General features: G+C 57.5%; 108 protein-coding genes and 1 rRNA gene (1 of these 109 cut by a window edge). 41 read left to right on the forward strand and 68 right to left on the reverse strand.

Annotated features, from left to right (window positions below; translation table 11 throughout):
• Positions 1–165: 165 nt before the first annotated feature.
• Positions 166–281 (forward strand): 5S ribosomal RNA (gene rrf / locus ACW55A_RS14525).
• 116 nt (positions 282–397) lie between these two features.
• Here rrf and ACW55A_RS14530 read toward each other — a convergent pair.
• From ACW55A_RS14530 to ACW55A_RS14560, 7 genes are all read right to left on the reverse strand, one after another.
• Positions 398–877, reverse strand: coding sequence for an SRPBCC family protein (locus ACW55A_RS14530; RefSeq protein ID WP_455809667.1), 480 nt, complete (start codon positions 875–877; stop codon positions 398–400).
• 32 nt (positions 878–909) lie between these two features.
• Positions 910–4,356, reverse strand: coding sequence for a non-ribosomal peptide synthetase (locus tag ACW55A_RS14535; RefSeq protein ID WP_455809666.1), 3,447 nt, complete (start codon positions 4,354–4,356; stop codon positions 910–912).
• Positions 4,353–5,300 (reverse strand): diiron oxygenase, encoded by a 948-nt coding sequence (locus ACW55A_RS14540; protein WP_455809665.1) that lies wholly within the window; start codon positions 5,298–5,300, stop codon positions 4,353–4,355. Before ACW55A_RS14540 ends, ACW55A_RS14535 begins: the two co-directional genes overlap by 4 nt.
• A gap of 42 nt (positions 5,301–5,342) precedes the next feature.
• Positions 5,343–6,119, reverse strand: a complete 777-nt coding sequence (locus tag ACW55A_RS14545) for a DUF3050 domain-containing protein (RefSeq protein WP_248672676.1) — start codon at positions 6,117–6,119, stop codon at positions 5,343–5,345.
• Positions 6,120–6,931: 812 nt separating this feature from the next.
• Entirely contained in the window at positions 6,932–7,669 is a 738-nt protein-coding gene (locus ACW55A_RS14550; protein ID WP_044310692.1) for a GntR family transcriptional regulator, read from the reverse strand.
• 317 nt (positions 7,670–7,986) lie between these two features.
• Positions 7,987–8,994: an aldo/keto reductase gene (locus tag ACW55A_RS14555; RefSeq protein WP_498811377.1), complete on the reverse strand. Its 1,008-nt coding sequence runs from the start codon at positions 8,992–8,994 to the stop codon at positions 7,987–7,989.
• A gap of 20 nt (positions 8,995–9,014) precedes the next feature.
• Complete coding sequence (locus ACW55A_RS14560) at positions 9,015–9,704, reverse strand: HAD-IA family hydrolase (protein WP_003372998.1); 690 nt, start codon at positions 9,702–9,704, stop codon at positions 9,015–9,017.
• A 275-nt stretch (positions 9,705–9,979) separates the two neighbouring features.
• Here ACW55A_RS14560 and ACW55A_RS14565 point away from each other — a divergent pair, with 275 nt between their 5' ends.
• Positions 9,980–11,461 carry a YdgA family protein gene (locus ACW55A_RS14565; RefSeq protein WP_455809664.1) on the forward strand — a complete coding sequence of 494 codons (1,482 nt, stop codon included), beginning with the start codon at positions 9,980–9,982 and terminating at the stop codon, positions 11,459–11,461.
• Between the two features lie 61 nt (positions 11,462–11,522).
• On the opposite strand, the gene ACW55A_RS14570 is transcribed toward ACW55A_RS14565, so the two are convergent.
• From ACW55A_RS14570 to acpP, 3 genes are all read right to left on the reverse strand, one after another.
• Positions 11,523–13,541: a methyl-accepting chemotaxis protein gene (locus ACW55A_RS14570; RefSeq protein ID WP_003434934.1), complete on the reverse strand. Its 2,019-nt coding sequence runs from the start codon at positions 13,539–13,541 to the stop codon at positions 11,523–11,525.
• A 120-nt stretch (positions 13,542–13,661) separates the two neighbouring features.
• Entirely contained in the window at positions 13,662–14,462 is an 801-nt protein-coding gene (locus ACW55A_RS14575) for a mechanosensitive ion channel family protein (protein ID WP_003434930.1), read from the reverse strand.
• A 170-nt stretch (positions 14,463–14,632) separates the two neighbouring features.
• On the reverse strand, positions 14,633–14,869 hold the full coding sequence (acpP, locus tag ACW55A_RS14580; protein WP_024661960.1) for an acyl carrier protein: 237 nt from the start codon (positions 14,867–14,869) through the stop codon (positions 14,633–14,635).
• A gap of 195 nt (positions 14,870–15,064) precedes the next feature.
• Here acpP and ACW55A_RS14585 point away from each other — a divergent pair, with 195 nt between their 5' ends.
• Positions 15,065–15,547 carry a cell division protein gene (locus ACW55A_RS14585; protein WP_129484575.1) on the forward strand — a complete coding sequence of 161 codons (483 nt, stop codon included), beginning with the start codon at positions 15,065–15,067 and terminating at the stop codon, positions 15,545–15,547.
• Positions 15,540–17,987, forward strand: a complete 2,448-nt coding sequence (locus ACW55A_RS14590; protein ID WP_498811378.1) for a PEP-utilizing enzyme — start codon at positions 15,540–15,542, stop codon at positions 17,985–17,987. The genes ACW55A_RS14585 and ACW55A_RS14590 overlap by 8 nt, the downstream gene beginning before the upstream one ends.
• 77 nt (positions 17,988–18,064) lie before the next feature.
• Here the strand turns inward: ACW55A_RS14590 and ACW55A_RS14595 are convergent, their stop codons facing one another.
• From ACW55A_RS14595 to ACW55A_RS14640, 10 genes are all read right to left on the reverse strand, one after another.
• Positions 18,065–18,493, reverse strand: coding sequence for a DUF2628 domain-containing protein (locus ACW55A_RS14595; RefSeq protein WP_054081390.1), 429 nt, complete (start codon positions 18,491–18,493; stop codon positions 18,065–18,067).
• A 375-nt stretch (positions 18,494–18,868) separates the two neighbouring features.
• The gene (locus ACW55A_RS14600; protein WP_003434920.1) at positions 18,869–19,378 is read right to left on the reverse strand and encodes a hypothetical protein; all 510 of its coding nucleotides are present in this window, start codon (positions 19,376–19,378) and stop codon (positions 18,869–18,871) included.
• Between the two features lie 105 nt (positions 19,379–19,483).
• Positions 19,484–20,083 carry a hypothetical protein gene (locus ACW55A_RS14605; protein WP_498811379.1) on the reverse strand — a complete coding sequence of 200 codons (600 nt, stop codon included), beginning with the start codon at positions 20,081–20,083 and terminating at the stop codon, positions 19,484–19,486.
• A gap of 238 nt (positions 20,084–20,321) precedes the next feature.
• Positions 20,322–20,672, reverse strand: coding sequence for a hypothetical protein (locus tag ACW55A_RS14610; RefSeq protein WP_498811380.1), 351 nt, complete (start codon positions 20,670–20,672; stop codon positions 20,322–20,324).
• Between the two features lie 162 nt (positions 20,673–20,834).
• Complete coding sequence (locus ACW55A_RS14615; protein WP_498811381.1) at positions 20,835–21,599, reverse strand: DUF1963 domain-containing protein; 765 nt, start codon at positions 21,597–21,599, stop codon at positions 20,835–20,837.
• A gap of 548 nt (positions 21,600–22,147) precedes the next feature.
• The gene (locus tag ACW55A_RS14620) at positions 22,148–22,630 is read right to left on the reverse strand and encodes an Imm26 family immunity protein (protein ID WP_248672684.1); all 483 of its coding nucleotides are present in this window, start codon (positions 22,628–22,630) and stop codon (positions 22,148–22,150) included.
• The gene (locus ACW55A_RS14625) at positions 22,627–26,835 is read right to left on the reverse strand and encodes an RHS repeat-associated core domain-containing protein (RefSeq protein ID WP_498811382.1); all 4,209 of its coding nucleotides are present in this window, start codon (positions 26,833–26,835) and stop codon (positions 22,627–22,629) included. Before ACW55A_RS14625 ends, ACW55A_RS14620 begins: the two co-directional genes overlap by 4 nt.
• 5 nt (positions 26,836–26,840) lie before the next feature.
• Positions 26,841–27,308: a DcrB-related protein gene (locus ACW55A_RS14630; protein WP_003434883.1), complete on the reverse strand. Its 468-nt coding sequence runs from the start codon at positions 27,306–27,308 to the stop codon at positions 26,841–26,843.
• A 34-nt stretch (positions 27,309–27,342) separates the two neighbouring features.
• Positions 27,343–27,924 (reverse strand): DcrB-related protein, encoded by a 582-nt coding sequence (locus ACW55A_RS14635; protein ID WP_024692893.1) that lies wholly within the window; start codon positions 27,922–27,924, stop codon positions 27,343–27,345.
• Positions 27,925–27,935: 11 nt separating this feature from the next.
• On the reverse strand, positions 27,936–29,786 hold the full coding sequence (locus ACW55A_RS14640; RefSeq protein ID WP_455809659.1) for a type VI secretion system Vgr family protein: 1,851 nt from the start codon (positions 29,784–29,786) through the stop codon (positions 27,936–27,938).
• 191 nt (positions 29,787–29,977) lie between these two features.
• On the opposite strand from ACW55A_RS14640, the gene ACW55A_RS14645 reads away from it, so the two are divergent.
• The 4 genes from ACW55A_RS14645 (at position 29,978) to ACW55A_RS14660 (ending at position 33,800) form a co-directional block, all read left to right on the forward strand.
• Positions 29,978–30,988, forward strand: a complete 1,011-nt coding sequence (locus ACW55A_RS14645; protein ID WP_074908752.1) for a hypothetical protein — start codon at positions 29,978–29,980, stop codon at positions 30,986–30,988.
• Between the two features lie 733 nt (positions 30,989–31,721).
• Positions 31,722–32,021 (forward strand): hypothetical protein, encoded by a 300-nt coding sequence (locus ACW55A_RS14650; protein WP_248695909.1) that lies wholly within the window; start codon positions 31,722–31,724, stop codon positions 32,019–32,021.
• A 48-nt stretch (positions 32,022–32,069) separates the two neighbouring features.
• Positions 32,070–33,167 carry an ADP-ribosylarginine hydrolase Tri1 gene (gene tri1, locus ACW55A_RS14655; protein ID WP_498811383.1) on the forward strand — a complete coding sequence of 366 codons (1,098 nt, stop codon included), beginning with the start codon at positions 32,070–32,072 and terminating at the stop codon, positions 33,165–33,167.
• A gap of 78 nt (positions 33,168–33,245) precedes the next feature.
• A complete protein-coding gene (locus ACW55A_RS14660; protein ID WP_248695911.1) occupies positions 33,246–33,800 on the forward strand; it encodes an HD domain-containing protein in 555 nt (184 codons plus the stop codon).
• Between the two features lie 64 nt (positions 33,801–33,864).
• On the opposite strand, the gene ACW55A_RS14665 is transcribed toward ACW55A_RS14660, so the two are convergent.
• The 16 genes from ACW55A_RS14665 to ACW55A_RS14740 form a co-directional block, all read right to left on the reverse strand.
• On the reverse strand, positions 33,865–34,587 hold the full coding sequence (locus ACW55A_RS14665; RefSeq protein WP_096105455.1) for a hypothetical protein: 723 nt from the start codon (positions 34,585–34,587) through the stop codon (positions 33,865–33,867).
• 245 nt (positions 34,588–34,832) lie between these two features.
• On the reverse strand, positions 34,833–35,927 hold the full coding sequence (tssA, locus tag ACW55A_RS14670; RefSeq protein WP_024649545.1) for a type VI secretion system protein TssA: 1,095 nt from the start codon (positions 35,925–35,927) through the stop codon (positions 34,833–34,835).
• A 92-nt stretch (positions 35,928–36,019) separates the two neighbouring features.
• Positions 36,020–36,538 carry an Hcp family type VI secretion system effector gene (locus ACW55A_RS14675; RefSeq protein WP_003318810.1) on the reverse strand — a complete coding sequence of 173 codons (519 nt, stop codon included), beginning with the start codon at positions 36,536–36,538 and terminating at the stop codon, positions 36,020–36,022.
• A gap of 155 nt (positions 36,539–36,693) precedes the next feature.
• Positions 36,694–39,186, reverse strand: coding sequence for a type VI secretion system membrane subunit TssM (tssM, locus tag ACW55A_RS14680; RefSeq protein WP_498811384.1), 2,493 nt, complete (start codon positions 39,184–39,186; stop codon positions 36,694–36,696).
• Entirely contained in the window at positions 39,183–40,106 is a 924-nt protein-coding gene (gene tagF, locus ACW55A_RS14685; protein WP_003318808.1) for a type VI secretion system-associated protein TagF, read from the reverse strand. Before tagF ends, tssM begins: the two co-directional genes overlap by 4 nt.
• A 31-nt stretch (positions 40,107–40,137) precedes the next feature.
• Complete coding sequence (locus ACW55A_RS14690) at positions 40,138–44,064, reverse strand: type VI secretion protein IcmF/TssM N-terminal domain-containing protein (RefSeq protein ID WP_498811385.1); 3,927 nt, start codon at positions 44,062–44,064, stop codon at positions 40,138–40,140.
• 30 nt (positions 44,065–44,094) lie between these two features.
• Positions 44,095–44,808, reverse strand: coding sequence for a type IVB secretion system protein IcmH/DotU (icmH, locus tag ACW55A_RS14695; RefSeq protein ID WP_003318805.1), 714 nt, complete (start codon positions 44,806–44,808; stop codon positions 44,095–44,097).
• Positions 44,805–46,148 (reverse strand): type VI secretion system baseplate subunit TssK, encoded by a 1,344-nt coding sequence (tssK, locus tag ACW55A_RS14700; RefSeq protein WP_003434831.1) that lies wholly within the window; start codon positions 46,146–46,148, stop codon positions 44,805–44,807. The genes icmH and tssK overlap by 4 nt, the downstream gene beginning before the upstream one ends.
• A complete protein-coding gene (gene tssJ / locus ACW55A_RS14705) occupies positions 46,145–46,900 on the reverse strand; it encodes a type VI secretion system lipoprotein TssJ (RefSeq protein ID WP_004415260.1) in 756 nt (251 codons plus the stop codon). The genes tssK and tssJ overlap by 4 nt, the downstream gene beginning before the upstream one ends.
• Before the next feature lie 25 nt (positions 46,901–46,925).
• Positions 46,926–49,529 carry a type VI secretion system ATPase TssH gene (gene tssH, locus ACW55A_RS14710; protein ID WP_003434829.1) on the reverse strand — a complete coding sequence of 868 codons (2,604 nt, stop codon included), beginning with the start codon at positions 49,527–49,529 and terminating at the stop codon, positions 46,926–46,928.
• Positions 49,526–50,596: a type VI secretion system baseplate subunit TssG gene (tssG, locus tag ACW55A_RS14715; protein WP_024640475.1), complete on the reverse strand. Its 1,071-nt coding sequence runs from the start codon at positions 50,594–50,596 to the stop codon at positions 49,526–49,528. The genes tssH and tssG overlap by 4 nt, the downstream gene beginning before the upstream one ends.
• On the reverse strand, positions 50,560–52,392 hold the full coding sequence (gene tssF, locus ACW55A_RS14720; protein ID WP_003434826.1) for a type VI secretion system baseplate subunit TssF: 1,833 nt from the start codon (positions 52,390–52,392) through the stop codon (positions 50,560–50,562). Before tssF ends, tssG begins: the two co-directional genes overlap by 37 nt.
• Positions 52,392–52,874: a type VI secretion system baseplate subunit TssE gene (gene tssE, locus ACW55A_RS14725; protein ID WP_003420335.1), complete on the reverse strand. Its 483-nt coding sequence runs from the start codon at positions 52,872–52,874 to the stop codon at positions 52,392–52,394. Before tssE ends, tssF begins: the two co-directional genes overlap by 1 nt.
• A gap of 25 nt (positions 52,875–52,899) precedes the next feature.
• Complete coding sequence (tssC, locus tag ACW55A_RS14730) at positions 52,900–54,402, reverse strand: type VI secretion system contractile sheath large subunit (RefSeq protein WP_003434824.1); 1,503 nt, start codon at positions 54,400–54,402, stop codon at positions 52,900–52,902.
• 14 nt (positions 54,403–54,416) lie between these two features.
• On the reverse strand, positions 54,417–54,950 hold the full coding sequence (tssB, locus tag ACW55A_RS14735; protein ID WP_003318241.1) for a type VI secretion system contractile sheath small subunit: 534 nt from the start codon (positions 54,948–54,950) through the stop codon (positions 54,417–54,419).
• A 69-nt stretch (positions 54,951–55,019) separates the two neighbouring features.
• Positions 55,020–55,769, reverse strand: a complete 750-nt coding sequence (locus tag ACW55A_RS14740) for a hypothetical protein (protein ID WP_002551426.1) — start codon at positions 55,767–55,769, stop codon at positions 55,020–55,022.
• A 697-nt stretch (positions 55,770–56,466) separates the two neighbouring features.
• Here ACW55A_RS14740 and ACW55A_RS14745 point away from each other — a divergent pair.
• A complete protein-coding gene (locus ACW55A_RS14745; protein ID WP_455809609.1) occupies positions 56,467–58,638 on the forward strand; it encodes a M48 family metallopeptidase in 2,172 nt (723 codons plus the stop codon).
• 629 nt (positions 58,639–59,267) lie between these two features.
• Here the strand turns inward: ACW55A_RS14745 and ACW55A_RS14750 are convergent.
• Positions 59,268–60,089: a hypothetical protein gene (locus tag ACW55A_RS14750; RefSeq protein ID WP_498811386.1), complete on the reverse strand. Its 822-nt coding sequence runs from the start codon at positions 60,087–60,089 to the stop codon at positions 59,268–59,270.
• Positions 60,090–60,235: 146 nt separating this feature from the next.
• On the opposite strand from ACW55A_RS14750, the gene ACW55A_RS14755 reads away from it, so the two are divergent.
• Positions 60,236–62,170 (forward strand): RecQ family ATP-dependent DNA helicase, encoded by a 1,935-nt coding sequence (locus tag ACW55A_RS14755; RefSeq protein ID WP_248697656.1) that lies wholly within the window; start codon positions 60,236–60,238, stop codon positions 62,168–62,170.
• Between the two features lie 133 nt (positions 62,171–62,303).
• Here the strand turns inward: ACW55A_RS14755 and ACW55A_RS14760 are convergent, their stop codons facing one another.
• The 5 genes from ACW55A_RS14760 to yrfG form a co-directional block, all read right to left on the reverse strand.
• Complete coding sequence (locus ACW55A_RS14760; RefSeq protein ID WP_003372307.1) at positions 62,304–62,744, reverse strand: glycine zipper domain-containing protein; 441 nt, start codon at positions 62,742–62,744, stop codon at positions 62,304–62,306.
• A gap of 209 nt (positions 62,745–62,953) precedes the next feature.
• Positions 62,954–65,290, reverse strand: a complete 2,337-nt coding sequence (locus ACW55A_RS14765) for an FdhF/YdeP family oxidoreductase (protein WP_003434810.1) — start codon at positions 65,288–65,290, stop codon at positions 62,954–62,956.
• Positions 65,287–66,123, reverse strand: a complete 837-nt coding sequence (gene fdhD, locus ACW55A_RS14770; RefSeq protein ID WP_455809607.1) for a formate dehydrogenase accessory sulfurtransferase FdhD — start codon at positions 66,121–66,123, stop codon at positions 65,287–65,289. Before fdhD ends, ACW55A_RS14765 begins: the two co-directional genes overlap by 4 nt.
• A 103-nt stretch (positions 66,124–66,226) precedes the next feature.
• Positions 66,227–67,108 carry a LysR family transcriptional regulator gene (locus tag ACW55A_RS14775; protein WP_498811387.1) on the reverse strand — a complete coding sequence of 294 codons (882 nt, stop codon included), beginning with the start codon at positions 67,106–67,108 and terminating at the stop codon, positions 66,227–66,229.
• Between the two features lie 41 nt (positions 67,109–67,149).
• Positions 67,150–67,878: an HAD family hydrolase gene (gene yrfG, locus ACW55A_RS14780; protein WP_498811388.1), complete on the reverse strand. Its 729-nt coding sequence runs from the start codon at positions 67,876–67,878 to the stop codon at positions 67,150–67,152.
• Between the two features lie 46 nt (positions 67,879–67,924).
• Between yrfG and nudE the strand changes: the two genes are divergently transcribed.
• Both nudE and cysQ read left to right on the forward strand, forming a co-directional pair.
• Positions 67,925–68,491, forward strand: coding sequence for an ADP compounds hydrolase NudE (nudE, locus tag ACW55A_RS14785; protein WP_003372295.1), 567 nt, complete (start codon positions 67,925–67,927; stop codon positions 68,489–68,491).
• Complete coding sequence (gene cysQ / locus ACW55A_RS14790; protein WP_003434802.1) at positions 68,488–69,330, forward strand: 3'(2'),5'-bisphosphate nucleotidase CysQ; 843 nt, start codon at positions 68,488–68,490, stop codon at positions 69,328–69,330. The genes nudE and cysQ overlap by 4 nt, the downstream gene beginning before the upstream one ends.
• Before the next feature lie 169 nt (positions 69,331–69,499).
• Here cysQ and ACW55A_RS14795 read toward each other — a convergent pair whose 3' ends face one another.
• The 5 genes from ACW55A_RS14795 to rfbB all read right to left on the reverse strand — a co-directional run bounded on the left by ACW55A_RS14795 (position 69,500) and on the right by rfbB (position 75,023).
• Complete coding sequence (locus ACW55A_RS14795; protein ID WP_003372291.1) at positions 69,500–69,973, reverse strand: YiiD C-terminal domain-containing protein; 474 nt, start codon at positions 69,971–69,973, stop codon at positions 69,500–69,502.
• On the reverse strand, positions 69,960–71,345 hold the full coding sequence (locus ACW55A_RS14800; protein ID WP_498811389.1) for a sigma-54-dependent transcriptional regulator: 1,386 nt from the start codon (positions 71,343–71,345) through the stop codon (positions 69,960–69,962). Before ACW55A_RS14800 ends, ACW55A_RS14795 begins: the two co-directional genes overlap by 14 nt.
• A complete protein-coding gene (locus ACW55A_RS14805) occupies positions 71,342–73,156 on the reverse strand; it encodes a sensor histidine kinase (protein ID WP_003434796.1) in 1,815 nt (604 codons plus the stop codon). Before ACW55A_RS14805 ends, ACW55A_RS14800 begins: the two co-directional genes overlap by 4 nt.
• A 158-nt stretch (positions 73,157–73,314) precedes the next feature.
• A complete protein-coding gene (gene rfbC / locus ACW55A_RS14810; protein ID WP_024661828.1) occupies positions 73,315–73,860 on the reverse strand; it encodes a dTDP-4-dehydrorhamnose 3,5-epimerase in 546 nt (181 codons plus the stop codon).
• An 80-nt stretch (positions 73,861–73,940) separates the two neighbouring features.
• The gene (gene rfbB, locus ACW55A_RS14815; protein ID WP_498811390.1) at positions 73,941–75,023 is read right to left on the reverse strand and encodes a dTDP-glucose 4,6-dehydratase; all 1,083 of its coding nucleotides are present in this window, start codon (positions 75,021–75,023) and stop codon (positions 73,941–73,943) included.
• Positions 75,024–75,263: 240 nt separating this feature from the next.
• On the opposite strand from rfbB, the gene ACW55A_RS14820 reads away from it, so the two are divergent.
• The 5 genes from ACW55A_RS14820 (at position 75,264) to ACW55A_RS14840 (ending at position 82,402) form a co-directional block, all read left to right on the forward strand.
• Positions 75,264–78,176, forward strand: a complete 2,913-nt coding sequence (locus ACW55A_RS14820; RefSeq protein ID WP_498811391.1) for an aminotransferase — start codon at positions 75,264–75,266, stop codon at positions 78,174–78,176.
• A 313-nt stretch (positions 78,177–78,489) separates the two neighbouring features.
• Complete coding sequence (aguB, locus tag ACW55A_RS14825; RefSeq protein ID WP_003372277.1) at positions 78,490–79,368, forward strand: N-carbamoylputrescine amidase; 879 nt, start codon at positions 78,490–78,492, stop codon at positions 79,366–79,368.
• Positions 79,369–79,373: 5 nt separating this feature from the next.
• Positions 79,374–80,480 carry an agmatine deiminase gene (aguA, locus tag ACW55A_RS14830; protein ID WP_498811392.1) on the forward strand — a complete coding sequence of 369 codons (1,107 nt, stop codon included), beginning with the start codon at positions 79,374–79,376 and terminating at the stop codon, positions 80,478–80,480.
• A 197-nt stretch (positions 80,481–80,677) separates the two neighbouring features.
• Positions 80,678–80,905: a hypothetical protein gene (locus ACW55A_RS14835; RefSeq protein WP_162467669.1), complete on the forward strand. Its 228-nt coding sequence runs from the start codon at positions 80,678–80,680 to the stop codon at positions 80,903–80,905.
• 222 nt (positions 80,906–81,127) lie between these two features.
• A complete protein-coding gene (locus ACW55A_RS14840) occupies positions 81,128–82,402 on the forward strand; it encodes an OprD family porin (RefSeq protein ID WP_455809604.1) in 1,275 nt (424 codons plus the stop codon).
• Positions 82,403–82,439: 37 nt separating this feature from the next.
• On the opposite strand, the gene ACW55A_RS14845 is transcribed toward ACW55A_RS14840, so the two are convergent.
• Entirely contained in the window at positions 82,440–82,970 is a 531-nt protein-coding gene (locus ACW55A_RS14845; protein ID WP_072367094.1) for a hypothetical protein, read from the reverse strand.
• Positions 82,971–83,094: 124 nt separating this feature from the next.
• Here ACW55A_RS14845 and ACW55A_RS14850 point away from each other — a divergent pair, with 124 nt between their 5' ends.
• The 3 genes from ACW55A_RS14850 to ACW55A_RS14860 all read left to right on the forward strand — a co-directional run bounded on the left by ACW55A_RS14850 (position 83,095) and on the right by ACW55A_RS14860 (position 84,220).
• Positions 83,095–83,454: a GNAT family N-acetyltransferase gene (locus ACW55A_RS14850; protein ID WP_498811393.1), complete on the forward strand. Its 360-nt coding sequence runs from the start codon at positions 83,095–83,097 to the stop codon at positions 83,452–83,454.
• An 18-nt stretch (positions 83,455–83,472) separates the two neighbouring features.
• Entirely contained in the window at positions 83,473–83,664 is a 192-nt protein-coding gene (locus ACW55A_RS14855; protein ID WP_498811394.1) for a hypothetical protein, read from the forward strand.
• An 82-nt stretch (positions 83,665–83,746) separates the two neighbouring features.
• Positions 83,747–84,220, forward strand: coding sequence for a GNAT family N-acetyltransferase (locus tag ACW55A_RS14860; protein WP_455809603.1), 474 nt, complete (start codon positions 83,747–83,749; stop codon positions 84,218–84,220).
• A gap of 10 nt (positions 84,221–84,230) precedes the next feature.
• Here ACW55A_RS14860 and ACW55A_RS14865 read toward each other — a convergent pair whose 3' ends face one another.
• The 3 genes from ACW55A_RS14865 to ACW55A_RS14875 all read right to left on the reverse strand — a co-directional run bounded on the left by ACW55A_RS14865 (position 84,231) and on the right by ACW55A_RS14875 (position 87,173).
• Complete coding sequence (locus ACW55A_RS14865; RefSeq protein ID WP_455809602.1) at positions 84,231–84,968, reverse strand: hypothetical protein; 738 nt, start codon at positions 84,966–84,968, stop codon at positions 84,231–84,233.
• Positions 84,969–85,112: 144 nt separating this feature from the next.
• Positions 85,113–86,198 (reverse strand): type I restriction endonuclease, encoded by a 1,086-nt coding sequence (locus ACW55A_RS14870; RefSeq protein ID WP_046720155.1) that lies wholly within the window; start codon positions 86,196–86,198, stop codon positions 85,113–85,115.
• A 552-nt stretch (positions 86,199–86,750) separates the two neighbouring features.
• On the reverse strand, positions 86,751–87,173 hold the full coding sequence (locus ACW55A_RS14875; RefSeq protein WP_455809668.1) for a DUF1493 family protein: 423 nt from the start codon (positions 87,171–87,173) through the stop codon (positions 86,751–86,753).
• A gap of 189 nt (positions 87,174–87,362) precedes the next feature.
• Here ACW55A_RS14875 and ACW55A_RS14880 point away from each other — a divergent pair, with 189 nt between their 5' ends.
• Both ACW55A_RS14880 and ACW55A_RS14885 read left to right on the forward strand, forming a co-directional pair.
• Positions 87,363–87,704, forward strand: a complete 342-nt coding sequence (locus tag ACW55A_RS14880) for a DUF5713 family protein (RefSeq protein ID WP_455809669.1) — start codon at positions 87,363–87,365, stop codon at positions 87,702–87,704.
• 99 nt (positions 87,705–87,803) lie between these two features.
• On the forward strand, positions 87,804–88,448 hold the full coding sequence (locus ACW55A_RS14885; protein WP_455809670.1) for a histidine phosphatase family protein: 645 nt from the start codon (positions 87,804–87,806) through the stop codon (positions 88,446–88,448).
• A 92-nt stretch (positions 88,449–88,540) separates the two neighbouring features.
• Here ACW55A_RS14885 and ACW55A_RS14890 read toward each other — a convergent pair whose 3' ends face one another.
• From ACW55A_RS14890 to ACW55A_RS14920, 7 genes are all read right to left on the reverse strand, one after another.
• A complete protein-coding gene (locus ACW55A_RS14890; protein ID WP_003434754.1) occupies positions 88,541–88,885 on the reverse strand; it encodes an addiction module antidote protein in 345 nt (114 codons plus the stop codon).
• A complete protein-coding gene (locus ACW55A_RS14895; RefSeq protein ID WP_003372254.1) occupies positions 88,882–89,205 on the reverse strand; it encodes a type II toxin-antitoxin system RelE/ParE family toxin in 324 nt (107 codons plus the stop codon). Before ACW55A_RS14895 ends, ACW55A_RS14890 begins: the two co-directional genes overlap by 4 nt.
• Before the next feature lie 325 nt (positions 89,206–89,530).
• A complete protein-coding gene (locus tag ACW55A_RS14900) occupies positions 89,531–90,259 on the reverse strand; it encodes a hypothetical protein (protein WP_498811395.1) in 729 nt (242 codons plus the stop codon).
• Between the two features lie 9 nt (positions 90,260–90,268).
• On the reverse strand, positions 90,269–90,685 hold the full coding sequence (locus ACW55A_RS14905) for a hypothetical protein (protein WP_455809672.1): 417 nt from the start codon (positions 90,683–90,685) through the stop codon (positions 90,269–90,271).
• Positions 90,686–90,721: 36 nt separating this feature from the next.
• Positions 90,722–91,300 carry a hypothetical protein gene (locus tag ACW55A_RS14910; protein WP_455809673.1) on the reverse strand — a complete coding sequence of 193 codons (579 nt, stop codon included), beginning with the start codon at positions 91,298–91,300 and terminating at the stop codon, positions 90,722–90,724.
• Positions 91,301–91,901: 601 nt separating this feature from the next.
• Positions 91,902–92,048, reverse strand: coding sequence for a hypothetical protein (locus ACW55A_RS14915; protein WP_003372246.1), 147 nt, complete (start codon positions 92,046–92,048; stop codon positions 91,902–91,904).
• Positions 92,049–92,666: 618 nt separating this feature from the next.
• Positions 92,667–94,307, reverse strand: coding sequence for a methyl-accepting chemotaxis protein (locus ACW55A_RS14920; protein WP_498811396.1), 1,641 nt, complete (start codon positions 94,305–94,307; stop codon positions 92,667–92,669).
• 343 nt (positions 94,308–94,650) lie between these two features.
• Between ACW55A_RS14920 and ACW55A_RS14925 the strand changes: the two genes are divergently transcribed.
• Together ACW55A_RS14925 and ACW55A_RS14930 are read left to right on the forward strand one after the other, a co-directional pair.
• Positions 94,651–95,007, forward strand: a complete 357-nt coding sequence (locus tag ACW55A_RS14925) for a hypothetical protein (protein WP_498811397.1) — start codon at positions 94,651–94,653, stop codon at positions 95,005–95,007.
• A 172-nt stretch (positions 95,008–95,179) separates the two neighbouring features.
• Positions 95,180–95,470, forward strand: coding sequence for a hypothetical protein (locus tag ACW55A_RS14930; RefSeq protein WP_135186037.1), 291 nt, complete (start codon positions 95,180–95,182; stop codon positions 95,468–95,470).
• A 104-nt stretch (positions 95,471–95,574) separates the two neighbouring features.
• Here the strand turns inward: ACW55A_RS14930 and ACW55A_RS14935 are convergent, their stop codons facing one another.
• The 4 genes from ACW55A_RS14935 to ACW55A_RS14950 form a co-directional block, all read right to left on the reverse strand.
• Positions 95,575–96,726 carry a site-specific integrase gene (locus ACW55A_RS14935; RefSeq protein ID WP_498811398.1) on the reverse strand — a complete coding sequence of 384 codons (1,152 nt, stop codon included), beginning with the start codon at positions 96,724–96,726 and terminating at the stop codon, positions 95,575–95,577.
• Entirely contained in the window at positions 96,723–96,935 is a 213-nt protein-coding gene (locus tag ACW55A_RS14940; RefSeq protein ID WP_005767251.1) for a hypothetical protein, read from the reverse strand. Before ACW55A_RS14940 ends, ACW55A_RS14935 begins: the two co-directional genes overlap by 4 nt.
• 80 nt (positions 96,936–97,015) lie before the next feature.
• The gene (locus ACW55A_RS14945; RefSeq protein WP_498811399.1) at positions 97,016–97,246 is read right to left on the reverse strand and encodes a hypothetical protein; all 231 of its coding nucleotides are present in this window, start codon (positions 97,244–97,246) and stop codon (positions 97,016–97,018) included.
• 93 nt (positions 97,247–97,339) lie between these two features.
• Positions 97,340–97,636, reverse strand: a complete 297-nt coding sequence (locus ACW55A_RS14950; protein ID WP_017699573.1) for a hypothetical protein — start codon at positions 97,634–97,636, stop codon at positions 97,340–97,342.
• Between the two features lie 21 nt (positions 97,637–97,657).
• On the opposite strand from ACW55A_RS14950, the gene ACW55A_RS14955 reads away from it, so the two are divergent.
• Complete coding sequence (locus tag ACW55A_RS14955) at positions 97,658–98,182, forward strand: P2 family phage major capsid protein (RefSeq protein ID WP_498811400.1); 525 nt, start codon at positions 97,658–97,660, stop codon at positions 98,180–98,182.
• Positions 98,179–98,901 (forward strand): phage terminase small subunit, encoded by a 723-nt coding sequence (gene gpM, locus ACW55A_RS14960; protein WP_129484561.1) that lies wholly within the window; start codon positions 98,179–98,181, stop codon positions 98,899–98,901. The genes ACW55A_RS14955 and gpM overlap by 4 nt, the downstream gene beginning before the upstream one ends.
• 142 nt (positions 98,902–99,043) lie before the next feature.
• Here the strand turns inward: gpM and ACW55A_RS14965 are convergent, their stop codons facing one another.
• From ACW55A_RS14965 to ACW55A_RS14975, 3 genes are all read right to left on the reverse strand, one after another.
• Positions 99,044–99,343 carry a hypothetical protein gene (locus ACW55A_RS14965; protein WP_103697414.1) on the reverse strand — a complete coding sequence of 100 codons (300 nt, stop codon included), beginning with the start codon at positions 99,341–99,343 and terminating at the stop codon, positions 99,044–99,046.
• A 98-nt stretch (positions 99,344–99,441) separates the two neighbouring features.
• Positions 99,442–99,738 (reverse strand): hypothetical protein, encoded by a 297-nt coding sequence (locus ACW55A_RS14970; protein ID WP_032703432.1) that lies wholly within the window; start codon positions 99,736–99,738, stop codon positions 99,442–99,444.
• 101 nt (positions 99,739–99,839) lie between these two features.
• Complete coding sequence (locus tag ACW55A_RS14975; protein ID WP_032703431.1) at positions 99,840–100,133, reverse strand: hypothetical protein; 294 nt, start codon at positions 100,131–100,133, stop codon at positions 99,840–99,842.
• 35 nt (positions 100,134–100,168) lie between these two features.
• Here ACW55A_RS14975 and ACW55A_RS14980 point away from each other — a divergent pair, with 35 nt between their 5' ends.
• The 15 genes from ACW55A_RS14980 to ACW55A_RS15050 are packed head-to-tail and all read left to right on the forward strand — an operon-like array spanning position 100,169 to position 112,328.
• The gene (locus tag ACW55A_RS14980) at positions 100,169–100,630 is read left to right on the forward strand and encodes a head completion/stabilization protein (RefSeq protein WP_003420281.1); all 462 of its coding nucleotides are present in this window, start codon (positions 100,169–100,171) and stop codon (positions 100,628–100,630) included.
• Entirely contained in the window at positions 100,627–101,070 is a 444-nt protein-coding gene (locus ACW55A_RS14985) for a phage tail protein (RefSeq protein ID WP_003420277.1), read from the forward strand. The genes ACW55A_RS14980 and ACW55A_RS14985 overlap by 4 nt, the downstream gene beginning before the upstream one ends.
• A complete protein-coding gene (locus ACW55A_RS14990; RefSeq protein ID WP_032655889.1) occupies positions 101,060–101,728 on the forward strand; it encodes a phage virion morphogenesis family protein in 669 nt (222 codons plus the stop codon). The genes ACW55A_RS14985 and ACW55A_RS14990 overlap by 11 nt, the downstream gene beginning before the upstream one ends.
• A gap of 14 nt (positions 101,729–101,742) precedes the next feature.
• A complete protein-coding gene (locus tag ACW55A_RS14995; RefSeq protein ID WP_498811401.1) occupies positions 101,743–102,186 on the forward strand; it encodes a DUF2586 family protein in 444 nt (147 codons plus the stop codon).
• A gap of 13 nt (positions 102,187–102,199) precedes the next feature.
• Positions 102,200–104,371: a phage tail tape measure protein gene (locus ACW55A_RS15000; protein ID WP_498811402.1), complete on the forward strand. Its 2,172-nt coding sequence runs from the start codon at positions 102,200–102,202 to the stop codon at positions 104,369–104,371.
• Positions 104,371–104,688, forward strand: a complete 318-nt coding sequence (locus ACW55A_RS15005) for a DUF2590 family protein (RefSeq protein ID WP_024642340.1) — start codon at positions 104,371–104,373, stop codon at positions 104,686–104,688. Before ACW55A_RS15000 ends, ACW55A_RS15005 begins: the two co-directional genes overlap by 1 nt.
• Positions 104,685–105,854 (forward strand): baseplate J/gp47 family protein, encoded by a 1,170-nt coding sequence (locus ACW55A_RS15010; RefSeq protein ID WP_498811403.1) that lies wholly within the window; start codon positions 104,685–104,687, stop codon positions 105,852–105,854. Before ACW55A_RS15005 ends, ACW55A_RS15010 begins: the two co-directional genes overlap by 4 nt.
• Entirely contained in the window at positions 105,851–106,120 is a 270-nt protein-coding gene (locus tag ACW55A_RS15015; RefSeq protein ID WP_498811404.1) for a hypothetical protein, read from the forward strand. The genes ACW55A_RS15010 and ACW55A_RS15015 overlap by 4 nt, the downstream gene beginning before the upstream one ends.
• Positions 106,117–106,374, forward strand: coding sequence for a hypothetical protein (locus ACW55A_RS15020; protein ID WP_498811405.1), 258 nt, complete (start codon positions 106,117–106,119; stop codon positions 106,372–106,374). The genes ACW55A_RS15015 and ACW55A_RS15020 overlap by 4 nt, the downstream gene beginning before the upstream one ends.
• Before the next feature lie 8 nt (positions 106,375–106,382).
• Positions 106,383–108,725 (forward strand): phage tail protein, encoded by a 2,343-nt coding sequence (locus ACW55A_RS15025; protein ID WP_498811406.1) that lies wholly within the window; start codon positions 106,383–106,385, stop codon positions 108,723–108,725.
• Complete coding sequence (locus ACW55A_RS15030; protein WP_183145907.1) at positions 108,722–109,222, forward strand: hypothetical protein; 501 nt, start codon at positions 108,722–108,724, stop codon at positions 109,220–109,222. Before ACW55A_RS15025 ends, ACW55A_RS15030 begins: the two co-directional genes overlap by 4 nt.
• Positions 109,212–110,144, forward strand: coding sequence for a hypothetical protein (locus ACW55A_RS15035; RefSeq protein WP_455809745.1), 933 nt, complete (start codon positions 109,212–109,214; stop codon positions 110,142–110,144). Before ACW55A_RS15030 ends, ACW55A_RS15035 begins: the two co-directional genes overlap by 11 nt.
• On the forward strand, positions 110,141–110,671 hold the full coding sequence (locus tag ACW55A_RS15040) for a baseplate complex protein (RefSeq protein ID WP_498811407.1): 531 nt from the start codon (positions 110,141–110,143) through the stop codon (positions 110,669–110,671). Before ACW55A_RS15035 ends, ACW55A_RS15040 begins: the two co-directional genes overlap by 4 nt.
• A complete protein-coding gene (locus ACW55A_RS15045; RefSeq protein ID WP_057443590.1) occupies positions 110,668–111,378 on the forward strand; it encodes a hypothetical protein in 711 nt (236 codons plus the stop codon). The genes ACW55A_RS15040 and ACW55A_RS15045 overlap by 4 nt, the downstream gene beginning before the upstream one ends.
• Positions 111,351–112,328 (forward strand): hypothetical protein, encoded by a 978-nt coding sequence (locus ACW55A_RS15050; RefSeq protein WP_455808548.1) that lies wholly within the window; start codon positions 111,351–111,353, stop codon positions 112,326–112,328. Before ACW55A_RS15045 ends, ACW55A_RS15050 begins: the two co-directional genes overlap by 28 nt.
• A gap of 5 nt (positions 112,329–112,333) precedes the next feature.
• On the opposite strand, the gene ACW55A_RS15055 is transcribed toward ACW55A_RS15050, so the two are convergent.
• The 3 genes from ACW55A_RS15055 to ACW55A_RS15065 all read right to left on the reverse strand — a co-directional run.
• Positions 112,334–113,356: a DUF262 domain-containing protein gene (locus ACW55A_RS15055; RefSeq protein WP_455808549.1), complete on the reverse strand. Its 1,023-nt coding sequence runs from the start codon at positions 113,354–113,356 to the stop codon at positions 112,334–112,336.
• Between the two features lie 8 nt (positions 113,357–113,364).
• Entirely contained in the window at positions 113,365–113,925 is a 561-nt protein-coding gene (locus ACW55A_RS15060) for a hypothetical protein (RefSeq protein WP_455808550.1), read from the reverse strand.
• Between the two features lie 776 nt (positions 113,926–114,701).
• Positions 114,702–114,916: the 3' portion of a hypothetical protein gene (locus tag ACW55A_RS15065; protein WP_122583368.1), read on the reverse strand. 196 nt of this gene lie beyond the right edge of the window; 215 of the gene's 411 nt are visible here — the last part of the coding sequence; the start codon falls outside the window, past its right edge; its stop codon occupies positions 114,702–114,704.

Below are 114,916 nucleotides of genomic sequence, written 5' to 3' on the forward strand. Positions count from 1 at the left end.
GATGTATCGCCGATGGTAGTGTGGGGTTTCCCCATGTGAGAGTAGGTCATCGTCAAGATTGAATTCCAGAAACCCTCATCGCTTACGCGTTGAGGGTTTTTGTTTAAGTAGAAGTCACCAAAATTCGCTGGAACGTTACCTGCTAACGGATCGGCAACAGAATTTCTTGACGACCATAGAGCATTGGAACCACCTGATCCCATCCCGAACTCAGCAGTGAAACGATGTATCGCCGATGGTAGTGTGGGGTTTCCCCATGTGAGAGTAGGTCATCGTCAAGATTGAATTCCGAAACCCCTCATCGCTTACGCGATGAGGGGTTTTGTCGTTATGGGTCATCAAATAAAAAGCCCGCTCAGGCATTCGCTCCGAGCGGGCTGTTGTGGTGCAGCATCAGTCAGCCAAACAGGCTGCGCACGTTACTCATTGCGCCATCTGCAAACCCCTGAAGAAACGCCTCAAATGCATCCCCCTCAGGCCCCCCCTCAACAGGGTCGGCAACAATCGTCCAACTGGCGAGGCAGGTATCGCCGTCGCCAGTAGCGTCAACAGTCATTGCTGCCCACAGATTGCTGACTGGCAAGCTGGTGTGGATCAGTGACCAGGTCATATAAAGCGCTTGATCGTCCCTGGAGTTCAGTTGTTCGATAGCCACGTTGCCATCCTTGAACAGCTTGCTGCGAACCGAGCCCGGACCTTCACCGGTGACCTCAATGCTCTCCAGTGCCGGTATGAATGCCTGGAAGCCAGCGAAATTGCCGACAACAGCCCATACGCTGGCCGCATCACCTGGGACTTCCACGGCGGACACCACTCGGCACGTCACCGGGTTCTTGATGAGTGTGTCGGGTTTCAGATTGCTGTGAAGTGTGTTCATGTCGTTCTCCATTTATCTCAGTGGGTAGTGGCTCAGATGAAGTCGATTTCTTTCAGGTAATCGCAGCCCCTGCGCAGCAACGCCGGAGTCTTTTGCGGATATTGCTCGCCCATGCGACGAATGCCGTTCAGGGTGTTGCGGTGCTCGATCATCGAGATATCGCCGATGTCTTCTTCAAACCCGTCGAGGTAAAACCCCAGCACGCCAAACAGCGCGTTCTGGCTGTCGACGCGCCGGAGTTGCGCCTGCCATTGCTCGACGCTGACCAGCTCGAACTGACGCCCGGCATCGCGAAAGGCGTGCACGTAGTCGCTCCAGCTCAAGGGCTCGGGGTTATGTAGATTGAATACCGCATGTTCTGGCTGATAACGGCTGGCATGGAAGCCGATGAAGCGCGCCAGAAAGTCCACCGGCATCAGGTCGAAGTTGATGGCGAACGCCGGAACCTGACCCAATTGCAGTGAACCCTTGAGCATCAGCATCAGGCGGTTTTTCTGTGGCTGACACACGCCGGTCACGCTGTTGAAGGCGATGTTGCCGGGGCGATAGATGTTCACACAGGCACCTTGGTCCCGGGCACATTGCAGGATGCGCTCAGCCACCCACTTGGAGAGGTTGTAGCCGTTCTTGATGTAGATCGGCGGGGTCTCGGCAGCGGGTCGTTCAAGCACATTGCCAGCGGCATCGATGGCACTGCAGGCAGACAGCGTCGAAACGAAATTGAAGATCTTTTTACTGCGCCCCTCGCACAGCTTCAGGCATTCAAAGACCGGGGCCACATTGTCTTTGACCAGGGTTTCGTAATCCTGGACATGGTTCACATTGGCAGCGTTGTGCACCAACGCACCAAACTCGAGATCCAGTCGTTCATACACCGCTTCACTGAGCCCCAGCCTTGGCTTCGTCAGGTCCGCGGGGTAGACCTTTACGCGGCTCAGGTCCAGGTGATCCAGACGGTTTTCCCGCAGGGCATGTTCGAAACGCTGCTGTGCGCTTTGTCCAGAAGTCTCCCGCACCAGGCAGGCGATCTCTGTCGCTCCCCAATTGAGCAGCGCTTGGACGATATGCACACCCAGAAAGCCATTGGCACCCGTGACAATCACCTTATGAACATCACCCAGCCTGCTGACGGGCAATGTAGCCAGTTGAAAGTCCGGGTTGGCATCCCGCAGCGCCTGCGCACTGAGGACACCCGCCGAAGTGCCGTCGCTGTCGATCAGACTGGCCAGCGTCAGTACTGTCGGTGCTTCGATAAAACGATTGATAGGAATGCTGCGCCCAAAGCGTTCACGAACCCCCAGCAACAGGCGCGACAGGAGGATCGAGTGGCCTCCGAGATTGAAAAAGCTTTCATCAGTCGAGATGTCGTCTGGCGGCAGCTCCAGCAGCTCGCCCCATAGCTCGAGCAGTGTCTGCTCCTGCGTAGTCTCGGGCAGACGGCGAGTGTGCTGCCCGGTAAAGCTCAGCGGTATTTCCAGAAGCGCTTTACGATCTACCTTGCCGTTGCTGGCGAATGGCATGCCGGGCAACATCGTGTAGACGGCGGGGTGCATGTAATCAGGCAGCAGACGTTGTACATGGGCCTTTAGCGCCTGTTCGTCATGCTCAATATACGGTTGAGCGAGAAACGCCAGAATTCGCCGTTGGTTGTCGATCACCACGGCAACCTGTCGATACAGTCCGCTGTCGCGCAGGCAATGCTCGATCTCCTCGGGCTCGACCCGAAAGCCGCGAATCTTTACCTGATTATCACGACGTCCGCTGAGGACGATGCCGTCAGCCGTCCACTTGGCGATATCGCCGGTGCGATAGGCGCGCATTAGCTGCCCATCCGGTTTCGTCAGCCACACATAACGCTCGTCGGTAAGCTCTGGGTTGTTGACATAGCCCAGGCACACACCGGGTCCGACGATGTACAGCTCCCCCTGAGTCTGCTCGACCACGGGCTGCAATTGCTCGTCCAGAATCCACGCCTGGCTGTTGGCGATCGGTCGGCCCAGATGGCGGTTGCTGCTGGACGGCCCGAACTCGCCGGCGGTGACCAACACTGTGGCTTCGGTGGGGCCGTACAGGTTGTGGAAATGACATTGCCCGGTGAGTTGCACAATCACATGCGGCTCGCAGACGTCGCCTCCGGTCATGACATGTTCAAGCCCCAGCGGCTGATCCAGCGGCAGGATGCTCAACAGCGCCGGCGGCAGGAATGCATGGGTGATGCCTTGTTGCAGCACGCGGACCAGCTGCAACGGATCACGCCGCTGATCCTCATCGGGGACCACCAGTTCGGCGCCACTGAGCCAGGTGGGGAAAATGTCGATGATCGACGAGTCGAAACTCAGCGTCGAAAACTGCAGCACCCGGCTATGTTCGTTCAGGCTCACATGCTCGGCATACCAGGCGGTGAAGTGGCTGAGATTGCGCTGGCTGAGCAATACGCCTTTCGGCTGCCCGGTGGTACCCGACGTGTACAGCGCCATGCAGGGCGCATCCTGATCGGCAGCGGCGCCTGTATGCGCTGAAGCTACGTCCTCGACAGGCACCGCCGCGATATCCAGCGCCGGAAACTCCGCAGCGGCCAGTGGGTGCGAGCCATCGTGCAGCAACAGCATCGCCCCCGAGTTTTCCAGAATGTACTGCTGACGCTGCACAGGCTGGCCGGGATCAAGCGGCAGGTACACCGCACCGCAACCCAGAATCGCGAGGATGCCCGCGTACAGCTCGGCTGACTTGCTCAGGCAGATACCAATCACCGGAGGTGCGTCGGCTTTTGCGTGCGCCAGCAACGGCTGCAGCAAGCGCTGAATAGCGAGACTGTGCGCGCGCAGCTGCCGATAGCTGAGCGTCTGGTTGCGAACGGACAGTGCCGGGCGTTCGGCAAACGCCAGCAGCGCCTGCTCCAGCCGCTCGGTGATGGGTGTTTCGGCCCGTTTCAGCAGGTGCGGCTGATCTGTCTGATTCAGACGATGCTCGAACAGCAATTGATCAACCGCCTGCAAGCCATGCTGTCGATCACTCTGGGCGGGTGTGACGCTTGTCAGACCGTTGAAATAGTCGTCGTCTCTGGATAGCCGGCTGATTTGTAACGCCGCCAGATCCACCATGGCTGCGACAGCCGCATCGCGCAGTACGCGCCCGTTGCCTGATTCCTCGACCGGCAGCCATTCATGAACGATCAAGCGTCGAGCTTCGGCAGCGCCATGCCAGCACAGCAGCTCCAGCCGGGGTAACCCGTACTCCAGTTCCCCGCTGATACCGAACCGCAGGCTCAGATGCGTGAAGTGGCCGAACGCACTCAGTTGTTCCTTTGTCAGGCCCAGGCTGCCGTCTTCGATCAGCACGCAGCCATCAGGCATCGTCAGCGCGTCCAGCGTCTGCTGATCGGACAGATGCCGCACGCCATGCCCGTGGTCCTGCAGCTCGGTATTCAGTTCAGTCAGGGTCAGGCTGTGACCCATGAGCACAATCTCCAGGCGCTTCATTGCAGTGTCCCCCGAGTCGGCAGATAGTCCACCAGCGCCCGCTGCACACAAGGATCGTTCAGCATCGAGCTGTTCTTGAAGAAACGCACGATGTTGGCCACCAGTGGGTGATGGCGATTGACTGGGAAACTCACAGCCCTGGTTTCGTCCTTGAGCGCCTGCTTGACGGTGTCCGGCACCTGCAGGTGGTCGATCAGGGTGAAGTCGAAGCCATTCTGAAGATCGTTGGTCAGGTATTGAGCGATGAACACCGGCATGATGCTGGCGATGGATTCCCGGTCCTGTTGGGGAGCGGTGTGCCAGTAGATGCGTACCAGCCGCGCCCAGAAGCCCGAGTGACGCCCCTCGTCCAGCAGGTGGTCGGCCATCAGGCCCTTGACCGATTGCTTGACCGATTCGTCCTTGGCAAACGCCGCCACGTCATTGGTCACGGTGTTCTCCGCGATGGCGACACAGATCAGCTCCACTGCGCTGCGCAGGTGCTCCGGGGCCAGAGCCAGTGCGGCGGGAATGGCCCGGCTGAGTTCAATCTCGTCCGGCAACGGGATAGGCGCTATGCCCGTCAGGGCGATGGTCTGTTGCATGAAGTCCATCGCGACAAGTGCGTGATAGTCCTCATCGACCACCACCGTCATCGCGTCATAGCGACAGGCAAACGGGAAGCGAATCGTAAAGTGGTCCTTGGCGATGCTGCGTGCGGTCCTGTCGACGATCTCGGTCTCGAAGATCACCACATCGTTGATGAACTTGTAGAGGCTCTGTACCAAGGCGTAATCGCGCAAATGCGCGCACTCGCGGATGAATGTGTCACTGAGCACCAGCGGCTGACGGCTGAGGGGGTAGATCAGTTTTTCATCGTTCTCGACGATCCTGCGTGGACGAGTACGAATGGTGGCGCGACCTTCCCACGCATCGATGAACGACATGTAGTCTTCTGCTTTCATGATGGCTTCCTTGTAAAGGCTTCAGGGTGTTGCGAGCGGGACTTACGCGCTGGCCTGCACCCGCGGCGTTCGCATGCTCAGGCGCAGCGTGTCCCATAGCCGGATCCTGCTTTCCACAGCGGCGATGGCGGTCTGATAAACCTCTCGTTCGCGCTGCGCGTCGCCAGCGACCAGACGAGCCAGTAACTGCTCTGCTGCCGGACCGTGGTCCTCGGCGTCCACTTCGATGTGGCGTTCCAGGTAGTAGCGGAAGGTAGGGGCCTGGTCGGCGGTGATGCCCCAGTCATCGAGAATGGTCTGGAACATCTGCGGGATGACACTCTCGCGCCCATGCAGAAAGGCCGCCGCAACGCTGTGTGCCGGCGCATGCAGGGCGATGTCGAGCGTGTGTGTCACGAATGCTGTTGCTGCCTGCCCCGCGTCGACTTGCTGCAGTGCGGTTGTGTAACGCAGGCCCTGTCTCTGCAGTTCGATGAAGCGCTCGATCTGCACCGTACTTGCGCCGATCTCGCGCATCGCATCCAGATAGAGCTCGAAGTGGCTGTAGTGACCCGCGCCCAGTCGGTTATCGGATTCCTCACCCAGGACAATCTCGTTGATCAGGCGGGCAGCGGAAGCATCTGTCGGCGGCAGCCACGGCAATTGGGTGCAGGTCAGCTCCTGTTGCAGACGCTTGGTCAGCGACATGAAATCCCAGACAGCGAATACGTGGGTCTCCATAAAGCGCCGGAGTACATCCAATGTGGTGATTTCTGCAAAGATTGGATGACGGCCAAGTTCAACTTTCTTGTGTGCAAGCAGCGTTTTTTCACAAGGCATGATGACGGTCCTATTGAAAGAGGGCGGTAAGTAGCAATGCAGTTATTTGCGATATAAAAGTGTCGGCTGTACAGCGGTGGAACACAATGAAATACGTGGGAGCAAGGCAAGCGCAGGCCTTAAGTGTGAGGGCCCATTCGCCGCAAACATGCAACGGTTATTTCACATCCAGGCACAATGCAGTGTCGACGTTTCGAGCGCTAGCCCTTGTACAGCGAGGGGGCACCCCGGTAAGCCATCAATAGCACCGACGGCGAAGAAAACTTAAAACAAATTTATCAGGGGGGGCAATCATTTTTTAATAATATTTAACTGGCTGTTTTTTTAGCATGTAAGTTGCCATATAAAACGGTCTGAATACGTTTTACAGGCGCGCAGACAACCCTCCCGACTGATAACGTCAGAATTATTAATAATGAGCGAATGCCTCGCCCAGCGTTGCCGATATGCTGAATAATCAGGGTTCTGGATTTTTAATGGGCGAAGTTGGAAATGACTTCCAATGTCTGTTTGCCCCGTTCAACAACTCCTTATCCATTGAGTTCAGATGAACAGAGAACCGCTCCGATCCTGCGCGAGCCGTTCAGCCGTAGCCAGGGAACACCCTCCGGTTGGTGTCCTCAGCGCCTCGGCCGAGTTTGCCTCATTCCGGCGTTGGGCCATCTGGCAGATCAGGAAAATAGCGATAAAAACGCCATGCCCGGGTTGAGCCTGGCGATACGCTGACGAGATGTGGAGAGGAGGGCGGGAGGTACAAGCGGCCAATCCGCAGACGTTGTGTCATCGCCTGCCGGATAGACCGCCTTGATAATTCAGGCGGGGTTTTTCTTTATTGCGCGGGTCGACTTGGCCTTGGTGGCCTTTTTGCTGTTCAGGTATTGAGTGACGGCCTGAACACCTCGGTTGAGGTGATACTGCAGCGCTTCGACACAGGGTTCGATCGCTTTCTGCTCGGCAAGCCGCAACAGCTGCCAATGGTCATCCTGAGAAAGCTTGCCCAGGCCCATGTCGGAAAGATTGAAACGCAGGAAGCGTTCCTCTTCGTTCAGGCCTTCTTCAACCAGACGCATGAGACGCTTATTGTGGGTCTTTGCATACAGCGACAGGTGGAACATGCGATTGAGTCTGCCGATCTGGCCGAAATCCGTCTCGACTTCAAGCTGCTCGATATAGCCCTTCGCCGCCGCCAGATCATCGGCGTCCAGCAATGGGATAGACAGGCGCAACGCTTCGGATTCCAGCAGGATGCGCAAGGCATAGGCATCCACCGCGTCTTCGGTGATCAACGGTGCGACCACCGCACCCTTGTGCGTTTCGACACGCAACAGCGACTGCGCCTCGAGCTGGCGCAGTGCCTCGCGTACAGGCATGCGGCTGACGCCAAACAGCGTCGCCAGTTCCTGTTGGCGCAATGCCGTGCCACTTGGCAAGCTGCCATCGATAATGGCGTTTCGCAGCTTTTCTTCAATCACGGTTCTGGCAAGGTGCGCCGGAGGCTGCTCATTGCCCAGTACGGAGCCCAGAAAGGCTTCTCTATCTGATTTGCGCATTGGCCTACTTCTTCATCAACCCGAGCTGGACAACGTCCAATTAATCGCTTTGTTGCCGACAGACTAGCCAAGACTTGCCGGTACGTCGCGAAAATACAAACATCATCCTGTTTAACGGCGAACGCCGGATCGCGCTGCAGCCCGGTGAACTCGATAAGTACGCGCCTATCTTAGCGCTCATCGGCTCGGCGTACCGAGCGCGCGTTCACAGGTAACAGGAGTTTCACATGTTGTTTTTATGACGGTGCGCTCTGAAACGACCGTTCCAGAGCGCATCAGGGCTTCGCTCGCGGCATAAGGCCGCAGGCGTGATCCTCTCAGCGCGTCAGGCGGCCGGAGACGAAGTGCTGAACGTCATTGAAACCGGGCGTCGACGCATGGCCGGGTGTCACCAGCGAATCGATGAACGCTTCGTCTTCAGCGGTGATATCCACCGTGAGTGCTTTGATATAACCGTCCCACTGCTGCTCGGTTCTTGGGCCGACGATGGCTGAGGTCACGGCCTGGTTGTTGAGCACCCAGGCAATGGCGAACTCGACAATGCCGACCCCTTTGTCCTGCACATACGCCTGAACTCGCTGCGCGATACGCAACGACTCCATGCGCCATTCGGTTTCCAGCAGCCGCTTGTCCTGGCGCCCGGCGCGGCTCTCGCTGTCGGGGGCGATGTCCGGAGCGTATTTGCCGCTGAGCACACCGCGTGCGAGCGGGCTGTAGGGCACGACGCCCAAGCCGTGGTACGCGGCCGCAGTGATCTGCTCGACCTCAGCCTGGCGATTGACGATGTTGTACAGCGGCTGGCTGATGACCGGCCTGTCCACACCCAGGCGTTGCGCGACGTTGACGATTTCGGCAATTCGCCAGCCGCGGAAGTTCGACACGCCCCAGTAACGGATCTTGCCCTGCCGGATCAGATCGCCAATCGCCGACACCGTCACTTCCAGCGGCGTGTCGTGATCTTCCTTGTGCAGGTAATAGATATCCACATAGTCGGTATCGAGCCGCCGCAGGCTGTTCTCGATGGCGTTGAAAATATGCTTGCGGTTCAGACCGGCCCGGTTGGGCACGCCGTCGGCCGGGCCGATGGCGACCTTGGTGGCCAGCACCCAGTCACTGCGCTGTGCTGCGATGGCCCGGCCGACGATTTCCTCCGAACGCCCGGCGTTGTAGACATCCGCCGTGTCGATGAAATTGATGCCTTGATCCCTGGCCTTGTCGATGATGCGCAGCGACTCTTCGGCGCCGGTCTGCTCACCGAACATCATCGAGCCGAGTGTCAGTGTGGAAACCTTGAGGCCGGACTGGCCAAGGGTTCGATAATTCATGCTCAGCATCTCCATGTCATTCAGGCGAGCTCAGGTAACCCCCACGCCTTGAGCGGGAAGTCGGCCAGCGAGCCCAGCAGCAGGTCCGCATGCTCGTATTGCTCGACCGGCATGTGCGAGTCCGGCACAGCCACGGCGTACATCCCGGCAGCCTTGGCAGCGGTCACACCGAACGGCGAGTCTTCGAAGACCAGGCAATCGGCGGGCGAGACGCCGAGACGGCGGGCGGCGACCAGAAAGATGTCCGGGGCCGGCTTTGCGGCGCCTACTTCCGGATCGTCGGCGGTGACGACGGTGTCGAACAGCTCGAACCATGCGCGGTGCAGGGTAGTCTTGGCCTCGAAGTAATGCACAGACGAGCTGGTGCCCACGGCGATGGGAATATTGTGGGCTGCCAGATGCCGGACCAGCGCCTCGGCTCCGGGCATTGCCGGCGCTTTGGGGAAACGCTCTTCGAGCATAGGTTCACGGGTTTCGAGAAACTCGTCGATCGACATCGGCAGCTCCAGCGCCTTGATCACGTAGTCCGAGAAGTCCCGGGCACCGCGGCCAATGGTGTGCTGCTTGACGGACCAGTCGAAGGTGCGCCCGTGGCGACTGGCAATCAAGTGGGTGACTTCGGTGTAAACCCCCTCGGTGTCCAGCAACAGGCCATCCATGTCGAAAATGACGGCCTTGATCGGGCCTCGTTGTGTTTGCTGCTCGCTCATGTGATCACGTCCTGTTCCCAAATTCGTTTCAGCCTAACGTTTCCGGGAAGGCTGTGGCTAGGGTCTGTTTCAAAACCTTTCCGCGGGATTGGCGTGCGCAACAAAAGGCACAAGGCCATGTCCAACGCGCTTACAGAACGGCTACGCGCCCACAGAAATGGCCATGAAGGCTGGGCTGTCGGGATCTGCCGATGATAGTCTCTCGCGGCTTTCAATCGGCGCTGCCGGTCCCGGTACGACTTTCCCATCATCAGAACGGATATCTTCACGTCACTATGAATAAATCAGCAGGTATAGCGATTGGCGTCATCGTCGTAGCGGGCGCACTGGCTACCGCCGGTGCCTGGTACACCGGCAATCAGCTGGAAGGCGCGCTGAACGACTCGATCAGCAAGGCCAATCAGGAGCTGGCGAAGTCGTTCAAAGGCACGGACACCAGCGTCAAACTGGAAATGCTCTCGCTCGACAAGCACTTCTTCAGCAGCACGGCGCACTATCGCGTCGACATCCAGAACCTGTCCGATAGCACCCAGGGCGGCCAGTTTCTGTTCGTCGACCATATTGAGCACGGCCCCATTCCGCTGTCGCATCTGAAGACCCTGAACCTGCTGCCGGTCATGGCCCTGAGCAATTTCCAGATGGAAAAAAGCCCCAGCGCCGAAAAATGGTTTGCCATGAGCAAGGACGTTCCACCGCTCACGGGCCAAGCCAGCATCGGCTATGACCGCGCCACCAAAGGCACGCTGCAGATGGCCCCGCTGGAAATGACCGACGTCGACGGCACGTTCCGTTTTTCAGGTCTGGACCTGAACGCCGAGTCGTCGGCCGACGCGGAAAAATTCAGCCTTGCGGGCAACATGGACAATCTGCAACTCAATGTCGCGTCGCCTGACGGTCCGGTCAGCATCGAGATCAAAGGCATGACCTTCGACACGGGCGGTACCAAAGGCAAGTCCGGTTTCTATCTGGGCCATACCAACATGAAAATCCAGAACGCGGGTTTCCAGGTGGTGGGCAAACCACAGGTGCAGATCCGGGATTTCACCAACACCAACCTGGCGCAGGAAGATGCCGGTAACCTTGCAGCGCAGATCAATTACGATGCCGGCATGATTGCCTACGCCGGCAAGGACGTCGGTTCTGCGCACATGGGCTTCAAGATCGCCAATTTCGATGTGCTGGCGACTCAGGCGCTGTATCAGTTGTATCAGGATAAAATCCTGCCTCAACAGCAACAGGCCGCGCTGGAGAAGCGTCCGTTCCGCCTGGAGCTGAACACGGCTGATCAGGAACTGATGAACACCCAGATGAAAACGCTGCTGGCGGCCAAACCGCACATCGAGCTGGAAAAACTCTCGCTCAAGACCAGCAACGGTGAAAGCCACATGCGTATCGCCGTGGACCTGGCCGATCCAGGCCCGCTTGATCAGCCTTCCGATGCGCTGCTCATGAAGAGCCTGGGCGAAGTCAACGCCAGGGTCGTCCTGTTCAAGCCGATGATTCGCGATCTCGCGACCCAGCAAGCCATTCGTGAAGGCCAGACCGACCTCAAGGTCATCGCTGATCAGGCCAAGGCCGCTGGCGACATGGCCAGCGCCATGGCCGAGATGATGCAACTGGCCAAGGTCGACGGCGACAACATCGTCTCCGACCTGCATTACGCCAACCAGATGGTCGACTTCAATGGCCAGAAAATGACCGTGCAGCAGTTCATGAGCAACGTCATGGGCAAGGTCGGCGTGCTGGGTAACCAGTAAGCCGCCTGCGACACGGTCTGCCGTCAGGACGGGCGATTTGCCGTCCTGACACCAGGCGCCGCTACTGAGTCAGCCCGCGCAGGGTATCCGCCAGTTGCCGGGTACGCTGCGAGGTGCCCGCCGTCATATCGCTGGAGCCTTCCAGTTCCGACAGCAGCCCCGTCAGCGTTCCAACCTCAAGGGACTGCTCCTCGATGTGCTGCGCCACCTTGCGAATTTCCTCGGCCAGACGCTCGATATCGGTGCCGATGTCGTTGGCGTTCTGCGACGTCTTCTGCGCAAGCTGGCGCACCTCATCGGCCACCACTGCAAAGCCACGTCCCATTTCGCCCGCCCGCGCAGCCTCGATGGCAGCGTTCAGCGCCAGCAGGTTGGTCTGCCCGGCGATCTGCTGGATCATCTGCACCACCGACTGAATGCGCAGACTGGACTTGGCCAGCTCCCGCGAGCCGAGCACCACCTCGTCAGCCTGACTGACCAGGCTTTTGACGGTGTTGCCCGCTTTGTCGATAACCGTTTCCTGCTGGGTGATGGTCTGCGACAGCTCATCCATCGAAACATGCAGCTCGCCAGAGTAATGGCGCAATTGAGCGGCGATTTCTTCCTGATCCTGATGGGCCTTGACCAGCACATCGCCCAGGTCGCTCAGGCCACCGAACACCGGACGGATCTGCTCGTCCAGACCGCTCGGGTCAATGGTTTGCACGAAGTTACGCTGCTTGAACTGATCGATCTGCTTGACCACCACATGGCTCAGACCGGCCAGCTTCTTGATCTGCCGACGCAGAAAGAACGCCTTGAACTCGCCGTAATAGGCGATGAAGTTATCGATGTAGTCGTCGCGGAACGGCTGCCCTTCGGGCACCTTGAAGAAGAACACGGCGGTGAGCGTCTGGTTGAGGTTCAACCCGAGAATCTCGCCAAAGGTCGAGAAGCCCACCACCGGCGTCGCACCGAACACATCGTTCATCCGGCCCAGTTCACTGCCGTTGTTCAGGCGCCGCAGGATGCAGTCGCTCAACAGGCCGAGCAGCGGCTTTCCGGACTTGCCCTGCAGAAAACGCGCGAAGTCCTTGCGCGTGGTGTCGATCATGGACGTTCGTTTGACCATCACCAGCTCTTCGCCGGGTGCCACGTCGCAGAACAGGTGAACCCGCTCGCTTTCATAATCGATGCGCGCAATCGAGCGCACGAACAGCTCTTCGCCTACCCGGATGGCAAACGAGTACTGCGCCAGCTTGCCTTCCAGCTCATGCCGCTCGCACTTCAGCGCGTCACACAGCGCCGCAACCATCGTAGTGATCTCGCCTCTGGGGTTGACCACTTGGCTGATGTAACGATCTTCCAGGGAGGCCGTCAGCACACTCAGGCTCAGTGGCGTCGGCGCGAAGTTCTGGCTCTTGAAGACGCCGAAGCGCACGTTTTTCGCGCTCTTGAGAAACACCACCTGAGCATGGTTTTCGTAGCTGCGTTTGCCGTCGTGAATCAAGGTCTTCTTGAAGTCGCCTTTGCCCCCCGCAGAACCGCCCACGAACAGGCACGGAAAGCGCCCGGACTCATACAGCGCTTCCATGAAAAACGACTCCGACGCCGACAGCCCGTCGAACGTGACGTAGGCCAGCGTATCGCGGTGGTCGATGGGGGTGTTGATCTGCGTGCGCTTGATCGAGTCGGTCAGGCGCGCAATGCGCTCACGCATCGACAGCCGCTTGCCCGCACCGCGAATGTCTTCGCTGTGCAGCGGAATGTGCACCACCTCCGCACTCTTGATGACGCTTGAGTCAAACAGCGCGAGGACGATCCGGTCCCACTGGTTATCCGCCGCGCAATACAGCGAATCATTGCCCGAGCACAGTTCGCCTGACGTTGTGCACAGGCTGATCTTCGCGTTGGGAAAGCGCGTAGCGACAGACTTGGCCACCTGATCGAAGTCGACGTGCGGCGAAACGAAACCGGTCAGATAGACCGGATCGAAGCTCAGCGCAGACAGCTTGGCGTTCAATTCCCGGGCGGACGTAATGACACTGATGGCGCCTTCGGTCCGCGATGTGCCGGCCCGAAAACGAGATAAAAGGCTCATGGTTAAACCCGTAAAGATAAAAAGCAGAGGCCACGCGGAATATGGACCGATCCTTATTGATCGGCTGCCAACAGGTTCGGGTGAGCTTGAAGGGCGATGAATTTTGCCTATGCGTGCCGCTCAGGACAGGTGCAGCATCAACGCTCTGATGAGGGCGAGCGTCTGGCGATGCACCGAATCATAATGATCATTGTGGCAATAGGGCCGTACCGACAGGGTGATGGAGTCGGCCGTTGTGGAGGACAGGTGCACATCAACAGCGGGGCTGCTCAGTACATTGGGCAGGCGGGCGATCTGATCCTTGAGGCGCGGGATGATCTTCTGCTCGTCGGCGGTGCCTGGCAATGTCGCGGTCAGTTCGACGCTGCGAAAAGCATTGCTGGAAAAATTGACGATCGTGTCAGAGAAGATCTTGTTGTTGCCCACCAGATTCAGCACGTTTTCCGGAGTGTTGATCGACGTGACGAACAAGCCGATTTCGACCACGGTCCCGGTCACGCCCGCCGCCGAAATCAGATCGCCGACCTTGAAGGGCCGCAGCACGATGATGAAACCACCCGCGGCCAGATTGGCCAGCAAACCCGACCAGGCCATGCCGATCGCCAGCGCCACGGCCGCCAGCAGCGCCGCAAAGCTGGTGGTCTCGATGCCGCAATAGCTCAGAATGGCGATCACCAGAATGATATTCAGCGTCACCGTGATGAACGAGCCGACATAGCGCAGGACCGTCGGATCAAACCGCTGCCGCGTCAGTGAACGCTGTGCCATCCTGACCAGCACGCCGATCAGCCAGCGACCCACTATCCACAACAAGGCTGCTATCACCAGCCTCAGAACAACAGTCGTTCCGTACTGCAGAACGACATTGAACAACGAGTTGATTCCGTCAGTGCCGATATTGATGACATTCAGCGCATCCATCACCGCTACTCCAGACCGCAGGGCTCGCCCGGCAGATGGCCTACGGAGCGGAGCCATACATTGAAGGGCAAAGCAGGGCGGTGGCTACTGGTAGTTTTGACTGGAGGCAAAGGGCCTGCAACTGGTGTTGGGGGCTCAGCAGATGTTGTGGGCTTTTAGCCTACTCGTGTCTATTTTTTGTTTTTTGAGATGTAGTCAACTATGTTTTGTACCGTTTTGAATTTTTCAACTTCCTCATCCGGGATATCGATGTTGAATTCTTCTTGTAGAGCCATGCTGAGTTCGACAAGTTCTAAACTGCTACCCTTGAAATCCTTGGTTATGTCAGATGTCGGTTTTACCTCTACTACCGCTGCTTCCAAATGCTCGGCCACCAATTCTTTTACACGTGTCATTACCTCTTCCATGATCATCATCTCCTCGCTTGCGATTTTTACTGACTACTGAAATCCTAAAATTAGGCCTCAACAGAAAAGCTGTCTACTGACATTAATAACAGCTGTTCAACAGTGGGAGATCTGAGCCGTTTGGCCATGCTCGTATTAAGCCCGTCGATAAATCGCTAAACTCGTCACCTCACAAGGACGACTCAAGGACCTGGTATGCCGCTCCCTTCTGACACCCTGCGCCGTACGTTGGTGATCTGGTTGTATGCCGTCGCAGTCGCGCATGTGCTGGGCAGTCTGGTGTTCACTTGGGCAGGCTTTTCCGGCTTGCTCGACGGCTACCTGACTACGCTTGAGCAGGCCTTCTGGACCGATGCGGTTCCCGCCGCTGCTCGCGCGCAACAGGTTTGGTGGATGGCGCTGTTTGGCGCAACCTTGCAAACGTATTCCTTGTACATGCTGGCGCTGGTGCACCTGGGCAACCGCCTGAAAAGCACCATGCCCTGGGGCTGGCTGATTGCGGGCCTGCTGCTGTGGGCGCCTCAGGACATCCTGATTTCCGTGCGTGGGGGCGTCTGGTCTCATGTGTGGCTCGATCTGGCAGCGCTGCTGGCCTTGTTGCCGCCGCTGATCTGGCTGTATCGCCATGATCGCCGCACTTCGGCTGTTCACGCGTCGAAGGCCCCTCGTCATGTCTGACTTGCCGCTGCTGTATCTGCTGGCGGGCAACGGCAGCAGTGCCGAATGGTGGGACGACGCGCTGCCGCATTTTCAGCGGCATCAAGCCGTGCCGCTGGAACTGCCAGGCTTCGGCAATAATCCTCAGCCACCCTGCGAAGACCTCGCCGCCTATGCCGATGCGCTGTTGGCGGCGACCGTGAAGGGCAGCGCCATCGTCGCTGTGGGTGTCAATGCCTTGCTGGTCATGAATGCCTTGCAGCGCCAGCCCGGACACTTCTGCAGAAGCGTGCTGCTGGCCCCGGTGGGAGCTTTTCTGTGGCAGCGGCGCTTGCCTGCGCTGATGTCGCCGCTGCCCATTCGCAAGACCATTCACTGGCTGCTGGCCAACAAGCCCACGCTGTTTGCGCACAAGTTTTCCAGGCAGACCTGGCCAGCCGAGCACTACCAGCGCATGGGCTCCGGTTACGCCCGCTGCCGTGCTTTCGTGCCGTATTGGGATCTGTTGCGTGCCGACACCGCGCTGCCACTGCTGGAGTGGGTGCAAGATCCGATAGAGCTGGTCTGGGGCGATCAGGACGAGGTCCTGAGTATCGAGCAGGCGGCAGCGTGGTCGGCCATTCTGGCGCGTGCCGACCTGAGCATCAGCCTGAAACCGGGCTGGGGTCACTACCCGTGGATCGACGCGCCGGCCGAGTTTGCGCAGTGGCTGGAGTGGGGCGAGCGCGGCTTCGTTGCGCACACCAAAGGCGGCCGTCTGCGTCTGGCAGCCATCGCCGGGCAACCGGTGCCCGATGCACTGTCTCTGGTGCTGGGCGATGACTCGGCCTTGCCCGCGTTTCTGGCCCGTCAGCCTGACGCTATCTGGGCCGTGCGCTCATCCAGCTTCGGTGAGGATCAGGCCGATGCGGCCAATGCCGGTCTGAGCACCACTTTTCTTCGCGAGCCCAGCCACAACGTACCCGTGCGCGTTGCAGAGCTGCACAACGCTGGCGTCGAAGAAGTCGTGGTGCAGCGCTTCATCACGCCGGTGCTTTCCGGCATCGCGTTTGCGCGTCACCTGTCGGTCGAGCTGGAGTGGGTCGAAGGGCATCTGGAGTCGCTGGCCGACGGTCAGGCAAGCCCGGAGCGAGCGATCATTTCCCGCCTCGGCGCTGCCTGGAGCAGCGGCGACTTCAAGCCATCCCACGGTTTGACTGAGGAGGCGCTCTGGGACTTCCTGCAGGGCATTCTGCGCGTATTCCACTACGTGCCGGGCGACGTCGAGTGGGCCTGGGATGGCCGCCAGCTGTGGCTGCTGCAGTACCGCCCGATCAGTGACTACGGCTGGCGCCGCCACCTGACCGCCGCCAATATTGCGGAGATCCTGCCGCCCCAGCCCAGCAGGCTGGTCGAGTACGCACAGCGGCGTGCTGCAGGCAGCATCCCGGCGATCATGGCGCGTTGGGATTCACGCGTGTTGCAGGACAACGAGCCATTCACCGCACTGTTTGGCGCAGCTTCCTACATCAACAACGACCTGTTTCTCGCACGTTTGGCTGACTGGGGCATCGCCTCCAGCAGCTACGCCGATGAGGTCGGCGGCGCAGCACCGCATCTACCGTGGCGACCACTGCGTCTGCTGCGCTCATTGCCGGTGTTTCTGCGGATGCAACGTGTCGCGCGTGGCCACTTGTTGACCCTGGAAAAGCAACTGCACCGTTTCGACCGAGAGCTGCATGCCCTGACGGCCCAAGGTGCTGACGGTCAGCAATTGGCTGACTGGTTCACCCGTTTCTACGTATTCGTCGTGCAAGGCAACCTGTGCATCGCCACCTCGCTGGCCAGCAGCGGCGGAGACCTGCTGGGACGTCCACCGACCGCTTACGACGACCTGGAGCACTGCCCGCACCGGCTGCCCTGGGAAACCGACCCCGCGACCCCACGCCCGGCAGCCACTGACCTGCCTTTACAAGCCTTCCCGACCTGGCCGGGTTTCATTCGCATCGCCCACCGCGCAGGCCTGCCGGGCATGCGCGGCTACTACCTGCAAGTACGCGAGTGGTATCGCGACAACCTGATGCGCCTGTTCTTCCGCCTGCATCACGCCATGCCCAGCGCCGACCGGGAACACTGGTTTGCGCCGCATCCAGACATTCGCAGCCGTGCCGGCAGCTTCTGGCAGGACGGCCGCGAAGGCACCGAGCAGGCCACCGGTTTCATGATCTATCCTGGCCAGGTGCAAGGCATTCTGGGCGAGGACATCCTGCTGGAAGACACCCTCGACCCCGGACGCCACGCGCACTACCAGAACGCCCGCGCGGTGATTGCGCGCATGGGCGGACGTCTCTCGCACGGCTCGACCTTGCTGCGTGAACTGCGCAAACCCTCGGCCGTGCTGCCGCAGGTTGATCTGGCGTGGGTGGGGCGTGAAGTGCTGTATGTGGATGGGGAGTTGAGGTTGGTGGAAGGGCAGGCATAAAGCCCGAGGGGAGTTATCCACAGCCAACCCGCACGCTCATTGAGCGGTGCGGGTGCTCAGCTGGCTACATCTGCAGGTCAGAGACGCATGCCTTTGAACGGGTTCCAGCCTTGCTCGCCTTTCACTTCCTTGAGGTAGTAGGAATAGTTGGCCGTCAGGGCGTACATCAGGGAAAACACGACGTTCAAGCCGGTGCCCAATGCTGCCGGAACCTCCATTCCGAGGATCCCGAAAAGCAGAGCTATAACGATGTTGACCGCGATAATGACGCCGATCAGCGCCAGGTTTTTCTTCCACAGACCCAGCACGAAGAAGTAAATCGGACCGAAGAAAAACGCGATGATGTTGGTGCAGACAAGCAACTTCTTCTTGAAGTCAGGCAGCGTGTTCACTGCCGGCTTGAAGCGTGGATCGTTCGGCGCACCATACGTCTCGAAAAAATTGAAGCGCTCTTGCCACTTGGCACTGTGCTGGCCAGTGCTTTGGGTCTGATCTGTCGTGCTCATGGTGCTACTCCTTGTGTTCCGTGGGGTGACGTTTTCTTCCGGGAAATCCTGTGTCTCTGATGTTGCTGCTTTTGTAATCAGCGAGCGATTGTATGAAGTTTCCAGGTGGCGTACTACGCAATTGCGCCCCGAGCCCTTCATGCCGCCTCGACAAGGTATAGCCAAACGCTTACACGCGGTGGAGGGATTTGGCCATTTCCGATCTGGTCCTTCCTCCGTAGTATTGGATCCATCAAGTGGTGAACAGGAGTTCACCAGGATCAAGGATGATCGACCATCGCCTCGGAGGCAGCCGACAGGGAGTCGGGATGGTCTTGGAAAAACCCGCTTCGGCGGGTTTTTTGTTGGGCGCGATAAAGTCCTCGTTGAGCCCGGCTATTTGCGTAGCGCCTTTCTCTTGCGCAGGTTTTCACGATGCACCTCGAGATCCTTGCGCCGCCGCATCTCCTGACGGATCTCCTTGCGTTCGGATCGAATAATCCTCCATTGCATGCGTAACTCCCGGCCGCGCTCGCTGTTGAGCGATAAAAGGCCCAGCAACGGGAAAAGCAGCCCCAGCACGTAAAGCATCAACTCGAAACGCCGCCAGTGCGCAGGGGCAGTGGGCAACACGGCAAAAAAGCAGCTCACCAGAATGGCCGCCAATATCCACATTCCGCACGCATGCCCGCGACTCATCATGATGCCGCCGAAACTCAAGACCAGTGATACGCCCATCATGAGCATCATTGACTGGCCAGTTCTCTCCGGCTCATTTGGAAAGTACGCATCGACCACCGTGCCTGCGGTAATGGCGAGGGAAAATATGCCCATGAAGATCGGAGTCAGAAAGGACAGCAGATAACGCGAGCGGAAAGCGGCAACGTGACTGCGGTAAATCACCATAGGCTCCGGCGAGGCCCGCTTGCTGCGAGATTGTTTACCCATTTTTCTTCCCTGGTTGGGTGTGGCGGTTAGTTGTCTTCTTCGCTGATGGTCTGCTACCTGACTTCATTTGCTGAATGATATTACCCATTTCAAAAACCTACCCAGCCACCAGCGACTGCGTGCTTCACGAAGCTGTTCGATGTACTCGAACGTGTAAGACCGATTGTGCTTCTTTTCCAGCGCCAGGATTTTTTTCAGTATTCGGATGGCGTCCCTGTTCCAGTAAAGAAGGTAAAGATTGCTCAGTGCTATCCAGATACTGACCATAATGATCAGTTCTATAGGCCACACGATCATTGCAGCGATTCCGGCCACAATGACGCCTCCGCTCAGTAAGTTTCCGTTTCTCGTGCTGACATAACCGTGCACCATATAGACCTTGATATCTCTGGTCTCAAAAGACAGCTGACCTGATCTCGATTTTGTGAAGTAAATAAATAAAAATGAAACAAGCATCAGTAAGGCCGGAATCATCGCCCACGATAAAGCATCTGTCGTTGACGCGTCGTATTCAGATTTTGCTATAAGATAAATAACGCTTGTATCATGAGTAGAAATGAAGAGAAAAGGCCTGTGAAAGAATGAACTGCGATTGCAGTGAAGCTTTCGCTCAGGTAAATCAAATATATTGTTCGCATGAGCAGGGTAAAGAGACCGAGGCATACCAGCCAGAAAAAATCCGATTTAAACGTCGACATTGTGCCAAATAAGGCAATCAGGAAGAAAGACCCGTAAAGTCCCTTTTTATTGCGTTGGGTTGTGGTTCGATCATGTGGTTAACTCAAGTTTTTAAAGCGAAAATATAAAGATTTAATGGCTTGGTCTGAAAGATCATACATCAAATATTTAAGTGTATGACCAGTCGTCCCACTATTTTAGATGGTTGCATTTGACGTGTGACTTAGTCAAAGCGGCCAGTATTGCGCGCCAGCAATTGGCCGTTGGCTTCGTATTCATACTGGGTTTCGCCGCGCAGCTTGTCGAGGGTGCGGCTCAGCTCGCCAGCCGGATCGTATTCGTAGCGGCGGCGAATCGGGTTGTAAGCGTGTTCGACGTAGCGCTCTGGCTTTATGAGCGGGTTCTGAATCTGCGACAGCTTTTCCGCAGGTAGGGTGGTCGCGTACTGCCAGGCCTTGCGACCCATGCTGTCGTAGCCGAAGCAGCTGGTGAGTTTGCCCTGGGTGCGGTAGACCTCGCGGTGCAGGTCGTCGCGTTCCACGTCGCAGATCAGTTGGCCTACAACAAGAGCCATGTAGCACAGGTTCGCTCAGACACCGCTTCTTAAAGCTTCTGGCCTCGTTCTTTAAGAAGCGGCAATCGAGCTCAACTGTAAACTCACCAAGTTTTTAAAAAGCAGTAATCCGACATACTCGCCTAGCCGGATAGTACTCACTCACTACTGCCTAACAATTAATCATGCTGTATGCACAAAAAACAGCCCACTGCCTGAGCCATCTTTTTTCAAAAGAAGACATCCAACGGCATCGGCCAAATAAAATATATCTTTAAATGGCTCTGGGAAGTCTGAGGAGTACAACTGCATTACAAACTCATACTCTTTCTGCAAATCTGGAGGTAAAGATACTCCATTAGGTGGGGTGTTCGTAAGCATTGAGAATACTGGATACTCATCATACCATACTTCTCTTTCTTTAAATTCCGTATGTACTTTCGGAATTGATTCATTCGGACTTACTATTTCAGAATCAGAATTCCCCATAATTACTAGGGTGTACCCACTCAGTATCAGCTCTAGCTCAGAAGTATCGCCACCGTATGTAACGTTATCGAGAAAATAATCAGAGCGACTGTAAGTTGAAAAGATATACAGTACACCTTTCTCGGGGATTGAGCTGAAGTCAGAAGGTTTTTTGAGGTTGGCGCACTCTATACTGGCAACTAATACAAGACGTTCTCCGTCGGGATTGGTCGGCCAGGCATTTAATTTTACTGAGCCGCCACCTATGATAACGCTAGAGCGCTCAGCGTTATCGGATAAAATAATTTCATTAACCAGAACCATGATTTGATCACCCGCATCAATCAGACCGCCATAAAAATTCTTGGCTATTCTTATTAACTCTTTTGCTCTAGATTTAGGAGCGCTACTCTTCCTTCGAGCGCTTGAAATGATTTCTAGCTCACGCTTTACAGATGATGAAAATTCATTCCTGGCCAAACCTTGATTCTCACGTACTTGCGCCTCATGCCAATGAGTGCCACTAATACGTCTTGCATCTTTAATTGGGCCTCCAGTGTGATTATCTAGATCCAGCGCAATAGATGGATTTCCTAGAAATCTAGTACTCTTCTCCGTAAAATTCTGCTGAACGAGATATTCGTTACGTCGCAGTCCGTGAGTTTGTAAACCTTCCCTAATGTGGGTTGAGCCGTTAAGTGTTGAATAAGTACCTAGCTTAAACCTTAGCTAAACCTTACGGATCAATCCAGCCGATTGCACTCGGACCATACTGTTAAAGGTTATATCCAACCAACGAACATCTAAAGGGACTTTTTATTGAAGGACGCAGCGTTGGCAGCCGTTAAATGCATATGATTTTAAAGAGCGCATAATATAAAGCAGTGATGATTTAACTAAGGCGCTTGAGGCTTGATAGCAGCATACCACCAAGGCCATCACTTCGCCACTGAACTAACTTTCTAAGGCACATTACTGCCTAGCATACCTGTGAACGTATTAATGCGTCAGGACTTAAGCAGTGAAAACTATTCACTACATTTAGCAAGCATAGGTATAAATATTTCCTTGATCTGCATATCCCCTTTTGGCGAGTAGCGCGGTAGCTCTTCTGGTGAACTTATCGATGGATATTCATTATCAAAAATATCTACCTCTGTACGGTTGTTGGCGACGCCATAGATGAAACGAATAGGCTCTTCTAAGGGTGCTGTATAATTAGGGTCGTGCGCTATTATCCTCCAATCCCCCTCGGTTTTCCGATCAAATAATGAATACGAATCGAGGATGACCGGATCGCCAACTCTACTGAAATTTGAACAGGTAATTTGAGGCTTGTCTAATACTTCTTTAAATATTTCTACGACATGGCCAAGGCTATTTCGAGTCATGACTCTACCTAGGCCGTAGCCTATCTGACCCAGATCAAAACAAAATATATCTCCGGGCTTAATATAGCGCAATTGTTTACGCTTGTTTTCTTCCCATTTAAATATTTTTAATTCACTCACCCGCAACCTCCTTTCAGTGCAGCAGATTTAGTTTGATAGTTACCCTCAAAGTTTGCTTGTCGACTTGGGGTGCGTAATGTACTTTCATGATCAAAAGAGTTGATCTTATTTCCCCTATTGGTAGGCGATATATCTTTACCAATTACACCTGTCTTGGTCTCGTAATGCTCAATATAGGCTTGCTCATAACCTCTGGCCTGTCCATAATTAACATTTTTATCGAGAGGCATCATTTCCGTACCAGGACCTAAACGTTCAGTACCAATGTGCTCGTTTCTACGACGGGCCAAATCATCTGTTATTCCAACATAGTATGGCTTTTCGGCGCCCTCTTGGAACAGCCCATATACATTGTAACCGGGAGTTAGCTCGTGAACCAACCCTAGTGGATCTGTCCAGCGTACAGGATTGGGCGTATACCGATAAAGATTAAACCCACCCAACAACCCAATCGGATCCTGCGTTATAAACCGCCCAATCTCCGGGTCATAATACCGAAACGTGTTGTAATGCAGCCCCGTCTCGACATCAAAATACTGCCCCTGAAACCGCAGATTCTGCTCAACCTCGTTCACCACCAGCTTCTCCACCGCACCCCATGCCCGGTACTTCGCCTGCCAGACGATCTGCCCTTCGGCATCGGTCATTTCCAGCGGCGTACCGATCTGGTCGGTGTGGAAGTAGTAAACCTTGTTCTCGACTTCGCCTTCTTTCTCGTCCACACGGGCCAGAGGCGCATAGCTGCCGGGCTCGTAAAGGTACAGGCTGCTCTGGCCCGGACTTTCCTCTCGCAGCATGCGCAGGCCTTGCCAGAGGAAGCGTTTGTGGTCGGTATGGCCTTTGATCTCGGACTGTTTGGCGACGCGTCGGCCAAGGCTGTCGTACTGGTAACTGCTGGTACTTTCCACCTGCGTGTCGGCCATGGTCTCGGTTTTGACCAGGCGGTTTTCGCAGTCGTAGGTGAAGGTCTGCCAGCGCACGATGCCGACAACTTTTTCGATCAGGTTGCCCCAGGCGTCGTATTTGTATTCGTGGTTCGCCCACTGTTTGAGGCGGTTGTCTTTGACGTGGTCGAAGCGGCTGGTGTTGAAGTTCAGGCGGTTGGCCGCGGCGTCGTAGCGGAATTCTTCGCCGTCGACCACGCGACCTGTATTGCGCGCCAGCAACTGGCCGTTGGCTTCGTACTCGTACTGGGTTTCGCCGCGCAGTTTGTCGAGGGTGCGGCTCAGTTCACCGGCCGGGTCGTATTCGTAGCGGCGGTGGATCGGGTTGTAGGCGTGTTCGACGTAGCGCTCTGGTTTTATGAGCGGGTTCTGAATCTGCGACAGCTTTTCCGCAGGCAGGGTGGTTGCGTACTGCCACGCTTTGCGGCCCATGCTGTCGTAGCCGAAGCAACTGGTGAGTTTGCCCTGGGTGCGGTAGACCTCGCGGTGCAGGTCGTCGCGTTCCATGTCGCTGATCAACTGGCCATCGAGGTTGAGCTGATGCAGATGACCGCTGCCGTAGTACAGGTGGTTCAGGTGCTGGCCGGTAGGAAGGGTCAGCGTGGTTAGGTTGCTCAGTGGATCGTAGTCGTAGGCCAGCGCGCCTTGCGGCGTGGTCTCTGTGGTCAGTCGCCCCAGCAGGTCGTAGGCAAATTCCAATTTCTCGGCGGTGACGCCCAGTTTTCTGCCGGTGTCCGTCGGTTTGCGCTCGATTGACAGCAGTCGGTCGCCTTCGTCGTAGGCATAGTCCTGACGCGCATCGTCGTTTAGCTTGGCCAGCAGGCGACCAATTGGGTCGCGCTCCAGATGGGTGCTGCGCCGTGGCTGTTCGCCTTTCTCGCCGTAGCCGATTTCCTCGACCTGTGTCAGGTGTCCGCCGAGGTTGTAGCTGAAACGGCGGGTCAGGTTGTCGATGCGTTTTTCTTCGATCAGACGGTCTGCATCGTCGTAGGCAAAGCGGTAGGTCGCATCGTTTTCGTTGGTCAGGGCGACGAGGCGAATGGCTTTGTCGTATTCGTAGGTGATGGTCTGGCCTTTGGCATCCTGTCGCCATTTAGGCAGGCCACGGCCGTTGCGCAGCAGTTGGGTGGTCTGGCCTTTGCCATCGGTGTGGGTCAGGACCTGGCCCAGTTCGTTGTAGGTAAAGGTCTCGCTGGTGCCATCCGGGTGGTTGATGCGCAGCACTTCGCCGTCGGGCTTGCGTTCCAGCGTGGTGGTGTTGTTCAGGGCATCGGTGACGGCCACCAGATGGTGGCGCTCGTCGTAGCGGTAATAAGTGCTTTTGCCCGAACAGTCCTGAAAGCGCTGCACTTGCGCCAGGTTGTTCCACCACAGGTATTTGGACTTGAGCGTCGGGTCGACGATGGTGTGTGGCAGGCCGTCCTCACCGTTGAGGTACTCGGTCTTGTGGCCCAGCGCACCGATCTCGGCAACGAGGTTGCCTTTGGCATCGTAGTTGGCCTTCCAGGTACTGCCATCAGGGTAATCGACCTGAGTGATCAGCGTCGTCAGGTGGTGGTACTGGTAGCGAATACTGCGGCCCAGCGGATCGGTCTCCTTGAGCAACCGCGCGAACTCGTCGTACTCGAACGCCAACTGGTTGCCATCGGGCAGGGTCAGCCCGGTCATGTTGCCGGTGTCGTCGATCTCGATGACGTAGTGATCGCCACTGTAGTCGCGGCTCGAGGTGACGCGATGGTCCTTGTTGTAATGAATTTCCAGCTCGCGGCCCAGTACGTCGGTGACCCAGGTGGTGCGGGCCTCACGGTCGTAGCGGAAGTGGAAATGCTCACCATCGCTGGTCTGGTGTTCGACGACACGCGGCTGGCCGTCGATGATTTCCCAGCGGTACTCACAGGTCAGGCCCAGTGCGTTGCTGTGGCGGGTCATGACACCATCGGTGTAACTGAAACGGCGCACTGAATCACCGTTGCGGTTGAACACCTCAGCGAGCTGACCGTTGCTGTCGTAGTGGTATTGAACCAGGGTTTCAACAGCCTCGTTGTCGACGATGCGCTTGACCGAGGTCAGGCGTGTCGTCACTTCGTCGTAATGCAGGTGCACGCGGATCCCGCCCGTCGCGCTGATGTCGGTCAGCGTGCCTTGTTCGGTGCGGGTGAAATGCAGGAAGTGACCGAGTGCGTTTTCGATACGATCCAACGGAACCGGTTTGTTGTCGTCAGGCACTTCGCCGAAGTAGAAGAAGATGTTGTCCAGCGTCTGCAGCAGGTAGTGACCACCCTGCGTGCAGACCAGATAAACCTGTTCGTGAGGGTTGTAGATACGCTGGCCGGGCGCTATGTCCACGAACGGAATGGTGCGGCCCTGGTTATCCGTAAGGTAGAGGAAGCTGCCGCGCTTGCGCAGGCTTTGCTCCCACGGCAGCACCCAGCCTTTGCCGAGTACGCTGTCGACATTCAGATTGCTGGCGTAAAAACGCGACCATTCGATGGGCATCAGGCCCGGCAGGCTGAAGTCGATCTCATCCGGGATCAGCTTGCGGCCAGTCGTGGTATCGACCGGGTTGCCGCTCAGGCCGCCGATCGCACTGCGCATCACAGGCTCAACCACATAGCGACTGCCCACTTCGCCGGCGACGAAACCTGCGGTGAACTTCATGGCGCAGGGCAGCACTGCTTTCATGCCTGCCTGCGTTCCGGCCTTGATCAACTGGGCGATACCACCTGCCGCACCCGCCACGGCCATCAGCACATCGACGGTAGTGCGCAGCCAGCCTGGAATTTCGTCGTCCACTGGCAGATAGCGATACCTGCCGCCGCCGATAAATACGTTGTCGGAGCCGCCGGAGATGGTCGCGCCACAGGTCAGCTTGTCGCCTTTGCGCGCCGCCGCCACACTGTTGATGAAGACGTTGGTCGAACCCTCGGCAATCTTGACCGGCCCCGGATGCTTGTCACAGGCACCAATGCTTTTTTCAACATGCGCTGCCTTGCGGTTGTTGATGTACACATTGGGTGAGGCCGTGATGATCGTGCCGGAAGGGGAGGAAAACATACTCCCTATCGCCTCTCCTGCGGCGGTGAGCAGGCTACCTCCGACGCCTGCTGCAAGTCCTGCCAGAAGAGCCACGCCGAACCCGCACGTGAAGGTTGCGATCGCTACCGTAGCAATGAGCGCAATACCGAGCACAGCCCCGATCAGGAAGCCCCCCAGGGCGCCGGTATGCGATATTTCGTCACCAAAGCGCGCGGCCTCGAACATGAGCGTTACTCCTGTTCGCTACCGTTGGCTGGAGAGGTATCAGACACGCGAGGCTGAAAACTGGCCAACAAGTTTTCCCAATCCTGGGTCTGCTCGACACTGAAGTCCGTCTGGGACGTGGTCGAGAATACGATCGCGCGCTCAGGCTCGATCAGAAACGCCGCCTGACGTTGATAGTAAGGACGCCCTTCGGTCATGTAATACGCGTCGATCTGAATACCTTCGAGAGGGGCCACGGTCGATAGCGAAACTGCTTTTCTGTTCAGCAGCGTGTAACCGCGCAGCTTGGACGAAAGCATTTTGACCTGGCGATCAACATAGGTTTTCAGGTGCTCGGAAGGTAGCAGAGTGTCTCTGGAGACCGTAATGCTCAGCGGGGCAGGCAGCGTCGAGCCCATCACGAACATGTTCACTGTGCGGTCCTGAAATCCCTCTGGCAGCTTGATACTGCCTTCGTGCAACTCGTAGTCCATGTGATAAGAATTCCTGAAATCAAAAAAGAAACAATCACTGTGCGGCGAGACCGCCCAGCATGCTATCGAAATCCGCCAGCCAGAGGCTGAGGTCCGGCTTGGTCGGATCGATCAGGCAAGAAATTTCCAACCACTGCAGCACATCCTTTCCGGCAAGCGGAACAAGCGCACCTACCAGCCGTGCGTGTTGTTCTGCGCTGCCTTCTTTGAAGTGGAAATCCAGCGCTTTCGCAGTGCAGCCCACCAAGGTGCAGTCCCGCCGACGAATAATACGGAGTTGAGGGTCGCGCTCACGAAAGGTCTGCACCGAGCTTTCGAAAAGTGCTTCCAGCGCCTCACCCTGCATTACGTCTCTGCGTTTGACAGACAACATGAGCGGCTCGCCTTTGTACTCAAGCGTAACCTGGACATCACGAAACAGGACGCCGTCAGGAAAGGCCAGATTAAAGCCACCAAAATTGAAACTGCTGGGCACGTCCTGCAATGGCGTGATCGGTTCTGGCTCAGGCTCGGGGACAGCTTCAACGACCGGAGCTTCCAGCGCCGCCTTGCGTGCTGCCTCCTCATCCGCAATACGTTTTGCGGAAATACGGTCGTAGAGACTTGTTCGTTCCATGCCCTGCGTTCTCACTTATTGATGTCGACTCGGTCACCTTTGACGAAGGTGCTCTCGCCAAGAACATTGATCACTTTGCCTTTTATCTGGATGCCTTCCGGAGTGATCGAGATGCTGCTATCGCCCACTTTGAGAAGGATGTACTGCTTGGCATCCACCTGAATGAATTGGTTGTCGACCTTTAGCGTAAACGACCCCTGCTGCACGTTCGTCACAGTATCTTTCTGGATGATTTCCGTATTCGTGCCGCCGACCGTCACCTTGCGGTTATTGCCCACCTCGTGCTTTTCATCCAGCTCGATCTCGGTGTCCATGTTGCGCTCGGCATGCACAATCACCTGTTCGGCACCGGCCTTGTCTTCGAAGCGGAAGAAGTTGGCTGTACCGCCATCACCCTTGGCCGAACGTGTCAGGAAACCGCTTTGGGTCTTGTTGGCAGGCAGCGACCACGGCGGCGTGTTCTGGCTGTTGTACAGACTGCCCATGACGAGCGGACGGTCAGGGTTGCCATCAAGGAAAACGACCACCACCTCGTCACCAACGCGCGGGATCTGGATGCTACCAAAACCGCCACTTGCGCCGGATTGAGCGACGCGGACCCAGCAGGAGCTTTTGTCATCAAACTGGCCATAGCGGTCCCAGTGGAACTGCACTTTTACCCTGCCCATTTCGTCGGTGTAGATTTCTTCGCCGGGCGGGCCGACAACGATGGCGGTTTGGGGACCACTTATCAAAGCGCGAGGCGTACTTAGCGGAGGCTTGAAGGGTATTTTGCGCCGAATACAAATAAACTGGTTTTGATAAAAGGCTTCTCCCGATCCGGAGTAATTATTTCGGCCCGAATGTTTTACGCTCAACAACAGAAATTGCCGGTCCTCAGTAGACCCGTTGTCATGATCATAGTGCTGAGTAAGCTCAAAGTAATAGCCTGGCTGCATCGCACGGCAGTTACTCCTACCCTGAAATGTCTTGCCTAAAACCTCCATCGCCTCAAGTCGATTGCGAGCGATTTGTTGACCGTGTTGCGGGTCGGAGTAACCATATAGACCCTCGTACTCAAAAACTTCGTATTGACCAATGTCTCCTTGTTTGGCTAAAGTTTCAAGTTGTACCTGATTGGAAAAGCGCGGCTGCTTATAGTCAAAAGACTTTAATGATAGGCGCGTGGAGTGAAGGGCTCTTTGAGAAGACCATTCGGTAACGGAATCGGACTCCTCAGTTACAGACGCGGTATGAAAACGAATCGAAGGTTGGCTAGGTAACGTCGGCAGATTGAGGCTATCGTCGAAAATGACCAACGTATGTCCATCTCGACGATGCTCAAAATTGAAGAATAGCCCTTCTTGTTGAAGGAGCCGCAGTACAAAATTAAGATCCGACTCTTGGTACTGTGTGCAATAGCTAATTGGCTTCAATGTTTTGTTTAGTCGAAATTCATAATCAGCCAGAGAGAGGTAGTAGGCAAACACTTCTCTGATTATATCTTCAACGGTTTTATCTTGAAAAATACGCGAGTCTCTTCGGCGACTAAGTATCCACAGCCAAGGTACGACGGTAGCGGCGTAATTAGCGATTCCACCATTAGCTCCTATATGGTTGAAACTTGAGCAATGTCCACTTATTACCCTTTTGCCACCATCAGCCAAAGTGATTTCTATTGAGACTTTCTTGCCAATTAACTTTTTGAGCTCGATCTTTGCATCGCTGGATAGCAATTGGAGTTCGTATTCGAACAGGACGGACAGCCCTTCTTCACCGCTGAAGCTTTCTAGAACAAGCTCCTGCTCCGGAGGCAGAGGGGAGTCGAATGTGATGAGTCTATTGTTCTGAGCTGTAAACTGCCCAATAAGATCCGAAATCACTAGCTGCCTCCTGCAAATCTTCACGAAATTAGGGATGGAACCTGCTCGAACGCCATTTGTCAAGCTACTCCGGTTCGTCGTTGATGGCTTTATGCTCATTTGATTTTATTTTTCTTAAGGTGCACCCTCAGCGTAAGATGCTACCAGCGCGCCGCGCGGACGCGATAAGCCATAGAGACAGGGAGTACGCCATGAGCTTGAGTGACACCCAGCTCGATCAGCTAGGTCACGACGTAGATCAAAATCAGCGTGAGATGGTGGTGCTAGACATGGAGCACGCTAACATGCTGGTGGAGGAGCGTAATGCGTCCTACGGCCTTGGAACACAGCAGCCGCAGATTTGCCCTCGAACTCAGCCAAGTATGTTGGACGGTCTAATGGGGGGGACTCAGTCTATATACAATGCAACCTTACATCCCTTGTTTAATACGACTTGGGCAGTACCTTCCGCTTTGGGTGCATACGACGCCTATAACATAACCCGTTTACTTCGTGATATCGGTGGGTTTGGGACCAAAGTACGGATCTCGGTAAAAAATGGAAAGCAATACGTCATAATTACTGGTTACCCAGGCCTTCGACGACGACTTAGGGGAACTCGCTATGGGATACGAAATGCTCAACTGATTGAGATGGGTATAGGCAGATATGGTGAACAGGCAAGTGCGATCAAAGGGTTCAAGCTATCTTGTTATGTCGCGGTTGCTATCGAGGTATTGGAGTGGGTATTTAATGATGAGGCTGTATTATCTGATTTATTTGCGGGGGTAGGGGTAGAACTAATAAAAGCCGGAATTGCAAGTGTAATTGGTTATGCGGTATCAGTTGCTCTGGGGCTTACCGTTACAGCGGTTGGGCTCCCATTAGTCATCGGTGCTGTGTTTGTATTGGCTGTAAGTGTTGGTTTAAATGAGTTGGATAATAGGTATAATATTAAAAATAACGTAAAGGCAGGTATGCGCTACGCTGTTGATAATATAAAATATTTGCACGAAGAAATGACTAGGGTTACTGTAAATGATTTGAAGGCTTACTCAGAAAAAGCTGCGACAGAAATTATAAGTAACATCATAGATTCGGCTGCTGATGAAGCGAAATCTTGGGTCCTGAGGAAAATATATCCCGGGGATTTTCCATTGCCTAACTGGCCAAGAGTACCTGAACTTCCAGATTTTTCAAACTTTAAACTACCAAAGTTTTAGGCCTCCTGTGAATAATAATTCAGACGCGTCGGCACAAAATATCCCCCCGTTGGCTTTTCGGCTAATCGCATTAGTTTTGGTTATTTCTGTGACCGCTGTTGGCATATTTTCAATTTATTGGCTTTGGGAGAGGGTAATACCCTTGTATGGACGTATTTATCGAAATGCCCCTGTTGTAGAGGTGCCTTATTTGGCTTTTGCACTTCTCATGGCGCCGCCCGCTGTTCTGATAGCTGTAGTCGGGAGTTTTTTTGCGCTCTGTACAGGAAAGAAATTTGATCCGCCCAATAAGTCTTTCCTATATCGCTTTCAAAGCTTGATGATCTATCTTTCAGTAAAGATAATAACGTATGTCGTGCCCTCTGTAATAGTTATAACTACGATTTTACTGCTCGTGAGGGATTATACTCCATGCTCCAAGCTGCTTATTTCTGGCTCGGCATGGCAACTATTTTGGGTGAACGATGAGCGGGTTTGTTTTAAGCCGACGCGTTACATTAACGATGGCTGGCCCTGCAAGATGGTGGGCGACCAAGAGTATTGTATACAGGTAGATGGGAAGTGAACTGTAGAATACTGCAGCTTTAAATGAGGCGGAGAAGCCCATAATAATTTTGTCTTTATGGTTGATTATTCGTAGATATTGCGGAAAATGAAGCTTTTTGTAGGCGCTTTTTGCACAAGATGATGGGATTTCTATGAGGTTGAATGATTAAGGCTCTAAAGCAGTCATATGAAATTTAACGACACTTTTTTCAATCGCGACCTCATGCTCTCCTTGGGCATCGAGGAAATCTCCGGTCGTTTTTATTTATCATTCCCGGTGAGCAATGGCCTGATCGATTACGAGGAGTATTACGAGATCGACAAAGCCAGCTTTGATCTTTTCCACACAGACCTCATTGCTGCGGTTGCTTTCGCCACGACATGCCGTAGGAGAGAGCGGGATGATCTTTTGATCCAGAAGCCAGGCGCAAAGCGGGGAACGGCTATTTGGCCGTTAACAAGCGGTATAGACTCGGGCACCAGGTAGCAGCTTCCGTACTGCTCTAGACCTTGAGAAATTATTCTGGAAGGACCCATGATTGACTTGAGAAGCTCCAACGAAACCCTCGATCGATATGTTGAGCGCTACGATCACCTGCTGCCTCCGCCATCTGCGCAGCTGCTCCAACGCATGGATTATATGCTGCAGGCTGACGCACCAAGGTTGCCTGTAGAGAAGCCCGGCTGGATAGCGTCACGGACGTGTACGCTCACCGAAGCACGGGCACTGGACCGTGCAAAAGGGTGCCTGCTTGGGCTGGCCATAGGTGATGCCGTCGGTACAACGCTGGAGTTTTTGCCTCGTGATCGTAGTCACGTCCATGACATGGTGGGTGGCGGTCCTTTCAAGCTCAATCCCGGTGAGTGGACCGATGACACCAGCATGGCTCTCTGCCTTGCGGACACCTACCTTGCTAAAGGTGATTTCGATTTTTCTGATTACGCCGATAGGCTATGTCGTTGGTATAAGCAGGGCGAGAACAGTCATAACGGCAAGTGCTTCGATATCGGAAACGCTACTCGTGCTGCTCTGGAAGGACACTTGGCAAGCAAAGATGGCTGGTATGGCAACGACGATCCATCTACTGCGGGTAATGGGTCGATAATAAGATTGGCACCCACTGCAATATTTCGCAGGCACTCGCTATTCGCTACGTGGCGGCAAAGCGCCGCACAAAGCAGATGCACACATAGAGCAATGGAGGCTATAAGTTGCTGCGAGCTGCTTGGCGCACAGCTGCATCTCGCCCTTAACGGAGCAGACAAAGAAGAAACCCTTTCTCCGATGATTCGCCCGTTACGACCGCGAGCTTTGATCATCAACGCAGGCGAATACAAAGAAAAAACCCGCGACCAGATCCGCTCCTCCGGCTACGTCATCGACACACTGGAAGCAGCTCTGTGGGCTGTATGGAATACCGATAATTTCAAAGACGCCATCTTGCTGGCTGCCAACCTGGCTGATGATGCCGACAGCGTAGCCGCCACTGCCGGACAAATTGCAGGCGCTCTGTATGGTGTGTCGGGTATGCCTGAGGAATGGGTCAAGAGCGTCGCATGGTCCGAGCATATTCAGGGGCTGGCTCAACAGTTGTTCGAGCGTGCGCCGCTGCAGGACCCTTTGGGCGACTGATAGGGAAACGCGCGTACTCTCTCCGAAGATCAGCTCACAGCTCCTGACTTATATCGCGTCTCAAGGAATCTGGCCCACATGCCCAAACCGTGTTCGCAACAGCTCTACAACAACGCCTGGCTATTCGCATCCCAGGCCCACGTCGGCCAAAAAATGACCGGTTCGGACCTTCCTTATACCACCCACGTAGCGATGGTCGCCAACGAGTTGATCTTTGCCCATCGCGAAGAATCCGTGGGCGCGCTTGAAATCGCCTTGCCCACAGCGTTGCTGCACGACGTGCTGGAGGATACGCCGGTGACTCAGGATGAGTTGGCTGAAGCGTTCGGTATGGAGGTCGCCTCAGCCGTGGCGTGCCTGAGCAAGAACCTGATCGTGCCGTTTTCCGAAGCGCTTTATTTCGCCGGGATCGCCAGTCATTCCAAAGAAGCTGCGTCGGTCAAGTTGTGTGATCGCATCACCAATCTTCAGTCAGCGCCGTCCACCTGGAAGAAGGCAAAGCGAGCGTCTTATCTGGTGGAGTCGGCGCAGATCCTGGCTGCCTTGGGGCATGCGAACGGGTATCTACGGCAGCGGCTCATCGATACGATGGCGCGTTATGAGGCGCTTTATGTTGATGGCTTTGAAGGCTGAGTAATGAGCGGGCTTTCCATTTCGATAAATAGGACTATGTAGTAATCATCGAGAGTTACGCATCCTACGATTTGTGCCGAGACGAGAACCATTTGAAAAACCTGCTCAGCCACCAACGACTGCGGGCTTCGCGAATTTCATCGATTTGCATGAACGTATAGGGAGCGAGCATGGCTTTCTCTTGGGTGCGGAGGGTACGCAGGCCTCTAATAAGATGACGGGAGTGAATGAGGATGAAAATGCACCCGAATAAAAATAGCAGAATAATAAGAATGCCTGTGGTAAGCGGTGTAACAGATCGAATAACACCGGACGCAAGCAGCGTTACACAACCTGCGATAACGCCCAACTTGAGGCTGGATGTATCAGTGGGACTGAAAGAGACCCTGTTTCCAGATAGCTCGAATGGAAATTCTTTCGCCGGTGTCAGATAGATAAAGAAATAAACCAATGTGACAGAAGTTAATATGAATAACGTGGCAAGCCCTCCCGCGAATGCCGTGCCGCCTAAATCATCCGTAACAACCGTGTAGCCGACACACGCGGGTGCAAATGCAAGGAGGAAAATCAACAGCATGAAATAGCTAGAGGCAAACAACGTGTAGCGCTCACACGTGTATCGTATATAAAGCATGTAAATAAACGCCGCCAACGATGCACATCCATAAATCCACCAGCCCCCCGAAAAGCTTAACGGACCTATGATGCCAAGGGTCACGGTCATTAAAAATATCGCTACCGATGCATGCTTGACTGTTCGGGCGTCTGGATCGTATACGGTGCTCACTGGGTCGTTATTCCTTGGCTGCGCTTTCTGTCTTTTTTGTCTGCGCCGGAGTTGATCGCGGAGTGTTGCGCGAGCCAGCTAGTTTCGTCAGGTGTCGAAGACCTGCGCCAGGAAGCAAGCCACTTGAACAACCTGCCCAGCCACCAGCGATCACGATTCTCGAGAATTTCGTCGAGTTACATGAAGGTGTAAATTTCCTGACGGTTTGTACGCGCCTTCATACAGACCGATCCACCAGATCGCCCTTACTGCTTAGGCTCTTTCGTACCCAGCACATCGCGAATGCTGTCCACGACGTTGCTGTCCTTGATGACGTCGTTCAGCCAGCCTTCCAGCGGCATGTTGCCCCACTTGATGGCGCGCTCGATGAGGTACGGGACGGGGCTTTGCGGTTCGGTGTTTTTGAAGAACTGTGCGATGCCGGCGAGCATGGTGAAGGCTTCGTCGCGTGTGGTCGGGGTGGTGCGCAGTGGTGCGGACGCGCTGTCCTGGCTGGCCTGGGTCATTACGGCACCTGCGGGTTGGTCGACGACGGTTTCGGGGGCGGCCTGAGCGGCGGCGGGGGCAGGGCTCAGTTCGATGCCGCGGTCCTTGAGCAGTTTCTCGGTCAGTTGCCCGGCGCGTTGCAGGATGTCGCTGAGGGTGACGAGGCTCGGCGCGTCGCGGCCGAACAGCGTGTCGGCAGTGGCTTGGAGCTGCTGGCAGGCGTACAGGCTGGCGGCGATTTCGCTGGCCTTGAGGCGCAGGTGGTCCGAGTCGGTCAGGACCACCGAGCGCTGGAAGATTTCGGCGTTGATCTTGCCTTCTTCAACAGCGGACTGCATGGCCTTGGGATTTTGCAGCGCGAGGTTTTCAACATGGCGCGACTCGTCGTAGCGCAACAGGCCAAAGTTCTGCCCCTGGGTGATCGGCAGCCCGCCGACGACTTCGGTCAGCGTGGTTTTCAGCCAGGCCAGGCGGGCAGCGCGTTCTTCTACGCCATCTTCCAGAGACGGGTACAGATCGTCCCAGAAAGTTTGCAGGATCCGCTCGGCCACGGTCAGGCCGAAGGTGATGCCGACGAAGTGGTATTTGTGCGCCAGGGCTTCGCTGAGCCAGGCGACGAGCATCAGGTCCTTGCTTTGTTCGGCAAGGCCCTGTGCGGCCAACGTGATGGTCTGTTCCCAGTCCGAGGACTTCAGATCGGTTTGCCAGTCACCTTGGGTGAGGTAGTCGGGGTCTGCTCGACGAGCTTCCTTGACCTGATCGAACAGGGTGGAAAAGCTCAGGTCCTCGCCACTTCCCCCGTTGATGGGTGCCGTCAGATCGGCAAGCGAAAGGTCGTTGAGAAATTCAGACATAGTCAACTCTGATCAGAGGATAAAAGAACACCGTGCCTGGGCAGACACGGTGTTGAAGACGGGCCGCTTGCGCGACCCGATGTGTCACGGACTTATGCGAATACTTTGTTCGCAGTGCGGTCCCAGCCGCCAGTGACGTTACCGCCACCCTGGCCATCGGAACGGCTCTGCTGGGTGTAGGTAGTCTTGATGCGAGCGAAGTTGAAGCTGATTTCTTCAATCGGCAGATCGCTGACTGCGTTGTCTTCGCCTTTCTGGCTACCGCCAGCAACCGCCTTCACGGAAGACACAACCACTTCTTCCAGGTTGATGGTCAGGTAGGTCAGCTTGTCGCCGCCTGCACGGTTGACGTTCAGCTGGATCTTGGCGATGTGAGTGCCCTTGCAGCACGCTTCGAACAGCTTGGCGGAAGCCTTGTCCACAGACTTGCGGATGCTGAAGTCGCTCAGTGCAACGCGCTCGGACGAAGCACCGCCCGAAGAGCTTGCGGTCGCCGAGGTGGCCTGGGTAGCGCCGAACTCGTAGCCCAACACTTCGATCCAGTCCTTGTGCTTGTCGTCCAGAACTTCGCCTGGGATGCCGTCGATTTGGATGTATGCGTCAAATGCCATTTTCTGCTTCTCCTTCTTCATTTAAAGCCGTGGCGTCTGCGGACAGAACACGGCCCTTTTGATTAACCTTCCTGAAACGATCAAGAAAGGTTCTCTTGCCACGGCCAAGGTCTCATATGGACAACCCGGGCTTCGGTTTGCTCGCCAACGCGCGATCAATTGAGCGCGCGTACTTCGATCTCCACGCGTCGATTCGGCTCAAGGCACTGAATCAGCTGAGCTCTGGGTTGCTGCATATCGCATTTGACCAGAGGCTTCTCGCTGCCTTCACCAACCGCGTCCACCAGCTCGGCGGGCACGCCCTTGCCGACCAGGTAAGTCTTGATGGTCTGCGCGCGCTGTTTGGACACCTGCATGTTGCTCTGCGGGTCGCCCAGCTGGTCAGCGTGACCTGCAATCACGATCTTGCCGATGTTCGGTGTGCTCAACAGCTTGCCGGCGATCGCGCTCAACTGATTTTGACCTTCGGTTTTAAGGCTCTGGAAATCGGCACGACCAAAGGCAAACAGCGTGTCCGATTCCAGCGTGATCGTTTCGATAGCCTTCAACGACTGCGTCAACAGGCTGTTGATGTAATTACGCGAACTGGATGTCAGAAATGCGTTGTCGAGAATCCGCGGCACGTCCAGTTCGTGAATCTGATCGCTGTAGAAGTTGATCTGTCGGCTGGCGTACTCGTAATCCTGATTGGAGCCTGCATCGGCATTCGCGGTGATGGTCTTGCCGGTCTGACGCGCGATGGCCGGGTACCAGTAATCAGGCATCTTCGCTTTCAGGAACGCCGGGTCAGCCTTTTCACGCTGGGCGCGCGACAACATCACGTAAGTGTCCAGCGTGGCCTTGCCGAAGGCAGCGATGGATTGCGCGCGGTTATCCGGCGGCAGCGCCTTGGGCTCGACACTGTCGACGCCGGTGACCGGCATCAGGTCCTTGGCATTACGCTGGTAGACCTTGATGGTGGTCAGCAGGTAAAGCGAGCGCGTCAGGTTGTCTGCGGTCGGTTTGAGCATCACCGTTTCCAGACGGTTGAAGTAACGCGTGCGCAGCAGCGGCTCGACGTCATAGCCCCGGTAAAGACCCAGGCGCAAGCGCAGTGGTACACCTTCGTCGTGATGACGATCGTAGTAAAGCGAAGTCCAGAAGCGCATGCGATCCAGCGTTTGCCACTCGGTGTACTGCCCGGTGGCCTTGCTGTCCTCGGCTGCGGCCTGAGCGAGTTCGCTGGAGATGGACTGGATGTTGTCCTTGTTGTTCCAGTACGACCAGCCCCACAGACTGCATAGCAGCAACGCGACAAGGCTTGCGCCACCGATCCAGGCGGCCTTGCGGCGACGTTCGCGGTGGTTGGTGGTGTACAGCGCCACCAGATGCTGATCGGGGATGATCACCTTGCGGAACAGGCTGTTGATGAACAGCGGGTGCGGCTGGACATTGCCATCGACAGCTTCCTGCTCGCTTTCCAGCTGGAATCGTTCGGTGACCTGGCGGGTATGACCGCCCATCTCGGGCTGATCGGCGTCCAGTGCGCTGGTGAAGTAGAAGCCGCGCAGCATCTCGGCGCTTTGATACGGGTTAGCGCGCAGCAGAGCATCGACGAACAGGAGCAGGCGCGGTTTCAAGGCTTCCAGCTCCAGCGGGAAGCGATACACCGCAGTGTCCTGACGAGTGACCTGAATGTCCTGAAGCACCAGTTGCTGGTTGGCGATCTGTTTCCAGTAATTGATCAGTTCTTCCATCGCCACACCAAAGCGCTGGCCCCAGTCGGCTTGCTCGAAGCCCTTGTGCGGGAAGGTCTTGCCCATCACTTCGCCACGCGCCACATCGTCAAGCTGGCGATAGAACGGCACGAAGCCCGGGACCAGGTCGCACTTGGTAAACACCAGATACACCGGCAGACGTACTTCCAGCAGCGCGTGGGTTTCCTGGATGCGCTCGCGCAGGCGCTTGGCGATGCGCTCTTGGTCCTCCACCGAGGACTGCAGGATGTCATGAATGCTAACGGTGACAATCAGGCCGTTGAGCGGTCTGCGCTGGCGATGCTGACGCAGCAATTGCAGAAAGGCGCGCCATTTGCCGGCTTCTTCCTGATCGTTCATGTAGCGACCGGCCGTGTCCAGCAGCACGGCTTCCGAGCTGAAGAACCAGTCACAATTGCGCGTGCCACCCAACCCGGCCACGCGTGCGCCTTCGCGTTCTGCATAGGGGAAGTTGAGGCCCGACTGATAGAGCATGGTGCTTTTGCCCGCTGCGGGCTGACCGACCACCAGATACCAGGGCAGTGCGTATAGCGCGTCCTTGGAGTTGCTGCCGTTCGGCTTGTTGCTCTGCAGACGCTCGAGGCTTTGCAGCAGGCGCTCGCGCAGCAGGCTGACCTCTTCACGGTCCGCCGGGCTGGCGTTGAGCACCGCCTGGTCGGCGTCGTCACGCAGCAGGCCTTCCAGGTTCTGATGCTGTGATACGCCTCGATACAGCAACAGCACATAGGCTGCCGACAACAGCAGAAACAGGCCGATCCCCGTCAGCAGGCTGTTCATCGAGCTGAAGCCAAGGGCACGGCCGATGCTCCAGACGATAAAGATCGCCAGGAAAAAACAGACCCCTAGAACGTAGGGCTGGTAGCGCAAAAAGTAGTATTTGATCTTGTTCATACGGGCTTCAAATCCAGCACATCGACAAAGCGGTCGATAACGTCATAAAGAGGGCGGTCAATGTCTGGAAACACATGGCCTCGGTGGTGTTCGTCGAACGCGTCGAAGGGTGCCAGTACGTCATAACTCTCCGAATGCTCACTCACGCCCGTCACCACCCGGTACACGCCGGAGGTGTTGCGGGATGCAAAGCAGAACAGCCGGGGGCGCATGAAATCATCCGCCAGAATGCTGATCTGCGGCACCGCCCTGTTCGGTTCGATGCGTGTCAGCCAGTTGACCCACAGATCGGCTGTCGGGTTCTTCAAGCCTCGTTCTGCCGGCAGTGGCAGCGAAATACCAACGGGTGCCTTGGACGATGGGCGGCTCAGCGCCTGCAGCCTGGTGAGCACGGCGTTGCTGATGAACTCCGGGTAGGAGCTTTCCAGCGAGGTCGCGATGTCGCGCAGGGTGAAGTTCACCAGAAACTTCTCATGCACACGCCTGAACAGCTCGAAGTCCTGCCCTTGCAGCGGTCGCAAGGCCCTGATGCGTTCGAACAGCACCGCCGTACTTTCGCCTTGCGCGGCCATGTGCAGCAGCGGTTTGATCTGCCCGGCGAACAGTTCGCTCAGGGTGAACGGGTTCACAAACAGCCCGGCGTCACTGGACTTCACCGTTTGAAAGATGAAGAACGGATAACGCCGAGCGCTTGAGTCCCTGGAACTGATCAAACCGCCCACCAGCCAGTTGCCGCTGCGTGCCCGGTAGCTGAAAAAGCACACGGGCAATCGGTCGAACAGCGTGCGCCAGTCTTCGCGGTGCTGCATGTCGGCGAGAGCGCCCTGCAGCCATGCATCGAACTCGCAGACATCGTCGCTGGCACCATGCAGGCTGACGAAATCTGCGCTCGCGGGCACTTTTCCGAAGCAGCCAATCATCGACCGCCCTCCAGATCCAGCATGTGCATCCTCACTTGGTCCGCCCATCGGTTGCGTTAAGCGCGCTTAGCGCCTTGACGTTGGCCAGGTCGGTCAGCTTCACGCCGCCATAGTTGCGTACCACTAGACTGACCGGCCCTTTGGCCGTGTTCCAGCTGAATCGCTGCTGGATGCCGTCAAGGTCAGCGACGCGTGCGCTGTCGTTCATGCGCAGCAGGCCCCAGCGGCCGGTGTAGTCGAACACGGTAATGCGTTCGCCGGACAGGGTGACTACATCCAGGCGTGCGCCTGGCGCTGTGGTAGTGCCAGGCCACGAGAAGCGGCTCCAGCTGGTCTTGCCGTTGCGGTAGTGCTGCTCCTGGCCATCCAGCGTGAAGATGATATCGGTGAAGTAGGCCGACGGCTCAAGCATGATCTCGAAACCGTTGTCGCGGTCCGAGAGGCTGGCGATGACTTCGCCCAGAGAACTGGCCTTGTCGATGTTGCTGACCATTTTCGGGTTGACCAGCGGCGCCGCCTTGGCCCCGCTGCCCATGCCGAGCCCTTCGCCATCGGACAGATTGCCGATTTCATTGCGTTTGAAGTTGGGCAGCAGGCCCGACTCCGGGTCGACGAAACGCTGCAGGTCTTTCACCGAGGCCTCGTTGCGGCTGTCCGCAGCAATCGGGTACCGGTGAGCCATGACCTGTTCCCAAGGCTTGGCGACCTGTTTGGCCCAGGCTTTGGCGATCTGTTCGCCAGCCGGATCACGCAGCGTTTCCCAGGCGAACTGAATCGGCAGGCTGAACAGGCTTTGCAGCGAAGTGGAAAGCCCGCCCTGGCTGGTATCGACCGTGGTTTCAACGTAGTTACGCACGTTGGTGACTTCGCTCGGCTGCCCTTCGAGGGTTTCGCTGATCAACTGCTTGCTGCTCTTGCCGACATCCTGCGAGCGCTGGATGTTGTTCATCCGCACTTTGAGTTTGCGCAGTGCTGCCAGGTAGCGATCCATGATGGTGCTGTCGGCGCCTTCGGCATTCTGTGTGGCGAAAACCCGCGATACAGGCTCGAAGCGCTTGGCCAGACTGCCGTCATCCACCGCAGGCAGCGGCGAGACCAGTACGCTGGCCGCTGCTTCCTTGTTGTCGAAGATGCCGGTGACCTTGCCCCAGAAGCCATCGTCACGCTTGACCCCGGTCTGTTGCGCTTCGCGAACAGCAGGGACGTCCCATTGCGTGTTGTCGTTGACGGCGGCGAGCAGCAGCTTGACCGGCGAATTGCGCACGTCACTGAGCAATGACAACTGCTGCGTGGCGTTGGCCATGTCGCTGAAGCGACGCACGCCCACGCTGTCGATCATGGTGTACCAGACCTGCGTGTAGTCACGCTTGTAACGGGACATGAACTCACGGACGAAGTTGGCTTTCTGCACCACGCTGTCGCCGCCTTCACCGTCGAGCACCCAGTCCGATTCGTTACGCAGATTGCCGGACACCAGCTTGATCAGCTCCGGCTTCACGAACTCTTCCCAGCCCTGACGGGTGAAAATCGCAGGCACGGCTTCCGAACCGTACAGCAACTGACGACCCGGCATCGGCACCAGATCATTCAGGCCGATAGCGGGAAACTGACGGCTGGACTCCAGTTGCAGGCGCAGGTATTCACGGTCCACCAGCGAACTGGAGATCATGAAAAACTTCAGGCTCTTGCGGGTCTCGTCGATCAACTGCTCATTGCGTGGCTTGGCCGGCGCGTCGCCGTTCTTGAGCAACTGTACGTAGACCGGCGAGTTGTCCTCGATGACGTCGTCGCTGATCGGATTGGCCTCGCTGGAAATATCCGCCCAGGCCACCGGCAACGCCGCGTTGACGAACTCGGTTTCCGGGTGCGTGGTCGGCTGAGTCAGAATCAGATAAAGCTTGAGAGCGTTGTATGACTCGATGATGGATGCCACCTGCCGTTCATCGAGTCGTCCGAGCATCTCCTCCGACAGCGACAAACCGCCCGTGGTGGCCGACAACTCGGCCGCATCGTTTGCGGTGGCCGGGTTACGCAGCGCGGCGATGGCCTCGCTGCGTGTCTGGCTGGCCGTGTTTCTCGCGGCGCCGGTCAGGCGATTGGTCACGTCGCCGGTGCTGCGCGGAATGCTGCTCAGGCTGGTCGGACGGCCTGCAGCGACATTGCGAGCGCCACGGTCCAGCAGTTTCCGGCCTTGCGCACGCGCTTTGCCGGTTTTGCTGTCGGAACCGGCGGGAGCGGCCCCGAAGCCATACTGCGGGTCCATGGTTTTGGCGAACTCGTTGAATTCACGCATCTGCAATTGCAGTTTCAGCGTGATCGGCTCCAGCGCCTGGGTGCGCAGTTGCTGCAAGTAAGCGGTCTGGGTGGCGAAGTAGATATCGTCGCCACGGTACAGGCCGCCGCTGAGTTGCAGCGGTACGCCCTTGGTGCGGTATTTCTCGATGGTTGCCAGCTGATTGCGCAGCAGCTCCAGGCCTTGGCCCGAGGCAAGGCGTTTTGCCCGGTCCGGGGACTGCTCCAGTTCGCGCAACTGCTGGCTGATGTTGGCCAGCCACTCGCGGTTTTTCTGGAACGACAGGGCCTGCCAGCCGATGAAGGCCAGCCCGGCGAACAGCGCCGCAGCGATGACGATCGGGCCAATCGAGCGGTCGCGGCCATGCCGTGACTGGTACAGGGTCAGGTCACGGTCAGGGAAAATGACGCGGCGGAAGGTATCGGTGATGAAGTAACTGCGATCACTGATTTTCCGGTGTTCTTCTTCCTCTTCCTCCACTGCACCGTATGGCTTCGCCGGCCGTAGGACGAACGACTCTGACAGCTCGTCTTCATACACCGGTGTCAGTTGCTTGTCGGTTTGCAGGGCGCTGGTGAAATACAGGCCGCGCAGCAACAACTGAGTACCGTTCACGTTACTGCGCGCGAAATGCTGCAGGAACTGCTCGAGGATCGTCGACAGCTCGGCAAAGTAGTTGGGGAAGTTCAGCAGGGCGCTGTTGGCATCGGCACCCAGCGCAATGATCTGTGCATCGACGTGGCGACTGACATGCGCCTGCAAGTTCGCCAGCTTGCGATCGAGCACCGTGCGCAGGCTTTCGGTGTTGATCTCGTTCAGCCCGAACGTCATACCCAGCGGCTGCTGGCGCTCGTTCAGGTCCATGCCGTCGAAGGCCTGGTTGAAGCCGGGCAGTTGGTCGGTCTTGGTCAGCATCAGGTAGATCGGTGGATTGGCGTCCAGGCAATCGGTGTATTCCTCGATGCGCGTGACCAGGCGCGCACCCATTTCGTTACGTTCGGCGGAAGAGGCGGCCAACAGCTCCGGCAGGCTGACCACCAGCACCAGACCATTGACGGCGGCCTTGCTGCGCTGCTTTTTGAGCATGCGCAGGAACGCCGCGAATTCGCTGGCGGACTGATCGTCGCGAAGGTAGCGGCCAGCGGTGTCGATCATCACGGCTTCAGGGCTGAAGTACCAGTCGCAGTGCTGGGTGCCGCTTTCCGTGTCATTGGCGCTGCTGGCAATGCTGGCCGACAGGCCGGAGCGGGTCAGCAACGAGGTTTTGCCCGCTGCGGACATGCCGATGACCAGATACCAGGGCAGATCGTAGAGCGCCGAGGAGCCGCCACCACCTGCCGAACGATCGGTGCGCAGCATGGCAATGGCATGCTTGAGGCGGTCGCGCAGCACTTGCTGATCACGGAACTCGCCGGTGGACTTCAGCGAGCGGTCAACTTCGATCTGAACCAGATTCTCGAGGTTGTGTTCGGTGCGAATCCGCCGGTATTGGCGCAGTACGATCAGCAGCAGGTAGAAGGCGCTGATGATCGCCATCGCTTCGAGCGTGTAGCCTTGCAGCCAACTGATCCTTGGGGCGAAAAACCAGCAGACAGCCAGGCTGATCAGCCACAGTATCGGGACCAGGAACCAGAAACTTTTTAACAGGCGCAGTAATGTCTTCATGTCTTCCTGACTCGGTTACCTGATCGGGACTCAAGCATTGAACAGTTGGCTGATTTGTTCGGCCAACGCGGCCACGTCTTTGCCCAGCAACCAGTCAAGCGTCAGATAGACACCCAGGCATACGAGGGCGATGAGCACCAGGTAAAGCCATACCGGAACTTCATGGCGAAGCATTTGCGACACCTGGTCAGGCAGTGCCCAGTCAGGCGACAGCGCCTTTGGCGTCTTGCGGTAGCGTGCGATGTCCTGGCCCAGCGTGTTGGCCAGGTAGCGCAACTGGTCCTTCTGACCCAGCCCGAATTTGCCCTCGAAACCCAGTGCCAGGCACAGGTGATACACCTCAAGCACATCCAGGTTCTTTTTCACGTCGGCGCGCAGCAGTTCGATTTTCTCGAAGAAGCCTTCGCCCGCCAGGTGAACCCCGAAATAACGGAACTGCAACGGCTCCATTTCGAAGTGGCGACGCATGTCGTTGTCACCCGAACGCAGCACGCTCTCATCGAGGAATGCGCACAGTGCGTACTGGGCGTCCTTGACCTGTTCGACGCTGTAATTGGCGCTGCGCGCCTGACGCTCCAGGTTGGCGAAAAAGGTATCGACACTGGATTCGAAGGCAGTGACCGAGATCGCCTGGCGGCCGCGACGGACAATCAGCGCCATGGTGATGAAGTCACGTACCAGGTCTTTGAGCGTAGGTTTTTCGGTTGCGGCCGTAGCGGCACCTTGCATCACGGCTTCAGTCATTTAAGCACCGCCAACAGTTCGAGCTTGAGATTGGTAAACGCGCTGGGCGCGTAGAAGGAAATGGCCTGGGCCTCCATCATGCGTTCATACACGCGGCCATGCGGCTCGATGGAGAAGTAATGGTTGTCCAGGCGCACCGGAATGGCGTTTGGCAGACGCGTCGAGTGGTTCAGCGTGACGCCCGGCATGGCGCTGTTGACCACCACTTCGATGTCTTCCGGCGAACCGACCTTGAACGCACGTGGCACCAGTTCCAGCAGGCTGGAGCCAGGCATGTCGGCATGCACCGAGATGTAAAAATCGGCTTCGGTAAGGCGGGGGTCCAGCAACTGGCCCTGCCAGTACGAAGGCCGGACCTGACTCAGGTTGATGACGATGCACTGGTTCGGAATCACGTTTTCAAGCAGCAGACGAACCAGTTCGTCGAGCTTGACCAACGAGGCCGCCGGGTCCTGATGATCGTAATCGGGGATGTCGGTGAGCTGAGTGTCCAGCGAGAAGGTCAGCAAACCACCCGCCAGTTCCGCCAGAAACAAATACAGACGCTCCGGGTGCAGGCGTGGATGCGCCAGCAGGTGAGCCAGTTGCGGGTAGGCGCGGTTGACCGTATTCAGCAGCCAGAACAAGGTGACGTCGCTGGAGCCGAACTCGGCGATCTGGTCAGCCCGCTCGCGGCGGCGGCCTGAAAGCGCCTTGCTCTTGGCTTGCAGCACGCTGATCAAACGTCTGCCGAGACCGACCAGCGTCTCGTGGGTGCCCACGTGCAGCGTCGGGTGCACAAAATGCGCATCCAGGTTGAAGCCGCCGATGCTGTTGCGTGCCAGTCGGGCAATCGGGCAGTAGCTGTAGCCATCCAGACTGTCGCCATCGACCAGCATCACCACGTTCAGGCGCAGGCTGGTGATTTCGTTTTCCAGATCGCCTTCGTTGAGGTCCGGCAGGGTGTCGAACTGTTTGCGAAAACGTCGCGCGCTCTTCTGTTCCTGGCCGTCTTCAACGTAATTCAGGCCAAAGGGCTCAGGCAGTTTGAGCGCCGCGTAGACCTTGATTTCTCCGCCTTTGATCAGGTTTTTCAGGTCGCGGGCGGCGGGCAGCGGGTCGTGCTGCGGCGCGTCGTAAAGGCTGCCGTCCGGGAACACCAGCTTCAGACGCTTCAGTTGCAGGGAGCCTGTCGCCAGCGCCTCGACGTCGACTTCCAGCGTTTGCACGCCCCAGTGAAAGGGCGTGGAGCGCAGCGTCGACTCAGCAAGCTGATGTTGATGAAACTCATCCTGATATTGGAAATGTTGCGGCAAAAGGAACATGCCTTCCGACCACATCACGCGGCTTTGTTTACTCATTTGGCGCCTTCCAACAGAGAATTGAATTGTGAGTCTGCTGCTTTTTTGGCAGCACTGCCGGCCGAGTCCTGAACCTGCTGGACAGCTGCGTCCTGCGCGCGCTCGGTCATACTTTTGCTGGCCGGTTGTTCGGGAATCGAATTGGATTTGTTGAACTGCTCTTCAGTCTTGAGTTTGTTCAGCACGTCCACACCACGCACCGCGAGGATGTAGTTGTTATCCACCAGCACACGCACGCCGTCGGACGAGAACCAGATACCGTCCTTGCGCAGCGTGTTGGCGTCGAACGCGACCTTCCAGCGGCTGTCGACGTCGGTGCGGAAGAACGCCGCGATGCCCACATACGAGGCATTCGGGTTCAGCGGCCACTGATCGGTCTGGCCCATGCCAGGCAACAGAATCAGCTCCCGGCTTTCGACCAGGGTGTTGCCCAAAGCCTTTTGCGGATCATCCCAGAGGGTGTCGGCGTTGATCGACTCGAAGCGCTCCAGAGAGGACAGCTGATAAACGCGCACCACCACCGAGAGCGGTTTACCGTACTCGTCAGGGTTGAGCTGGTTGCCGCCGTCAGTGGTCAGGATGACCTTTTCGTTGTCACCGAACATCATGTCGCCAGCCCAGGTGTCATCCATGCGCTTGGCGACGCGGTCTGTCACGCCGCAGGCGGACAGAGCCATCATCATTGCCAGAACAGCCAGGCACCTTGCCAAGGCTGGCTTCGAGGAACAATTGCCTTGAAGTCTTTTATTCATCACGTCTTACCTATGGGGTGATCGATCAGGTCAGGGTGTAAGCGAAGTCGCCATCGCTGCCCAGGTCGATGGTCAGGCTCTGAATCGGCTTGTCCTGTGCCATCCGCTCCAGCACCCGCTGAGCGAGCTCCGGCATGAGGGTCTTGGACAGGATGTTGTCGATATTGCGTGCGCCACTGTCGACTTCCGTGCAGCGCGACGCGATAGCCTTGATCAGCGCTTCGTCGTAACGCAGCACCGCCTGATGATTGCGCTCGAAACGCTTGCGGATGCGCTCCAGCTTCAGGCCGACGATGCGTTCCAGAATCGCGTCCTGCACCGGGTAATACGGCACGATGGTCAGGCGCCCCAGGAAGGCCGGTTTGAATACCTGATTCAGCTCGTCGCGCAGGCCTTCCACAATGTCATCGGGGGTCGGCTTCTGCTCGGTGTTCAGGCACCACTGCATGATGCGGTCAGTACCGGTGTTGGAGGTGAGGATGATCACGGTGTTACGGAAGTTGATCTCGCGACCTTCGCCATCGTCCAGCACGCCTTTATCGAAGACCTGGAAAAACAGCTCGAGCACATCCGGGTGGGCTTTCTCCACCTCGTCGAGCAGTACCACGCTGTAAGGCTTGCGGCGCACGGCTTCGGTGAGCACGCCACCTTCGCCATAACCTACGTAGCCAGGCGGTGAGCCTTTCAGGCTGGAGACGGTGTGGGCTTCCTGGTATTCGGACATGTTGATGGTGATGACGTTACGTTCGCCGCCATACAGCGTGTCAGCCAGGGCCAGTGCCGTTTCGGTCTTGCCGACACCGCTCGGGCCCAGCAGCAGGAACACACCGATCGGCTTGTTCGGGTCTTCCATGCGGGCACGGGAAATCTTGATGCGCTTGCCGATCTCTTCGAGTGCATGGTCTTGACCCAGCACGCGTTCGCCCAGCAGCGCGGGCAGGCTTTGCACGGTGTCGATTTCGTCGCGCAGCATCTTGCCCAGCGGAATGCCGGTCCAGCCGGAAATCACTTCGCCAATCGTGCCGCCATCGACCAGTGCGTGGACCAGAGGTTGCTCGCCTTGCACGCTGGCCAGTTCGGCGCGTACGGCGGCAATCTGCCCGGCATCAGGCTCGCCGCTTTCCGGAACGCTGAGTGCGCCAAGCTTTTCGACCAGTTCCAGCTCGCGCTTCCACTGTTGCTCCAGCGACTCGCGGGTCTCCTGTTCGGCTTTCAGCTCTTCGTGCAGGGCCGTCAGACGGCGAGCGTGGTCGCTGCCCTTGGCGGTTTCCTGCTCCAGTACGGCGATTTCCGCGTTCAGGTTGTCGATGTGACGCTTGCAGTCTTCCAGCGCTCCCGGCTGTGCCGATTGGCCCAGGGCAACGCGTGCGCAAGCGGTGTCGAGCACGCTGACCGCCTTGTCGGGCAGCTGGCGGCCAGTGATGTAGCGGTTGGACAGGCGCACGGCCTGCACCAGCGCTTCGTCCATCACGGTGACCTTGTGGTGCTCCTGCATCTTCGCCAGCAACCCGCGAAGCATGTGGATGGCCTTGTCTTCGTCAGGCTCTTCGACTTTCACGACCTGGAAGCGTCGAGCCAGTGCGGCATCTTTCTCGAAATACTTTTTGTACTCGGCCCAGGTGGTGGCGGCGATGGTGCGCAGCTCGCCACGCGCCAAGGCAGGCTTGAGCAGGTTGGCGGCATCGTTCTGCCCGGCTTGCCCGCCCGAACCGATCAGCGTGTGGGCTTCATCGATAAACAGAATGATCGGGTGCAGGCTGCGTTTGGTTTCTTCGATGACCGACTTGAGGCGGTTCTCGAACTCGCCCTTGACCCCGGCACCGGCCTGCAACAGGCCCAGATCCAGCGTGTGAATGGCGACGCCCTTGAGCACCGACGGCACGTCGCCCTGCACGATGCGCAGCGCCAGGCCTTCCACCACGGCTGTTTTACCGACGCCGGCTTCACCGGTCAGGATCGGGTTGTTCTGGCGGCGGCGGGTCAGGATGTCGACCATCTGCCGCACTTCGAATTCGCGTCCCAGCACCGGGTCAATCCGGCCATCGCGAGCGCTCTGGGTCAGGTTGACGGTGTACTGGTCCAGGGCTGGCGTCTTGCCGTTGCCTTTGGTGGTGGCGCCCGTGCTGGCGTCGGCGTTCGCCAGTGGCTTGCTCAGCTTGGTCTCGGGGCTGCCCTCGACCAGTGCGCTCATGTTCAGGCGCAGGTCGTCAGCGTTGATCTTCTCCAGCTCCGGCGCCGAGCCGATGACCACGCGACGCAGTGCATCGTCATCCAGCAAGGCCTGCACAAGATGGCCGGTACGGATCTGTGACTGACCGAACTCGATCGATGCCAGCACCCAGGCCTGCTCGATCATGCGCGTGATGTGCGGCGAGAGCGCAGGCGTCCGCGTGTTACCTTTCTTGAACGTCCCCAGCGCAGTGACCAACTGTGCCTGCAGGCGATCAGGCACCACATCGTAGTGGCGCAGGATCACTGGCAGATCGTTGTCGTTGTTATCGAGCAATTGCAGCAGCAAGTGCTCGACTTCAACGTCGTAATGGTTCTCCGACAGGCACAGCGCAGCAGCGCTTTCAGTGGCAGTGCGGCTCGTTTCGTTCAGCTTGGCGAACAGGGACTTCAGGTTCACAGGGAGACCCCATCAAAAGGAATATGGAAAACGGCGCAACGGGAAGGCTCCACGTCGACACCGGGGCGTTTGAGCCAGCCAAGCCAGCCCAGCGATACATTGCCTTGGCGACCCAGACGGGCCACGGGTACAGCTTCGCGCTTGAGCTTCGGCGCAATCTGGAAGTCCAGTTCGGCACCGATGTAAAAACGCACCAGTTCAACAAGCTTCTGGTAATCCTCGGTGCCCGGCTGAAAACGCTGGTAATCGGCCAGTTCCAGAGGACCCATTTCGATACGTACACACGACTGGTAATCCCAGACGCGATTGCCGGCCACAGCGCTTTGCCCCAGCACTGCATTCTTGCGGCCCAACTGCGTGCACTGGCTGCTGTCGAGCTTCAGCCAGCGTCCGGCGAATTGCTGGATCTTGAACGGCAGCGAGAAGTAAAAACTCAGCATGACCTCAAGGTTCAGGGCGTTGCGCGGCTTCTGCGCGAACATCCCCGAGAAGTAGCTGAACAGTTCGCGGCGCAGCGGAGACTCGCCCTTGTCGAATTTCTGTTTCAGGCCTTCTGGACCGAAACCCACCAGGTTGAGCAGATAACGGTCGAAGTTCGAGGTGCCGTTGCGCTCGTACTCGATGTAAAACTTGTACTTCTGCCACGCCTCGTAAAACAGCGTGGTCATGCGATGCGAAAAAATATCCAGAAACGCATGTGCAGCGTCGTCTCGATACTGAATATGTCGGTCGATCAATAGCTCTGTGTACGGGCGCGGCAGCACGCCCGAAGGACCGACCAGGCCCATGAACGTGACCTGCACTTCGGACAGCGGCAAACCTGCCGCCGAGAGCTTGCCTTCGCGTTCGAACTGCAGGTCGCTGACTTCACTGGCCGGGAAGTTCAGCGACAGCTGCGAACGAAAGCGCAGAGGATCTTCGTGTGGCCTGGTTTCCAGGTCCATACGCCCGTTCCTGCTGTAGTGCAGGCGAAGCAAACGCACCAACTGGAAAAATTCGAATCGGTGCGGCTCAGCCCTTGCCTGGTCGATCAGACCAGGGGTTGATCGCCTGTTCGCGGGGGCCATTGGACCACTCTCTTTTCGCGCTGCAAGGTGCGAAGGGTTAATTGGGTAAAGCTGTTCATCGAGCAGTACTGACCAAAGAAGTGATCAAGCACCATGCCGAACAGGAACACGCCACTGCCGGTGTACTGGCTTTCATCGAACTTCAGCGTGATGCCGACGCCGCGCACGAAGTTCGGCCGCGGATGGCCGATGCGTGCCACGACCGGCTCGCTGCTCACCGAAACGATCCCGTTGATCTGCTTGCGGATCGCCGACACGTTGCGGTAGTTGTAAAGCGACAGCAGCTCCAGCAGCACCTCGCGTCCCTTGGAAACCAGCGACATATGGTTGAGTGACAGGTGCGAAATAAGCCGCCAGATCACGCCGTTGCCCAGCGGCACGCGCACCGTCGCCGTCGGCTTGCGCAGGCAGCGGATGTCCTTGATCACCGAGTTCGACGGAATGTTGAAATCGCCGCGCTCGCCGCCAAAAGGCAGCATCAATGGCAGGTCGCGATTGCTGCACGTCAGACGTATACTGAGCGTGTCGTTGTTGGAATCGATCAGTTCCAGATCCCGATCCACGACCCGGATGAACATGTTCGAGCCATCGCTTTGCCGGCTCTGCGTAGGGCGGCGCCGAGCGATCCAGAAACTCTGCCCCGGGCCTTGATCGCCACGTGGTTCGAAGAACGGATGGCAGGTGCCGACCTGGTCATTGCCATTGATCTTCTTCACCCGCCGCACGCGATCGATCGAAACCACTTCGGCGGAGCTTTGCAGGCGCACATCCGGCGTGACAGCGTATTCATGCTGGACGTGGGTCAGCTTGATCGGCTCGGCCTGCTGGCGGAACAGGTTGATGATCGGCGTGCAGTTGAGCTTGAAATTGTTGCGGCTGACGTTCTGCGTCAGGCGCGCCAGACGGTCCGTCAGGTCGTAGTCGGAAAAGTAGAAATTGATCTCCACTTTGGCGATCTCTTTGCCCGCCAGAATGCGCGCAAAGCCCGACAGGTCGAAGAACATGAACTTGTCCGGGAAGGTGAAGTACTCGTGCAGCAACCGGTAACCCAGAAACGAGCGCTCCGAGTAATCCACCAGCCCTTCATCCAGACCGTAACCGACAGATTTCAAGGCACCGGCTGGCAGCACCACTTCGCGAGTGCGGCCTTCGTCTTCGAAGGTCAGCGTGGCCTTGGCCAGGTTGTTGAACAGCAGCTCATACAGTTGGTGCATGAGCGTGCTTTCGCCATCGAGGAAGAAGCGCAGGCTGTCCATCTCCATCTTGCCGAACAACACGTCGGAGGTGGCCGTCAGGCCAATGCGCAGACGCGCAATCAGGTCTGCGCTGTGGCCGTTGAACGCCGAGCGTTCCATTTCGATGAACGACGCGCTCTGCACGGCAATCGGCCATAACTCGACCGGGTAGCACGTCCGGAACTTGCACACGATGCCATCCACCGGGTTGGCATGCAGTTCGGTGTGTCGTGCCACACGATAGGACTCGGTGACCTTTTCCTGCTTGCCCATGTTGAACTCGACGATGGACATCGACGGGGTAGGGCGCAGGTAATGCGGGTACAGCACCTCGAGGAACGACTCGACGATTTCCGGAAACTCATCATCGAGTTTCTTGTGCACGCGCGCCGACAGGAACGAGAACGCCTCGATCAGGCGCTCGGTATGCGGGTCCTCGCAGTTGTCGCCCTCAATCAGCAGTCGCGAAGCGATCTTCGGATATTGAGCGGCAAATTCCTGGCCCAGAAAGCGCAGGTGCGAGAGTTCCTTCTCGTAATAGGGCAGCAGATCGTCGAGCATCAGTTGAGGTTCTGCACTTTGTATTCCTGAGTGTTGACCTGCAGCACGGCGTCAAAAGAAACCTGACGCGAAATGTCCTGCAGACGCAGTACTGCGTCCACACGAAAAGTCAGCATGCGTTGGCCGGTCTGTTGTGCAAGCAACTGGACTTTCACGCTGCGAAAGCGTCGGTCGCCCACCGAGATGGCCTTTTCCAGCTGGCGCTGGATCAAAAGACGATCCTGTGGGTCGAGCACGCTTCTACTGGTGAAGTCGGGCATACCGTAGTCGAGGATGGTGCCGCTCAGATTGGCGAAACCTTCCAGCTCGTTAGCGACCAGAGACTGGCGAGTGTTCACCAGAATCTCCAGGTCACGAACGATGCTGGCCTTGTAATCGGCCAGCGAGCTCAACCGTTGCGATGACGATTCCACGGATTGATGTGGACGATCGTCGAGCAATCGATCCAGCAATGAAGGCAACAGCTTGTGTTGACTACTCATGTTGCCTCCCTGGCTAAGTGTTGGATCAGCCGCGAGTCGATTGCGGCAATTCGGCGACCAGACGCAGCGATGCCGTCAGTTCATCCAGTTGGTAATGCGGACGCAGGTAAGTCACGGCCTTGTAGACGCCAGGCTTGCCAGGAACTTCGAACACTTCGGCACGCGCTTCGCGCAGCGGGAACTTGGCCTTGGCTTCCTGGCTGGCGGTGTCATCCAGCAACACGTAGCTGGACAGCCACTTGTTGAGGAACAGCTCGACATCCTTGCGCGATGCAAAACTGCCGATCTTGTCGCGCATGATCGCTTTCATGTAGTGAGCGATACGCGAGGTCGCGAAGATGTATTGCAGTTGCGCCGACAGACGCGCGTTGGCGTTGGCAATGTCGGTGTTGTACTGCTTCTGCTTCTGGGTCGACTGGGTGCCGAAGAACGCGGCGTAGTCGGTACCTTTGCAGTGCACCAGCGGAATGAAGCCGAGGTCCGAGAGTTCCTTTTCGCGACGGTCGGTGATGGCGATTTCAGTCGGGCATTTGAGCGCGATTTCACCGTCATCGGTCTTGAAGGTGTGCGTCGGCAGGCCTTCGACCAGACCACCGCCTTCCACACCACGGATCGCCACGCACCAGCCGTAGCGGGAGAATGCGTCGGTCACACGAGTGCCCAGCGCATAGGCAGCGTTCATCCACAGATATTTATTGTGGTCACGGCCATCGACGCTTTCGACGAAGTTGAATTCTTCGACGGGCGTGGTATCCGGGCCATACGGCAGACGACCCAGCACGTGCGGCAGGGTCAGACCGACATAGCGGGAGTCTTCAGAGGCGCGGAACGACTTCCACTTGGCGTATTCGACCGTGTCGAAGATCTTCGCCAGGTCGCGAGGGCCGGCCATGTCGGTGAACGAGTCCCAGCCGAACAGCTCAGCCGATGCCGCCGAGATGAACGGCGCGTGGGCGGCGGCTGCCACGTGGGAGATCTCTTCCAGCAGGTACATGTCTTCCGGGTTGCGGTTGAACTCGTAGTCACCCAGCAACATGCCGAACGGTGCACCACCGAAGGTGCCGTACTCTTCTTCGTAGATCTTCTTGAACAGTGCGCTCTGGTCGAATTCGGACGACGCCTTGAGGTCTCGCACGAGGTCTTTTTTCGACGCGTTGAGCAGGTGAATCTTCAGCGTGGTGCTGGTCTCGGTCTGGTCAACCTGATACTTCAGGCCGCGCCAGGACGCTTCCAGTTGCTGGAATTCACGGGCGTGCATGATTTCGTTCATTTGCTCGGAGAGCATCGAATCGATCTCGGCGATGCGCGCGTCGAGCACGGCAATCAGGTCCTTGCTTGGCGTCATTTCGCCTTCAAGTACCTGAGCCACCAGCTCACCGATCAGATCGCGGGTACGGGTGCGCTCGGTTTCGGAGCGTGCAACGCGGCTTTCGGAAATGATGCTGTCGAGCAGGGAAGATTGCGGGGCGAAGTTTTCAACTTCAACCAGAGCGCTGTCCTGCTGAGTCACGGGTTGCTTATCGGTCATCGTCAGGCTCCTCCTTACTCTTTGCTGTCGGTGGCAGGAACGGCGGCTTCACGGCCGAACTCCTTGCCCAGGGTTTTCAGCTTTTCAGTGTTCTGCAACACGTCCATCAGCAGTTCTTCCAGCTTGTCGTTGCCACCCATCTTGTTACGCAGGTCAGCCAGCTTGTTGCGCACTTCCAGCAGCTTGCGCAGCGGCTCGACCTGACGCACGACGTTCTGCGGCTCGAAGTCTTCCAGCGCATTGAAGTTCAGCTCGACACCGAGTTGGGTGCCGTCTTTTGCCAGGGTGTTGTCGACGCGATACGCCAGGCGCGGCTTGATGCCTTTCAGCACGCCATTGAAATTGTCGCGGTCGATGAAGATGAACTTGCGATCCTTGAGCTTGGGCAGCGGCTCCAGCGGGTTGCCGGAGAAATCGCCCAGAACGCCTACAACGAATGGCAGCTCTTTCTTTTCCTGAGCATCGCCGATGTCCACGTCGTAAGTGATATGGACCCGAGGCGCGCGAACGCGGTCAAGTTTGTGCTGGGTACTTTCCTTCTTCGCCATCGTCATCTCCTGTGCGAGCAACTCGCTGCAAGTCGTTTGCGTACCGGGCCTGTGGCAGGCCGGGCGCGATTAGAGTCCTTCAATCGTCAGCAGCAGACGCTGACGGATTTCATCGTTCATTTCCAGAATGTTTTCGTGTCCGACCAATTCTTCGAAACTGGTATTGCCTGCGATCTGCGTGCTGTTGCGAATCACCGATTCATCCGGCAATTCTGAGCGCACCGGTGAGCTGATCACGCAGAACGGCAGGTCGCCGAAGTCTTTCAATCGCTCGAAACTGACCGGGAAGCGCAGCCCTTCGAACAGCCTGCTCATGCCCGGCGACTTGCTCAGGCAATAGAACAGCACCAGATAATGCACAACGTAGCGATACAGCTCGGCGCTGCTGCGATTCGGGTCTTTGATGACCTTGCGAAACTGCGCCAGATCGAACGAGTTGAAGCCCACCACCCAACGCACCGGACTGGTGATGCGAATGGTCTGCCCGCTTTGTGACAACACCATGTCGTATTCGAGCGGGAACAGCTCGGGCGTCGTGCTGATCAGGTTCAGGGGCACTTCCAGTTCATTGACCAGCTTGAACGGCTCTGCCGAAGCAATGCGGTCATAGAGCTCCTTGAGCTCTTTGAAATGGTGCTGAGTCTCGCGGCCGCTGCTGCGCTGCGCACCCTGCAGGTATTCACCGAAGAATGTCTGCGGGCGTATCAACAGCGCAAGGGTCGACAGATAGTCGGACGCCTGCACCTTGAGCGCGTCGGAGATAGCGCGCGTCTGCTTGCGCAGCTTGATCAATGCTTCTATATCGAACGTCTGAGTCATCGGTACATCGTCCTTGAACCCTTCACGACCGTTTCCCGGATCAGACCGGGGACGGGGAAAAGTTGCGAATTTCTCGACTGCACACCTGCTCATGAAGTGGTTTTGCCATGTGTGTCACTGCGAGACACACCGCCACAATGAGGGAGGAGTTCGTGCTGGCATATAGATGTCGTCTAGCCAGCAGTGTGGTCTATGGCACTATTTTTAGTAGGAAAGTTCCTACAGACGGTGGATATTTTCTCGGTTTCGTTACAGTAAGCAATGATGACTATGAGCCATCATTGGATTGAATTTCACCCATAATGTAACTGTAAGTGTTGATTTCAAAGGGCTTTGGGGTGGTATTTGGATCCGATCAGGGGGGTAAATTAAGCTTAGAAAGATGAACTTATTTGCAGGTTTTCCAAGCTCTGAAGAGGGTAAATGTACGGACTCGCCTTACAGGCGTTTTTTTCTGGATGGGGAATGATGGCACTGCGAGCGCTGAGGCGCACGAATCCAGGTGGGTCGACACAGGTCAGGCGGATAGCTTTGTTACATCATTTTGCAAATCAGGGTATAACGCCGCCAGCGCCCTCACGCTTGTACTTGAGCAACGGCAGGGCGCATGCACGCAGACGCCAAAGGCGTTTTGCCTGACGGACCTAGTGCGCGCTAAGGACAGCCAGCGGCGACGCACCTCTATGAGCCTTGCCTCATGAAAATCTACAAGCTCATTGCTGTACTCATCCTGCTCCCTCTGGGCCTGAACCTCATCGGTGTCTGGCAGTTGCAGCGCAGTGTCGAAAACACCGAGCGCCTGACCGAGATCCAGGCCGACCTTGCGCATGCCCGTCCCTATTTCGAAAGGCTTGCCAGGTCGCCCGACGCCCTCACGCGAACGATGGATATGGACGGAGAAAACATCACCCTCAAGGAGGCTCTGTCGCGTCTCCATGAGGCAGAGCAGGGCCTCGATTTCGTAGTGGTGCTGGGCAGTGTCACTATTTGGCTGGCACGCGCCGTCATCGCGCTGTGCCTGCTGGCGGCTCTGGTCGGCGGCATCGGGCTGGCAGGGCTCAACTGGGCCGGCGCACGCGCACGTCAATCCCGCGAGCGATTGCTGCACACCTTCAGCAGGGTCAGGCGGATTCTGCCGTTCGTCCTGGTGGGGCACATTGTTGCCATGGGCGCGGCGGTGTCTGCAATCCTCTGTTTCGAAGCCCTGGGCCTGTGGCATGTGGGGCGCATGTCCGCGGGCGAACTCAAGCTGATCATCGTCGTGCTGATGCTGGTCGCTGCGTGCCTGTATTCGATCTGGCGGATGGGCAAGCAGTTGGGCGTCATGCTGCACATGTTCGAGCCCACCGCGATGCAGGTTCTGGGGCAGCAGGTCACGCCTGAAGAGGCACCGGTGCTCTGGGCCTATGTTCGCGATCTGGCCGAACGGCTTGGCGCGCTGTCACCTGATCACATCGTGCTGGGCATGACCGAAGGCTTCTACGTCACCTCGAGCGATGTTTCCCTTCTGCCGTCCGACGCCGTGCTCAAGGGGCGAACTCTGCATGTGCCGATCCTGTACCTGGGGCTGATCGATGCTGCTGAAACGAGTGCAGTGATTGGTCACGAACTGGCGCATTTCGCTGGTGAAGACACCGAGTACAGCCTGCGCTTTCTGCCGATCTACGACGGCATCGGTCGCAGCCTGGGGGTGATCGCTGAAAACATGATGGTCAGCGGGTGGCTACAGCGCACCATTCTGCGTCCGGCGTTCATGCTGGGCGTGTATTTCATGGAAAGCTTCGATCACGCGGTCAATCACTGGAGCCGCGTGCGTGAGCTGGCCGCCGATGCCGCGGGGGCGAGTCTGGCAGGCAATACGTCGGCTGCCTCGGCGCTGGTGCGCATTTCGGCCATCGACCCGCTTTTGCAGGAGCGGATCTACACGCATATCACGCGGGCCACCAACCCAAGGCGCGGAGAGGTGTTTACCAAGGATCTGCCGAACAGCGTGCTGCACGAGCTGGCCGGCAAGACATTCACGCTGCCTGACGAAGAAATGGCCGTCCAGCTGCCGCATCCCTCGGATACGCACCCGTCAAACGGCGAACGTATCGCCGCGTTGCAGGTTGCTGCCGACGAGGCGACCCGCAGCGGCACCCGGCCGGTAGTGGCGGCCCAGGCGCGCGCCGCGATGGACCATTACTTCGTTAATCCCCAGGCACTGCGCACCCGTCTTACCGAGGACTTCATCAAGCATCACGTGACAAATGATGCTGAGGTGGTGACCGAACTGCGTGCCCGCGCGAAAACTGTAAGCGGTGATGTCGTTCTGCATGAGGGCGCTCGCCTGCGGGGGCTGTTGCTAACACTATTCCTCGCCCCTCTGCTGGGGCTGGGTATTTATCTGATAGCCGAAGCGCTGTCATTTCCCCAGGGGCTGACCGAGAAGCGCAACTCTATGCTGATAGCGGGCGGCATCTTGGCGGCGTTCATGCTGACGCTGCTGCCATTTGCGCTGCGCATGTGTCTGCGTGCTGACAAGACCGCTCTGCTGCTCACGCCCGATCACTTTGTCTTCGCAAACCTGAAGTCCCCCGTCCCAATCCAGCACATCGCTGATTTTGAGCTGAATGTGGCCTATGGCACGTTTCTGACCCTGCATCTGCAAGACGATGCGCCTTTACCCGAGCGAGTGTCACGTTCGTTTTCTGCGCCGAACGCAAAAGTGTTCAGGAAAAAACGCCGGGTACTTCTGGCGCTGGCGCGGTTCAGCCGGGACGGCAAAAAGCTCAAGCCAGACGAGCTTGGTGAGTTGATTGCGGATTACGTCAATGCGGGTACTGCACGACACTTGCTGCAAGAGCGCTTCGAGCAGGGTAAGCGTTAAGCGGTTGGCTGTGAGCGGCGCGGCGTAAGGCGCAAAGCCTTTCTGCAGGCAACAAAAAACCCGCCGAAGCGGGTTTTTCCAAGACCATCCCGACTTCCTGTCGGACGCCTCCGAGGCGATGGTCGATCATCCTTGATCCGGGTGAACTCCTGTTCACCCCTTGATGGATCCAATACTACGGAGCGCGAGCCGGGTCGGAAATAGCCAAGTTCCTCCAGCGCGTGTAAGCCTTTCGCTATACCTCATGGGCTCAGCTTCGGACGGGCCCTTGAAGACCAGGAAATCTGGCGTCAGGAAAATCTTGAGGTGGTTTGACCGCTGGAGGCAAAAATCGCAGGCAATAAAAAACCCGCCGAAGCGGGTTTGTACCAAGACCATTCCAACTCCCTGTCGGCTGCCTTCCCGGCGATGGTCGATCGTCCCTGATCCTGGCGAACTCCTTGTTCGCCAGTTGTTGGATCCAATCTTACGGCTCTGACGGCAGGTGCAAAATAGCCATTCGCTTCATTGCGTGTAAGCCTTTGGCTATACAGGTGTCCGTTTTTGCGGATTCTCAGATTCTCGGCCATGAAGAGGGAAAGTAGAAAACACCGTTGAAACTGCTGTGCCAGAAGCACGCAGCCCTGTTTTCAAGGTGAGAAATTCGTGGTCACCTCACAATAGCGCTGCTGGGCGTTTTTACTGTCCTCGTCGCGTTTTTTTGCCGCGCGTTTGGTCCACTCTTGGCACTGTTCTCTGAAGTTGACCGCTGCGGCCTTGCGACACTCGCGCCGTTCGAATGAACGAATAGCGAAGTTTTCGCAGACGCTGTCGCCATCGATCGTGTTGCCGTAGACCCGCCACTGCGCGCGGTAGCGGTTTCTGCCGTCCGCTTCGCGGATGGAGGCTGTCGCGACGCTGTAAGGCTTGGAAGAACGCGTGGAGTTGCGTGAAGCATTGGCCTTGAAATCGGCCATGTAGTCGGCAGACACCATGCCTGTTGCCGATTCTGCCTGAGCGGGGCGAGGAACCTGGCCGAATCGACAGTTCGCCACCGCCTCATCGATGACGTTGCCGTTTTTCATGCAGTCATCCAAGGGCTGCACAGGGGCAGGCGGCGCCACAGTGGCCGCGATCGGCACAAGCTCTGCGGTTTTTCGAGTCTGCGCGGGCGCAGGATCGGCTGCGGCTACGGATTGCGCCTCGGCCTCGACTGTCTCGGGTTCAGGTACGGACTGCACAACAGGCGGTACTGCCAGCGCTTTGGGACCTCTCGCATGTGAGGTGATCAGTCCGGCGACGCAGGCTGCAGCAATAAGGCACGCCAGCCACAGGCCATAAGGGCGTGAGCGGCGAGGCGTATCGACGCGCTTGCGGCGTGGATGCGAGCCCAGCACCACATCGACCTGACCGGGCACGAGGCGCTGAATGCGGATGATCCCGTCGTCCTCGGGTTGCTGTAGGGAATCCATTCCTGCTCCTGATCAAGCGATGTTCGGTGGTGATATTACAATGATATCGGCCGGTGGGTAGAGTTTCTGCAACGCTTTGGTGCTATGTGCATCAGGCCTGGCGCGTTAAGGTTGAGGCCGTTTTTTGACTGATGGATGGACCGCGAATGCACCAGCGTCTCGAACAGGTATTCGGCTACACACAGTTCCGGCCGGGGCAGGAGGCTGCCATCAGTGCGGTACTGGCCGGACGCTCGGTTGCGGCGATCTTTCCGACAGGTTCGGGCAAGTCGCTATGTTACCAATTGCCTGCCCTGATGTTGCCGCATTTGACGCTGGTGGTGTCGCCGTTGCTGGCGCTGATTCAGGATCAGCTTGCCTTTCTGCACCGCCACGGTATCTCGGCGGAGAGCATTGATTCGGCGCAGAGCCGCGACGAGATCGCTGATGTGATGGCGCGCGCACGCTCCGGCGAGCTGAAGATTCTGATGATCTCGGTCGAGCGCCTGAAGAACGAGCGTTTCCGCAATTTCATCGCTCAAGTACCGATTTCCTTGCTGGTGGTCGACGAAGCGCACTGCATCTCGGAGTGGGGGCATAACTTCCGCCCCGACTACCTGAAGCTGCCGGACTACCAGCGCGAATTCAACATCCCTCAGACATTGCTGCTGACCGCCACGGCGACCCCGCAAGTCATCATCGACATGCAGGACAAATTCGCCATCGCCCCCGAGGATGTCACCACCACCGGTTTCTACCGCGCCAACCTGCACCTGTGGGTCAAGCCGGTCAGTGGCCGTGACAAAAGACGCCTGCTGGTGGAGTGGCTCAACGAGCGTCGCGGGCAGCCGACCATCGTTTACGTGACCCTGCAAAAGACAGCCGAACACATCGCCGCTCACCTGGAACAGCATGGCCTGCCCGCCAGCGCATACCATGCCGGGCTGCCCAATGATCAGCGCGAGTCGATCCAGAAGCAGTTCATGGGCGGCCATCTGAACTGCATCGTGGCGACCATCGCGTTCGGGATGGGCATCGACAAGAGCGATATCCGCAACGTGGTGCATTTCGACCTGCCCAAATCCATCGAGAACTACAGCCAGGAAATCGGTCGGGCCGGGCGTGATGGTGCTGCTTCGGATTGTCTGGTGCTGGCCAACCGCGACAGTCTCAACGTGCTGGAGAACTTCGTGTACGGCGATACGCCGGAGCGCGAGGGGATTGCTCGTGTGCTGGAGGATCTGCTTGGGGCGCGTCATGACGGGCAGTGGGAATTTCTGCTCGGGCCGCTCGCCGACCTCAGCAATATTCGTCAATTGCCGCTGAAGACCCTGCTGGTGCAACTGGAACTGCGCGGGATCATTGCGCCGCGCTACGCGTATTTTGCCGAGTACCGCTTCAAGTTTCTGCTTCAGCCGCAAGACCTGATGGCGCGTTTCGAGGGGGAGCGACGCGACTTCGTTCAAGCCCTGATCGACACTTCACACCGCGCAAGGACCTGGGCCACCGTCGATTTCGAGGCGATGTACCAGCAATACGGCGCCGAGCGCGGGCGGGTGGTCAAGGCGCTGGATTACTTTCAGGAAAAAGGCTGGATCGAGCTTGAAAGCAAACAGATGACCGAGGTTTACAGCCTGTTGCGCAGCGACTTTGATGCACAGGCCTTGAGCATCGAATTGCACGATTATTTCGCTCATCACGAAGCCACTGAAGTTGCGCGCATTCACACCATGCTGGACGTGTTCGCCAGTGACCAGTGCCTGACCCATCGGCTGGCGCGGTACTTCGGTGATCACAATGCGCCGGAGCGCTGCGGGCATTGCTCGGTCTGCCTTGGCGAAGTCGCCCACCTGCCCGAACCACCCGCGTTGGAGCCTCTGGCGAATCGGGACTTTCAGCACCTGTGCAGCGAGTTTATCCACAAGCACCAGGACTATACCGGCCAGCGGCCCAGCGCAGACTGCCTGACGCGTTTTCTGTGTGGCATCAGCGTGCCGCTGTTCACCAAGCTCAAAGCCCGCGCCACCACCGGGTTTGCGGTGCTGGAGGACTATCCGTACGCACAGGTCAGGACGTGGGTGCAGGCCGTGGCTGGCAACTGACTACACGTACAAAGTGATCTGACCAAGGGGACGATGTTCTGCATCCAGTCCTGAACCTGCATTGCGACAGACAAATGAAAACCGGCCGCTAAAGAGCGGCCGGTTTTTTGTGCTTCAGCAACTGACGGTGGTATCAGTCACGATGACGGCGATGGCCGTGGTGCTTCGGGCGATGGCCATGATCACGGCCACCACGATAACGACGATCATCGCTGCGGCTTTCGTTGCCCATGTAGTTGCCGAGTGCAGCACCGCCGCCGCCACCTACCGCCGAGCCGACCAGGCTGCCGGTGTTGCCGCCGACGCTGCGACCCAGCACGTTACCGCCCGCAGCGCCCAGACCGCCGCCAATGGCTGCTTCTGTGCGGTTGCGACGGTCTGCGCCTACAGCGCCACCGGCTGCGCCGCCGACACCTGCGCCAATTGCTGAACCAGTGCTGCCGCCGATCTGCTGACCGACGACCGAACCGAGTACCCCACCCAATGCTCCGCCTACGCCTGACTCAAGGTTGCCTGCAGACGCCGCACCGCTGATCAAGGTAAGAGACAACAACAGTATCGAGGAATACTTCATGTATGGAATCTCATAGGGATGACGGCGCGATCTTGGTGTCAAGTGAAGAATGTAGCAATGCAATTCCGACGAGTAACACGATTGCCACACAAACTGCTAAGTTATTGTTTTGGCTGAGGAACTTAAGTCGGAAATGAGAGTCTGAGGTTACTTGCGAAAGGCCCGTTTCCAGAGAAACGGGCCTTTTTTGTGGGCGTCTTTCAGGGACGTTAGAGGATGCGTGCCGACTCTGCAGAGCGCTCGAGGCGGATGGCAACGAACTTCGAGGTCGGCGTGCTGCTGCCATCGCCCACGCTTTCCAGCGGCACCAGCGGGTTGACCTCTGGGTAGTAGGCGGCAGCCTGACCGGCCGGAATATCGAATGGCAGCAACGTGAAGCCTTTGACGCGGCGCTCGCGGTTATCGCTCCAGATCGAAATCAGGTCCGCCTTCTGCCCCGGCTGGAAGCCCAGACGGATGATGTCGGCTTCGTTGACGAACAGCACGTCACGCTGACCTTTGACGCCGCGATAGCGGTCGTCCAGGCCATAGATGGTGGTGTTGTACTGATCGTGCGAGCGCATCGATTGCATGATCAGGTCCGGGATCTGCCCGGTTGAACTGACGTGTTCATTGATCAGAGTCAGCGGCAGCGCATTGGACTTGAAGTTGGCGCGGGTCGACGCAGTGTTCCAGCGACGTGCGCCAGCAGCGTTACCCAGGTAGAAGCCGCCCGGGTGCTTGACGCGCTCGTTGAAATCCTTGAAGCCGGGGATGGTGTCGGCGATCAGGTCGCGAATACGGTTGTAGTCCTCGACCAGCCACAACCAGTCCACAGGCGCCTTGCCCAGCGTAGCGTTGGCGATACCGGCGATGATCGCAGGCTCGGAACGCATTTGCTTCGAGGACGGCTTCAACTGGCCGTTGGAAGCGTGAACCATGCTGAACGAATCTTCCACGGTGACGGCTTGTGGGCCGTTGGCCTGGATGTCGATGTCGGTACGGCCGAAGCACGGCAGGATCAGCGCGTCCTTGCCGTGGAACAGATGGCTGCGGTTCAGCTTGGTGCTGATCTGTACGGTCAGGTCGCAATTGCTGAGGGCTTCGGCAGTGCGATGGCTGTCCGGGGTGGCCTGAGCGAAGTTGCCGCCCAGCGCGATGAACACCTTGGCGCGACCTTCGGCCATGGCGTGAATGGCTTCGACGACGTTGTGACCATTTTCGCGGGGTACTTTGAACTGGAAGCGTTTTTCCAAGGCATCGAGCAGGAACACCGGTGGGCGCTCGTTGATGCCCATGGTGCGATCACCCTGCACGTTACTGTGACCGCGCACCGGGCACAGGCCGGCACCCGGACGGCCGATGTTGCCGCGCAGCAGCATCAGGTTGGCGATTTCCTGGATGGTCGGCACCGAGTGACGGTGCTGGGTAATCCCCATCGCCCAGCACATGATTACGTTCTTGCCTTTGGCGTACATGCGTGCCGATTGCTCGATGTCGCTCAGCGGCAGGCCGGATTGCTCGACGATCGAGTCCCAGGACGTGTCATCGATGGCGGCCAGGTATTCGAGCACGCCTTCGGTGTGTTCGTTGAGGAACGCGTGGTCGAACACCGAAGGTGCGTTGTTGGCTTGCGCCTCGCGCTCCCATTGCAGCAGGAACTTGGCCATGCCGCGCAACAGCGCCATGTCGCCACCCAGGGCAGGGCGGAAGTAGGCGGTGTTGGTCGGGCGGTCGCCGTTGGTGAGCATTTCGACCGGGTGTTGCGGATGCTGGAAACGCTCCAGGCCACGCTCTTTGAGCGGGTTGACGCACACCACCTGGGCGCCGCGCTGTACCGCTTCACGCAATGGCTCGAGCATGCGCGGGTGGTTGGTGCCGGGGTTCTGGCCGAGGACGAAGATGGCATCGGCGTGTTCGAAATCCTCGAAGGTCACGGTGCCCTTGCCGACGCCGACGCTTTGCGACAGCGCTACGCCACTGGCCTCGTGGCACATGTTCGAGCAGTCAGGGAAGTTGTTGGTGCCATAAGCGCGCACGAACAGCTGATACAGGTAGGCCGCTTCGTTGCTGGCGCGGCCGGAGGTGTAGAACTCGGCCATGTTCGGGCTGGGCAGGTTCTTCAGGTGCTTGGCGATCAGCGCAAACGCGTTGTCCCAGCTGATCGGCTTGTAACGGTCGGTTTCCGCGTCATAGCTCATCGGCTCGGTCAGGCGGCCCTGATACTCGAGCCAGTAATCGCTCTGCTCCATCAACGAGCTGACGCTGTAGCGGGCGAAGAAGGCCGGGTCGACACGACGCTTGGTCGCTTCCCAGTTCACCGCCTTGGCGCCATTCTCGCAGAACTTGACCATGCCGCTTTCCGGCGAATCACCCCACGCACAGCCCGGGCAGTCGAAACCGCCGTTCTGGTTGGTCTTGAGCATCATGCGCAGGTTCTTCAGCGCGTTGTCACTGCCCAGCCAGTGTTGCGTCACGCTGATCAGTGCGCCCCAGCCGCCTGCCGCACCTTTGTACGGCTTGTAGCGGGGGGTTGGTGTCTTGTCGGCTTGATGATGAGTGCTCACGCTTGAATCTCCATCGCAGGGCTATAGACCCGCGGCGCACTTTTCTGCGGCAGGTGAATTAGATTGAGGTTGTGACGGCGGGCCCATTGCAGGGCCAGGCCGGTGGGCGAAGACAGGCTGACCAGGGTCTGGATGCCGGCGCGCAATACTTTCTGAATCAGTTCCAGGCTGCAGCGGCTGGTCACGATGGCGACGCCGCCTGCCAAGGGGATGTCCTGACGGATCAATGCGCCGATCAGCTTGTCCAGCGCGTTGTGGCGGCCGATGTCTTCACGTCCCAGCAACAGTTGGCCGTTACCGTCCATGAACACCGCCGCATGTACGGCGCCGCAATGGCGGCCGAGCGGCTGGAACTCACCGATGCGCTGACGCAGGCCTTCCAGCCATTCGATCGAGGGCAGGGGCGCGCCGGGCAGCGCCTTCAGGTCAGGCAGTGCCTGCTCGACGGCTTCAACGCCACACAGTCCGCAACCGCTGGTGCCAGCCAGTTGCCGACGCTGCTGCTTGAGTTCCCAGAACGCGCGGCTGGCGATCTCGACCTCGGCCTGCATCGCCGAGCCGCAACCACTGATTTTGAAGTCGTAGATTTCGTCATGCGAGGCAATGATGCCGCTGCCCAGGCTGAAGCCGACGATAAAGTCTTCCAGATCAGTAGGGCTGACCAGCATGACCGCCTGGCTGATGCCGTTGTAGGCAATCGCCAGCGCCACTTCTTCAGCAAGTTCGTTACGTGCAGAGTCCGTGCCCTCGAGATTCGAGTAGCTGTAAGACTGGCTTGCTTCGGGGGCTGGCGTAGCAAAGGACGCCGAGCTGACCTTGCGCGTAACGGGCATGGGCTGAAATACCGGCAGAATGACATCTGCAAGATTAGGCCCGTTATTGGAAATCGTCTAATCGCTAGTGCTGATGTCCCGATAGATGACGTCGATCAACGCTCTAGCGCGGTATTTCTGCTACCAGCGCAAAGCAGGCTTTAGCCAGTGCCGAACGTGGCGCACTGCGGCGCATGATCAACCCCAGCCGGGCCAAAGTCCGGGAGTCGGCAATCGGATGCAGGCGCAAATGTTCGGTGAGCGTTTCCAGACCGCCATCCAGCGGCATGATCGCGCAGCAAAAACCGCCATGTACGGCTTGCAGCAACTGATGAACGGCATCGGTTTGTATCAGCGGATTGGGTTGCAGGCCGCGGCTATGGAAGTTGTGATCGATCGACTGCCGAAAATGCATGCCGCTGGTCAGCATGCCCAGTGGCAGCTCGACCAGATCGGCCCAGCTCAAGGGATCGTCGCCAAACGTGAAGTGCCGACGGTCGTACAGCAGGCCCATGCGCGTGTCGTCCAGGGTCAGCGAATCGAAACGCTCATTGTCCAGACGTTCCAGGTACGAGACGCCCAGATCGATACGATTGCTTGCCAGTTGCTCCAGCACTTGCTCGGAGCTGAGTGACGACAGCTCGAAGCGCAGATTGGGGTGCAGCTGGTGCAGCCGGTGCAGCAATGGCAGCGGATCGAAGCTCGACAGCGGCACCACGCCCAGGCGCAACGTCCCGACCAGATGACCGCGGCAGGCGGCCGCTTCAGCCTGCAGACCGTCGTAGGCAGCCAGTACCGTGCGTGCCCAGGCCAATACGCGTTCGCCTGGTGCGGTAAAACCTTCGAAGCGTTGGCCGCGATTGACCAGTGGCAAGCCAAGCTCTTCTTCCAGATTGCGCAGGCGCATCGACAGCGTCGGCTGGGTGATGTTGCAGCGCGCAGCCGCTTGGCCGAAGTGCCTCGTCTCGTCGAGGGCGATCAGAAATTTAAGTTGCTTGATGTCCATGTTCACTCCGATGAGCCGTCCAGACAGCCGATTCTACGCGCTCAGGCTGAATGATCGAGCACGCCCTTGATCAACTCCCGATAGTCGTCCACTGCGGCGAACTCTTCGGTGTCTTTCGGGCCTTTTTGGCTGTTGGGTTGGCTGACGGCCAGCAAATGGGCTACACCGAAGTGTCGAGCGCTGCGCAGGATCGGCAGGGTGTCGTCGATAAACAGACTGCGTGCCGGGTCGAAGGCTGTTTCGGCCTTCAGAGCGTCCCAGAAATGCTGGCTTTCCTTGGGAAAGCCGTAATCGTGAGAGCTGATCAGGCGTTCGAAATAAGGCGCCAGCTCGATTCGCTCCATCTTCAGCGACAACGAATCACGGTGCGCATTGGTGATCATGATCACTCGCTTGCCGGCCTTTTGCAGGGCCGCGAGAAAGGTCTCGGCGTCTGGGCGCAGCGCAATCATGTGGGCGATTTCGCGTTTCAGGTCGCGGACCGACAGGTTAAGCTCGGCGCTCCAGAAATCCAGGCAGTACCAGTTGAGCGTGCCCGCGTTGTTTTCGAACAGCGGTTTCAATTCCAGCCAGGCCATGGCGAAACTGACGCCGTGCAGTTCGGCGTAGCGCTGCGGCAGGTGCTGCATCCAGAAGTGTTCGTCGTAATGCAGGTCGAGCAACGTGCCGTCCATATCCAGCAGGACGGTATCGATTTCGCTCCAGGGCATGGAAAGCATTCTGGCCTCGTCAGGGGGTTGATAGCGGGTAAGCATATCCGACACAGACATCGGGAAAAGCTCGGTATAGTACCTCGTTCATGTAAAGGAGCCTGTCATGCGTCAGAAACCTACCGTACTTGCCCGCGCAATCGTCGCCAGTAGTCGTCTGTTCCGCGTTGAAGAGCTGCAATTGCGCTTTGCCAATGGCGTCGAGCGGACCTATGAGCGTCTGGCCAGCAAAGGCACGGGCCCCGGGGCGGTGATGATCGTGGCCATGCTCGATGCCGATCACGCTGTGCTGATCGAAGAATATTGCGGCGGCACCGATGCCTACGAGCTGTCCCTGCCCAAGGGCCTGATCGAGCCGGGCGAAGACGTGCTGGCGGCTGCCAACCGTGAACTCAAGGAGGAGGCCGGTTTCGGTGCGCGTGAGCTGGAACTGTTGACCGAGCTGTCGCTGTCCCCCGGCTACATGAGCCAGAAAATTCAGGTGGTGCTGGCCACCGACCTGTACGAAGAGCGGCTGGAGGGCGACGAGCCCGAGCCGATCCGGGTTGACCGGATCAACCTGCGCGAGCTGTCGAGCCTTGCCCAGAATGCCCAGTTCAGCGAAGGCCGGGCGCTGGCCGCGCTATACCTCACACGTGACCTGCTGACCCAGCGTGGATTATTTCAGCCATGACCGATTCGTTGCACAACCTGCCACATCCGCTGCTCGCGCCGGTGATCGAACTGACGCGACTGGCGGGCGAAGTGATCCTGCCGTTCTGGCGCGCCAACGTCACCGTAACCACCAAGACCGACGATTCGCCGGTGACCGCCGCTGACCTGGCCGCCCATCAGGTGTTGGTCGAGGGTCTGCAGGCGCTTGATCCGGACATTCACGTGCTCTCCGAAGAGGACGCAGACATCCCCCTCAGCGAGCGGGCAAGCTGGGAGCGCTGGTGGCTGGTCGATCCGCTGGACGGCACCAAGGAGTTCATCTCCGGCAGTGAAGAGTTCACCGTCAATGTCGCGCTGATCGAGCGTGGCCGCGTGGTATTCGGCGTGGTCTCGATGCCCACCAATAACCGCTGCTACTTCGGCGGTGCCGGGCTGGGTGCCTGGCGCAGCGATGGCGTCGGTCACATCCAGCCGATCGCAGTGCGCACACAGCCTGGCGAAGGGCAGACCTTTACCGTGGTCGCCAGCCGCCGCCACTCCAGCCCGGAGCAGGAGCATTTGCTCGCCGGCCTGTCGAACGGGCTGGGCCATTTGCAACTGACCAACATCGGCAGCTCATTGAAATTCTGCCTGCTGGCCGAAGGCGCCGCCGACTGCTACCCACGCCTGGCCCCGACCTCGCAATGGGACACCGCTGCGGCGCAGGGCGTGCTTGAAGGTGCAGGAGGCGAAGTGTTGCAACTGGACGGCCAGCCATTCAGCTACCCGGCGCGTGAATCGCTGCTCAACCCATTCTTCCTGGCCCTGCCCGCCAACGCCGAATGGCGCGACAAACTGCTGGTGCTGGCCCAGTCCTGAGGCCAGCTTCAAGGCCTCTGCCCGGCGGGCGTGGGAGCGAGCCGGGCGACGCTTCGCTTGCTCGCGAAGGCGATGGTTCAGACGATGAATTTTCATAGATTGCACTGGCCTCTTCGCGAGCAAGCTCGCTCCCACAGGTCTGCGTAAAGTGCATCCACTGCGTGCAGCCTCACCGGTGCAACACAAACTGCCCGACAAAACGAACAGCCTGTTCTTTGCTGTCCTGCTCACTGATGCCGGTGTGCAGGGTCAGGCGGGCGCGGCCTCGGCGTTGGTAGGTGGCGATGAATTTGTCCCACTGCGCCAGCTCTGGCGCGTCGCAGCGGACGATGGCGTCGCTGCGTACCGGCAGTGGATAACTGATCTGCCCGTCCTGAATCACGATATGCCCATCGGTGATCCCGGCCTCGCGCAGTCGCAGGTGCAGCCAGCCCCAGCCTGCCAGTACTGCGCCGCAATACAGACTGCCGCCGAACAGCGTGCTCTTGTGATTGACGTTGGGTGCCAGCGGCAGGTGCAGACGCAGTGTCTGGTTGTGCCAGTCGATCACGCGCATGCCCATCTCGCGGGTCAGCGGAATATCGTGGTGCAGCACCTGCTCCAGTGCGTGGGCTGCGTCATGTTCAGGCTCAATCGGTGTCATCGGAAGCTCCGCTGCTGTCGCCAAACGTCAGGCCATGCTTGCGCAGTTTGTCGTGCAGGGTCTTGCGCGGCACACCCAGCGCCTCCGCCAGGCTGCGTACCGAGCTGTGCGGGCGCGCCAGTTCGGCGGCGATCAACGCGCGCTCGAAGCTTTCCACCTGATCACTCAAACCCCCGCCCGGCGGCGGTGCCTGTTCTGTATCAGCGCCTTCCAGTTCCAGTTCCAGACCCAGCGCAAAGCGCTCGGCGGCGTTCTGCAGTTCCCGGACGTTGCCCGGCCAGTTATGCCGCAACAGCAGCGCGCGCTGGCCCGGTTTGAGTTCGTGCTTGGGGATGCCGTGGCGCATGCTCGCGGCATCAGCGTAATGCTCGAACAGCATCAGCGCATCCTCATCCCGTTCGCGCAACGGCGGGATGCGCAGCGAGGCCACGTTCAGGCGGTAATACAAGTCCGCCCTGAAGCGGCCCTGATCGGCCGCGTGACGCAAGTCTTCCTTGGTCGCGGCGATGATGCGGATGTCCAGCGGGATCTGCTGATTGCTGCCCATTCGCTCGACCACGCGCTCCTGCAGCAGGCGCAGCAGCTTGACCTGCACGTCCAGGCTCATGCTTTCGATTTCATCGAGGAACAGCGTGCCGCCGTTGGCAAACTCGAACTTGCCGATACGCCGCTTCTGCGCGCCGGTGAAGGCCCCGGGCTCGTGACCGAACAGCTCGCTTTCCACCACCGATTCAGCCAGCGCCCCGGCGTTGATCGCCACGAACGGGCCGCTGCGGCGGTTGGACAGGTCGTGCAGCGCGCGGGCGACCACTTCTTTGCCTGCGCCGGTTTCACCGAGGATCAGCACGTCGGCTCGCGTCCCGGCCAGTGCGCCGATTTGTTCGCGCAGACGCAGGATCGGCGGCGACTGACCGATCAGGCGTGTGCTCAGTTGTTGGCGATCACTCAGGGCCAGGCGCAGGCTGCGGTTATCCAGCACCAGACGGCGCAGCGCCAGGGCACGGCGCACGCTGTCGAGCATGGCGTCGCTGGCGAAGGGCTTTTCCAGAAAGTCGTAGGCCCCGGCGCGCATGGCTTTCACCGCCAACGGTACATCGCCATGCCCGGTGATCAGCAGCACCGGCAGGTCGGGGTCCTGCGCGTGAAGCTGGTCCAGCAGCTCCAGGCCATCCATGCCCTGCATGCGAATATCGCTGACCACCACGCCCGGCCAGTCGCGGCCAATGCGTTCGGCCAGCCCGGTTGCCTCGGGCAACGACAGAACGTTCAGGCCAGCCAGGTCCAGCGTCTGACGCAGTGCCTGACGCAGGTGCGAATCGTCGTCGATCAGCACCACCTGAATCTGGCTGTCGATGGCTGTGTCCGAACTCATGCAGAAAGGTCCTCTGGCGGTTGAAGATTGGCTCCGGAAGCACCGGCCCGCAGGCGCAGGGTCAGCAGCGCACCGCCGCTGGGATGGTTGGCGAACAGCAACTCGCCGCCCAGCGCGCGCATCAGCGTATCGCAGATGGCCAGACCGAGGCCAAGGCCCTGAGTGCGGGTCTTGGTCGTAAAGAAGGGCTCGCGAGCCCGTGCCAACGCTTCCTGGGAAAAACCGGGGCCGTTGTCACGAATGTACAGGTTAACGCCCTCGGCGGTTTGCTCGACACTTATCCACAGCCTGCGCGGCGGGCCTTTCTCGGTGAGGGCGTCCAGCGCGTTGGCGAGCAGATTGCCGAGCACCTGACGCAGACGGGTTTCACCGGCCTGCACCCAGATCGTGGCGTCCGGCAGGTCACGGATCAGTTCGACTTCCATGGCGCGCCGCCGCTTGGCCAGCAGCGCCAGCGCATCTTCCAGCGCCGGTTGCAGTGCCACGCTTTCAGGGGCGTGGCGGTCGCGGCGGGCGAAGGCGCGCAAGTGCGCGATGATTGAGGCCATGCGCCCGGTCAGTTCGCTGATCAGCTTGAGGTTGCCGCGTGCGTCCTCGGTGCGTTGATGATCGAGCAGCACTTCGGCGTTTTCGGCGTAACTGCGGATGGCGGCCAACGGCTGATTCAGCTCATGGCTGATACTCGCCGACATGGTGCCCAGCGCCGTCAGTTTGCTGGTCTGCACCAGTTCGTCCTGAGCCTGCACCAGTTCCTGCTGCGCCTGTTCGCGCTCCAGCACTTCCTGACGCAGCCGGCTGTTGAGCCCCTCCAGATCGCTGGTCCGTTCTATAACCCGCATCTCCAGCTCGCGGCGCGCCTTGGCCTCGAAAGCGATGCGATCCAGATAATGACGACGACGCTGCATCATCAGGCCCAGCAACAACATCAGCACCAGCAGCGCTGCGCCGCCAATCGCCACCACCGTGCGCACCTGACGGTCGACAAGGGCGCGAGGCGCGAGGATGTTGACGTTCCAGCCGGTTTCTTCGATGGCCTGGGTCTGGGTCAGCCAGGCGTGTTCATCGATTCTCAACGGGCGCGGATCGCGGGTCGGGTAGGACTGGATCGCGACGATGGCTTTTTTCTCGTCATCGGTCAGGTCACGTGTCGCCCGAAAGCGCCATTCGGGGTTGGACGTCAGAATCACCACACCGTTCTGGTCGGTCAGCAGCAGTTGCTCGGGCGTCTTGCCCCACAGGGTTTCGGTGTGGTCCAGATCAACCTTGACCACCAGTACGCCGATGATCCGCTCACCATCACGCACCGGGCCGGCGAAAAAGTAACCACGTTTGGCAGAGGTCGTGCCGAGGCCGAAGAACCGCCCGGTTCTGCCCGCCCGTGCATCAATGAAGTAGGGCCTGAACGAGAAGTTTCGGCCAATGAAGCTGTCCTTCTGCTCCGAGTTCGAGGCCGCCAGAGTCAGGCCATTTGCGTCCATCAAATACATGACATCGGCACCGGTCTGGCGCGTGATTTCGCTGAGCAGACGGTTGGCGTTCGCCAGGGTGGGTGTGTCGCCCGGCGCCGCCAGTGCGGCGCGCAAGGCAGGCAGGTCGCCGAGGATCTGCGGCAGGGTTTCGTAACGGTGCAGGGTGCCGAGCAGGTTGGCGACGTACAGGTCCAGGGTCTGGCGATTCTGATTGGCCAGCACGTTGCGGTAATAACGTTCGGCCAGATGCTCCAGCGGCCACAGCAACGGCGCCAGGCAGAGTGCCAGAAGGGCGAGGCTGCGCCAGCGAGGGCGGCGTGGCAGTGCGGGAGTCATGGTCATCGATTGGCCGTCGCCGAAGGGTTGACGATGCCTGCTGGCGGTCACGCCGTGGCAGGCAACAGATACACCCGGTCGATCCTGACGTGGGCATCAGGCGCGTATTATGCCCGCCGCTGGCTTGTCAGGCATCCGGACATTACGCCGGGCTGCCTTGGGGCTCAGGCAAACAGATCGGCTTCTTTCAGACGCTTGCCTTGCTGATCCTTGGCCGACAGGCTGGGTTGGCCGTCGAACTGCCAGTCGATGGCCAGATCCGCATCGTCCCAGGCGATGCAGCGCTCGGCAGACGGTGTGTAGTAGTCGGTGGTCTTGTACAGGAACTCGGCGTGTTCGCTGAGTACCACGAAGCCATGTGCAAAGCCTTCCGGAACCCACAGCTGACGGGCGTTTTCAGCGGACAGCTCGACGCCGACCCACTGGCCGAAGTTCGGCGAGCTGCGGCGAATGTCCACGGCCACATCCAGCACCTTGCCGACGGTGACGCGCACCAGTTTGCCCTGGGCATTTTCGATCTGATAGTGCAGCCCGCGCAGAACGCCGCGCTGCGAGCGGGAGTGGTTGTCCTGCACGAATTCGCGGGTCAGGCCGGTGGCAGCCTGAAAAGCCTTGGCGTTGAAACTTTCATAGAAAAAGCCTCGTTCATCACCGAATACCTTGGGTTCGAGAATCAGGACTTCCGGCAATTTTGTTGCGACTACGTTCACGAGGCTTCCCCTGCAATCTTCATTAAGTGGTGGCGACTCGACAGTCTGCCCTGAGGCGCGCCTGCCGAGAAGGGTGCTGATCAGGCAATCAGGTCTTTAGGCTCGCTAAAACCCAGTCGTTCGCCCTGATAACTGCCGTCCTGAACCCTGCGGCACCAGTCCAGGTTATTCAGGTACCACTGCACGGTCTTGCGCAGCCCGGACTCGAAGGTTTCTTCGGGCGTCCAGTCCAGCTCCTTGTCGATCTTGCTGGCGTCGATGGCATAACGCTGATCGTGGCCGGGACGGTCGACCACGTAGGTGATCAGGTCGCTGTACTGCGCGACGCCTGCCGGGTGCTGCGGCGCGAGCTCATCGAGCAGCGCGCAGATACCGCGCACGACGTCGATGTTTTTCTGCTCGTTGTGGCCACCGATGTTGTAGGTCTCGCCGACTTCACCTTCGGTCATGACCTTGAGCAGTGCCCGTGCGTGATCCTCGACGTACAGCCAGTCGCGCACCTGCAGGCCATTGCCGTACACCGGCAGGGGCTTGCCCGCCAGGGCGTTGAGAATCACCAGCGGGATGAGCTTTTCCGGGAAGTGGAACGGCCCGTAGTTGTTGGAGCAGTTGGTCACCACCACCGGCAGGCCATAGGTGCGGTGCCAGGCGCGCACCAGGTGGTCGGACGCAGCCTTGCTCGCCGAGTAAGGTGAGCTGGGCGCATACGGCGTGGTTTCGGTGAACAGATCATCGACACCGTGCAGGTCGCCATACACCTCATCAGTGGAAATATGGTGGAAGCGGAACGCTTGGCGCTGCGCTTCCGGCAGTTTCAGCCACCAGGCGCGCGTGGCTTCCAGCAGGCTATAGGTGCCGACGATGTTGGTCTGGATGAACTCGGCCGGGCCATCGATGGAGCGGTCGACGTGGGACTCAGCCGCCAGGTGCATGATCGCCTGCGGCGCAAAGCGCTCGAGCACCGTACTGACGCGGGCCTGATCGCAGATATCCGCCTGCACGAACTCATAGCGCGTGTCGGTCGCAATGGACTGCAACGATTCAAGGTTGCCCGCGTAGGTCAATTTGTCGAAGTTCAGCACTTCGTGTTCGGTGTTGTTTATCAGGTGGCGGATCAGTGCAGAGCCGATGAAACCTGCGCCCCCGGTAACGAGTATTCGCATGAACTGACCTTCTTGTGTGTTCTGGAGTAATGCAGCATAGCGCTTGAACGCGTATGACAGGATCGGACCATTAAACCCGAGCAGCAGGTCGAATAAAACTCCGGCTGTTTCCCGACCTGGGGTACAGGTGCGGATTGGTCGCGCAGCGCAATCCCCTTATAGTCAATCCCCTGTAGTTGTGCGACTGCCCATCACGCCTGGCTCAACGAGTCTGGCCTGACAACAATAACGAGGTTTTCCATGCCGCTTGCCACGCTCATCCGCCGATCCAGTCTGCCTTGCCCCGAGGTCAGCGTGGGCCAGGCGCTGCAATTGCTCTCCGAGCACTACGGGCTGAGCGGCACCCTGAAAGCGTTGGGCAGCCAGCAGGATCGCAACTTTTTACTGGATACCGGCACGCGGCGTTATGTGCTGAAGATCTGCCACGGGGCTTATTCGACCACCGAGCTGAACGCCCAGCACGCGGCGCTGCATCATCTGGCCGGCCACAGTGCATTCAATGTGCCGGGTGTGATCCGCGCCAACGACACCGAGCAGTTACTGTCGGTCGACATCGACGGCCAGGCAGTGCATGTGCGCCTGCTCGAATTCATCGACGGGCAATCGCTGGGACATGTCGAGCATCTGGGCCGTGACATCGTGGTTGAGCTGGGCGAGCTGTGTGCCCATGTGGATATCGCGCTGGCCGATTTCGATCACCCCGGTCTGCAGCGCATCCTGCAGTGGGACCCGCGCCACGCCCATGCGTTGATCAAGCACCTGCTGCCGGTGATCAAGGATGCCGACGCCCGCGCCTGTCTGATCGAAGCCGCCGAGCAGGCTCATCGCCGTCTGTTGCCATTGATTGCGGCACTGCCGATCCAGGCGGTGCATCTGGACATCTCCGAGCACAACGCGGTCTGGCGGCGCGAGGCGGGGCATCCGTGGCAATTGCAGGGGCTGATTGATTTCGGCGATCTGCTCAGTACCTGGCGAGTGGCTGATCTGTCGGTGACCTGCGCGGCGCTGCTGCACCATGCCGAGGGCGATCCGCTGTACATCCTCCCGGCCATTGCCGCCTATCACGCCCTCAATCCGCTGAAGATCGAGGAATTGCAGGCACTCTGGCCGCTGATCGTCGCTCGATCCGCAGTGCTTGTGCTCAGCAGCGAACAGCAGGCAAGCGTCGAGCCCGGCAATACGTATATCCAGGCCAACCTTGCCGGGGAATGGAACATTTTCGATGTCGCCACTTCGGTGCCGATGGCGCTGATGGAAGCTGCCATTCTGCGCGCGGTGGGTCTGGACCTGCCGCCTGTCGAACAGCCTGCCTATTCGCCGTTGCTGCCCAGCCTGGCGGGGCTTCAGCCGGTGCTGGTGGATCTGGGCGTGCTCAGTGAACACTTCGTGGCAGGCAATTGGGAACAGAGCGGCATCGATGAATATCTGCTGTCGCAAGCGGCCGGGGACGGTGGTCTGGCGGCCAGTCGGTTCGGTGAATATCGTCCGTCACGCACCTTGCCTGACTGCGCCCGCGAGCCGGAGACCTTTGCGCTGCATGTCGAGTTGCACGTGCCCGCCGCAACGCCGCTGCATGCGCCGTTCGGTGGCACCTTAAAGCTGACGGCCGATGCTGCGGTGCTGTTGGTCGGCGAGCGCATCAGTTTGAAGTTGTGGGGTGTGCTGCCGGAGGCTTCGCTAGCGGATCAGGTGGCGGCGGGCTCGTTGATCGGGCAGGGCGGTGGCTCGCTGTTGCTGCAATTGTGCACGGCGCCAGACCTCAGCCCGCCGCTGTTCACTACACCGGCCTGGGCAGATGCCTGGCGCGCAATCTGTCCGTCGCCGTCGGCCGTGCTGGGTTTTGATTGTGACGCGCCAGCCTTGCAGGATGCCGCGCAATTGCTGGCGCGCCGCGATGCCAGCTTTGCCCGCTCGCAAAAACACTACTACCAGGCCCCGCCGCAGATCGAGCGGGGCTGGCGCAATCACCTGATCGACATGCAGGGCCGCTCCTATCTGGACATGCTCAATAACGTCGCGGTTCTCGGCCACGGCCACCCGCGCATGGCCCACGAGGCGGCGCGGCAGTGGTCGCTGCTCAACACCAACTCGCGTTTTCACTATGCGGCGATCGCCGAGTTTTCCGAGCGTCTGCTCAAGCTGGCCCCCGAGGGCATGGACCGCGTGTTTCTGGTCAACAGCGGCACTGAGGCCAACGACCTCGCGATCAGGCTGGCGTGGGCTTACAGCGGTGGCCGCGACATGCTCAGTGTGCTGGAGGCGTATCACGGCTGGTCGGTGGCGACCGATGCCATTTCAACCTCGATCGCCGACAACCCGCAGGCACTCAGCACCCGCCCGGACTGGGTGCATCCGGTCACCGCGCCCAATACCTATCGCGGGCCATTCAGGGGCGCGGACAGTGCGCCGGAGTACGTGCGCAGTGTCGATCAGGCCCTTGCCACGCTGGCTAAGCAGCAACGGCAGGTGGCGGGCTTCATCTGCGAGCCGGTGTATGGCAATGCGGGCGGGATTTCCTTGCCGCCGGGGTATCTGCAACAGGTGTATCAGAAGGTCCGCGCTGTGGGTGGCGTGTGCATTGCCGATGAGGTGCAGGTGGGTTATGGCCGGCTAGGTCATCACTTCTGGGGTTTCGAAGAGCAGGGCGTGGTGCCGGACATCATCAGCATGGCCAAAGGCATGGGCAACGGCCATCCGCTGGGCGCGGTGATCACCCGCCGTGAGATCGCCGAGGCGCTGGAGGCCGAGGGCTATTTCTTCTCGTCATCCGGGGGCAGTCCGGTCAGTTGCCGAATCGGCATGGCGGTGCTGGATGTCATGGAGGAGGAGAAACTCTGGGACAACGCGCGAATCGTGGGCGACCACTTCAAAGCGCGGCTGCAGGCCCTGGCCGACAAACATCTGTTGGTGGGCGCGGTGCATGGCATGGGGTTTTATCTGGGCATGGAACTGGTCCGTGACCGTTACACCCTGGAACCCGCCACAGAAGAAACCGCCCGCCTGTGCGAGCGCCTGCGTGAACTGGGCATCTTCATGCAGCCGACCGGCGACTACCTGAACATCCTGAAAATCAAACCCCCGATGTGCACCACCCGCCAAAGCGTGGACTTTTTTGTCGACAACGTATCGAAGGTGCTCCACGAACTGGAATAGAGGACGCAGAGCGTCCAGAACGGCATACCCACGCGGAGCATGGGTACGGTAGGTAGTGCCCGACACCCATCGTTCCTCACGCTCCAGCGTGGGAATGCCGTTCGTGACGCTCCGCGTCACACCCAGCTCGTAGAAATGAGCGCCGTCATGAGCCTTAAGCAGATTAATATCGGCAAAATTCAAAAATTAGTAAGAAAAATACATTTATTTAGCTTTTAATGCCGATTAATATCCGTTATAAAGGCGTTCATAATCGTCATCGCTCGTCTGCTATGGTGATAAGTCCTTTGCAACCGCCCCTGGAGATATTTTCATGAGCCGTATCGTTTCTGTCGCTGCTACCCAGATGGCCTGCTCCTGGGATCTGGAAGCCAACATCGAGACCGCTGAAAAGCTGGTACGTGAAGCTGCCGCCAAGGGCGCCCAGATCATCCTGATTCAGGAACTGTTCGAAACCCCGTACTTCTGCCAGAAGCCGAACCCGGACTATCTGCAGTTGGCGACTACCCTCGAATCCAACGTCGCGATCAAGCACTTCCAGAAAATCGCCAAAGAACTGCAGGTCGTATTGCCGATCAGCTTCTTCGAGCTGGCAGGGCGCGCACGTTTCAACAGCATCGCGATCATCGACGCAGACGGCAGCAACCTGGGCATCTACCGCAAGAGCCACATCCCGGACGGCCCCGGCTACCACGAAAAGTACTACTTCAACCCGGGCGACACCGGCTTCAAGGTCTGGCAGACCCGTTACGCGAAAATCGGCGTCGGTATCTGCTGGGATCAGTGGTTCCCGGAGTGCGCGCGCAGCATGGCGTTGCAGGGCGCGGAAATTCTGTTCTACCCGACTGCCATCGGCAGCGAGCCGCATGACAAGACCATCAGCTCGCGTGACCATTGGCAGCGCGTGCAGCAAGGTCACGCCGGCGCGAACCTGATGCCGCTGATCGCCAGCAACCGCATCGGCAACGAAGAGCAGGACGGCTACGACATCACCTTCTACGGCTCGTCGTTCATCGCCAACCAGTTCGGTGAAAAAGTCGCCGAGCTCAACGAAACCGAAGAAGGCGTGCTGGTCCACAGCTTCGACCTGGACGAGCTGGAGCATATCCGCAGTGCCTGGGGCACGTTCCGTGATCGCCGCCCTAACCTGTACGGCGCGGTGAAGACCCTCGACGGTTCGCTGGAGTCCTGATCGCCATGACCACGCTCAATAGCACGCCACGCGCCGACGGCTTCCACATGCCGGCCGAATGGGCACCGCAAACCCAGGTCTGGATGGTCTGGCCCGAGCGCCCGGACAACTGGCGCCTGGGTGGCAAGCCCGCCCAGGCTGCCCATGTCGCCATCGCCAAGGCCATCGCCCGCTTTGAGCCGGTCACGGTGGTGGTGTCCGCTGCGCAATACGACAACGCCCGTGCGCGGCTGGACATGCCCAACATCCGCGTTGTGGAAATGAGCAGCAACGACGCCTGGGTGCGCGACAGCGGGCCGACGTTCGTCATCAACGACCGTGGCGAAGTACGTGGCGTCAACTGGGAATTCAATGCCTGGGGCGGTTTCGATGGCGGCCTGTATGCGCCGTGGAACCTCGATTCGCAGCTGGGCAGCAAGGTGCTCGAAATCGAGCGCTGCCCGCGTTACGTCACCGAAGGCTTCGTGCTCGAAGGCGGCTCAATCCACGTGGACGGCGAGGGCACGCTGATCACCACCGAAGAATGCCTGCTCAATCGCAACCGCAACCCGCACCTGACCCGCGAACAGATCGAGACGATCCTCGGCGATTACCTGGCTGTGGATAAAGTCATCTGGTTGCCGGATGGCCTGTTCAACGATGAAACCGACGGGCATGTGGATAACTTCTGCTGCTACATCCGTCCCGGCGAGGTGTTACTGGCCTGGACCGATGATCCCGAAGACCCCAACTACTCACGCTGCCATGCAGCATTGAGTATTTTGGAAAACACCCTTGATGCCAAAGGTCGTGCGTTTATCGTGCATAAAATGCCGATTCCAGGCCCATTGTTCGCAACAGAAGAAGAATGCGCAGGCGTCGATCAGGTGCATGGCAGCCAGGAACGCAACCCTTCGGTGCGTCTGGCCGGGTCTTATGTGAATTTTCTGATCGTCAACGGCGGCATCATTGCGCCCAGCTTCGACGATCCGATGGACGGAAAGGCCCGCGATATCCTGCAAAAGCTGTTTCCAGAGCATGAGGTGGTGATGGCGCCAGGCCGCGAGTTACTGCTGGGCGGGGGCAATATCCACTGCCTGACACAGCAACAGCCAGCCCCCCACAACAACTAGCGCTTAGTAACTAGTTGTATCTAACAGCAACTAGTTGGTCTCGTTTTTGCTGTATTAAGCCCGTCATCTGACGGGCTTTTTTATGCGTTACCTTATAACTAAATTGGGTTCGTTTATCCGAATGACCCTAAATCAGACTGGCGAAAACCCGTTTTCTTAGCTTGACTGTCACATGGCATCAGTAGATTTAGCCCCTCATGAATCAAGAGGTTTTCGTTATGAATGCAGGTATGAGCCAACAGCGAGTCCGTGGTTTTTCTGCTTCGCTCAGTAACGAGGCACGCCAGCGAGTGGCGGATTGGTTAAGGACAACCAGACCCGTGAACGCCAGGCCGGACGTACGTGCCATGCTGCTGCAGCGCTATCCGGCAGGCCTCTTAAACGATGCCGAATTCGAAGCGTTGGCGCGCGTGCTGACAGATTAAGTAATACACCACGCCCCAACTCGTCCATCTGCACGTTTGACACCCCCAGGCACCCGAACTAGGATTCGCGCCCCCACTGCCTGTGGCTCCACCCCCTGTACGTGCTTCGTAGTCCACTGCGATGACCTCGTGCGGCGCTCCACCGCCTGATCAGAGGCTGGAAGCCAGACGGCCATTGGCCGCCGCCACAGCGCATGTCATTTGCAGAACAAGGAAGACAAGATGCTTAACACACGTATGGGCATGCTCGCTTTGGGCATCATCAGCGCCAGTCAGGCCATGGCGCAGGGCCAGGCGGATTCGAAGGGCCTCGTTGAAGACAGCAGCCTGAACATCAACCTGCGTAACGCCTACATCAATCGCGACTACAAAAACGACCGTGAAGACAAATCCGAATGGGGCCAGGCCTTCATGGGCACCTTCGCGTCCGGTTTCACTCAGGGCACGGTTGGCGTGGGCGTCGACGCCTTTGCGCTGTACGGTATTCGCCTCGATGGCGGAAAGGGCCGCAGTGGCAATGGCGGCATCGACTTCTTCAAGCAGGGCGACAGCGGCGCGGCTGCCGATGACCTGTCCCGTGCAGGTGCTGCAGTAAAAGCGCGCTTCTCGAATACCGTCATCAAGTACGGCGATCAGATGCCGCAATTGCCGGTGCTGAGCTACGACAACTCCCGCCTGCTGCCGGAAAGCTACACCGGCACGCTGATCACCTCCAAAGAGATCGATGGGCTGGAAGTGGTCGCCGGGCGTTTCACCCAGGAAGCGCGCAAGAGCGCCGAAGGTCGCGACAGTGGTGACCTGAAAAGCATCAACGTCTACGGCGCCAGCTACAAATTCACCGATGAGTTCAGCGCCGCTTTCTATGCTTCGGACAACGAAGACGTGTTCAAGAAGCAGTACCTGAACCTGAACTACGTCTTCGCCCTGCCGCAAGACCAGTCGCTGACCTTCGACTTCAATGGCTACAAGACCCGACTGGACAAAGACTTCACGGCCAGCGACGCACGTGACAACAAGATCTGGAGCCTGGCCGCGACCTGGGCCGTGGGCATCCACTCCTTCACCCTGGCGCATCAGCGCAGCACCGGTGACATGGGTTACGCCTACGGCGGCTATCGCAACGACGGCGGTTATGGTGATGGCGGTAACACCATCTACCTCGCCAACTCCTACTGGTCCGACTTCAACGGCAAGGACGAACGCTCGTGGCAGGCGGCCTACGGCGTCGACCTGTCCGGACTGGTGCTGCCCGGCCTGAGCTACAAGGCTGCCTACGTACGCGGCGATAACATCGACGATGGCACCGCAGGCAGCGGCGACGGCACTGAACGCGAAATCTTCAGCCAGCTGACCTACGTGGTCCAGAGCGGCCCGGCCAAAGACCTCTCGATCCGCCTGCGCAACTCGTTCCTGCGGGTCTCAGACGATGCACAGGCCTACAACAGCGAAGGCAACGAGACACGCATCTTCGTGGACTACCCGATCAACGTTTTCTGATCCGAGGGCGGCGGCTTGGCAAAGGCCGTCGCCTGACTCAGTCCGCGACCAACTGAACAAACACTGCGAAACTGCCGAGGAATATCCAGAAAAAGCTGAACAGCCAAGGACTGCGCTTGGAGAACAGCAAGGACTTCTTCGGCCCGGTTTCGCTGGACTCCCAATCGCTGAACAACGGCGAATCGTCATAGGTCAGCCCGATGACCGGCTCGCTGAGCAACAGTTGCGCCTGCTTGTGATGCCAGTGCTGGATGATGTCGCACGCCGCCCGAATACCCGGCCAGGCGAACAGCGTACTGAGCAGCCCCAACAGTGCCAGCATCGGCGGCACCACCAGCGTGAACATCGCGCCCCAGGCCGTGTTCATGTTGGCCATCGACGACGCGTAAGCAATCACCAAAAATGACTGCGCCGACAAATAGGCGTTGGTGCGGTTGGAGAGGTTGGTGGTTTCGTAATGAATTTCGCGTCGATAAAAATCCAGCCGTTCCTTGGGCGAGCCAAACAATTTGACCTGCTGCTCATCCACCACTTTCGCGGGTGTTTCATCCGTTATGATTCTGGGCACTGGTGTTACCGATGTATAAAAGGTGCTGGATAGACCCCCACCTGCAGCCGGCAGTTCGACTTAAATCCCCGGCATACGGGACCGTTCATCCAGTGAGCACGTTTCGACGAACAGGGACATCGTCATGACCATCACCCCCACGCTACACACCGACCGCCTGCTGCTGACGCCACTGCAGCTTGAGGATGCGCCTGCGGTTCAGCAACGCTTTCCGCTCTGGGACATCGTGCGCTACCTGAACAACCGCGTCCCCTGGCCTTATCCACAGGACGGTGCGCTGCGCTACATTCAGGACGTCGCACTGCCCGCCATAGCAAACGGCACCGAATGGCACTGGATGATCCGCCTGCAGAGCGCGCCCCGCGACATCATCGGCAGCATCACCCTGATGACCCATCCCGGCAATAACCGAGGCTTCTGGCTGCACCCGGACTGGCAAGGCCACGGCTACATGAAAGAGGCCTGCCGCGCGATCAATCGATAGTGGTTCGACGTGATGGGCATGCCCCTGATGCAAGTGCCCAAAGCCGCCCCCAATGAAGCCTCGCGGCGCATCTCGATCAGCGAAGGCATGCGCAAAGTGAGCACCCAGGACGGGGAGTTTGTTGGCGGACGGTTCGAGGTAGAAGTCTGGGAGATGACGCGGGAGGAGTGGTTGGCGCGAGCGCTGCAAGCAGGTACTTCGAACGTCTGACGTAGAGGCCGACCCGGCATTAACCTGTTGCCCATCACCACCAGCCCAAGTGATATTGCTCAATAAACAGGGAGCGACCCGAATGCCGTTGACCCGCAAGATCGAGCCCGACATCACCTTGGTAACCGTCCAGCCCGAAGACTTCGAAACCTTGGTAGCCATCCGTATCGAAGCCATGCGCGAAAGCCTCGAGCGCGTTGGCCGGTTCGATCCGGTGCGCGCCCGAGAGCGTTTTCGTGAAGGGTTTTCTGCGTCCTGCACGCACTACATCCAGGTTGCCGGCAGCAAGGTCGGCTTCGTAGTCGTCAAACCAACCGGCGATGGTCTGTTGCTGGATCACCTGTACATCAAGCCCGCTGTTCAAGGGCAGGGCATTGGTGCTGCCGTGCTTCGGCAAGTGTTCGCGCAAGCGGACGCAACCGAATCCACAGTACGAGTGGGCGCCCTGAAAGAAAGCGACTCCAACCGCTTCTACGTCCGCCACGGGTTTCAGCTCGTTGAGAGCGGCGAGTTCGATAACTACTACCTCCGCCCGCCACGTTTGCCGATGTGCTGACGGGTTGGGATCAACCCGCCGAGGCAGCTTTCTCCGCCGCACGTGCAGCGAGCATGGCCGCCTCCGATTCCTGGGTGTGCAGCTCACCTTTGTAGGCCAACTGATTGAAGAACATGCCGTCGATCTGATCTTTCGATGGCGTCGACGTCTTGGGAATAAACAGCGCGCCCAGATCCAGAGAATTGGCGAAGTTCTCTTTGTTCAGGTTGTAGCGACCCAGATAACTGCCGCTCCAGGGCGAATCGGCGTCGACCAGATCAATGGCCGTCTCCCGATAGGTAGCCGCTGCGGTTTTCAGCCCGCTGGACGCATTCAACAGTGTATTGAGTTGCTTGGTATCCGCCTCGCTCAACTCACCGGAACTGTTGATCGCCTTCAGATTACCGTCCGCCTCGATCGTGAAGCCGAACTTCTTGCTGGCCAGATCCGGATACACCGACGCCAGCGTCGACGTGAACGCTTCATATGACGTTTTCAGCGCCTCCGTCGAGTTAGTGTGTTGCGCCGCCTTCTGCGGAAAGTCAGGCGACTGCGAGCGGCCTATCCAGGTATCCACCGCTTCCATCGGCTCAGTGGTCGCAGGCACTTCGGTACTCGGGTGGTAAACAACGGCAGGCGTATTGGCGGCAGCGTTCTTCAGCGCTTCTTTCTGCGCATCGGTGAGCGGCTTTGGAGTGAGCGTGATGCCGGAATTGGGCAGGGTGATGGTGGGAGACGTGTTGTTACCGGGGGTTAGTGAGATAACCATTTCATCGATCCATGATTGCGGGGTTGTATGGAGGGTATCGACGAAGGAGGGGGGAGCTTGAGGGAGGTCGGGGGCCGGGAAATATTACGGCGTACTTGCAAGGCGCGCATTGCCACGCGCGCGCTTGACGTTATTAATACTTCTTCAGGACTCTGCGTAGCTCAATACGGTGTCCTTGAGAGCATCGGCAAAACCGTAAATATCATCCAGAGAAGCGATCGGGTGGCGGGTCTCGCCCTTGTCCTTTTCAAAAATACCGATGTATTTCTGAGCACGATTGAAATGCAGGCGAGTGATGGGTTTACGGTTGTTGTCATCCAGAAGAATGCCGAAATAGCTTTGTGTATCACGATGAGCAATACGTTTTGCTTCAACCACAGTGCGGATGATCGACTTGACGATATGGAAGCCTTCCATTTCCTCCACAGTCGTCACGATCCGGTCGTCTAACGGCTCTTCCTTTTCAGGCTGAGTGTTATTTTCGATGATGGTTTCGGCCACCGTGGGCGCCTGAACTCCGCTCATTGCCAGCTTCAACCGGTCGTTGACCTGATCGTTCAGAAATTGCGAGGTGGCCTTTTTGGTCAGAATCGTGAACTGCTCACGTACCTTCTGAGTGATCGCGCCCTCATAAATGCGTGACGCGAAGTAACGGACGAAATCGTCGTCCGGCTGACTGAACTGGGTCGCAATCACACGCTTGATCTGACCTACGTACTTCAACTCGCCAGCGGCATTGAGAATTGACTCAACGTCGAAGGACGACTTGGTCAGCTTCTGTAATTCCGGAATGGCATGGTCATCAATCGCCAACAGGTCCAGTTCAAGAAATGGTTTTTCATCCATCTTGTTAGGCGCGTCCAGGTCTGTAAAAAACTTGTAGACCCGGCCATTGGTGAGGATCGAAATCCTTGCAGTGGTCACATGGAAATAACGGAACAGCTGGCTGGCATGATTGATGTTCAGCGGCTCGCCGATTTTCTTGGTCTCGATGAGGATCTGAATATTGCCCTCTTTAACGATGGCATAGTCGATCTTCTCACCTTTCTTGGTGCCTACATCGCACGTGTATTCCGGCACAACCTCAGAAGGATCGAATACATCGTAGCCCAGCACAGTATGGATAAACGGCATGACCAGAGCCGTTTTGGTAGCCTCTTCGGTGCGGATGGACGCAGCTTGCTGGCGGACTTTTGCTGAAAGGGAATTGAGTGCTTCAAGAAAATCCATTTTTATTGCTCCGTGCCGGGCTCATGAGCCCTCAGTCCTATCGATAGTCGATAGAGGCGCAACGCTACTACGATGGGTTGCGAAATAGCTATAGGATTTTGAGGCGTGAGCGGAGATATCTGAGGAAATCGGAAACGTCTTACGCGTGGCGAGGCATAGCGGGGAGGGCTGTCCGTTTTGTTTGTGCGTAATGAAGATCTACATGTGCGTTGCTAAATCTGATGCGAAAAAAGGGCCTGTATTGCTGAAAGTACTTATTTTGTATGGTGCCAGCCTCATTAGTCGAGCTTCTCGAATTGGTCCAGTTGTTGGTGCTGCTATTGGTCGACACCTGCTTTCATACCCAATGCCGCAGCTGCCTTATGAGCTCTGCCTCGGGAGCTTGGTAGGTCGCGGCCTGCTCAGGGCCACGCGCACAGGAAACCTCCGTCACGCTGAAAGGGGGGTTGAATTACGTGGATTGCTGCGACCTGACGTCATCACCGAGCGCATTCACTTTTCGTAAGGCGCTTGGGGTATGACATGCATACCAAGCGGATCACGTAGGCAAGATCAACGGCTCTTTATCTTGTAGCCATCAATCGGAATATCTTCTGTGCGCTCATACAGTGGAGCATCGCTGAATGTGGCTTGTTCAAATGCTTGCGTATCCCAACGTCTTGCTTTCAAGGCTGAATACAACATGCCCACCCTCAACGGAATGTTTCCGCGTCTGTCTTTGGCGCGCCTGAAGGAAAAGAAGTTGAAACCTTCTTCCAGAAAGTACCGATAAGGGTCGTAATCGTTAAGATCGATAGAGAACCTTTCGAAAAACTCGACCATCAGATCATTTGCATCGTCACCATCAACGCCCATGTCCCTCGCGACATCGGTCGCCAAGCTGAAGCTTTCAAACGCCTTTCTTCCAAAGCCTGCGGTATCGTTGATGCAGACGACGATGCTATCCATTAATTTGTAATCAAGGGGTGCGTTCATGGCTAGAAAACCTGATCCTCGGTGCTCACAATGGAGTCTTCAGTTACAACTGTCTTGCAGGCTATCAGCCCTGGCTCCGTCGCCGTATACGCCCAGCCTGCAGAATGGGCAATAATCTTGTAATGCATCTCCGATTGTCACCTCAATTGGACTCACTGAGCGCCCACTGTACATCGACGAGGGATACCCATGCAGTTGACCAATGAAGCCATTGCCAAACACACTTTCCTGAAAGGCATGTATCAGGACGAGTATTTCCCTGATGCCGTTGTGAAAATGTGCGAAGACGTGCTGGTCAACCTGTGTCACGAAATCGAGCAGCAAAAGCCTTCCGACCTGGACGCGCTGTATGCCCTGACTCACAAAGCGACAGAGCAAATCAACGAGCTGGAGGAGGTGTTCGAAGAGAACGGCAGTGAGATCGAAACCGTCGCCCGCGAGACCATTGCCGATGATTTCGTACGGATAGCAGACGCTTATGGTTTCACCGACGCGGACATTGAGGAGCTGATTGCGCCGCGTGAGTGGTAATCAACCGCCTTTATGCCCCCTGATGCTGACGGGTTTTGCCAGAAGGGGGCATACGCTTGAATGCGCTCAGCCTCTGCCTCTTACGCGAGTCTCTGATTAATGAAGCAGGTCAGACTAATTCGCCACGGACAAAGCGCTGCCAACGCAGGCGAAGCCAGTGTGGATCACGCGACTATCCCTCTCACGTTGAAGGGGGTAGAGCAAGCGCAGTCAGTGGCCCGATCATTCACTCACGCGCCGGATTTGATTGTCGCCTCGCCGTTTTCCCGAGCGCAGGCAACCGCTATGGCGACCGCAGCTACTTTCCCTGCCACCCCGCTTAAAACCTGGCCCATTCAAGAATTTACCTACCTAGAACCCGCGCGATGTGCCAACACGACCGTTGCTCAGCGGCGGGATCGGGTTGAAGCCTATTGGGACAAGTCAGACCCGGCGTTTACGGATGGAGCAGGCGCCGAATCTTTTTCAGGATTTATGGCAAGAGCGCAGGCCTTCCTGGCTCGACTTGCGGAGCATCCTGCCCAGCGCATTGCGGTGTTTTCGCATGGGCAATTCATCAATGCTGTCGCCTGGCTGATCGAGCGTGAGCCGCAGGACATTTGTGGCCGAGCCATGGCGGACTGGCGTGATTACGAAATCAAGAACCATGTGCCCAATGGTGGTGGCTACATACTGTTCAGGCATGTGGACGCTGACGACTGGCGAATATGCTCACAATCCTCACAAAACGCTGAGAGCAGATGAAGCCAAACAGCTTCACTTGCAGATGGCGCTCTAACGACTACAAAAAACTGCTCGTTGTCGTGAAAGCGGCGCCATTTCGGGCGGAGGAATCATCACTGATCGGGGCTCTGGCTGCCCATGTCAGCTCTGTGCGAAACGACCTTCGACATTCCCACGCCCAGTGCCTGGAGCACCTTGAGGATGGTGGAAAGCTTCGGGTCGCCGCCAGCAGCGATAGACCTGTAAAGGTTAGGTCTGGCCAGGCCCGTGTTCTTCGAGAGATTACCCATGCCTCCTCTCGCCTCGATCAGTCGACGGATGGCCGTAAGGAAAACGTCTTCACCTCCATCTTCGTCGATTTCTTCCAGCGCAACAGACAGGTATTCGATGGCAAACGCTTCGTCTTCACGGAGCATTTCCAGAACGCTTTCATCATGGGAGCGCGTACGAGTCGTCATTTATTTTTCACCTTGTGCCATTTCCATAGAGCCTTGGCTTGGTCAATGTCGTTTTGCTGCTTGTCCTTTGAGCCGCCACCCAAGAGAAAAAGTATTTTTTGGCCCTGAATCGCGTAATACACCCGAAATCCAGGCCCAAAATCCAGCTTCATCTCAAAGACCCCATCACCCACCGGCTCGGTTACGCCGAAGTGGCCAAGCGCCGCTCGGTCGATCCGGGTAGTGATTCTTGCTTTGGATCGCGTGTCTCGAACGGTGTCGAGCCAACCCTGATAGATATCCACTCCATTGGCAGACAGTACGTGTTCCACTTCGTACATGAGGAATGTACCTTAAAAGAGACAGATAGATGGTTGAATATCCTTATCGACAGCATGCTATTGATCGGAAATGAGCGAAGCTGTGATTCAGATTGAGGAATTACAGAAATTGGCGTTTACGAGGGGCTGTTATAAAGCGGCGAAATGTTGCAGGAGAGGTGGCGGAGGCTTGATGAGCGCTGACGTATGCGTTAAATGCCCTGCATAGGTCGCTATTAAGGCTGAGGGAAAAAGGGACTGCATCGCGGCGGACCCTTCTTTCATATTTAGTGCGGCGTTAGGAGTCGAACCATTCATATCGCCTAGAAAAAAAAGGACATTCAAATCATGTATCCGAAGATTTACCCCGCGCGGTTACCCACTTGAGCAATCTGCCCAGCCACCAGCGGTTGCGAGCCTCTCGAATTTCATCGATTTGCATGAACGTGTATGGAGAGGGCATGGCTTTTTCTTTTATGCGTAGGGCGCGTAGGCCTCTAATAACGTGGCGTGCGTAGAATAACAACGTCAAGCTACATGCGATAAGGCCGAACGTTGCAACTAGCCCAGAGGTGAGCGCCCCCATCATCTTAGTAAACATGCTGGCCGCCAAGGTTGTTATACCGGCCACCAGAATTGGATTATATACAGTCGAACGACGTTGCGTTGTCTGTGGGCGTGTTTGAACTTTTATTCCGTCATATTCAAAAGGATGAAAAGAAGGTTTAGTACTGGCCAGGAAAAGATACATCAAAACAGATAGAACTAATGGTAACAAGCCTGTCATAGTCGTAAGGATGCTTTCTCTACCCCAAAATTTTGCCGCAGCGAAATAAGCAGCGCTACTGGCGAGCAGAGAGAAGGAACCAGCTGCTGACATAATCAGCGAAGTCATGTAAGTAGTGTAGCGCTCGCACATATATATTAAGTACAACGTCCATGCAAACGCTAAGAATGAAGTAATAAAAAATAAATGCCAAAAGTAAGGCGGGTTAGAAGGGGCCAGAGCTAAAAAAAGGATCAGTGTCCCTAGCAATGTCCAGCTTCCACGCTTTAGCTTATCTGCGTCAATCATAGTAGGCCATCATATTTGTAGTGCTTTTCCAATTTTTTTATCCCAACCATTTTCAACAATTACCCACTGTACGCCTAGGCCTACAATAAAGCCAACGCCAATTACTACTGCAAGAGGCGCTGCAGGCAAAGATAGCGCGCCAGTTACAATGCCCACCGCTGAACCTCCACCAATACCTGCGACGGCTGAAATGACGTTAGTCGGTTGGCTATCCGCAGATTTATTATACAGCTCTTTCCAGGATTGAGAGTTTGATGCGTCGATCGCTAACTGAGGGCCAACTGCTATTGCCATGCCGACATAGGGGCCGCCTAGTCTTTTCAGTATTCCAGTGGCACCGTCAGCATGCAGTCGGGCACTTTGACTCAATGCGGTATTGGTATTAATTAGCGGTATGTGGGCAACCGATTGTCCAACTTTTCCCATTAATATATAATGCCGAGCTACAGCTGTTGTTGGTATTTAAAAAAATAACTTCCCCTCTTTTGAAATTATTCTAATTGTCCCTTTAAACGTTTTGCTCGCCGATCTGGCGCTTGCCGTACCCCTAGCGTCAGCCCATGAGTTGAGCTTCGCTTTTTGGGCCGCGGTCAAGTCTAAAAGGTCCATGACTTTTTTGGTCTGTGCCGCCGCCATGACTGCCCCTGCGGCGGTAGCAACGGTTCCTGTTAAGTTTCCTGGCGAAAACATCAAAGGACCGATTTCGGGAATATTTTCGGCAGCTTGTTGAAGAGATTTTAGAGCCTCTACCGAGATTTTTGCACCGGTCTCCAATCTCTGAAATATCTCACGAAGTAACAAGGCTCCTTTTTTTGATTCCTCCGCACTCAATTGTTCGTCAGGCGAGGAAAGCTGATAAATAAGGTATAACGCAGCATTGTAATCGTCCGTTTCATAGGTGCCTGCGAAGTTAGAGAGAGGCATATAATAGCTGCTTGCAGTCCCTCCAGAGGCTGCCTGATAGCCTCCTCTCAGTAAGCCTGATTGCCTTTGAGTGCAGCTTAAACGTGCTGAAGTTGGCGGGGTTAAATACTTATTCACACAGATATTCCCTTGTCTGGCCATAATCTTAGCGATAACCGCTTTAAGCTGAAATTTTCTGCATAATCATGTGCGATTGATAGATGCTAGTGGTCACTGGCAACGCTTCTAGATCAACTATTGCAACTCTCAACCTATAGTGCGCATTTTTCGTGATCATGCAAATATCCTTTAACTCTTGCCCACGACTAGCGCCTGGGATCCTAACCTAGCTTTATGCTCGTGTATTGAATTCATCCGGGTTAGTAAATGCACTGACCCTCACGTCCTTGGAGGTTTTCTCAAGCGCACATAGGGCGACAACAACTGAGCATCGCATCGTGTTTATCCTACTTGAAGAAAGACACCAATGGGAAGGTGGGATTGCGGCCTTCCAGTTGGTGGGTGACATTGCTGCTGCATTTTGATGTGTCACCACCGATCAAGTCCCTGATGTCTATCAGGTTTGTCCAATAACGCCATTACCAGGAGCTTGGGCATCTCTTGATTTTGCACCCTTATCGCTTTACCGGCAGGTTGGCCGATACGAGAGCTACTGACCCAGAGAACTGCCCTGTTTTCTAGCCGTCAGTATGAAAGCTAGGGCTGCCGGGGTTGCTACTCACACCCCATACTCTTCCCAGCTCATGCCGAGATATTCGTGCAGTTCCATGCCTGCACCTTCGCGTCCTTCATGCCAGTCTTCCACGAACCGGTGGATATCTTCTTCCACCACATCGCCCTTTAGGTAGAGCTCAAGAAATCTCATTTCAGCCTCCTGGCTCGACGTCGCAGATAGTGTCTCAATCTGGGTTTTCCAGCCCAAAACGAAAAAACCCGCCAAAAGGCGGGTTTTTCGGAGATTTCAAAGGCTGCAAAAACCACCTTTGAAACCTTGTATGGTGCCGGCACCAGGAGTCGAACCCGGGACCTACTGATTACAAGGAAGATGCTTTTAATATATAAATCAAACAGTTACGGATAAATTAATTACGTGCTGCAGGGCTAGAACTCCCGGAACTCTTAAGGTCTCCGGGTGCTATTACGTGATGTACAGAGGGTAACGGGGCATAGTCAGCACCAGCTGGCAGCTGGCAGCTGGCAGCGGTTGCCTTTGGCGAAGAGTAGTCAGTCAGAAAAGGCAATTCGAAACCCTGTTCACGGCGGTGAGGGGCGTTGTTCTTTGCACTTCGAATAGGCGCGTGACGTCAATGATGCCTCGCGCCTCGTCGATTTTAGTTTTTGACCAGAGTTCCTGGAGCACTGCATTGGAGGACATTTGGCTAGGCCTGGTGTGCATGCGGAACACGCCGCCAGACCCTTTTCAAAATCTTAACGTGCCGCAGAAATGAATACCTGCGGCGCTAAGGATGGGGCTCGATTGGAGTTACAGGCGAAAACGTCCAACGAGATCTTTGAAGGAGATAGCTAGCCGGGAGAGATCCTGCGTGGAGGCGGTTGTCTGGTGCGCTCCAGCGGCAGATTGAGTTGAAAGATCTTGGATGTTGACTAAATTCCTGTCGACCTCACGCGCAACATGAGCTTGCTCCTCACACGCACTCGCAATTACCAGGTTCCGCTCATTAATTTGAGCGATCCCATCTGCGATCAACGCGAGTGAGTCACCAGTAGATCGTGCGAGTAATTGGGTATTGCTTACCAGAGACTGGCTTTTGCCCATGGCGACCACGGCCTCGTCAGCCCTGGATTGGACCGCACTAATCATACCTTCTATCTCACCTGTAGAGGTCTGAGTTCTCGCAGCGAGCGCTCTCACTTCATCTGCGACAACTGCAAAGCCCCGGCCCTGCTCCCCTGCACGAGCCGCCTCAATAGCAGCGTTGAGTGCGAGTAAGTTAGTTTGTTCAGCGATACCGCGTATTACATCCAATACTTTTCCGATATTTCTGACCTGAACAGCTAGATCTTCTACTATTGTAGTGGAAGATTGGATTTCAGTTGTGGCGCTGTTTACAGCTTCTACTGCATTTCGGGCTTGGCCAAGCCCATTACTTGCTTGTGAGCTGGCCATCTTAGAGGCTTCAGACGTAGAGATTGCATTTCGCGCCACCTCTTCAACTGCAGATGTCATTTCCGTAACCGCAGTGGCAGCTTGTTGGATCTCATCATTTTGGCGAATCAGGCCACGGCTGCCATCTTCAGTAACTGCATTAAGCTCTTCGGCTGCGGAAGCCAATTGGTTAGACGCATCGGCAATTTGGTGAATAGTGCTTTTTAAACTATCCTGCATATCTCCTAGCGCGTTCAGTAGCTGTCCGGTTTCATCCCTTCTGCTACTGCTCACACTTTCAGTTAAGTCGCCATTAGCGATTAGTCTCGCACTTGCCACCGCGATGGCTATAGGTCGACTGATCAAACTACTCACAATGAGTCCTAAACTCAGAGCAGCTATGAACGCTAGAGCTATGCCAACATAAAGGACATTGGTGGCGGAGCGCTCCTGCTGATCGGCATCCCTAGCCCCTTCTTCAATCTGACGGTTGTTAGACTCAACCATGATGGTCATCTCGTCCATGACCTTAGTATAGCCTTCCTGGAGTTCTCCCGACAATAAGGGGCGAGCGGCGCTGACGTCTCCAGCTTTTAGTAAAGAGAGTACTCTTTGAACTTGTGATTGATAGATAGGCCAATCCTGCTCCATTTTGTCGGCAGCAGCCCGCTCATCATCTGCCAATGGCGTGCTCCGATAAATGGCAAACGCCTTCTCACTGTCTGCAAAGTTTAATTCCATGCGTCTGATAATACGGTCTTTTAAATCCTGTGACTCACCAGCTGCAGTTGCCACAGTGAGTGCGTATAGGTCTCTATGCTGAGCTATCGCCTTAGATTTAGCTTCAGCCGTCTTTGCGACAGAAACAAGGTTATTAGAAAAAACAAGCTTCAGCCTTTCCGACAAATCAGTGACACCCCGGCCGCCTAATAAACCAACTCCTAATGTGATAAGTGCGCACAGTCCAAATGCTGTGATTAATTTGGTGGATAATTTTGCGTTTTGCAACCAAGTCATAATACCGTCCTGAAATTTTTTACGAGTAAAGTGGCGGAAATAAGATCCTTTTTAGAGTTCATGTGTTATTATCGGCGCCTTGGTAGAAAACTTGAATGCCATTTGGCTGGCTGGAGTTTTGTTAAAAATTGGGTCTTTGGGATGGGGTTGTGAGTTTTCAATTAAGTGTTACTTATGTTTCGTATGTCACTACGCCAAGAGTGCATTTATTCGACTTTCCTATGGGGCACTTTGGGTCGAGTGCTGCCGATCGCTGCAGTCAGCGGCTGCTTGAAATTCAGCGGTGTCTTAAGACAATCATAACGCGCCCTATTTTCCATCGCCCCCTGACCCCGGCCCCCGGATGCTTGGACTACAAGTCATTACTGACGCTCATGGTTTGGAGCATCACGCAGCGCCAGGAGATCCTTTTGTCGTTACCATCACTGCCCGCCAACTGAACGCATTGAGGGCCCTGCAACGTGCCCTCCCTGAATTGGACGAGCTGGTTATGTCGATCACCTTGGCGTTTGACGCTTCACCCACCGATAGCCCCGAACTGGCTAGGCTCATTCTGGAAAAGACCTGCCGTCGTATGGTCGCCGGTGAACCGGGCAGTCACGGTGCGATGATCGAACACCTGGAGACCTTCGGCGATCTGAACTGTCTGTCACCACAACAGGTCATTAAGTTTACCAAACAGATTCGGAAGCTCGCTTGATCATGCGCCAAGGTATTCAGTACGGAGCACTGAGAGCCATGATCCAGAACAGTGCCGTAGGTGCGCGGATGGTGACCTTTTGGTGCTTTCGGGATACCAGAGATCGCGGGGCTGGTTTAATATGAACGCGCCAAGTGGCTCGACGCGAAACATAACTCAGGAAAGAAATACGGTGCCTCTTCCTATTACCCCCAAGCATGAAGAGACTTTGCGTCTGTTGCGCCGTGGCAACCCCGCTATGGCTAATTTATCTGCTGCGATTGATAAAGCCTTTGATGTCTCTGCGTGCGAAAACCCAGAGTTAGCTCGGCTCATTCTGGATGTGCTTTGCCTACGGTTTATTACGGGTGATCCTACCGCCCGCCCCGCACTGATTGCGCAAATCAATCATTTTGGTACTTTGAAATGTCTGTCCCGTTCGCAGGTGCATGCTTTCACAAGCGCAATTGCCGATATCGTTTAAATAATTCCCAACCTATTCAATATGATGCGCAGCGCGCTATCTTCGAGAGCTGCGTCGATTAGATAGGGTCATAATTTCGCGTGTCCGAGCTTCCCGCTCTCAAGTCAGTTCATGTCAGAAGCATTGACCAGCGGTATGCTGAGGTCGTAGACGTCCATCATCGCTCCATCGCGGTGACCGCTGGCTTCCTGTTTGTCCGCTCTCGTACCTGCGGTGTCAGTAATACCTCTCCGTTTAAGGTCGTGTAGGCCGAATCGTTGCTCTGTCGTTATGGTGCCGTCTTCGATGGCTAAGGTGATAAACCGTTGCCAGGCCGTGTCCAGGCTAGTTTTGTGCAAAGCCCCTCCATGGCTGGCCACGATGATGTAGCGTCGATCGGGACGAATCGGAATGACTGTTGATTTACTGGCCCAAACCTTGGCCCGGTAAGCCTTCGCCCCTTCCCAAGCTGCGCGCAGTCGGGTCGTCCAGCGGACAATGTTGTCCCGGCTGCCTTTGCGCCGGTTGGTCATAATCCCTTCGGCTAGTTCATGGGCATCGGTCAAGGTGATGGTCTCAATGCCCCGCAAACGGCATAGGTAACCAATCTCCATCACGTAGCTCAGGTACTCCGGACAGCCACCTTTCTCGTTCCGCGCTAATCGACCGAACGCCAAGGCACGGTCGACCAGCACCTCCATGACCTGATGCTCTGGTAAACGCCGACGTTTGCGCTCCACCGGCGCTTCGATCCCCTGCGCCGGATTGCTGTCGAGGTAGCCCCGGTTGCGGCCCCACTGCAGGACGCGGCGCAGGTAGCGCAGCACATGCGCCGCTTTGGACGGCGTGCCCTCGTCGGCCAGGCGATCGACAATCCGCTGGATCAATGCTGCGGTGAATTTCTTCACCAGTAGATCCCCCAGTGGTTTGCCCAGCCGCGTTGGGATGCTCAGCAGGACGTCCCGCGAGTAGCAGTAGTCGTTGTGAGTCTTGATACTGAGTCTTTTGTAACGATCGCTCAGGTGAAACTGAGCGCAGACGTAGCGCAAAGTGCCTTGGTCGACGCCCGAGGTTTGCTCCATGATTTGATGCAGCTCGGAAAGGGTCACATCAGCCGGTGCCACATTGCGCCGGCGTTGTTTGCCGGTCTCGTCGTAATGCAGCGTGTACCAGACGCCGGCGTTGCGATGATCAAAGTAAATGGCCGCTGGGAGAGCGGCCTGATCGATGTGGGGGGGAATGTGCGGATTATGCTTCCGCTTACGCGCTTTCCTCATAGGATGTTGGTGTCATAACGCTCTGAGGTTACGGACTCCATGCCCGCAGCGTGGTGAATGAGATCCAGCGTGGTCCAAGGGCCTGTGCGACCCCGGAACATGCGGATGCCTTGAGTGATCAGCGACCGTTCGACGTCGGAGCGGCGCTGGTAGCCGGTGATGCGCTGCAGGTCCTCAAAGGTGAGGACATTGCTTGTTGGGGAATTCATGTTTGCTCTCTGCAGGAAGCAGCAACCAAGGGAGTGTAACGCTTCGCCTTGGTGCCAAAAGCCAGAACCTGGCTGCTCAATTACTGGGGGAGGGGGGTGGCGAGAATCTGCGTCAGGACGTGCTCATCGCTGGCGGTCAAATCGCCCTGGATCTGCGCTTGGTTGGCCAGACTCTCCAGCCGACCGCGTGTGTCCGGGGTCTTCTGCACCAGGTAGCCGATCAGTGCCGTGCCGACCATAGCGATAGTCAGCAGGTTTTTGGGTGGTGTGCTAGCCTTTGAATTGCTGCTGCTTGGGTGTTCCGTCTTCATCGCCGTACTCCTAGTTGTGGTGGGTGCTGGGGAGCTGCAACTCCTCAGTACCGTTCTCTTGCCAATATCGTCGGCGCCAACACGTGGTACCTACTACCCTGTCCTGCGCGCCAAGTGAATGATCAGGTCTTCCAAATCGACAGCGTCTTCCGCCTCTAACTGCCACTCCAGTACCGCCTGGATCTGCTCCCGACTGCACTGCAGCACCATCATTTCCCGCTCACCCCGGGCAGCACGCACGTCCAAAATCTCTAGAAGACCGTCTACGGCATACGCATCGGCATGTACTACCGGGTAGCCGTGTTCAGTTCGTTTAAGTCCGGCAATCACCATGCTGACCGGGTCGACAGCAGGATCGAGCGGGAGCTCGCTCATTACTTGAATCTGCATGGCGTCCTCTCAAGTTTTGAAATGCCAGCAACGCACGGATTGCAGATCGCTCGCGAACAGATCCCGGAGCAGGTTCTCAAGGAAGGCAAAGTCGCTGGAAAGGTGACGCTGGGCGAAGGTGGTGACTATGCCAACCTTGACGCCCTGGTGCATGACACCAAGCAGATGGTCGACGAGCGCGTTCGTGATGGCGGCGACCTGATCGCAATCATCGGCAGTGACCTGCTGGCGGCTGACAAAGCCAAGCTGTACGCCAAACAAGGCGATCTGCCAACCGAGAAAGAACGCATCGAAGACGCTCAGGTCATCGCGACCTATGGCGGTCTGCCGAGCTTCAGCGTGCCGTTCTTTCCGGTCAACGCCGTGGTGGTCACCAGCTTCGACAACTTGTCGATCTACTTCCAGGATTCCAGCTGGCGCAAGCAAACCATCGATAACCCGAAGCGCTCCCGCGTCGAGGATTACAACAGCCGTAACGAAGGCTATGTGATCGAGCAGCTGGAAAAGTTCGCCATGACTGAAAACATCGAATTGGTGAAAGCATGAGCCTGGCACTGGCGCACAAACGCCGCTTGATCGCAGAAGGCCCAGCGGCTGCGATCGCCGGTGCCCAGATGGCTTATTCGGCTGACACCGCGCTGTCCAGTCCTGCCAATGCCCGCAAGCATTTGAAGCTGATGGAAGACGCCTTGGCCGGTGATCTGGAGCGCATCAGCGCGATCAATAGCCGCGAGCAGCGCCAGATGCTCAAGCGTGACGAGCTGCTGCCCAAGTACCTGGATTACGTACAGCGGTACCGCGATTCGGAATTGAATTTCCAGAACTCGGTGCTGGTATATGTCCTGATCTGGCTGTTCGACACCGAGCAGTTCACCCAGGGCCTGGAGCTGGCCGACTTCGCAATATCCCAGGGCCAGGCGCTGCCTGAGCGCTTCAACCGCGACATTCCGACCTTTGTCGCAGACGAGGTGATCGATTGGGCCGAGGCGGAATTCAAGGCCAGGCGCAGCCCTGAGCCCTACGTTTCCAACCTGCTGCCCCGTGTCGACGGCGAATGGCAGCTGTATGAGCGCATTCCTGCTCGTTACCACAAGTTGCTGGGAATGATCGCGCTGCACCGCAAGGACTGGCCTGTAGCAATTCACCACTTCGAACGGGCCGAACAGCTTTACGAAAGCATCGGCGTAGGGACACGCCTTTCTGACTGCCGCAAGGCGCTGGCCAAGGCGCAAGCCAAAGAAAACGCTGGCAACGGCACCGAATAACCGACTACCCCCCCCCCCCGGCGAGAAACTGTGGATGTGAGCCAACCATTTATGGCCCTGACCCACTGAAACAGTTTTCCCGCCCCTAATGCAAAAAGCCTTGCGCATGGCGCAGCTTTAAGAGGTTGCTATGTTCATCGGGTCACTGCGAAAGGTTGTCGACATCAACTTCCCCCTCGGGGAAAGTTGCGGTCGTCCGCAGATCACTGCCCCCAAGAACCTGGACGCATCCTCTCAGTGTGCTCATGTACCTGTCAGCGATTTTCAACGCTGCCAAGACGACATCCGGATGAAGATCGCCGTTTGTTTCAAGGCTAATAAGTGCAAGCGTGTGTGCCTGCCTAAGCTTTTTCTCTTTGAGGTATTGCTGGCGTTTTATGGCCAGTTCACGCTCTCTAAGCTTTTCTTCCAGGTAGATAATCTTTTTTCCTATATCGTCCATTTGCCGTCCTCCTCCGTTGCTTGCAGGAAAAGTATATGAGGTTTTCCGGCAAAGCTCAGGAGTTTCTGAGCCAGTGGCGATATAAGCTCGTTAGTGCATCACTGCAAGAGCTTATTTATTGTGACTTTCCCGTCCGGGAACGTCGCAGTAATTTCTACCTGACTGCCTCCAAGGACCTGGACGCATTCATTCAGAGTGCTGACGTACCGGTCAGTAAGCCTCAATGCCTCCTTGACCGCATCAGGATGAACATTCTGCGTGCGCAGGCACATCATCGCCATTGCATGTGCTTCCTCGATCCGTCTATCAAGGATCTGTTGCTTACGCCTTGCCGACGTAAGGCGTTCTTTGAGGCGCATTTTCAGAGATACAAACCTTCCTTTCCCATCACTCATGGTCCGCAGTCCTCCATTACAGGCGGGAAAAGTGTATGAACTTTTCTGGCAAACCTTCATGGTCAGCAGACGAACGGTGCCTTAAGGCTGATAGCAGATTATTACGAAAGTTTACTTGTTGGCACCCTTGCATCAGGGAATGTTGCGGTGATCTCCAGGTCGCCGATTCCCAAAACCTGAACGCAATCTGCCAACACAGTGGCGCAAGTGTCAGCGATTGCAAGTATGTCTTCGACGTTTTCAGTTTCGCGGTGCTCCCCATCGAGCAGTCGGAGCGTGATGGCTTGTGCTTGCTCAAGCTTATTTTTGACATCATGAATCTTAAATTTTTCAGCCATTTGGCGCTCTTTAAGCCGCGCACTCAGCGATTCAATCCTTTCTTCGTCATCGTTCATGACTCGCAGTCCTCTATCGCATGGAGGGGGAGTGTATGAGCTTTTCCGGGAAACCCACCACCTTTGTTGAACAATTCGTCAGAAACGACGGTTTCTGGCCTGATCTTGCAGTCTCCGAGTTTCAGAAAGGTTACCGCTTGCCAGCGGAATACCTGGTAGAGATGCTGGCCGCCGATCTGAACATGGCCATGGTCGAGGTCAATACCGATCTGGCCAAGTTAAAAGCGCGCTGGCAGGGCGTTGGCGTGTCCAACGTTGAATCCGCAGACACCACCATCCTGCCAGAGCGCACCTTTCAAGCCGCGACCTATAAGCGCGCCGTCTACAGCCGCGCCAAAGCCAGCCTGCTGACTCAGTTCGCCACGGTCAATCGCCGCGAAAGCGCCGAAAACGTGGGCAAGGAACTGCCAGAGCGGTCCGAAACCTTTCTCGCTTTCAGCCAGGCTGCGGTGCGCTCGCTCCAGGGCCGTGGCCGCATCACGGCGGCGCTGCTGTGATCAAGCTCAAGGCGTTGACCGCCTACCTGCTTGAGCGCCAATTGGTTGCCCCTGAGCAGCTCGACAGCTGGACCGACCAAGTGCAGGTCGAGCTGGTCTGGAAGCCTGACACCCAAGGCATGCACATGGGTGACATGAATTACGGCGCGACCATCTCGATCGAGCGGTTCGCGGATCACCCGGCGCGCCTGTTTGCCCTGGTAGGCAGCTGGCTGGAAACCCACGACCAGGACCGCGACGGTCTGCCAAACGTGGTGTTCGATGTGGTCATGCTCGACAACGATCTTGCCGACGTCGACATCAAGCTGCAGTTCACCGAGGCGCAATACCTGGCCGAGGATCCTGCCGGCGAGATCGAGGCCTTTGGCAGAACCTGGTCGTTCGTACCGTTCGAACTGTGGGTGGCTGAGAGCGGCGAGGTGACCGGTCATGGCCTTTGATCTGGACATTCGCGGCATGCTCGAAGCCCAGGACCTGCTGGCTTTGATGGAGCTTCCGACGCCCAAGCGCAGACGTCTGTTGAACAACGTGGCCAAGCGCGTGCGCAGTCTGAGTCGGCAGCGGATCCGCAACCAGCAGAACCTGAATGGAACCCCGTTTGCTGCCCGCAAGGACACGTCCAAGGGCAAGAAAAAGATGGAAACCGGCCTGGGCAAACTGCTCGATGTCACCCGCTTGACCGGGACCGAAGCCGAACTGGGCTGGCGTAACACGCTGACCCGCTGGGTTGCCTCGCAGCAGCACAACGGCGTGTCCGAACGACGCACCGCCGCGCAGATGCGCCAGTGGAACAAGGTTCCGCCGGGCACCGCCGCTACCGAAAAGCAGGCCAAGACCCTGCGCCGTCTGGGTTTCAAGACCCGTCAGGAAGGCAAAAAGACCCTGACCCGCCCATCCGTGGCGTGGATCCAGCAACACCTGAACTACGCCAGAGCGGGATTGCTGATCCGCGTCCTGGACGACGAACGAGCCGAATCCACCGGTGCGCAAAGCTGGAACATCCAGCTGCCTGCGCGTCAGTTCCTCGGTGCCAGCGACAGCGAAACCAGCCAACTGGTGAACCTGGTGCTGCAACAAATCCTTAATTCACCCCGCTAACGAGGCACCGCTTTATGGCACTCGGCAAAGTCAGCGTTAACAATCTCAACCTCGGCCAGGGTGCCGTGAGCGAGATCGAACGCTATTTCCTGTTCATCGGTCCCGCTGCCAAGAACGTCGGCAAGCTGGTCCCGTTGGACACCCAAAGTGATCTGGACGTCCAGCTGGGCGTTGCGGACAGCGACCTGAAAACCCAGATCCTGGCGGCGCGCAGCAACGGCGGCGATCGCTGGGCCTGCATCGCCGCTCCGATCGCAGGCGAAACCACCTGGCAACAGGCGCTTGAGAGCGCGACCCGCAGTTATTCATTCGAAGCGGTGGTGATCGTCAACCCGGTTACCACTCAGGCCGAGCTGTCAGCGATGCACGTTGCAGCCAATGACCTGAGCAACAAGCTGGGCCGCCGCGTCTTCGTGCTGGCGGCTAGGGGCGGGCAAGGCCATCACCGAATCGCTTGAACCAGCGCTGGAAGTGAACCGGGCGCTGGGTGACATGCGCGCCCTGGGCACAACCGAAGACGCGCTGGCCTCCTTGAACCGGACTGCCCTCGAATTCTCGATCACCTACGCCACCGGCGCCGCCGAGTTCGTGGCGTCGTCACGCGTCATCGATGGCGCGATCAAGGGCCTGGTCGGCGGCCAGCTGGCCACCATCACCAGTGCCAGCAACCTGTTGGCCAAGGTCACCAAGTCCGACGCCGAAACCACTGGCGCGTACCTGGGCACCATGTACAACCTGTTCAAGTCCCAGGCAGACAAGATGGGCCGGGTGGAATGGGCGCAGCAGCTGACCGGCCAGACCGCGCTGGCGGTGAAGCTGTTCCGCACCGACGGTGCCCAGTTGAAAGACGCCTTCAAGGAAGTAGGGGCGATCGCCACCCAGGCCGGTGTCAGCTTTGCCGAACAAATGGCGGTGGTCGGTACGCTGTCCAGCACCATGGAAGGCGGCGACGCCGGCGGGCGCTACAAGGCGTTTTTCGAAAACCTCAGCGCGGCTGCCGAGAAAACCGGCCTGAGCTTCACGGACGCCGCCGGCAATGCACTGCCCATGCTGCAGATCATGGACAAGCTGCAGGGCAAGTACGGCGACCTGACCAGCGCGGCTGCCGGCACCAAGCTGATGGAAGTGTTCGGCGGTGAAGGTGCCCAGGTGATCGGCGCGCTGGCCAAGGACACCGATCGCCTGCGCAACGGCATTGCCGAACTGGGCAAGGTCCGGGGCCTGGAGAACGCCGAGAAGATGGCCAAGGCCATGGTCGACCCCTGGGAGCAGTTTGGCAAAGCCGTCGAGGCGCTGCGCATCGCTTTCGGCCAGTCCCTGATTCCGACGCTGACACCGCTGATGGAGCGCCTGGTGGGCATTGCCAAGACCTTGACCCGCTGGACGCAGCTGTTCCCGAACATCACCCGCATCATCGGTATCACCACGCTGGTGGTCTTTGGCTTCATCGCCGCGATGTCGCTGCTTACCCTGGTAGTCGGTGTCAGCAAGATGGTCTGGCTGGGCATGCTCACCGTGTGGAAGCTGCTCACCTGGCAGGGCTTCAAATCGATCGCCATGTTCCTGTTCCACACGGTCATGGTTGCGGCTTTCGTGGTCGGCCTGATCGGGCTGTACACCTGGATGGCGATCGTGCGCGTCGGCATGTTGCTGTGGCAGGGCGCGATCTGGCTGGTCAACGCCGCCATGCTGGCCAACCCGGTGCTGCTGATCGTGGCCGGCATTGTCCTGTTGGCCGCTGCCGTGGTTGCGGCGGTCGTGTACTGGGACGATCTGTGCACGGCGCTGATGAACACCACCGCGTTCCAGTGGATCAGCGATCAGATGGCCAAACTGTCCAGCTGGTTCGACTCGATGGGCGGCTGGTCCGGTATCGCCAAAACTGCCTGGGACAGCATCCTGTCCACGGTGAAGGGCGCAATCAATGGCCTGATCGAGATGGCCAACAAGATCCCCGGTATCAACATCGAGACCACGTTTGGCGATTTGCCAGAGCCGCCGAACGTGCCCGATCTGCCTGGTCAGGTGGGCGCACCTGTACCGGGTCCACAACTACCGGCAGTGGTGACCACACCGCCAGTGGGCACAGTGCCGGGGGCGAAAGTCGCCTCGGCTGCGCAGACTCCCGCAAGTCAGTCACCCAAGCCCCTGGCTCTGGTACCGGCTGCCGTCGCTCAATCTGCGCGTGTGCAGGTTCCCGCACCTGCAGTTCAGGTCCAGCCGGGCCAGCCCATCAGCCTGCCGCAACCCAACGTGCTGCCCTTCAAACCGCTGCAGATGCCTGCTCCGCAGATCAGCCAGGCCGACCCGATCATGCTGCCGCCGGCATCGGCTGACCTGGCGTTTTCTATGCCGGCCAAAGCTGCTCTGCCAGAGCGCGTCGAGAAGGTCATCGAGCTGCCCGCCAAATCGGACAAGGGTATCGAGGCCCGCAAGGCGATCACCGCCAATACGTCGATCAGCCCCACCAAACCGCAGGCCGTCCCGAAAGGAGGACTGATGCAAAGCTTCCAGAACCAGAGCAACGCCATGAACCCCAACCAGCGCCCCGGCACCCACGTCGAGACAGTGAACATCAATACCTCCAAGCAGATGACCCCGCTGGAGCTGGAAAACATGATGGCCATGGCGGTGGGCGGCTGATGAGCGAATACGTAGATCTGTTGATCATGAACAATGACCTGGTACTCGATCCGGCCCGCCAGCCCCTGCTGGTGGATGACCGCGCCTCGATCGCCCAGGACATCGCGCACCTGATCCGCGAAAGCGGCCTGCTAATCACCCTGGTGGCCGAGCGCGACCGGTTGCGTCAGCGTGACTGCATTCAGCAGATGGAGCTGCTCGTCGAGGATGACGACCGCCTGGTACCAGGCACGGCGCAGATCGAGCAGACCCAGCCGGGTGTGTACCTGGTCACCGCGACCACCGTGAAGTTCGGTCAGGTGGAGATCACCCTATGACCGTCGACTTCAAAAAGGCGCTGGGTGATTCCGGCATTCCGACCACTGAGGCGCAGCTCAAACAGGCCTGGGAAAAGCTGGCCGTCGAGCAGGGCAGCACGCTGACCAACACCAGCGCGTACAGCCCGTTCTGGCGGATCATCACGGCGCTGGTCACCAAGCCGGTGCTGTGGCTGCTGGAGTTCGTCAGCGGTACGGTGCTGCCGAATTTCTTCGTCAAGACTGCCGGCGCGCAGTGGCTGGACATGCTGGCCTGGGCGGTGAACATCGAGCGCAAGGCCGCGACGGTGGCCGTTGGTGAACTGCTCTTTACCCGCGCCAATACCGGTGGCGAGCTGGAAGTGCCGATCGGCACTGTCGTTCAGTCACCGACCCTCAATGGTCATATCTACCAGTTGGTGACCACCGAACCGCGCAGTTTTGAAGAGGGCCAGAGCCAGCTGGTCGTACCGGTTAAGGCCGTGGGAGCCGGCAGCGGCTACAACCTGGCACCTGGTTATTACGCCGTGCTGCCTCAGTCGGTACCGGGCGTTGTCCAGGTTGTGAACAATACCGACTGGCTGCAGACGCCTGGCGCGGATTCCGAACATGACGACCAGTTGCGCCTGCGCGTGCGCAACCAGTTTTCGGCGGTCAACCAGTGGCACACAGATGCGGTGTACCGGGCGATCATCACCGGGTTTCCAGGTGTGGCAGCAGATGGCGTGTACTTCGAACACGGCGCGCCGCGTGGGCCAGGCAGCGCCAATGCCTTCGTGCTGTTCGACGCCGGCGTGCCCGCCGATACCTTCCTAGAGCAGATCAACACGCATATCCGCGATGGCGGCAACCATGGCCACGGCGACGATCTGCTGGCCATGGCCATGCCTGAAACCCTGCACGCGGTCAGCGTCAACGTCTGGCCGGTGGCCAACCTCACCGTGCTGCAGCTGCAGACGCTGCAGGCCGAGATCGGGTTGTTCATCCGCGCTGCGTTTCGTGAAAGCACCCAGAGTGACTACGCACCGACCCGCACGTTTCCTCAGTCGCGTTTCAGTTTCAGCCGGCTGACCGAAGAACTGCACGTCCAGTTTCCCAACATCAGCTCGCTGCGGTTCGCCAACAGCGACATCGTGTCGGCACTGGACATCCCTCGCATCAGCACCCTGGCGGTGGTCCTGCAATGATCAAGCTCAAGCTGCCGTTCTGGCTCGAAGGGCTGGAGCTGACCAAGCTGGTGACCACCGCCCAGCTTTGGTGGGAACAGGCCACCGAATGGCTGCGCTGGCCGTACCTGCAGTTCGACGCGGACACCTGTCACCTGTCCATTCTGGAGCTGTGGGCCTGGCAGCGCGACGTCACCCGGTTTCCCGCTGAACCTGAAGCCTGTTCCGGTTGCGGGTCAAGTACGCCTTTATCAACTCCGTGGACGCCGGCAGCACTGCCGGTTTGAAACGCATCCTGGAGCGCTTGGGCGTTGGCTACGTCGAGATCCAGGAACGCATGCCCGAACGCGACTGGGACGTCGTGTTGCTCACCCTGAGCGATTCCCAACTGTCCGAGAACCCCGACCTGTTGCGTGTGCTGATCCGTCAGTACGGACGTACCTGCCGCCGGTATGACTTCGTAACCATCACCCCGGTGCGGCTTGCTGTTGCCCTGGTGGATTTCAATGACGATCAGCAAACGCTGGTCGCCAGCCTTTAGGAGCCCTCATGGCTGCAAGTATCACCCTCGCCGGCGAAAAACTGATCGCCCAGAAACAAGCGGCCAACCTGCCGCTGACCGTGGCCCGCTTCGTGCTGGCCAACGTGCCAGGCCTCAATGTGAGCGGCCCGGTCAATCGCGCGGGCGTGAAGCCGCCAGCGGCCCAGATCGTCTACACCGCAAACATCACCCAGCAGGGCTACGTGAACCCTAACCAGGTGGTGTACAGCCTGCTGATGGGCACCGATATCGGTGACTTCGACTGGAACTGGATCGGCATGGAGACCAGTGACGACGTGCTGCTGTCGGTCGCCTACGTGCCGGTGCAACAGAAGCGCAAGAACATCCTGCCCGACCAAATTGGCAACAACGTCACGCGCAACTTCCTGGTGGTGTTCGACGGTGCCCAGCAGCTGACCGGCATCAAGATCGACGCCAGTACCTGGCAGTTCGATTACACCGCGCGCATGAAAGGCATCGATGAGCGCGAGCGCATCAGTAACCGGGACATGTTCGGGCGCGCCTGCTTTTTCGGCGCAGGCCTGCAGCTGCAGAAGGTCGGAAATGCCTACCAGCTCAATCCGGGCGTGGGGTATGTCGAAGGCGTTCGCCTGCAGCTCGATGCCGTGCTGCCTGTGACCGTGCCGGCAGTGCCGACCAAAGCGTGGCTGGATGTAGTGCTGCAGCGCGAGCTGAGCGACGTCGTGGCCTCGTTCAAAGTGGTGTTCGGCCAGGAAGCGAAGGTCGACTACACCGACAGCGCCTCGGCCAGGCACTACCTGGTGCCGTTGGCCGACATCACCGGCACCAGCAGCCTGGTCGACCTGCGTCCGATCGAGGCGATCGACAGCGAGCTGGTGAAGCACTTCGCTGCTCGGGTTGGGGACTATCCAGATCTGCGCGCCCGTGCCACGACCAAGGAAGACGTGGACTTGGGCAACCTGCCCAACGCGATCAGCGACGATCCGAACAGCAACAGCAGTGCCGTGCTGGCCACCACCAGAATGGTCAATGCCGTGCGCACGGCAATCAACCAGGCGATCGCGTCAATTGTTGACGGCTCGACTACCGTCGGCAGGGCCGTGCGTCTTGTTACGCCGCGAGCCTTTCGATTCAACGGTGCAGCCAGCGGCATCGGGACCTATGACGGCGCGAGTGATACCAATATCACCCTGACGCTGGCCGATAGCGGTGTAGCGGCAGGTACGTACACAAAAGTAGCCGTCAACCTGAAAGGCCTAGTCACCAGCGGCAGTAACCCGACAACGCTCGCCGGCTACGGCATCACCGATGCGTACAGCAAGGATGACGCTAACGGCAGTTTCGTGAAGCAAGGCGGCGGTCCTGACCAGAAGACCAACCGGATCAACATCGGCTGGACCGGCGCGATGCTCAAAGTAAGCGTCGACGGCAGCGACATGGGCAGGATCTGGACTGAAACGTCATTCAACCCCAATGACAAGGCCAACAAGGCTACTACGCTGGCCGGCTACGGTATCGCCGATGCCTACACCACTACTCAGGTCAACGACCTGGTGGGCAGACGGGTACTGGCTGACTCCATCGTTCACGCCGGTTTTGCCAGCAACAACACCGACTATCCGTACTTCCGTCGCATCTCTGATGACAAGGTCTACTACCTGCAGCCGCAGATTGGCTACACGCCCTTGCAGCAGGGTGGCGGTGCAGGCCAGAAGACCAACAAGGTTTATATCGGTTGGTCGGACGTGGGTCTGAAGTTGACGGTCGACGCCACAGATATGGGCCGAATCTGGACTGAGCAGTCGTTCAACCCCAACGATAAAGCCAACAAGGCTAATTCCATCGCCGGCTACGGCATCACTGACTGTTACACCGCTGCTCAGGTCAACGCGCTGGTAGCCGCAAGGGTCGCCGCCGACTCAATTACCACAGCGGGTTTTGCCAGTGACAACCCGGATTATCCGTATTTTCGACGTGCCTCGAACGGGGCCGTTCACTACCTGCAAAAACGCCTCGACTACACGCCCGTACAGCAGGGCGGCGGTGCAAACCAGGCAGGCAATCAGTTGCGACTGGGATGGGCAGCCAACGGAACAGGTGTTCGGGCGCAAGTGGATAACACTGACCTCGGCCTCTTGTGGGGCGAGCAAAACTTTTACCGGCCCGACAATAACAACTTCCTGGCGGTTTCTGTCACCGCGACTGAAGTGAGACTGCCCGCTGGCGGCACCTGGTGCTATTCGCTGATGCATTACTACTCGGGCGGTGCCGGGGTGATCGGTCGAAGTGGCCAGGCCGCTGGCGGGACAGTTATTTCATTCAGCGGCGGAAGCACCATTTACGGTTTCGCCTGGAGGTACGCAGCATGACAGACGTGACACTTGAAACCCCTGAAGAGGTCCTGCCGCCGATTTTCGCGGCTCCCGAAGAGCCAGTGGCTTTGGGCGTGTCCTTCTCCGAGGTGGCCACTAAAAACGATGGCTCGTTCGTGATAACCGTTGCTGGCAACCGTTGTCATGTTACCCAGGACTACAACCCGCCGCTTTACCAGGCTGTTGTCGACTATCTGGACGCCGGTGGCCACGCTACCGAGTACGCCGAGGACATCGTTGTCCAGGCCGACCCGGCGTTGCTGGCCAAGCTCTGGGTGGAGCTGCGTTTGAAAGTCTCGGACAACTTGGTATCGCAGTACCGCGATGCTCGCGATCTTGGCGGTGAACTGCCGATCACACCCGAGCAGTTCACCCAGCTGCTGACCTGGCGGCAGGCAGTGCGTGAATGGCCGCAGGTGCCTGGCTACCCAAAGGAAACCACGCAGCCGGTTACACCGGACTGGATCGAAGCGGTCGTGCTCGATGGCGAATGAATGGGCACCGATCAAACTGCAATGGCCGGTGCAGGCCACGCAGTGGATGGATCAAATGGCGGACGCTCGGGAGTTGATCCAGAGTGAAATGGTCATCACCGGCCAGCGCGTATCGACGCTGGCCGATATTGCCACCACCAGTCCTGGTCTGATCGCAGGGGCTGCGAAGTCCGCCATCAGTGCCGGACGTGATGCGTTGGTCGCGCAGTTCGAAAACATTCCGTCATGCATTGTGGTGACGCCGTTTCAGCACGGTGTAGGGCAGGGCAGCGGTGGTCACCAACGCTTTCTGTCTGCGCCCAACCTGCTGCAGCTGCTGGCCGACAAGTTGACTGACACGACCGACGCAGTCCGTCCGCAAGGTCAGCAGAGCGCCCTGGTACTGATATTCCTCGCCACGCGCCTGGACCAGCTCGCCGCGACGCTGGGGCGGTTCAACTTGGTGTTGCCTATGCCTGACCTGGTGCGCGCCGAGCGCCGTGCCGAACACCTGGCCAAGCTGGAAGTGGAAAAATGGATCATGCCGATCGCCGGGCAAATGCCGCTCTGGAGCCAGTTGCCGCTGCAGCGCTGCCCGATCACCAAGCTGGCCAGCCAGTCCATGGCCGGACAACTGGCGGTACTCGAAGGCTATGCCGCCGACAGCTCGCCCATGGCGGACCTTGCAGATCTGCAGGCGCGAAAGAAGGCGCAGGTACAAGAGCGCGAGCAGCAGCTGGCTGATCTGAAAGCCCAGTTCACCAACAGTGCCGACGACGTATCGATACAGTCCAGGATGCTGGGACCGGGTGACCTGGGCCAGCTGCGCCGCGAACTGCTCGAAGGCGAAGCACCTGGCCATGAATGGCCGCTGTGTGCCGGCGCGCTGCTGGTGGGATCTGCGGAGAGCCTGAGCTTTGTCCAGGAACTGGTGGGCCTATGACGCTGCTACTCAATGGCGAGCAGATCGTCGGCCACCGCATGAAGCTGACGGCCAACCTCAAGATCGAGGCCGACGAGCTGGGCGGCCAGACATCGGCTACCGACAAATCGCACAAGGGGTTCAAACCCAAGACGCTGACCGTCGCGCTGATAATCCCCTATAAGGCCCTCGAGGACTTACGCACAATCATGCGCCTGGCCGAGGCGACTGCAGGCGGTGGCCAACTGCAGACCTACCGCATCGTGAACGACACGGCCAAGGCCTTTGGGATCCGGCAGGTTACGTTCTCTGACGGGGTCAGCGCCCGTGAGGACGACACACTGGCCCAATGGATCGTCCAGTTCACCCTAAGCGAGAAGCTATCCAACCCGGAGAAGGTTGAGAACCGGCGCGCCGGCAACGGCGTCACGTCGCAGTCAGCACCAGGTGATGGTGTTGCGGGCAACGGATCGGGCACGCCCGAAGAGCTGACGGGCTTTGAGGCAGTGCTCAAGAAGGTGGACAGCTACCTGGGTGGCGCGTCATGAGTATGAAACTGCACAAGGTGCTGTCGATCGGCGGGACGGTCATGCCGCTGGTCAACGACGATGTCCGCCTTGACCTCAAGAGTCCGGGCCGCGCTACGTTCACGATCAAGGCCGGCGTTACCGTCAAAGGTTTGGTCACATTCGATATCGGCTACAACGAAGCGGTCCTGCAGCGTCATTTCATTGGCTATGTCGAGCGCTGCACTGCCACCAACGGCATCGAGCAGGTGGTGCTGTGCCGCGAGTTAGCCGCGGTGCTGGCCAACCCGTTGCCCATGAACCTGCGCCATGTAGATCTGCGCGCGGTACTGGCCGATATCGGCAGCAAGACCGGCCTGCGTTTCCGGGTTCCGGATCAGGCCTACACACGCGTCAAGACGCCGTTCTTCTACAACCTGGCCGCTGGTTACCAGGCACTGGACAGCATGGCGCGGGTGTTCGGCATCAAGGACTTTATCTGGCAGCAACAGGGTGACGGCGAGATCTACGTCGGTGCCTGGGCTGACAGTTTCTTCGGCGCTCGGTCGCCGTTGCAGTTGCCGGTGAACCTTTTCGACGGTTACCAGGGCAGCCAGAGCGCAATGATCGCGGCCTTACCGGGCCTGCGACCAGGTGTATCAATCAACCAGGGCGAGCGCATCACGAACGTGACGCTGGCCGGCACGCAGATGGCTATCAAATGGACGACGCAATCAAGCGCAGCGTAGAACGACAATTCCCTGAACTCACCGGCGGCTATCACTTGCCGCGCTTCGCCAAGGTGGTGGCCGTGGCGGATGCGCCGGCCAGCGCTGGACTGTGTGACGACTTCCGTCCGCGCTTCTCAGTCGACCTGCAGGTGATGGGGCCGGACGGCGAGATTGATACAGCACTGCCGGTATTGGCCGGTGTGCCGCTGCCTATGCCGGTCGGCGGTGATGAAATGGGTTTCTTTGCCTTTCCGGAGGAGGGCACTAGCGTGGTGGTGTGCTTTGCCTATGGCCTGCCACATAAGCCCTACATCCAGACCATCCTGCCGCACGGCCTGACCCTGCCGAAGGTGCCCAAGGGCGACCAGGTGTGGCAGCACAGTGACGCAGTGCAGCAGCGCGTCGACGCGGATGGCAACTGGTTGCGCAAGACTGACGGCAAGATTCAGGACCAGGCGATCGAGCGGGAAGTCGACGCCATGACGAACACCGAAAGCTTCCAGAGCCACACCAGGACGGTGGACGATCATTCGACAGAGTTAGTGGGTGGCGTGAAGAAGATCGAGGCTCTGGGAGCGCTAAAGCTGCTGTCAGGCGGATCCGCGAGCCTGGCGGCAGTGGATGACCTTCACCAAGCTACTGGTCGGGATCTGAACTTGGTGGTCGGCCAAAAGCACAACGCCACGGTGGGTGGCGACATGCACGAACGGATTCAGGGCTTGCGTCAGAGTGTGGCGGGAATAAATCAGGTTATGCGCGCGCCAAAGAGCTGGATCGGTTCCGAAGATCTGAATCTGTTTAAGGTGGTATGTGACGCCTTGGACCTACTTCAGGAAATGAACGCTCAATTGTCTAAGCACACACATTTGCCAAGTTCAAACCCCAGTCCGAATGATTCTTTGGGGTTTTCCGAAAAAGCCGGTCGCGCGGCGCTTTTAAGCGCCGCACTAAAGACTATAACTGGTTGAGGAATTTACGCTATGCCTTCAGCATTTTTGATGATGTCCCAGAATATCCTCTCTCTCTCTGCTCGCTTGGATTTGTCTGACGTCGATCGGGAAGAGACCTCCGCGTAAGAGGCGATCTCGGCATCGTTAGCATCAAAATCGTTATTTTTAGCACGAACTACGAGTTCAGTAAGCTTTTGTTTGACTTCTTGAATGTTTACAAAATACAGTCGGTCTTGCGTTGTGTTGTAATGTAAACATACTCCGAACAAAGAATGAAATACACCCTTCGATTTGAAGAGAGGCAGGTTTTCTTTATCTAAAATGGTTTTGACCAAGCCTATTGTTGAATTGAAAGCGTTCTCGCATTCCAATTCCATGGGAAACTCGTCGTCATATTCCGTATATGCAAGTTCCAGTAAGTCTTTTTTGTTGGTTACTCCGTATACCTGTCTCAATAGAAGTTCGCTTACATACTCAATGTCTAGCATTCTCCGGACGTCCCTAGCGGTAAAAAGCCCTATGCTTTGAAAGTAGGGATTATCCGCCAAACGCTCGGCTAGCTGTTTGAAGTGCCCAGTGTATCTAGCGTTTCTCAGCTCTTGATCATTAAGAACTATGTTGTTGGTGTTCAGTCGCGTAAAAATATTGCGAATTTCATCGTCGTTCGTTTTCCTTAAGAAACGGACAACAATTTTGTAATCCCAAAATAGCTCTTTCTGGTCAATATTTAAGTCTCTGAAGTATTGGCCCTTCCAGTTGTCATTTATTGGAAGTGAGAATATATTATCAATGAACTGCAGTATGGACGTTATCCTTTGCTGTCCATCGACAACGATGTGTTGTTGCTCTCCGGTTTCTGTGTCTGTCTGAACCTGCATGTAAACTTCAGGGAACGGCAGATTGCCAAGGATTGTGTCCATTAGTAGGGACCTTTCCTTATCCATCCAAACTGCCCTTCTTTGGAATTTTGGGCTTATCTGCAAGCTGTCGTCATTTTTAAGGCGGTTGAACCATGAAATGGTCTGCAAGCTAACTTCGTATTCCATAATTTTCCTTATATCTTTGCTGCGCGAATACCGCGCACATAGTAGTCAATTGTTTCGTCCATGTTGCGGAAATACATCATGTTTACAGTTCTATAGCCCACAGATATATCTGAGTATTTGTTTGTGATTTTTTCATATCTTTTACGTATTGACGAACTTAGTGACGGTACCCACTTGGGCGATACAAAACCAGAATAAACATTTTCTCCGTTTCTTCTTAATGCGTTTCGCGCGTCTACCCCTAGTGAATAATATTGATTTCGGTGGTAGGATCTTAATTCATCCCAGGTTTGTAGGTAGTGATCAGCGCAGATAATTGCTATATCGATATCTGAACTCGCACTAAATTCACTTAAGTTGTTTCTAGGATTTAGGCTGAATTTCCAGTTGGCAGAACCTACTATGGCGACTCGAAGCGCATTTTTGTGATCCTGTTTAATAATGTCCAAGTAGTCGCTGTAGTCTTTTGCGGACGCAAATGCATGTATTGAGCTCTTCAGTATGAAGTCTTCGGCAATTGCTCTTGGTGTTTGAGATCTAATAAGTTGCTTAAATTCTTGAAGTTTCATTTTTTGCGCCATCCGGTTTGCGCTTTATATGAGCCGACACTCAATGAGGTCGCTGCCATTCATAGCATACTTTAAGTGATTGTTGCAGCATAGATCGCTTGCGTCGAGAGCTTCGGTCAAGGAACCCCATTCAGAATTGCGCTTTTCTGCGCATGCACAAGAATGTCTAGAGCTCATCCAAAGGGTTTCGTCACTGCGTATAGTGAGGGTACCGGGATCTGACAGCTCATTCCTTTTGCGCTTTGGATCGTCTGCGAGCCCACGCTACTAAAGCATATCTTAATGAGCAACCGTTCTTATGAGTGTTGAACAAATATAGCCATTTCCCAATATCGCAGCGTTGGCAAATGCTGTATGCATGATCAGTATGTTGCGCGTTTGCTAGTGGATGATCGATTGAGAGGGCACTGAAAAACGATTCACTTATAAATCATCGAGCAAAGAAAACTCTTACTAAAAAGTACTTATCCCCCTCCCGCCGACGGGCTCTGCGTCCGTTTTTTGTGCAAATCCAGATGCGATGAAAGCAGTACTCCAGCCCAAGCCAGCCGCGGGGTTGCGCAGGGGAGCGGCAATTGCACAGCGTGCAAGGTTATGAAGAAAAATGTCATCGCCTTGCACAACGAACGAAAGGACCACGCCGGAGGGGCGAATCCTCGAAAGCCCGGCCAGACTGGATCGAAAATTGGAAAACCATGGGATGGGGCAGTTTTCTAAATCGACACTGGTTCCAAAACTGTGCATCAGGGGCGCGGTGGTTAGATCAGTTCCGACCTCTACAGGCTAAGCGGATCGGGGGCTGCAGGCGTATCAACGACATTTCCCGCGTTGCATTCGATTGCATCGGTGCTGCGAAGGTGGGGAAGACCCGTGTTGCGAGCTATTCGAGCGAATTCAGCTTCTACCATCGGTATCAGCAACTGACTTAAGGCACTGTGCAGTGCCTCGGCTTGCTTCTGATCAAGCCGTTTGACGGTGCCAGTCAAACCGC

This window comes from Plantibacter cousiniae (nom. nud.), assembly GCF_977070315.1.

Bases quoted from the DNA above. Each gene is read 5' to 3' on its own strand.
- ACW55A_RS14530 (WP_455809667.1), bottom strand. From the start codon at position 877: ATGAACACACTTCACAGCAATCTGAAACCCGACACACTCATCAAGAAC.
- ACW55A_RS14535 (WP_455809666.1), bottom strand. From the start codon at position 4,356: ATGAAGCGCCTGGAGATTGTGCTCATGGGTCACAGCCTGACCCTGACT.
- ACW55A_RS14540 (WP_455809665.1), bottom strand. From the start codon at position 5,300: ATGAAAGCAGAAGACTACATGTCGTTCATCGATGCGTGGGAAGGTCGC.
- ACW55A_RS14545 (WP_248672676.1), bottom strand. From the start codon at position 6,119: ATGCCTTGTGAAAAAACGCTGCTTGCACACAAGAAAGTTGAACTTGGC.
- ACW55A_RS14550 (WP_044310692.1), bottom strand. From the start codon at position 7,669: ATGCGCAAATCAGATAGAGAAGCCTTTCTGGGCTCCGTACTGGGCAAT.
- ACW55A_RS14555 (WP_498811377.1), bottom strand. From the start codon at position 8,994: ATGAATTATCGAACCCTTGGCCAGTCCGGCCTCAAGGTTTCCACACTG.
- ACW55A_RS14560 (WP_003372998.1), bottom strand. From the start codon at position 9,704: ATGAGCGAGCAGCAAACACAACGAGGCCCGATCAAGGCCGTCATTTTC.
- ACW55A_RS14565 (WP_455809664.1), top strand. From the start codon at position 9,980: ATGAATAAATCAGCAGGTATAGCGATTGGCGTCATCGTCGTAGCGGGC.
- ACW55A_RS14570 (WP_003434934.1), bottom strand. From the start codon at position 13,541: ATGAGCCTTTTATCTCGTTTTCGGGCCGGCACATCGCGGACCGAAGGC.
- ACW55A_RS14575 (WP_003434930.1), bottom strand. From the start codon at position 14,462: ATGGATGCGCTGAATGTCATCAATATCGGCACTGACGGAATCAACTCG.
- acpP (WP_024661960.1), bottom strand. From the start codon at position 14,869: ATGGAAGAGGTAATGACACGTGTAAAAGAATTGGTGGCCGAGCATTTG.
- ACW55A_RS14585 (WP_129484575.1), top strand. From the start codon at position 15,065: ATGCCGCTCCCTTCTGACACCCTGCGCCGTACGTTGGTGATCTGGTTG.
- ACW55A_RS14590 (WP_498811378.1), top strand. From the start codon at position 15,540: ATGTCTGACTTGCCGCTGCTGTATCTGCTGGCGGGCAACGGCAGCAGT.
- ACW55A_RS14595 (WP_054081390.1), bottom strand. From the start codon at position 18,493: ATGAGCACGACAGATCAGACCCAAAGCACTGGCCAGCACAGTGCCAAG.
- ACW55A_RS14600 (WP_003434920.1), bottom strand. From the start codon at position 19,378: ATGGTGATTTACCGCAGTCACGTTGCCGCTTTCCGCTCGCGTTATCTG.
- ACW55A_RS14605 (WP_498811379.1), bottom strand. From the start codon at position 20,083: ATGCCTCGGTCTCTTTACCCTGCTCATGCGAACAATATATTTGATTTA.
- ACW55A_RS14610 (WP_498811380.1), bottom strand. From the start codon at position 20,672: ATGGCTCTTGTTGTAGGCCAACTGATCTGCGACGTGGAACGCGACGAC.
- ACW55A_RS14625 (WP_498811382.1), bottom strand. From the start codon at position 26,835: ATGTTCGAGGCCGCGCGCTTTGGTGACGAAATATCGCATACCGGCGCC.
- ACW55A_RS14630 (WP_003434883.1), bottom strand. From the start codon at position 27,308: ATGGACTACGAGTTGCACGAAGGCAGTATCAAGCTGCCAGAGGGATTT.
- ACW55A_RS14635 (WP_024692893.1), bottom strand. From the start codon at position 27,924: ATGGAACGAACAAGTCTCTACGACCGTATTTCCGCAAAACGTATTGCG.
- ACW55A_RS14645 (WP_074908752.1), top strand. From the start codon at position 29,978: ATGAGCTTGAGTGACACCCAGCTCGATCAGCTAGGTCACGACGTAGAT.
- ACW55A_RS14650 (WP_248695909.1), top strand. From the start codon at position 31,722: ATGAAATTTAACGACACTTTTTTCAATCGCGACCTCATGCTCTCCTTG.
- tri1 (WP_498811383.1), top strand. From the start codon at position 32,070: ATGATTGACTTGAGAAGCTCCAACGAAACCCTCGATCGATATGTTGAG.
- ACW55A_RS14660 (WP_248695911.1), top strand. From the start codon at position 33,246: ATGCCCAAACCGTGTTCGCAACAGCTCTACAACAACGCCTGGCTATTC.
- tssA (WP_024649545.1), bottom strand. From the start codon at position 35,927: ATGTCTGAATTTCTCAACGACCTTTCGCTTGCCGATCTGACGGCACCC.
- ACW55A_RS14675 (WP_003318810.1), bottom strand. From the start codon at position 36,538: ATGGCATTTGACGCATACATCCAAATCGACGGCATCCCAGGCGAAGTT.
- tssM (WP_498811384.1), bottom strand. From the start codon at position 39,186: ATGAACAAGATCAAATACTACTTTTTGCGCTACCAGCCCTACGTTCTA.
- tagF (WP_003318808.1), bottom strand. From the start codon at position 40,106: ATGATTGGCTGCTTCGGAAAAGTGCCCGCGAGCGCAGATTTCGTCAGC.
- ACW55A_RS14690 (WP_498811385.1), bottom strand. From the start codon at position 44,064: ATGAAGACATTACTGCGCCTGTTAAAAAGTTTCTGGTTCCTGGTCCCG.
- icmH (WP_003318805.1), bottom strand. From the start codon at position 44,808: ATGACTGAAGCCGTGATGCAAGGTGCCGCTACGGCCGCAACCGAAAAA.
- tssK (WP_003434831.1), bottom strand. From the start codon at position 46,148: ATGAGTAAACAAAGCCGCGTGATGTGGTCGGAAGGCATGTTCCTTTTG.
- tssJ (WP_004415260.1), bottom strand. From the start codon at position 46,900: ATGAATAAAAGACTTCAAGGCAATTGTTCCTCGAAGCCAGCCTTGGCA.
- tssG (WP_024640475.1), bottom strand. From the start codon at position 50,596: ATGGCCCCCGCGAACAGGCGATCAACCCCTGGTCTGATCGACCAGGCA.
- tssF (WP_003434826.1), bottom strand. From the start codon at position 52,392: ATGCTCGACGATCTGCTGCCCTATTACGAGAAGGAACTCTCGCACCTG.
- tssE (WP_003420335.1), bottom strand. From the start codon at position 52,874: ATGAGTAGTCAACACAAGCTGTTGCCTTCATTGCTGGATCGATTGCTC.
- tssC (WP_003434824.1), bottom strand. From the start codon at position 54,402: ATGACCGATAAGCAACCCGTGACTCAGCAGGACAGCGCTCTGGTTGAA.
- tssB (WP_003318241.1), bottom strand. From the start codon at position 54,950: ATGGCGAAGAAGGAAAGTACCCAGCACAAACTTGACCGCGTTCGCGCG.
- ACW55A_RS14740 (WP_002551426.1), bottom strand. From the start codon at position 55,769: ATGACTCAGACGTTCGATATAGAAGCATTGATCAAGCTGCGCAAGCAG.
- ACW55A_RS14745 (WP_455809609.1), top strand. From the start codon at position 56,467: ATGAAAATCTACAAGCTCATTGCTGTACTCATCCTGCTCCCTCTGGGC.
- ACW55A_RS14750 (WP_498811386.1), bottom strand. From the start codon at position 60,089: ATGGATTCCCTACAGCAACCCGAGGACGACGGGATCATCCGCATTCAG.
- ACW55A_RS14755 (WP_248697656.1), top strand. From the start codon at position 60,236: ATGCACCAGCGTCTCGAACAGGTATTCGGCTACACACAGTTCCGGCCG.
- ACW55A_RS14760 (WP_003372307.1), bottom strand. From the start codon at position 62,744: ATGAAGTATTCCTCGATACTGTTGTTGTCTCTTACCTTGATCAGCGGT.
- fdhD (WP_455809607.1), bottom strand. From the start codon at position 66,123: ATGCCCGTTACGCGCAAGGTCAGCTCGGCGTCCTTTGCTACGCCAGCC.
- ACW55A_RS14775 (WP_498811387.1), bottom strand. From the start codon at position 67,108: ATGGACATCAAGCAACTTAAATTTCTGATCGCCCTCGACGAGACGAGG.
- yrfG (WP_498811388.1), bottom strand. From the start codon at position 67,878: ATGTCTGTGTCGGATATGCTTACCCGCTATCAACCCCCTGACGAGGCC.
- nudE (WP_003372295.1), top strand. From the start codon at position 67,925: ATGCGTCAGAAACCTACCGTACTTGCCCGCGCAATCGTCGCCAGTAGT.
- cysQ (WP_003434802.1), top strand. From the start codon at position 68,488: ATGACCGATTCGTTGCACAACCTGCCACATCCGCTGCTCGCGCCGGTG.
- ACW55A_RS14795 (WP_003372291.1), bottom strand. From the start codon at position 69,973: ATGACACCGATTGAGCCTGAACATGACGCAGCCCACGCACTGGAGCAG.
- ACW55A_RS14800 (WP_498811389.1), bottom strand. From the start codon at position 71,345: ATGAGTTCGGACACAGCCATCGACAGCCAGATTCAGGTGGTGCTGATC.
- ACW55A_RS14805 (WP_003434796.1), bottom strand. From the start codon at position 73,156: ATGACCATGACTCCCGCACTGCCACGCCGCCCTCGCTGGCGCAGCCTC.
- rfbB (WP_498811390.1), bottom strand. From the start codon at position 75,023: ATGCGAATACTCGTTACCGGGGGCGCAGGTTTCATCGGCTCTGCACTG.
- ACW55A_RS14820 (WP_498811391.1), top strand. From the start codon at position 75,264: ATGCCGCTTGCCACGCTCATCCGCCGATCCAGTCTGCCTTGCCCCGAG.
- aguB (WP_003372277.1), top strand. From the start codon at position 78,490: ATGAGCCGTATCGTTTCTGTCGCTGCTACCCAGATGGCCTGCTCCTGG.
- aguA (WP_498811392.1), top strand. From the start codon at position 79,374: ATGACCACGCTCAATAGCACGCCACGCGCCGACGGCTTCCACATGCCG.
- ACW55A_RS14835 (WP_162467669.1), top strand. From the start codon at position 80,678: ATGAATCAAGAGGTTTTCGTTATGAATGCAGGTATGAGCCAACAGCGA.
- ACW55A_RS14840 (WP_455809604.1), top strand. From the start codon at position 81,128: ATGCTTAACACACGTATGGGCATGCTCGCTTTGGGCATCATCAGCGCC.
- ACW55A_RS14850 (WP_498811393.1), top strand. From the start codon at position 83,095: ATGACCATCACCCCCACGCTACACACCGACCGCCTGCTGCTGACGCCA.
- ACW55A_RS14855 (WP_498811394.1), top strand. From the start codon at position 83,473: ATGCCCCTGATGCAAGTGCCCAAAGCCGCCCCCAATGAAGCCTCGCGG.
- ACW55A_RS14860 (WP_455809603.1), top strand. From the start codon at position 83,747: ATGCCGTTGACCCGCAAGATCGAGCCCGACATCACCTTGGTAACCGTC.
- ACW55A_RS14865 (WP_455809602.1), bottom strand. From the start codon at position 84,968: ATGGTTATCTCACTAACCCCCGGTAACAACACGTCTCCCACCATCACC.
- ACW55A_RS14870 (WP_046720155.1), bottom strand. From the start codon at position 86,198: ATGGATTTTCTTGAAGCACTCAATTCCCTTTCAGCAAAAGTCCGCCAG.
- ACW55A_RS14875 (WP_455809668.1), bottom strand. From the start codon at position 87,173: ATGAACGCACCCCTTGATTACAAATTAATGGATAGCATCGTCGTCTGC.
- ACW55A_RS14880 (WP_455809669.1), top strand. From the start codon at position 87,363: ATGCAGTTGACCAATGAAGCCATTGCCAAACACACTTTCCTGAAAGGC.
- ACW55A_RS14885 (WP_455809670.1), top strand. From the start codon at position 87,804: ATGAAGCAGGTCAGACTAATTCGCCACGGACAAAGCGCTGCCAACGCA.
- ACW55A_RS14890 (WP_003434754.1), bottom strand. From the start codon at position 88,885: ATGACGACTCGTACGCGCTCCCATGATGAAAGCGTTCTGGAAATGCTC.
- ACW55A_RS14895 (WP_003372254.1), bottom strand. From the start codon at position 89,205: ATGTACGAAGTGGAACACGTACTGTCTGCCAATGGAGTGGATATCTAT.
- ACW55A_RS14900 (WP_498811395.1), bottom strand. From the start codon at position 90,259: ATGATTGACGCAGATAAGCTAAAGCGTGGAAGCTGGACATTGCTAGGG.
- ACW55A_RS14905 (WP_455809672.1), bottom strand. From the start codon at position 90,685: ATGGGAAAAGTTGGACAATCGGTTGCCCACATACCGCTAATTAATACC.
- ACW55A_RS14915 (WP_003372246.1), bottom strand. From the start codon at position 92,048: ATGAGATTTCTTGAGCTCTACCTAAAGGGCGATGTGGTGGAAGAAGAT.
- ACW55A_RS14920 (WP_498811396.1), bottom strand. From the start codon at position 94,307: ATGACTTGGTTGCAAAACGCAAAATTATCCACCAAATTAATCACAGCA.
- ACW55A_RS14925 (WP_498811397.1), top strand. From the start codon at position 94,651: ATGCTTGGACTACAAGTCATTACTGACGCTCATGGTTTGGAGCATCAC.
- ACW55A_RS14935 (WP_498811398.1), bottom strand. From the start codon at position 96,726: ATGAGGAAAGCGCGTAAGCGGAAGCATAATCCGCACATTCCCCCCCAC.
- ACW55A_RS14940 (WP_005767251.1), bottom strand. From the start codon at position 96,935: ATGAATTCCCCAACAAGCAATGTCCTCACCTTTGAGGACCTGCAGCGC.
- ACW55A_RS14945 (WP_498811399.1), bottom strand. From the start codon at position 97,246: ATGAAGACGGAACACCCAAGCAGCAGCAATTCAAAGGCTAGCACACCA.
- ACW55A_RS14950 (WP_017699573.1), bottom strand. From the start codon at position 97,636: ATGCAGATTCAAGTAATGAGCGAGCTCCCGCTCGATCCTGCTGTCGAC.
- ACW55A_RS14955 (WP_498811400.1), top strand. From the start codon at position 97,658: ATGCCAGCAACGCACGGATTGCAGATCGCTCGCGAACAGATCCCGGAG.
- gpM (WP_129484561.1), top strand. From the start codon at position 98,179: ATGAGCCTGGCACTGGCGCACAAACGCCGCTTGATCGCAGAAGGCCCA.
- ACW55A_RS14965 (WP_103697414.1), bottom strand. From the start codon at position 99,343: ATGGACGATATAGGAAAAAAGATTATCTACCTGGAAGAAAAGCTTAGA.
- ACW55A_RS14970 (WP_032703432.1), bottom strand. From the start codon at position 99,738: ATGAGTGATGGGAAAGGAAGGTTTGTATCTCTGAAAATGCGCCTCAAA.
- ACW55A_RS14975 (WP_032703431.1), bottom strand. From the start codon at position 100,133: ATGAACGATGACGAAGAAAGGATTGAATCGCTGAGTGCGCGGCTTAAA.
- ACW55A_RS14980 (WP_003420281.1), top strand. From the start codon at position 100,169: ATGAGCTTTTCCGGGAAACCCACCACCTTTGTTGAACAATTCGTCAGA.
- ACW55A_RS14990 (WP_032655889.1), top strand. From the start codon at position 101,060: ATGGCCTTTGATCTGGACATTCGCGGCATGCTCGAAGCCCAGGACCTG.
- ACW55A_RS14995 (WP_498811401.1), top strand. From the start codon at position 101,743: ATGGCACTCGGCAAAGTCAGCGTTAACAATCTCAACCTCGGCCAGGGT.
- ACW55A_RS15005 (WP_024642340.1), top strand. From the start codon at position 104,371: ATGAGCGAATACGTAGATCTGTTGATCATGAACAATGACCTGGTACTC.
- ACW55A_RS15010 (WP_498811403.1), top strand. From the start codon at position 104,685: ATGACCGTCGACTTCAAAAAGGCGCTGGGTGATTCCGGCATTCCGACC.
- ACW55A_RS15015 (WP_498811404.1), top strand. From the start codon at position 105,851: ATGATCAAGCTCAAGCTGCCGTTCTGGCTCGAAGGGCTGGAGCTGACC.
- ACW55A_RS15025 (WP_498811406.1), top strand. From the start codon at position 106,383: ATGGCTGCAAGTATCACCCTCGCCGGCGAAAAACTGATCGCCCAGAAA.
- ACW55A_RS15030 (WP_183145907.1), top strand. From the start codon at position 108,722: ATGACAGACGTGACACTTGAAACCCCTGAAGAGGTCCTGCCGCCGATT.
- ACW55A_RS15035 (WP_455809745.1), top strand. From the start codon at position 109,212: ATGGCGAATGAATGGGCACCGATCAAACTGCAATGGCCGGTGCAGGCC.
- ACW55A_RS15040 (WP_498811407.1), top strand. From the start codon at position 110,141: ATGACGCTGCTACTCAATGGCGAGCAGATCGTCGGCCACCGCATGAAG.
- ACW55A_RS15045 (WP_057443590.1), top strand. From the start codon at position 110,668: ATGAGTATGAAACTGCACAAGGTGCTGTCGATCGGCGGGACGGTCATG.
- ACW55A_RS15050 (WP_455808548.1), top strand. From the start codon at position 111,351: ATGGACGACGCAATCAAGCGCAGCGTAGAACGACAATTCCCTGAACTC.
- ACW55A_RS15055 (WP_455808549.1), bottom strand. From the start codon at position 113,356: ATGGAATACGAAGTTAGCTTGCAGACCATTTCATGGTTCAACCGCCTT.
- ACW55A_RS15060 (WP_455808550.1), bottom strand. From the start codon at position 113,925: ATGAAACTTCAAGAATTTAAGCAACTTATTAGATCTCAAACACCAAGA.